92 protein-coding genes and 1 pseudogene (2 of these 93 cut by a window edge) are annotated in these 115,343 nt (G+C 44.1%); 64 read left to right on the top strand and 29 right to left on the bottom strand.

All coding sequences use genetic code 11. From position 1 onward, the window contains the following. A protein-coding gene (locus tag ECHVI_RS09955) for a RagB/SusD family nutrient uptake outer membrane protein (protein WP_015265847.1) crosses the window boundary here: on the bottom strand, positions 1-466 show its 5' portion. The gene continues 1,247 nt to the left of window position 1, outside the view; only the first 466 of its 1,713 coding nucleotides appear in the window; it begins with the start codon at positions 464-466; its stop codon lies beyond the left edge, outside the window. Between the two features lie 13 nt (positions 467-479). Beyond that, positions 480-3,731 (bottom strand): SusC/RagA family TonB-linked outer membrane protein, encoded by a 3,252-nt coding sequence (locus tag ECHVI_RS09950; protein ID WP_041738527.1) that lies wholly within the window; start codon positions 3,729-3,731, stop codon positions 480-482. A gap of 323 nt (positions 3,732-4,054) precedes the next feature. Here ECHVI_RS09950 and hflK point away from each other — a divergent pair, with 323 nt between their 5' ends. After that, on the top strand, positions 4,055-5,032 hold the full coding sequence (gene hflK / locus ECHVI_RS09945) for an FtsH protease activity modulator HflK (RefSeq protein WP_015265845.1): 978 nt from the start codon (positions 4,055-4,057) through the stop codon (positions 5,030-5,032). Then, complete coding sequence (hflC, locus tag ECHVI_RS09940; protein WP_015265844.1) at positions 5,029-5,967, top strand: protease modulator HflC; 939 nt, start codon at positions 5,029-5,031, stop codon at positions 5,965-5,967. The genes hflK and hflC overlap by 4 nt, the downstream gene beginning before the upstream one ends. 193 nt (positions 5,968-6,160) lie before the next feature. On the opposite strand, the gene ECHVI_RS09935 is transcribed toward hflC, so the two are convergent. Next, positions 6,161-6,709 carry an N-acetylmuramoyl-L-alanine amidase gene (locus tag ECHVI_RS09935; RefSeq protein WP_342662042.1) on the bottom strand — a complete coding sequence of 183 codons (549 nt, stop codon included), beginning with the start codon at positions 6,707-6,709 and terminating at the stop codon, positions 6,161-6,163. Positions 6,710-6,972: 263 nt separating this feature from the next. On the opposite strand from ECHVI_RS09935, the gene ECHVI_RS09930 reads away from it, so the two are divergent. The 7 genes from ECHVI_RS09930 to ECHVI_RS09900 all read left to right on the top strand — a co-directional run bounded on the left by ECHVI_RS09930 (position 6,973) and on the right by ECHVI_RS09900 (position 17,900). Further along, complete coding sequence (locus ECHVI_RS09930; RefSeq protein ID WP_015265843.1) at positions 6,973-7,608, top strand: response regulator; 636 nt, start codon at positions 6,973-6,975, stop codon at positions 7,606-7,608. A gap of 268 nt (positions 7,609-7,876) precedes the next feature. Next, on the top strand, positions 7,877-8,773 hold the full coding sequence (locus ECHVI_RS09925; protein ID WP_015265841.1) for an N-acetylmuramoyl-L-alanine amidase: 897 nt from the start codon (positions 7,877-7,879) through the stop codon (positions 8,771-8,773). 133 nt (positions 8,774-8,906) lie between these two features. Next, entirely contained in the window at positions 8,907-9,767 is an 861-nt protein-coding gene (locus ECHVI_RS09920) for a BadF/BadG/BcrA/BcrD ATPase family protein (RefSeq protein WP_015265840.1), read from the top strand. Positions 9,768-9,771: 4 nt separating this feature from the next. Further along, a complete protein-coding gene (gene murQ / locus ECHVI_RS09915; protein WP_015265839.1) occupies positions 9,772-10,596 on the top strand; it encodes an N-acetylmuramic acid 6-phosphate etherase in 825 nt (274 codons plus the stop codon). Between the two features lie 7 nt (positions 10,597-10,603). After that, entirely contained in the window at positions 10,604-12,151 is a 1,548-nt protein-coding gene (locus tag ECHVI_RS09910; RefSeq protein ID WP_015265838.1) for a glycoside hydrolase family 10-like protein, read from the top strand. 88 nt (positions 12,152-12,239) lie between these two features. Beyond that, the gene (locus ECHVI_RS09905; protein WP_015265837.1) at positions 12,240-13,676 is read left to right on the top strand and encodes a sodium:solute symporter; all 1,437 of its coding nucleotides are present in this window, start codon (positions 12,240-12,242) and stop codon (positions 13,674-13,676) included. A 108-nt stretch (positions 13,677-13,784) separates the two neighbouring features. Then, a complete protein-coding gene (locus tag ECHVI_RS09900) occupies positions 13,785-17,900 on the top strand; it encodes an AAA family ATPase (protein ID WP_015265836.1) in 4,116 nt (1,371 codons plus the stop codon). A 210-nt stretch (positions 17,901-18,110) separates the two neighbouring features. On the opposite strand, the gene ECHVI_RS09895 is transcribed toward ECHVI_RS09900, so the two are convergent. Together ECHVI_RS09895 and ECHVI_RS09890 are read right to left on the bottom strand one after the other, a co-directional pair. After that, on the bottom strand, positions 18,111-19,193 hold the full coding sequence (locus tag ECHVI_RS09895) for a 6-bladed beta-propeller (RefSeq protein ID WP_015265835.1): 1,083 nt from the start codon (positions 19,191-19,193) through the stop codon (positions 18,111-18,113). A 139-nt stretch (positions 19,194-19,332) separates the two neighbouring features. Further along, positions 19,333-21,501, bottom strand: coding sequence for a bifunctional alpha,alpha-trehalose-phosphate synthase (UDP-forming)/trehalose-phosphatase (locus ECHVI_RS09890; protein ID WP_015265834.1), 2,169 nt, complete (start codon positions 21,499-21,501; stop codon positions 19,333-19,335). Positions 21,502-22,084: 583 nt separating this feature from the next. Here ECHVI_RS09890 and dnaE point away from each other — a divergent pair. Together dnaE and trxA are read left to right on the top strand one after the other, a co-directional pair. Next, entirely contained in the window at positions 22,085-26,371 is a 4,287-nt protein-coding gene (dnaE, locus tag ECHVI_RS09885; RefSeq protein ID WP_015265833.1) for a DNA polymerase III subunit alpha, read from the top strand. Between the two features lie 117 nt (positions 26,372-26,488). Then, complete coding sequence (gene trxA, locus ECHVI_RS09880; RefSeq protein ID WP_015265832.1) at positions 26,489-26,809, top strand: thioredoxin; 321 nt, start codon at positions 26,489-26,491, stop codon at positions 26,807-26,809. Between the two features lie 283 nt (positions 26,810-27,092). Here the strand turns inward: trxA and ECHVI_RS09875 are convergent, their stop codons facing one another. From ECHVI_RS09875 to cmk, 9 genes are all read right to left on the bottom strand, one after another. Beyond that, the gene (locus tag ECHVI_RS09875) at positions 27,093-28,325 is read right to left on the bottom strand and encodes an IS110 family RNA-guided transposase (protein ID WP_015264485.1); all 1,233 of its coding nucleotides are present in this window, start codon (positions 28,323-28,325) and stop codon (positions 27,093-27,095) included. Positions 28,326-28,411: 86 nt separating this feature from the next. Continuing rightward, positions 28,412-28,978 carry a DUF502 domain-containing protein gene (locus ECHVI_RS09870; protein ID WP_015265831.1) on the bottom strand — a complete coding sequence of 189 codons (567 nt, stop codon included), beginning with the start codon at positions 28,976-28,978 and terminating at the stop codon, positions 28,412-28,414. Positions 28,979-29,097: 119 nt separating this feature from the next. Next, on the bottom strand, positions 29,098-29,709 hold the full coding sequence (gene nqrE / locus ECHVI_RS09865; RefSeq protein WP_015265830.1) for an NADH:ubiquinone reductase (Na(+)-transporting) subunit E: 612 nt from the start codon (positions 29,707-29,709) through the stop codon (positions 29,098-29,100). Between the two features lie 14 nt (positions 29,710-29,723). Then, on the bottom strand, positions 29,724-30,407 hold the full coding sequence (locus ECHVI_RS09860) for an NADH:ubiquinone reductase (Na(+)-transporting) subunit D (RefSeq protein WP_015265829.1): 684 nt from the start codon (positions 30,405-30,407) through the stop codon (positions 29,724-29,726). A 49-nt stretch (positions 30,408-30,456) separates the two neighbouring features. After that, on the bottom strand, positions 30,457-31,206 hold the full coding sequence (gene nqrC, locus ECHVI_RS09855; protein WP_015265828.1) for an NADH:ubiquinone reductase (Na(+)-transporting) subunit C: 750 nt from the start codon (positions 31,204-31,206) through the stop codon (positions 30,457-30,459). Beyond that, positions 31,193-32,395 (bottom strand): NADH:ubiquinone reductase (Na(+)-transporting) subunit B, encoded by a 1,203-nt coding sequence (locus ECHVI_RS09850; protein ID WP_015265827.1) that lies wholly within the window; start codon positions 32,393-32,395, stop codon positions 31,193-31,195. The genes nqrC and ECHVI_RS09850 overlap by 14 nt, the downstream gene beginning before the upstream one ends. Before the next feature lie 5 nt (positions 32,396-32,400). Further along, entirely contained in the window at positions 32,401-33,765 is a 1,365-nt protein-coding gene (locus ECHVI_RS09845; RefSeq protein ID WP_015265826.1) for a Na(+)-translocating NADH-quinone reductase subunit A, read from the bottom strand. 127 nt (positions 33,766-33,892) lie between these two features. Next, positions 33,893-34,789, bottom strand: coding sequence for a 4-hydroxy-3-methylbut-2-enyl diphosphate reductase (locus ECHVI_RS09840; RefSeq protein WP_015265825.1), 897 nt, complete (start codon positions 34,787-34,789; stop codon positions 33,893-33,895). 3 nt (positions 34,790-34,792) lie between these two features. Beyond that, the gene (cmk, locus tag ECHVI_RS09835; protein WP_015265824.1) at positions 34,793-35,479 is read right to left on the bottom strand and encodes a (d)CMP kinase; all 687 of its coding nucleotides are present in this window, start codon (positions 35,477-35,479) and stop codon (positions 34,793-34,795) included. A gap of 186 nt (positions 35,480-35,665) precedes the next feature. Here cmk and ade point away from each other — a divergent pair, with 186 nt between their 5' ends. Beyond that, complete coding sequence (gene ade, locus ECHVI_RS09830) at positions 35,666-37,303, top strand: adenine deaminase (RefSeq protein WP_015265823.1); 1,638 nt, start codon at positions 35,666-35,668, stop codon at positions 37,301-37,303. Positions 37,304-37,441: 138 nt separating this feature from the next. Continuing rightward, the gene (locus ECHVI_RS09825; protein ID WP_015265822.1) at positions 37,442-38,728 is read left to right on the top strand and encodes a sensor histidine kinase; all 1,287 of its coding nucleotides are present in this window, start codon (positions 37,442-37,444) and stop codon (positions 38,726-38,728) included. 10 nt (positions 38,729-38,738) lie between these two features. Here ECHVI_RS09825 and ECHVI_RS09820 read toward each other — a convergent pair whose 3' ends face one another. Both ECHVI_RS09820 and ECHVI_RS09815 read right to left on the bottom strand, forming a co-directional pair. Next, complete coding sequence (locus ECHVI_RS09820) at positions 38,739-39,719, bottom strand: YpdA family putative bacillithiol disulfide reductase (RefSeq protein WP_015265821.1); 981 nt, start codon at positions 39,717-39,719, stop codon at positions 38,739-38,741. Between the two features lie 90 nt (positions 39,720-39,809). After that, the gene (locus tag ECHVI_RS09815; RefSeq protein ID WP_015265820.1) at positions 39,810-40,571 is read right to left on the bottom strand and encodes an NRDE family protein; all 762 of its coding nucleotides are present in this window, start codon (positions 40,569-40,571) and stop codon (positions 39,810-39,812) included. Between the two features lie 306 nt (positions 40,572-40,877). Between ECHVI_RS09815 and ECHVI_RS09810 the strand changes: the two genes are divergently transcribed. Together ECHVI_RS09810 and ECHVI_RS09805 are read left to right on the top strand one after the other, a co-directional pair. Then, positions 40,878-41,252, top strand: coding sequence for a BlaI/MecI/CopY family transcriptional regulator (locus ECHVI_RS09810; RefSeq protein ID WP_015265818.1), 375 nt, complete (start codon positions 40,878-40,880; stop codon positions 41,250-41,252). After that, positions 41,252-43,105: a M56 family metallopeptidase gene (locus tag ECHVI_RS09805; RefSeq protein WP_015265817.1), complete on the top strand. Its 1,854-nt coding sequence runs from the start codon at positions 41,252-41,254 to the stop codon at positions 43,103-43,105. Before ECHVI_RS09810 ends, ECHVI_RS09805 begins: the two co-directional genes overlap by 1 nt. Before the next feature lie 111 nt (positions 43,106-43,216). Here ECHVI_RS09805 and thrC read toward each other — a convergent pair whose 3' ends face one another. The 3 genes from thrC to thrA are packed head-to-tail and all read right to left on the bottom strand — an operon-like array spanning position 43,217 to position 47,890. Further along, positions 43,217-44,509, bottom strand: a complete 1,293-nt coding sequence (thrC, locus tag ECHVI_RS09800) for a threonine synthase (protein WP_015265816.1) — start codon at positions 44,507-44,509, stop codon at positions 43,217-43,219. Between the two features lies 1 nt (position 44,510). Then, complete coding sequence (locus ECHVI_RS09795) at positions 44,511-45,446, bottom strand: homoserine kinase (protein ID WP_015265815.1); 936 nt, start codon at positions 45,444-45,446, stop codon at positions 44,511-44,513. Further along, positions 45,443-47,890 carry a bifunctional aspartate kinase/homoserine dehydrogenase I gene (thrA, locus tag ECHVI_RS09790; protein ID WP_015265814.1) on the bottom strand — a complete coding sequence of 816 codons (2,448 nt, stop codon included), beginning with the start codon at positions 47,888-47,890 and terminating at the stop codon, positions 45,443-45,445. Before thrA ends, ECHVI_RS09795 begins: the two co-directional genes overlap by 4 nt. A gap of 617 nt (positions 47,891-48,507) precedes the next feature. Between thrA and ECHVI_RS09785 the strand changes: the two genes are divergently transcribed. After that, the gene (locus tag ECHVI_RS09785; RefSeq protein WP_245553469.1) at positions 48,508-48,837 is read left to right on the top strand and encodes an META domain-containing protein; all 330 of its coding nucleotides are present in this window, start codon (positions 48,508-48,510) and stop codon (positions 48,835-48,837) included. A 2-nt stretch (positions 48,838-48,839) separates the two neighbouring features. Here the strand turns inward: ECHVI_RS09785 and ECHVI_RS09780 are convergent, their stop codons facing one another. Next, complete coding sequence (locus tag ECHVI_RS09780; RefSeq protein WP_015265811.1) at positions 48,840-49,292, bottom strand: hypothetical protein; 453 nt, start codon at positions 49,290-49,292, stop codon at positions 48,840-48,842. An 82-nt stretch (positions 49,293-49,374) separates the two neighbouring features. On the opposite strand from ECHVI_RS09780, the gene ECHVI_RS23635 reads away from it, so the two are divergent. Beyond that, positions 49,375-49,545 carry a hypothetical protein gene (locus tag ECHVI_RS23635; protein WP_157501327.1) on the top strand — a complete coding sequence of 57 codons (171 nt, stop codon included), beginning with the start codon at positions 49,375-49,377 and terminating at the stop codon, positions 49,543-49,545. A 14-nt stretch (positions 49,546-49,559) separates the two neighbouring features. On the opposite strand, the gene ECHVI_RS09775 is transcribed toward ECHVI_RS23635, so the two are convergent. The 3 genes from ECHVI_RS09775 to ECHVI_RS09765 are packed head-to-tail and all read right to left on the bottom strand — an operon-like array spanning position 49,560 to position 51,429. Next, a complete protein-coding gene (locus tag ECHVI_RS09775) occupies positions 49,560-50,012 on the bottom strand; it encodes a nuclear transport factor 2 family protein (RefSeq protein ID WP_157501324.1) in 453 nt (150 codons plus the stop codon). Between the two features lie 28 nt (positions 50,013-50,040). Next, positions 50,041-50,736: a head GIN domain-containing protein gene (locus tag ECHVI_RS09770; RefSeq protein WP_015265808.1), complete on the bottom strand. Its 696-nt coding sequence runs from the start codon at positions 50,734-50,736 to the stop codon at positions 50,041-50,043. A 12-nt stretch (positions 50,737-50,748) separates the two neighbouring features. After that, positions 50,749-51,429 carry an SDR family NAD(P)-dependent oxidoreductase gene (locus ECHVI_RS09765; RefSeq protein WP_015265807.1) on the bottom strand — a complete coding sequence of 227 codons (681 nt, stop codon included), beginning with the start codon at positions 51,427-51,429 and terminating at the stop codon, positions 50,749-50,751. Between the two features lie 89 nt (positions 51,430-51,518). On the opposite strand from ECHVI_RS09765, the gene ECHVI_RS09760 reads away from it, so the two are divergent. From ECHVI_RS09760 to ECHVI_RS09750, 3 genes are all read left to right on the top strand, one after another. Then, complete coding sequence (locus ECHVI_RS09760; protein ID WP_015265806.1) at positions 51,519-52,397, top strand: mechanosensitive ion channel family protein; 879 nt, start codon at positions 51,519-51,521, stop codon at positions 52,395-52,397. Continuing rightward, positions 52,387-52,725 carry an MGMT family protein gene (locus ECHVI_RS09755; RefSeq protein WP_015265805.1) on the top strand — a complete coding sequence of 113 codons (339 nt, stop codon included), beginning with the start codon at positions 52,387-52,389 and terminating at the stop codon, positions 52,723-52,725. Before ECHVI_RS09760 ends, ECHVI_RS09755 begins: the two co-directional genes overlap by 11 nt. Positions 52,726-53,387: 662 nt before the next feature. After that, a complete protein-coding gene (locus tag ECHVI_RS09750) occupies positions 53,388-53,756 on the top strand; it encodes a helix-turn-helix domain-containing protein (RefSeq protein WP_015265804.1) in 369 nt (122 codons plus the stop codon). A gap of 55 nt (positions 53,757-53,811) precedes the next feature. Here the strand turns inward: ECHVI_RS09750 and ECHVI_RS09745 are convergent, their stop codons facing one another. Further along, positions 53,812-55,281: a sodium:solute symporter gene (locus tag ECHVI_RS09745; protein WP_015265803.1), complete on the bottom strand. Its 1,470-nt coding sequence runs from the start codon at positions 55,279-55,281 to the stop codon at positions 53,812-53,814. 54 nt (positions 55,282-55,335) lie between these two features. On the opposite strand from ECHVI_RS09745, the gene ECHVI_RS09740 reads away from it, so the two are divergent. Next, entirely contained in the window at positions 55,336-55,629 is a 294-nt protein-coding gene (locus tag ECHVI_RS09740) for an ATP-dependent Clp protease adaptor ClpS (protein WP_015265802.1), read from the top strand. Positions 55,630-55,642: 13 nt separating this feature from the next. Then, positions 55,643-56,263: a recombination mediator RecR gene (gene recR, locus ECHVI_RS09735; RefSeq protein WP_015265801.1), complete on the top strand. Its 621-nt coding sequence runs from the start codon at positions 55,643-55,645 to the stop codon at positions 56,261-56,263. 281 nt (positions 56,264-56,544) lie between these two features. Here the strand turns inward: recR and ECHVI_RS09730 are convergent, their stop codons facing one another. Beyond that, on the bottom strand, positions 56,545-58,164 hold the full coding sequence (locus tag ECHVI_RS09730; protein ID WP_015265800.1) for a hypothetical protein: 1,620 nt from the start codon (positions 58,162-58,164) through the stop codon (positions 56,545-56,547). Between the two features lie 329 nt (positions 58,165-58,493). Between ECHVI_RS09730 and ECHVI_RS09725 the strand changes: the two genes are divergently transcribed. The 15 genes from ECHVI_RS09725 (at position 58,494) to ECHVI_RS09655 (ending at position 78,088) form a co-directional block, all read left to right on the top strand. Next, entirely contained in the window at positions 58,494-59,186 is a 693-nt protein-coding gene (locus tag ECHVI_RS09725; RefSeq protein WP_015265799.1) for a hypothetical protein, read from the top strand. A gap of 420 nt (positions 59,187-59,606) precedes the next feature. Further along, positions 59,607-60,965 carry a DNA cytosine methyltransferase gene (locus tag ECHVI_RS09720; protein WP_015265798.1) on the top strand — a complete coding sequence of 453 codons (1,359 nt, stop codon included), beginning with the start codon at positions 59,607-59,609 and terminating at the stop codon, positions 60,963-60,965. Then, positions 60,949-62,520: an ATP-binding protein gene (locus tag ECHVI_RS09715; RefSeq protein WP_015265797.1), complete on the top strand. Its 1,572-nt coding sequence runs from the start codon at positions 60,949-60,951 to the stop codon at positions 62,518-62,520. The genes ECHVI_RS09720 and ECHVI_RS09715 overlap by 17 nt, the downstream gene beginning before the upstream one ends. 6 nt (positions 62,521-62,526) lie before the next feature. Next, positions 62,527-64,770 (top strand): Z1 domain-containing protein, encoded by a 2,244-nt coding sequence (locus ECHVI_RS09710; protein ID WP_015265796.1) that lies wholly within the window; start codon positions 62,527-62,529, stop codon positions 64,768-64,770. Beyond that, positions 64,767-65,738 carry a PD-(D/E)XK motif protein gene (locus tag ECHVI_RS09705; protein ID WP_015265795.1) on the top strand — a complete coding sequence of 324 codons (972 nt, stop codon included), beginning with the start codon at positions 64,767-64,769 and terminating at the stop codon, positions 65,736-65,738. Before ECHVI_RS09710 ends, ECHVI_RS09705 begins: the two co-directional genes overlap by 4 nt. 408 nt (positions 65,739-66,146) lie before the next feature. Then, on the top strand, positions 66,147-66,362 hold the full coding sequence (locus tag ECHVI_RS09700) for a hypothetical protein (RefSeq protein WP_245553445.1): 216 nt from the start codon (positions 66,147-66,149) through the stop codon (positions 66,360-66,362). Positions 66,363-66,547: 185 nt separating this feature from the next. Further along, positions 66,548-66,934, top strand: a complete 387-nt coding sequence (locus tag ECHVI_RS22965) for a plasmid mobilization protein (RefSeq protein ID WP_015265794.1) — start codon at positions 66,548-66,550, stop codon at positions 66,932-66,934. Position 66,935: 1 nt separating this feature from the next. Further along, positions 66,936-68,132: a relaxase/mobilization nuclease domain-containing protein gene (locus ECHVI_RS09690; protein ID WP_015265793.1), complete on the top strand. Its 1,197-nt coding sequence runs from the start codon at positions 66,936-66,938 to the stop codon at positions 68,130-68,132. A gap of 3 nt (positions 68,133-68,135) precedes the next feature. Beyond that, the gene (gene mobC, locus ECHVI_RS09685) at positions 68,136-70,124 is read left to right on the top strand and encodes a conjugal transfer protein MobC (RefSeq protein WP_015265792.1); all 1,989 of its coding nucleotides are present in this window, start codon (positions 68,136-68,138) and stop codon (positions 70,122-70,124) included. A gap of 59 nt (positions 70,125-70,183) precedes the next feature. Further along, on the top strand, positions 70,184-70,516 hold the full coding sequence (locus ECHVI_RS09680) for a hypothetical protein (protein ID WP_015265791.1): 333 nt from the start codon (positions 70,184-70,186) through the stop codon (positions 70,514-70,516). After that, positions 70,513-70,911 carry a hypothetical protein gene (locus tag ECHVI_RS09675; RefSeq protein WP_015265790.1) on the top strand — a complete coding sequence of 133 codons (399 nt, stop codon included), beginning with the start codon at positions 70,513-70,515 and terminating at the stop codon, positions 70,909-70,911. Before ECHVI_RS09680 ends, ECHVI_RS09675 begins: the two co-directional genes overlap by 4 nt. 144 nt (positions 70,912-71,055) lie before the next feature. Further along, positions 71,056-71,655, top strand: a complete 600-nt coding sequence (locus tag ECHVI_RS09670; protein ID WP_015265789.1) for an RNA polymerase sigma-70 factor — start codon at positions 71,056-71,058, stop codon at positions 71,653-71,655. A 90-nt stretch (positions 71,656-71,745) separates the two neighbouring features. Then, positions 71,746-72,786 (top strand): FecR family protein, encoded by a 1,041-nt coding sequence (locus tag ECHVI_RS09665; protein ID WP_015265788.1) that lies wholly within the window; start codon positions 71,746-71,748, stop codon positions 72,784-72,786. Between the two features lie 324 nt (positions 72,787-73,110). After that, the gene (locus tag ECHVI_RS09660) at positions 73,111-76,716 is read left to right on the top strand and encodes a SusC/RagA family TonB-linked outer membrane protein (protein WP_015265787.1); all 3,606 of its coding nucleotides are present in this window, start codon (positions 73,111-73,113) and stop codon (positions 76,714-76,716) included. A 10-nt stretch (positions 76,717-76,726) separates the two neighbouring features. Beyond that, positions 76,727-78,088 (top strand): RagB/SusD family nutrient uptake outer membrane protein, encoded by a 1,362-nt coding sequence (locus tag ECHVI_RS09655; protein WP_015265786.1) that lies wholly within the window; start codon positions 76,727-76,729, stop codon positions 78,086-78,088. A gap of 48 nt (positions 78,089-78,136) precedes the next feature. Here the strand turns inward: ECHVI_RS09655 and ECHVI_RS09650 are convergent, their stop codons facing one another. The 3 genes from ECHVI_RS09650 to ECHVI_RS23855 all read right to left on the bottom strand — a co-directional run bounded on the left by ECHVI_RS09650 (position 78,137) and on the right by ECHVI_RS23855 (position 79,700). Beyond that, positions 78,137-78,388, bottom strand: a complete 252-nt coding sequence (locus tag ECHVI_RS09650; RefSeq protein ID WP_015265785.1) for a DUF6520 family protein — start codon at positions 78,386-78,388, stop codon at positions 78,137-78,139. A gap of 25 nt (positions 78,389-78,413) precedes the next feature. Then, a complete protein-coding gene (locus ECHVI_RS09645; protein WP_015265784.1) occupies positions 78,414-78,857 on the bottom strand; it encodes a MauE/DoxX family redox-associated membrane protein in 444 nt (147 codons plus the stop codon). Positions 78,858-79,004: 147 nt separating this feature from the next. After that, positions 79,005-79,700, bottom strand: a complete 696-nt coding sequence (locus ECHVI_RS23855) for a hypothetical protein (protein WP_169316418.1) — start codon at positions 79,698-79,700, stop codon at positions 79,005-79,007. A gap of 235 nt (positions 79,701-79,935) precedes the next feature. On the opposite strand from ECHVI_RS23855, the gene ECHVI_RS09635 reads away from it, so the two are divergent. From ECHVI_RS09635 to ECHVI_RS09580, 12 genes and pseudogenes are all read left to right on the top strand, one after another. Next, positions 79,936-81,282 carry an aminotransferase-like domain-containing protein gene (locus ECHVI_RS09635; protein WP_015265782.1) on the top strand — a complete coding sequence of 449 codons (1,347 nt, stop codon included), beginning with the start codon at positions 79,936-79,938 and terminating at the stop codon, positions 81,280-81,282. Between the two features lie 445 nt (positions 81,283-81,727). Continuing rightward, positions 81,728-83,533 (top strand): T9SS type A sorting domain-containing protein, encoded by a 1,806-nt coding sequence (locus tag ECHVI_RS09630; protein WP_015265781.1) that lies wholly within the window; start codon positions 81,728-81,730, stop codon positions 83,531-83,533. 13 nt (positions 83,534-83,546) lie between these two features. Continuing rightward, on the top strand, positions 83,547-93,839 hold the full coding sequence (locus tag ECHVI_RS09625) for a SpvB/TcaC N-terminal domain-containing protein (RefSeq protein ID WP_015265780.1): 10,293 nt from the start codon (positions 83,547-83,549) through the stop codon (positions 93,837-93,839). Between the two features lie 16 nt (positions 93,840-93,855). After that, positions 93,856-94,362 (top strand): hypothetical protein, encoded by a 507-nt coding sequence (locus ECHVI_RS09620; protein WP_015265779.1) that lies wholly within the window; start codon positions 93,856-93,858, stop codon positions 94,360-94,362. Positions 94,363-94,487: 125 nt separating this feature from the next. After that, positions 94,488-95,318: pseudogene (locus tag ECHVI_RS09615) on the top strand (RHS repeat-associated core domain-containing protein); the annotation flags it as partial. A gap of 4 nt (positions 95,319-95,322) precedes the next feature. Then, the gene (locus ECHVI_RS09610; RefSeq protein WP_015265777.1) at positions 95,323-95,748 is read left to right on the top strand and encodes a hypothetical protein; all 426 of its coding nucleotides are present in this window, start codon (positions 95,323-95,325) and stop codon (positions 95,746-95,748) included. 73 nt (positions 95,749-95,821) lie between these two features. After that, positions 95,822-97,777: a T9SS type A sorting domain-containing protein gene (locus ECHVI_RS09605; protein WP_015265776.1), complete on the top strand. Its 1,956-nt coding sequence runs from the start codon at positions 95,822-95,824 to the stop codon at positions 97,775-97,777. A gap of 169 nt (positions 97,778-97,946) precedes the next feature. Then, complete coding sequence (locus ECHVI_RS09600) at positions 97,947-98,456, top strand: hypothetical protein (protein ID WP_015265774.1); 510 nt, start codon at positions 97,947-97,949, stop codon at positions 98,454-98,456. A gap of 92 nt (positions 98,457-98,548) precedes the next feature. Then, positions 98,549-99,334 carry an RHS repeat-associated core domain-containing protein gene (locus ECHVI_RS09595; RefSeq protein ID WP_015265773.1) on the top strand — a complete coding sequence of 262 codons (786 nt, stop codon included), beginning with the start codon at positions 98,549-98,551 and terminating at the stop codon, positions 99,332-99,334. Beyond that, complete coding sequence (locus ECHVI_RS09590; protein WP_015265772.1) at positions 99,321-99,746, top strand: hypothetical protein; 426 nt, start codon at positions 99,321-99,323, stop codon at positions 99,744-99,746. The genes ECHVI_RS09595 and ECHVI_RS09590 overlap by 14 nt, the downstream gene beginning before the upstream one ends. Positions 99,747-99,948: 202 nt before the next feature. Next, positions 99,949-101,907: a T9SS type A sorting domain-containing protein gene (locus ECHVI_RS09585; RefSeq protein WP_015265771.1), complete on the top strand. Its 1,959-nt coding sequence runs from the start codon at positions 99,949-99,951 to the stop codon at positions 101,905-101,907. Positions 101,908-102,063: 156 nt separating this feature from the next. Then, positions 102,064-102,930 carry a hypothetical protein gene (locus ECHVI_RS09580; RefSeq protein ID WP_015265770.1) on the top strand — a complete coding sequence of 289 codons (867 nt, stop codon included), beginning with the start codon at positions 102,064-102,066 and terminating at the stop codon, positions 102,928-102,930. A gap of 55 nt (positions 102,931-102,985) precedes the next feature. Here the strand turns inward: ECHVI_RS09580 and ECHVI_RS09575 are convergent, their stop codons facing one another. Continuing rightward, the gene (locus ECHVI_RS09575) at positions 102,986-103,822 is read right to left on the bottom strand and encodes a LytR/AlgR family response regulator transcription factor (RefSeq protein WP_245553467.1); all 837 of its coding nucleotides are present in this window, start codon (positions 103,820-103,822) and stop codon (positions 102,986-102,988) included. Between the two features lie 122 nt (positions 103,823-103,944). Between ECHVI_RS09575 and ECHVI_RS09570 the strand changes: the two genes are divergently transcribed. The 15 genes from ECHVI_RS09570 to traN all read left to right on the top strand — a co-directional run. Further along, the gene (locus ECHVI_RS09570) at positions 103,945-104,310 is read left to right on the top strand and encodes a hypothetical protein (protein WP_015265768.1); all 366 of its coding nucleotides are present in this window, start codon (positions 103,945-103,947) and stop codon (positions 104,308-104,310) included. 248 nt (positions 104,311-104,558) lie between these two features. After that, positions 104,559-105,404 (top strand): RteC domain-containing protein, encoded by an 846-nt coding sequence (locus ECHVI_RS09560; RefSeq protein WP_015265767.1) that lies wholly within the window; start codon positions 104,559-104,561, stop codon positions 105,402-105,404. Positions 105,405-105,487: 83 nt separating this feature from the next. Beyond that, entirely contained in the window at positions 105,488-105,907 is a 420-nt protein-coding gene (locus tag ECHVI_RS09555; protein ID WP_015265766.1) for a hypothetical protein, read from the top strand. 14 nt (positions 105,908-105,921) lie between these two features. Next, on the top strand, positions 105,922-106,227 hold the full coding sequence (locus ECHVI_RS09550; protein WP_083891968.1) for a DUF4134 domain-containing protein: 306 nt from the start codon (positions 105,922-105,924) through the stop codon (positions 106,225-106,227). A 12-nt stretch (positions 106,228-106,239) separates the two neighbouring features. Beyond that, on the top strand, positions 106,240-106,692 hold the full coding sequence (locus ECHVI_RS09545; protein WP_015265764.1) for a hypothetical protein: 453 nt from the start codon (positions 106,240-106,242) through the stop codon (positions 106,690-106,692). Then, positions 106,689-107,015: a DUF4133 domain-containing protein gene (locus tag ECHVI_RS09540; protein WP_015265763.1), complete on the top strand. Its 327-nt coding sequence runs from the start codon at positions 106,689-106,691 to the stop codon at positions 107,013-107,015. Before ECHVI_RS09545 ends, ECHVI_RS09540 begins: the two co-directional genes overlap by 4 nt. Beyond that, on the top strand, positions 107,005-109,470 hold the full coding sequence (locus ECHVI_RS09535; RefSeq protein WP_015265762.1) for a TraG family conjugative transposon ATPase: 2,466 nt from the start codon (positions 107,005-107,007) through the stop codon (positions 109,468-109,470). Before ECHVI_RS09540 ends, ECHVI_RS09535 begins: the two co-directional genes overlap by 11 nt. A 3-nt stretch (positions 109,471-109,473) precedes the next feature. Beyond that, positions 109,474-110,160, top strand: coding sequence for a hypothetical protein (locus tag ECHVI_RS09530; protein ID WP_015265761.1), 687 nt, complete (start codon positions 109,474-109,476; stop codon positions 110,158-110,160). Next, entirely contained in the window at positions 110,150-110,788 is a 639-nt protein-coding gene (locus tag ECHVI_RS22960) for a hypothetical protein (RefSeq protein WP_015265760.1), read from the top strand. The genes ECHVI_RS09530 and ECHVI_RS22960 overlap by 11 nt, the downstream gene beginning before the upstream one ends. After that, positions 110,775-111,413: a hypothetical protein gene (locus ECHVI_RS09520; RefSeq protein WP_015265759.1), complete on the top strand. Its 639-nt coding sequence runs from the start codon at positions 110,775-110,777 to the stop codon at positions 111,411-111,413. The genes ECHVI_RS22960 and ECHVI_RS09520 overlap by 14 nt, the downstream gene beginning before the upstream one ends. Then, complete coding sequence (traJ, locus tag ECHVI_RS09515) at positions 111,410-112,387, top strand: conjugative transposon protein TraJ (protein WP_015265758.1); 978 nt, start codon at positions 111,410-111,412, stop codon at positions 112,385-112,387. The genes ECHVI_RS09520 and traJ overlap by 4 nt, the downstream gene beginning before the upstream one ends. A gap of 3 nt (positions 112,388-112,390) precedes the next feature. Continuing rightward, positions 112,391-113,008, top strand: a complete 618-nt coding sequence (traK, locus tag ECHVI_RS09510) for a conjugative transposon protein TraK (protein WP_015265757.1) — start codon at positions 112,391-112,393, stop codon at positions 113,006-113,008. Continuing rightward, entirely contained in the window at positions 113,005-113,259 is a 255-nt protein-coding gene (locus ECHVI_RS09505; RefSeq protein ID WP_015265756.1) for a hypothetical protein, read from the top strand. The genes traK and ECHVI_RS09505 overlap by 4 nt, the downstream gene beginning before the upstream one ends. Beyond that, positions 113,249-114,502: a conjugative transposon protein TraM gene (traM, locus tag ECHVI_RS09500; protein ID WP_015265755.1), complete on the top strand. Its 1,254-nt coding sequence runs from the start codon at positions 113,249-113,251 to the stop codon at positions 114,500-114,502. The genes ECHVI_RS09505 and traM overlap by 11 nt, the downstream gene beginning before the upstream one ends. 12 nt (positions 114,503-114,514) lie before the next feature. Then, on the top strand, positions 114,515-115,343 hold the 5' portion of the coding sequence (gene traN, locus ECHVI_RS09495) for a conjugative transposon protein TraN (protein ID WP_015265754.1). 14 nt of this gene lie beyond the right edge of the window; 829 of the gene's 843 nt are visible here — the first part of the coding sequence; its start codon is at positions 114,515-114,517; its stop codon lies beyond the right edge, outside the window.

Genomic DNA, 115,343 nt, shown 5'->3' with positions numbered 1-115,343 from the left:
CCTCCAATTCATGGTCATACCACGGCACATCTCCAAATTGCTTGACCAAATCATGGTACTCCATGGCCCTAAAAAAGCGTGCTACTCCAGACCAGTGATTGATCGCTTCTTCATCCATTGGCACAGTCTGTATCCTATTCAAAAAGATATTGGCCTTCCTTACCCATGCAAACGTCCAATATGAACCGGTAGCTGCTGTAGGGATGTTTTGCCTAAACTGGGCTGGACTTGTCGGACCAAAGTCATCATTGAGGCTTTGGCCAGAGAAAAACTTCCCCCAGGCATACCCGGAGCCGTATCCGCTAAAATAGGCGGTATAAAATCCCCAGGAAAAACTCCTGACATTGTTCTCACTGGACCAATACGTTTCGTCTGTCAGGTCATCCAACGGCGGCTTTTCCAAAAAGTCCTCACATCCTGCCAATGTCACGATTAGTGCTAATAATGTTATTATCCTGATTTTCATAATTTAATACAATTTAGAGTGTCACCTGCAAACCGAAAGAAATGTTTCTACTGTAAGGATAGACCCTACCAAAGGTGTTGGAGTCATTCAAGCCCGAACTAGTATAATCTACTTCCGGATCAATAGGAAGGTCAAGGTTATCAAACTCAAACAGGTTTTCTCCACTGAAATAAACCCTTACTTTATCAATATTGAGTTTACCGATTACAGACTGTGGCAAGGAATAGCCAATGGTAATGTTTTTCATCCTCATATAGGACATGTCCAACAAGTAACGGGTCTGTCTCAAGAAGTTACGCGAATTGCTGGATTGCCCGGCATCTGTTGGGCGTGGATAGAATGCGTCCGGATTTTCGGGTGTCCAATAATCCTGTTGGTGCGCAAACCAAGCTTCTCCCGGGCGATAGCCAGGAACGAAGATCGGACCATTTGCCCAGTAATCACGCTTCCCGACACCTTGTATAAAGAAGCTAAAATCAATCCCTTTATAGTCTCCTCCCAATCTAAATCCATATTGATACCGTGGCGTGGAATTCCCAATCACCTTCAGGTCTCCATGATCCTCCACGGTGTTGGATCCGTAGGTAATTTCACCATCCCCATTGAGGTCTTTGTATTTAACATCCCCTGGGCCATAAAAGAACCATCCGCTTTCGTAAAGGGACTGGGAAGGAATACCTTCTTTCAGTACATATTTACCATTTTCGGTGATTAGTTCTCCATTGGCATCTTGGACAAAGTCGTCATTGGTAAACAACCTGTCCGTTTCATAGCCCCATATTTCACCGAGTACGCGTCCTTTGCGATTGGCATAGATGCTGGTATTGTCCGCAAATTCAGTAATACGCTCTTTGAAATCGGAAAGCATGGCGGTGGCGTGAAGGTTAAAGCCATTCGAAAAAGAATGGGAATAATCAACGGCCAATTCCCAGCCGGTGGTCTCTAGCTCACCAAGGTTTTGCTTGGTCGCACTGGTACCATAAGAAGCTGGCAGCACTTCCCCGGCACTGTGCATATCACTGGTGGTCCTTCTGTACCAGTCAAAGGTCACACCCAACTTATCTTGGAAAAACCGGGAATCAAAACCAAAATCCAACGTGGTCACCGTCTCCCAAGTCAAGGATGAAGGCAATGCACCGGGAGTACCAAAGGTCAGCTGATTGTCGCTGCCGACCAGCCATCCAGAAGAATAGGAATTCATGATCCGGTAAATATCGCTCAAATAAGCATTCTGGTTACCTATCGCACCCCAAGAAGCACGTAACTTCATGAACGACATCACATTGGTAACAGGCTCCATAAAAGGCTCTTCGGTAATCACATACCCTGCTGACATGGATGGAAAGAACGCCCATCGGTCTGTCGGAGACAAGCGGGAAGATCCATCATATCGTCCATTGAGTTCAAGGAAGTATTTTTGCATGTAGTTATAATTGATCCTACCAAATACCCCCATAGTGGACCACTGGTTTCTAGATCCATCCACAAACTGATCCCCTGAAGCCAAGTCCAGTTCTCCGCGGTCCAAATCCATCAAATCTCTCCGCTGGCTGCTCTGGTACCAATATTCGTAAGCCTCGATATCTCCACCTGCCATAAACTTCATTTCATGGTCACCGGCACTCTTTTCATAAGTCGCAAAGAGCTTACCCACATTTCTATTGCTCCACGAAGAGCGGTATTCGACCCTATTGTAAGAGGCGCTTGAATAGGGGGCATACTCCAAATCCGCACCAGTAGCCCAGAAATTATAAGCTGAAATCACCCCACCTGTCCGGTGATCGTGGAAGTTATTGGAATCAAAGGTATAATTAGCATCAATGCTCAGCCCTTCTACCGGCCTGATAGTCGTGCCCAAATTGATCCGGCTCATAGAAGTGGTCTCCTCATTCATCTTAGCTTGGGTCACTTCAGTAACGGCACTTCTGAAAGGATATCCCTCATAGGTACCGTATGGATAGGTCTTAGGCCATCTGAACAGGTAATACCAAGGATCATAGGTCTCAGAACTGAAGTAAAATGGACGGGTAAACTTCGTTTTGCTGTACAGCACTTTTCCCCTTACGTCCATCCAGTCTGTTACGGCAGTATTGACACTCAGATCGACAGAATAGCGGTTAAATTCATCGGGATTTACTTTCAGCACCCCGTTTTGGCCCAAATAGCCAACGCCTAATCGATAAGTTGTCTTATCACTGCCACCCGCCACAGACACATCATGTTTTTGCTGTGGGGTCCAATCTCGCATAAACATATCTCCTGCATCCCAAGGGCGATAGAAGAAAAGACGGCCATCACGGATCTCAAAATCCCTTCCCAGCACCATTTCATTTCCAAGATCTTGCCCTCCGTATTGCTGCTCCCATTCACGCATCTTTTGAATGCCTTCTTGGTCAAAATACATCCCTACCACTCCAAAAACATTGGTGGACAGATTCGTACGCTGTAATGCACTGAAAGCCATCTCGGCTCCTTCAGCAGCAGACGCGATGACGGGCGTTTTGGTAGGGGTCGCCCAGGAAAAGTTGTTGGAATAACTCACCTTGGGAGCTTCTCCTTTTTTACCCGACTTGGTGGTGATCAGGATCACCCCCCAAGCACCACGCGATCCATAAATAGAGGCCGATGCGGCGTCCTTCAGAACAGAGATCGATTCAATGTCCTCGGGATTGATCAACTGCAGGTTTGGCACTTCCACGTTATCCACGAGGATGAGCGGCTGTGCTCCGCCAGAATTACTCAGCGTACCCGTCATGCCACGTAGTCTAATCGATGGATTTTGGCCAATCTGGCCACTAGGCGTCGTAATGGTCAATCCGGGGGTCGTTCCCTGCAACCCTCTGCCCACATCTGTAATGGGGCGCGATTCGAGCACCTCGGTATCCACCGTGGAAACCGCGCCGGTGAGGTCACTCCTTTTTTGCGTTCCGTAACCTACTACGACGACTTCTTCCAGCGATTTTGCCTCTGCTTCCAAAGCTACATTAATGGTGCTTTGATCGTCCACTTCACGTTCCTGCGCGACCATACCAATAAAGCTGAACACCAAGATTTCGCCTTTTTCTGCTTGGATCTGATAGTTCCCTTCCACATCCGTGGTAACACCCCTGGTGGTTCCTTTTACCAAGATACTGGCTCCCGGTAAGGTCACTCCATCTTCGGCGCTGGATACGGTACCCCTTACGGTTACCGTCTGCGCAGACACCTGAAAATGGAACAGGAGAAAACATAGCGCCCCTAAACAACAGCGTAAAAGTTTTTTCATGTTTGACATTTTAGATAATAGTTAAGTAAATTGATTAAGGTAAGAGCGGAAGAAAAATGGGTGGTTTGCTAATTTTGGGTCTACTGTCAATTGCCCATTATTATTCCTCTCTTATTTTCTTTGGTCAAATTTTCTTAAAAAATGCACCTATTCCATCCCTGAAAACAGGGATATTCCAAAATCACCACAATACGAAAACCACTTCCCTTCCTTTTTAGGCAGGTTTGGAAAAAAAACTGGACTTTTCGACTCTTTTGCCGAGGTGGTCTCATTATTTTTTTGAAGATTGATCCTTCATTCGTTTATAAAAACACTTACTTCTCATGAGCAACAGAAATTTTAACATCAACATTGATCCGGATATGATCAAAAGAAACCTGAGAAAGATCATCTTGGGCCTTGTGATCATTGTCGCGGCATTCAGTGCCATTCATACCGTAGGGCCGGAGGAAGAAGGTGTGGTCATCCAAATGGGAAAATATAACAGAACCGTACCTCCGGGACTGAACTTCACGCTGCCCTTTGGCATCGAAAAAATGCACAAAATCCCTGTTCAGCGTCAACTAAAACAGGAGTTTGGCTTTCGCACCACTTCCCCAAACCAACGGTCGGAGTATGTCAAGGAAGGTTACCTGGGCGAATCCACCATGCTCACCGGCGACTTGAACCTCACTGATGTAGAATGGGTCGTGCAGTATCGAATCAACGATTCCTATAAATACCTTTTTAAGGTGAGAAATGCGGACAAAACGCTGCGTGACATGTCAGAGGCAGCTATGCGCAAAATCGTTGGTGACCGTACAGTAAACGAAGTGCTGACCGTAGGAAGACAAGAAATCGCCAGCAGTGTAGAACAACTTCTCCAAGAACTTTGCGACGAATACGAAAACGGTATCCGTATCGACCAAGTGGTCCTTCAAGATGTCAATCCACCAGACCCGGTAAAACCATCCTTTAACGCTGTCAACGAAGCTCAGCAAGAACGGGAAACCCTGATCAACCAAGCCGAAGCTGACTATAACCGGGTGATCCCTAGGGCTCGCGGCGAAGCCTTGGAGACCATCGAACTCGCAGAGGCCTATGCCCTCAACAGGGTAAACCGGGCCAAAGGTGAAGCAGAACGCTTCAACTCCCTTTTTGAGGCTTACCGCAAAGCTCCTGAAGTGACCAAGCAACGGATATACTTGGAAACCATGGAAAAAGTCCTTCCCAAACTGGACAACAAGGTCATCGTGGATGAAGAAGGCAATAACGTATTACCACTACTCAACTTGAACAAACAAGGAGGTACTGAAAAATGAAAAAGCGCATTATCATATACATCGTCATTGGCGTCATCTTGCTCGTCACGGTAAACAGCAGCATCTTTATCCAAGATGAAACCCAACAATCCATCGTTACGCAATTCGGGAAACCCATCGGCGAACCCAGAACAACCCCTGGAGTCAATTTTAAGGTGCCGTTTTTGCAAAAAGTGCAGTTCTTCGACAAAAGATACCTGGAATGGGACGGTGACCGTAACCAAGTCCCCACCAAAGACAAAAAATTCATCTTTGTGGACACCTATGCACGGTGGGAAATAACAGACCCCCTGCAGTTTTTTATCCGGCTCAGAGATGAAAGGTCCGCCCAATCCCGCCTGGACGACATCTTGGATGGAGAGACCAGAAATGCCATTGCCAGCCATAATCTGCTGGACGTGGTTCGCTCCACCAACCGAGATCCCGAAGTAACGGAAGATTTCATGGAAGAACTGGAGGTACTGGAGGAGATCACCGTTGGGCGTGAGAAAATCGAGGAGATCGTCCTTTCCAAGGCCAATCAAAGGACCACAGACCTCGGTGTCCGCATCTTGGACTTTAAATTCAAACGCATGAACTACGTAAATGAAGTAAGAGACAGGGTGTACGACCGGATGATCAGTGAGCGAAACCGTATTGCCGATCAGTTCCGATCAGAAGGACAAGGTGAAGCCCGTAAAATCCAAGGGGACAAGGAAAGAGACCTTGCTCAGATCCAGTCTGAGGCATTTCGTGAGGCAGAAGAAATCAAAGGCCGTGCAGATGCGGAAGCCACTGACATCTATGCCGCAGCTTATAATCAAAACAGGCAAGCAATCGAACTTTATAAATTTCTCCGAACGATGGAAAGCTTCGAAAAATCACTGGAAGAAAATACCAGCATCATCCTGTCCACCGACTCTGAGTTTTTCAGGTTCTTGAACAGGTTAAACTAACCAACTGAATGATACCGGGGTGCCAGCAGTGCTATCCAAGACTACTGGCACCCTAAAATACCAGACAAATGACGCAAATGGATCATTGAGGAACTACTTTCAAATCCAAATCCCGTAACCGGTTTCGGATTTTTTCCATAAAACTTTCTCCCGGGTCTGTTTTCTGCGTCCTATATCCCTCATCCTTTTCCAGCTATAACGCGTGGTCTTCAAAAGCGGTATATTCAAAGTGCCCAATCACATAATCAATGGGATATTTTCTTTTTAAATGCCTCACTAAAGCCTCATTCGCTTTCAACTGAGCCTTGGTGAGCGGTGCGTCTGCACTGCCTACATTTTCCACACCAATGGCACAATGATTCAGACCAATAACATGCCGCGCCATTACCGTATCCGGTAGCTGTCTGAAAATCGTCCCATCCCGATCGATAAGGTAGTGGGCTGACACATTCAGGGCACTCGCCTCAGCAATCCCCTTTCTACTTCCGGGAAGTCTGACCGGATTCATGGCATCATAAGACCGTTCCAGATCGGAAATGGCAGTCCAGTGCAGCACCACCATCTTCGGGGTAATAACCGGCTCCTCTTGCTCCAAACCATAATGGGAAGCCAAGTATTCCAAGGTCAGCTGTTTCCTTTCCTCATCAAACTTTATCGGCTTTTCAAACACCCGATATGTGGAAGAGCTACAACTCAGAATCATAACCGCCAATGCCACTATTCCCAATCGGCTTATCTTCATACTTTTAATCATTCGCTTAATTCTCATCCTCCCTAAATTAAAGCCTTCTCTTGATGCCCACATCCCTGAAAACAGTGATTTTTCATTTTTCTTAACCTTTGGACAATATTCCGAAATCAGCCCAAAATACATTTAAACCCAAATCTCAGACAGAAACCACTAGTTTCCAGTGGACTTTGCATCTACCGCTAATGTAAATTCTATTTTAAAAAATTGTAAATTAATGCTACTTATTTCTCGAAAGGGACCAAACTGCAGGCATCATGATTAATGTACTGATAGCGGATGACCACCGCATGTTTATAGATGGACTGAAGGCTATGCTCCTTGATATTCCAGGCATCAAGGTAGTCGGTGAAGCACTTAATGGCCAAGAAGCGCTGGATTACTGTATCGATCAGCCCGTGGACATCGTGATCATGGACATCAATATGCCCGTGATGGACGGGGTGGCTGCCACCAAACAACTGCTGAAAGCCCATAAGGCCCTGAAAGTATTAGGGCTGAGCATGCATAACGACAGGCATTTTGTATCGGACATGCTGAAGACTGGTGCTCAAGGCTATATCCTTAAAAACACCGGAAAGGATGACTTGGTGGAAGCGATCAAAACCCTCTACAATGGCGGCACTTTTCTGGGAGAAGAAGTCAGCAAGACCCTGCTGAGCAGTTTTATGAAACAACCCCATAGAACCCCATTCAACGAAAAGCTTTCTGAACGTGAAATGGAAGTCTTGGGCTGTATCGCCAATGGCCTTACCACCCAAGAGATCGCGGAAAAGTTATTTATCAGCAAAAACACTGTAGAAACCCACCGCAAAAACCTGCTCTATAAACTACAAGCCAAAAACACCGCTGAACTGGTCAACAATGCTTACAAAAGAAGATTAATTGGTTAGCATGTTCTATTTTTGGTGACTGGATGAATTTTAGGACTCATCATTTAACTGGTATTAGCTGAATTGGCCTTTCCTTAACAGTATTTTACCAGTTCCTTTCAAGCTCCTTTCACCTCCAGTTCCCATGGTATCTTAGTGGCCTGACTTAAGAGGGATATTAAGTTCAAATCCAACCCCATCTCCTTGAAACAAATCCCTGTTTTCGGTGAGCTAAAACCTACTTTTTTCCCTGATATTTGTATATTCATTAATTACTCAGGAATCCCATATGATGAATTATACCAATTATCAAGCGTTTGTTCTATTTACCGCACTAGGAATATTGCTCTTTTCATGCAGTCCAAAACCCTATGCGGATATCAACAAGGCCCACCAAAAACAGGTGGATGCACAGGTGGAAAAAATCACAGCCACTCCCCTCGTAAAAAAAGACGCTGCTGACACCACCCATCTCAATGACCTCTGGGTAGGCACTACCAACTTCAGCATCAGAAAACCAAACTTTGTGGTTATTCACCACACTGCTCAGGATTCACTGGAACAAACCATTCATACCTTCACCATTCCCAGAACACAAGTCAGCTCGCATTATGTCATCAGCCGGGATGGTACCATCGTCCAGATGCTCAATGACTACCTTCGATCTTGGCATGCCGGCCGCGGGAAATGGGGACATGACACCGACCTCAACTCCGCTTCATTGGGGATCGAACTGGACAATAACGGCAAAGAACCTTTCACCGAAGAACAGATCAATAGCCTACTCAAATTACTCAAACGGCTCAAAGAAGATTACAATATCCCCACAGCCAATTTCATTGGCCATGCTGACCTGGCTCCGAGACGAAAAGTAGATCCCAGCATCCATTTTCCTTGGAAACGGCTAGCGGAAGAGGGCTTTGGCTTATGGTATGATGACTTTCTCCTGATGGATATTGACCTTCCCACAGGGGACATGGGCTATAAAACCGAAACCGTCATGCTGGAAGCCGTTCCCGATTCGTTTCACCCACTCGAAGCATTGCGGATCATTGGCTACGATATCAGCGACCCGGGGGCGGCCATTCAGTCATTCAAACTCCATTTTATCCAACAGGACATTGATTCACCCCTGACGGAGAATGACATCCGTATATTGCATAATTTGTATAAGAAATACCTTTAAGGACAATCCAGTGATTATGGCAAATCCCTATTTTCAGGGATGCCTAAAGGAGCAAATACCAACATCTTTGTATCAGAAGTGACGCTTTGATCCAAGGAAAAGTCACCCATTTTGTCAAATTAAATTGATCAATATGCTGTTAATCGCAGATAGTGGATCCACTAAAACCGATTGGAGATTAGTGGATGAAGAGGGAAACACCATTGATGCAGTGCAATGCAAGGGGCTGAACCCCTATTTTTTGACGGAAAATGAAATTGCACAAATCATCCAAAACGAAGTACTCCCCGTCACGAAGGGCGTCGAAAAGGTGATTTTCTACGGTGCCGGTTGTGGCCTCCCGGAAAAAGTCAGCCAAGTAAAAAATGCCATTGAATCCGTACTGCCTGTCAAATACCCCACCGAAGTATATGGCGACATCCTTGGAGCGGCCAGGAGCCTTTTGCAAGACCAACGTGGCATCACCTGTATCTTGGGCACAGGAGCTAATTCCTGCGTCTATGATGGAAAAGACATCATAGACAATGTCCCATCCCTTGGATATATCCTAGCAGATTGGGGCAGTGGAACAGTCCTTTGCAAAGACCTCATTTCGCTCATCCTCCAAGAAAAGATCGCGCCAGAAATCAGGGCTGACTTCCTCGCTACCTACCCGATGGACCTTCGGGAAATCCTGGACAAAATCTATAATAAGCCACAAGCAAACCGATATTTGGCATCTTTCACCCCATTCTTGCTGAAATATGCGCACCATCCAGCTTGTGAAAAAATCCTCAAGGACAATTTCAGAAAATTCTTTGACTACTATGTATTGGCCTATGAGGCGCATGGGCTGAACGACACCATTACGTTCAGCGGATCCATTGCTTATCATTTCAGCGATTTCCTACATGCTATTGCCGATGAATACGGATTAGCCATCCACAAAATCATACAGCACCCTATGAACGGGCTAATCAAATACCATTGTAAAACCGTACCCGCTATTAAATAACATCATGTCTGCGCAAAACGCTCTCACCACGGAAACGTCCTCCCTCTATGAGGACTTGGATAAAATGAATGCCCAAGAGCTCTTGACGAGCATCAATCAAGAGGATCAAAAAGTAGCCGTTGCCGTTCAAGCGGCCATTCCACAAATTGAAAAACTGATCACTGCGGCGGCCGAAAAAATGGTCAAAGGAGGAAGGCTCTTTTACATCGGCGCGGGCACTTCGGGAAGGTTGGGAATTTTGGATGCTTCCGAAATTCCGCCCACTTATGGCGCCTCACCGGAGTTGGTGTGTGGCCTTATTGCTGGAGGAGACAGCGCTATCCGTCACGCAGTAGAAGGTGCTGAGGACGATCTTGACCAAGCGTGGGTGGACCTTAAAGCACAGCACATCACCGAAAACGACATCCTGATCGGCATCGCGGCATCAGGAAGGACCCCTTATGTCCGGGGAGGCTTACAAACAGCCAAAGCCCATGGAGTAATGACTGGAAGCATTGCCTGTAACGCCAATGCCCAGATTTCGGGTGATGCTGACTTCCCTATCGAGGTGGAAGTGGGGCCGGAATTTGTCACTGGCAGCACCCGGATGAAGGCAGGAACTGCTCAAAAACTAGTCCTCAACATGATCAGTACCAGCTTGATGATTATGCTCGGCAAAGTAAAAGGCAACAAAATGGTCAATATGCAGCTCAGCAACCAAAAACTGGTAAAAAGAGGCACAAGGATGATCCTTGAGGAAATCCCCGAACTGGATGAGGGTACGGCACTGAAACTGTTGACTGCTCACGGCTCCGTAAAAAAGGCTATAGACGCTTATCAAAACAACTAAACGAATCATGACCTTAACCTGGACCCGCACCGTATTAATGATGATGTTGACGCTATTGCCGTTCACCATGGCCATGGCTCAAAAATCTCCCAAACGAGAACTCAGGGCTGCGTGGATTGCCACGGTAAACAACATCGACTGGCCTAGCAAACCGGGGCTTCCTGCGTCCCAGCAACGGGAAGAATATGTCCTGCTGCTCGACAGCCTGGCCGCTGCGGGCATGAATGCAGTCGTCATGCAGATCCGCCCCACAGCGGACACCTTTTATCCTTCCAGCTATGAACCTTGGTCCGCATATTTAACTGGAAAGCAAGGACAGGCTCCTTCCTCCTACTACAATCCTTTGGCCTTTATGATTGCCGAAGCAAAAAAGAGAAACCTCGAATTCCATGCTTGGTTTAACCCTTACCGGGCATCAAACAGTTCGGATTTTATCCCGTCTGCCGACCATCCCTTGGTGAAGCATCCGGATTGGTTTGTACAGTATGGAGGGAAATGGTATTACGATCCAGGAATCCCCGCAGCACAGGAATTTGTGCTGCGGTCCATCATTGAGGTGGTCAAACACTACGACCTCGACGCCGTTCATTTTGACGATTATTTTTACCCTTACAAGATCGCTGGGGAGGAATTTCCTGACAAGGGCTCATTTGAGCAATTCGGAAGCCACTTTGATGACATTGAGGAATGGAGAAGACATAATGTAGATTATTTTGTCGAAGAATTGTCCAAGAGGATAAAAACGGAAAAGCCCTTTGTCAAATTCGGCATCAGTCCCTTTGGGGTTTGGCGAAACCTAGACAGGGATCCCAAAGGCTCAGCCACTAAAGCAGGTCAGACCAATTATGATGACTTGTATGCTGATGTCCTGAAATGGCTACGTGAAGGTTGGATCGATTACGTCACTCCACAAATATACTGGCATATTGGGTTTGAATTGGCAGAATACAAAACATTGGTAAAATGGTGGGCCGAAAATAGCTATGGACGTGACGTCTACATCGGCCAAGGCATTTATCGCTTGGGCCAAAAAGGATGGGAAGACAAAAATGAAGTTGTCAACCAAATTCAGTACAACAGGACATTTCCCATGGTCAAAGGAAGCATGTTCTTCAGTGCCAAGACCATTCTCCAACGCAAGGAAAATATCCATGATCAGTTGGCAAAAGTATATCCAAGCCCTGCGCTCCCTCCGGTCATGTCGTGGATCGACCAAACGCCACCGGATGCTCCCGATCAGCTGTCGGCATCAGGCAGTCCTGACACGGGAATCACCTTGGAATGGGAGGAAAATGCAAGGGGAGGTGCCCAATATTTCGTAATTTACCGTTCTGAAGATCTTAACAACCTTGACATCAACAATCCGCAGCAAATAGTGGCCAAGGTTCCCTGCTCCGCATACGGGCAGCAAAGCTGGAAGGATGAAGACATCCAAAAACGGACCACTTACCACTATTGCCTAACGGCCGTGGACAGGCTACACAACGAAAGTAACGCCTCCACCACCATCAGCGTCACCACACGAGGTAAAAGAAAACGTGTGGCAGGTGAGTAAGGGAGGGACAAAATCGTGCATCAGGTAGCTGAGTCGGATCAAGCAGCAATGAAGAAAGAGCAAAGAACCTAAACATATCACGCATTCCATGAGCCAAACACTCGTATTTATCGTCATTTCATCCTATTTCCTACTGTTGCTGCTGATCAGTTACCTGACCTCGCGCAAAACAGATGACCTGACATTTTATACGGCCAATAGGCAATCGCCATGGTACCTGGTGGCTTTTGGGATGGTGGGGGCGTCCCTGTCAGGGGTTACCTTTATTTCAGTTCCAGGAGAAGTGGGCAATTCATCTTGGAATTATTTGCAATTTGTCATGGGCAACATGGTGGGCTATGCCGTGATCGCAATGGTACTGATCCCCCTATTTTACCGGCTAAACCTGATCAGTATTTATGAGTACCTCCGGGATCGTTTTGGCCAAAAAGCCTACCTATCAGGTGCGGTGATCTTTTTGGTTTCCCAAACGATTGGGGCATCTTTCCGATTGTTTTTGGCAGCCACCGTTCTGCAAATTGCTTTTTTTGATGCGTATAACATCCCGTTTTTTGTGACTGTACTCACCACCGCCACGCTCATCTGGATATACACCTACAAAGGCGGCATCAAAACCATTGTTTGGACGGACACGCTCCAAACAACCTTTCTACTGCTGGCAGTGATCATCAGCATCGTCATCATCAGCCAGCAGCTCGACCTCAGCTTGGGTGAACTCACCAGTGTCATACATCAAAGCCCGCTCTCAACGGTTTTTGAATGGGACCCCTTGTCCAATAAAAACTTCTTTAAAATGTTTTTTGCAGGCATATTTATCACCATTACCATGAATGGGCTGGACCAAAACGTCATGCAAAAAAACCTGACCTGCAAAGACCAAAAAGAAGCCAAAAAGAACATCCTGTGGTTTTCCATCAGCTTTTTTATTTCCAACCTGTTTTTCCTTTCATTGGGGGTGTTGCTCTACTATTTTGCAGCCCAAAACAACATCGCCATCCCAACAAGCTCCGATGAGCTCTACCCTATCCTTGCGCTGGATCACTTTGGTACGTTGGCAGGCATCACCTTTTTGCTTGGCATTATCGCTGCGGCATTTTCCAGTGCTGATTCGGCGTTGACAGCACTCACCACCTCTTTCTGTGTGGATATCATGAAATTGCCGACCAAACGGCACCTCAACCAAAGAGCCACGCGTCTAAAGGTTCATATAGGCTTTACGGCCCTGATTTTTGTGGTCATCGTGCTATTTGACTTGCTCAATAACAGCAGTGTGGTAAGTGCGGTGTTTAAAGCTGCAGGTTTCACCTACGGCCCACTGTTGGGATTGTTTGCGTTTGGCCTGACCAATAAAATTGCGGTTAAGGACAAGTTGGTACCGGCCATTTGTTTGGCGTCTCCTGTCATTTGCTATATACTGGACAGCCATTCGGCAGCGTGGTTTGGGGGATACCAATTTGGTTTTGAAATCCTTTTGGTCAATGGTGCCTTGACTTATTTGGGACTATTGCTGGCGATGAAAAAGTAAAAAACTTAAATTGACTGTTCGAAAGAAGATTGGTCAACATAAAAAGACCGCAAAACCAACGAGCAATCACTAAAGTCATCGAGGTCAACATCATATTCGCTGCATATCATGCCCTATCCCAGTGCTTCATCCCCATCCCTCATCACCCACCACCCGGAGCTGGCCAAAAAGCTGAATGAATTCATAAGGCTATCATCAAAAGCCAATTCCTCGTCCCTATGTGGCCTTATTGTTACAGGTCCTTCAGGAGTGGGCAAAACGCATTTGATAGAGCACTATTTAAACATTTACAAAAACGAATACCTCTTCATCTTCATCAGCCACCTACAGCAGCAGCGTAATATTCCGTATGCTGGAATGAAAATTGGGATCGGAGAATTTTTGAGGAAAGTCTATAAGGATTTGGCTCCTGACCAGTTGGAGCATTTCTCTGCGCAGCTAAAAAAACGGCTTGGCGAGCATTTCCCACTTCTTTTTGATTATATCCCAGAACTGACCTTGCTCCTTGGCAAGGACACCATTCCCCCTACGTCACCCACTCCAAAAGTAGAAAATCAGCTCTACTCCCTCTTTCATATTCTCTTTGGGTTTTTAAGTGACTTTCTAGGCAAATCGATATTAATCTTCATCGATAATATGCAGTGGATGGACGGGTCAAGTGTCAACCTATTGCACTATCTCTTGCTGCGCTTATCTCCCCAGCAATTGAGGCTGATCGGCGCCAGTAGGGAATCCAAGGAGAACATTATCCGGGTAAACCAGCTGATGGAATGGCTGAATTTTGAGACCAAAAACCTGGAGATCATCCCACTTTATGGCTTACGTACCGAACAGACCCTTTCCTTTCTTGAGGATATTCTGAAAGCTCCGGTGGCCCCGCACCTCCATCGCTTATTTCACGCCCTTTGCGAGGGGAACCCAAGTTACATGCAAGTGCTGGCCGAAAGCCTAAAAGCGGGAAAACTGATCAAGCTGCAAAACGGCATTTGGTCTGGGGACATCCCTAGCATTACCCAGCAGTTTAAAGGGAAAAATGCCCGTGAAATCCTTTGGGATCGTCTAAAAACCCTCAGCCCACCTACGCTTAACCTGCTTACCTGGCTGTCTTGTATTGGGAGCTATAACCACCAAGTGTTGGTTTCATTGTTCGAAAACGACAAACTGCTCCTTCAGCAAAGCCTTCAAGAGGCGGTGGAAATGGGATTGCTCAGCTCCTTGAAAGGTGATTACCGCTTTTCTGAAACCTACATTGGGGAAGTGATCTATGATGGGATCCCGCTGAATGAGAAAACCAACCTTCACTATCGCATAGGCAAGGACATCCTCCAAAATGACTTGCAAGCGCTCAGCAGTACTGAACGCGTCTTGGCTGCACAGCATCTCAACCAATCCTTGGAACTGGTCAAAGAAGCCGGAGACGCCTTTATCTGTGCCAACCTCAACTTGGAAGTAGGCAAGCTCCAAAAGCAGGACAATGCCTATGAGCAAGCCCGGCATTTTCTTAAAATAAGTTCAGACCTCTTCAAAACCCTCCCTTGGGAAATGGTCAAGGATCTTTATTGGGAAACCAATATGGAAAGGGCAAAAGTAGAATACCACCTTGGCGAATACGATCTGGCTGAGATTCACTTGGACCATTTGTTGGAGAGGCTCCTTGATCTGGAAAAAAGGGCCGAAAGCTATATCCTAAAGATCACCATTAACAACCATCTTGGACGCTACCGTAAAGTGGTCACCATCTTGGGGGAGGCGCTGTCAGAGCTTGGCCTCACCCTACCGACCGAAGACACTGATCTCGAAGCAGCACTTGACCAACTGAAAGAAGGAATCGCCCACCCCATCGAGGCCAATTCCATTACTGGTAAATCCATAAACCAACATTTCATTCTAAAATTGCTGTATGTGGGAGGAATGGCGCTGCACCATACCGCCGACACCTTAATGATCTGGGCGGCCCTTCAGATCATTAGCCGGTCCAGAAACACCGAAGATGAAGGCGTCAAAGCCATCGGCTATGTAAGCTACGGAAGGATGAACATTATCGCCGGAAATATTGACCACGGCTATCAACTGGGCACCAAAGGCCTCCAAATCAACCAAGAGCTACAGGATATGCAGTACCGATGTCGGGTATTCGGTGTTTTCGCCTTTTATATCCAACCCTGGAAAAAATCATTTGACCAGAGCATTCCCCTACTTATGGAAGGCATGGAAGCAGGGCGTAAGGCGGGTGACCTCATTGGCTTGTACATCCTGAAAACCCACCTGTTTAACCTTCATTTGCTGTCGGGACATCCGATTCGCCCATTATTGGATTATACCTTTGAGGAATCATACCCCGGTATGGAGCTGACCTATTACATCACCCACTACCAAAAAAGCCTCATCCGGTATCTTTCAGGAGAGCGTACCTTCTTTTCCATTCCTCGCCAGCAACCCAGCTGGCTTGCCGCAAAGCTGACCATTCAGGAAGAGCGCTTTTACCGTAACCATGTCTGGGCAAGGTACTATTTTCTTTTTGGCCATTACGAGCAAGCCCTCCGCAGTACCAGGGAAGCCAATGCCAACCGAAAACTACAAGAAGGCTCTCCTTTGGTTCCTGCCAATCTGGTGCTGCTATTTCTGTCCCTGACCCAAAACTGGCACAATCTTCCTTCCGACAAAACAGGTCGACACCTTGACGAACTGAAAGAAATCCTCGACGCCTGCGCCCACTGGCACCAACATGCCCCTGAAAATTATACCGCCACCTATTGCCTGCTGATGGCTGAATGGAAACGCGTAAACAATAGGCCGTCAGATGAGGCAATTGAATATTACAAGAAGGCCATCCATCATGCCAAAAACGACCATTACAATTTAGCCTTGGCGAATGAACTGCTGGCCAAACACCTTCTGGAGGAAGCCGAAAAGCCAGCAGCCATCCAGCACTTACGGGCAGCGATCAATGCTTACCAAGCTTGGGAGGGAATCGCCAAGGTAAAACAACTGCACCAACAATATCAAGTCCTGCTCGATGATGGCAGTATCGACCTAGAACCCAATATCGAAACGGTACTGAGGGAACTGAGTGGAGACTTGGAACTGGACCCTTTATCCAAAAAACTCATGGTCCTCTTGATGAGGATTTCCGGCACTGAAAGAACCGGGTTAGAGTGGATCGAAAACAATGGAGACATCATCGATCAAAAAACACTCACCCTCTCCCCTAGCCGTCGTGACTTTGCTCCCGTCCCATCTGGTCTCATGCTCTTGTGCCACCGGACACAAACACCTCTGATCGTAAACGACCTGGACAAGGAAAGTAGTTTTTCTGAAATCACAGCACTCAAAAACAGTGGAGTAAAGTCTTTCTTGATCCAGCCGATCAACATCAATGGCTACCTCTCCATGGTCATCTATCTGGAAAATCGCCATACCAAGGATCACTTCACGGAAGACCTGATCCGATGGATTCGCATCATCGCCAACCAAGGCGGAATGATTATCGAAAATGCCCGAACGCACGAAAAAACCCTATTACTCAATCAGGAGATCAGCAGAGAAATCGAAGAAAAAAAGCAACTGATTTCTTTCATCGAACAACAAAAAAACAACCACCTCAAAGACCTCATCCAGACGCAGGAAGACGAAAGACAGCGGATCGCAGGAGACCTGCATGACAGCTTAGGGTCTTTGCTTTCCACCATTAAAATCCAATTGCAAGGCTTGCAAAGCTTTACCGCTTCCCCATCCAAAAGCAACTTGGACACCTTGAAAAAAATGGATGAAGCCATTGAAGAAGTGAGAAGAATAGCCCATAACATGTCGCCCGTATCGTTACGGCGCTTTGGCCTTCCATCGGCTTTACAAACCCTCATAGAGCACATCAATGCAAGTGGTAAAATGCTTGGAGACCTTCAAATCCTGGGATTGGACAGGCGCTTGCCTGAGCAAACAGAGCTGACCATCTACCGCATCTGCCAGGAACTCGTCCAGAACACCCTCAAACATGCCCAGGCATCCCGGCTACATTTACAGCTGATCAACCACGGGGATTCCCTAAACATCACTGCAGAAGACAATGGAACGGGCATGGACCAAGGAAAAGTCTCCAGTGGCTTTGGCCTGCTGGGCATTGAAGCCAAAGTCCAAATGCTGCACGGGACTTTTGATATCGAAAGTCAGCCGGGTAAAGGATTCCTCGCGGTGATTGATATTCCTTTAACCCGGATTATACAATAGGATTCGTAGTGAGGGCTGAAACTGCAATAAAATCAGGCTGTTTGGAGCGGGGAGCGCAACATCACGCCAGTAAACCTTTCAGCAATCAACCAGTAAAAAACTATACCTAATCCATTGATTTTAAACCGGTTTCAGACCGCAACAGATAAACTAGCCTGACGTGGGTTTCAGCGTACGCTCCCAGATGGAAAGGGCAGAATCATAGGCAAATCAAAAAAGAACTATGGATGGATTAGGTTCTATTTCGCCAGGTTTGGGTGGATGCTGGACGATCAAATACAATTGCCCATTGGATTTTGAGTGTGGCATATATTTCACTTCATATCCCGGCACACTAAAGCCTTCTTTGACCACAAACCCTTCTTTCATATCCCTGTCATAAATAAACAAATAGGGTGTGTTCCGATATTCATATTTGACTAAGAAAAAATGGTCAAAAGCCATGATATTTCGGAGGTGATAAACTTTCTCCTTTCCATCCCACACCTCTCTTGAAAATTCAAACCTCACTTTTGGCAAAACACGATCATTCTCCACTTGATACAACGTGTCGCGAATGAATTTACCCCTGTATGCACGAGGAGGAAGAAGTATGGGGTTATAAAAATAATTTGTGGAGTCATATGCCGAATAAAATAGCACGGAGGGCTGTCTCCTCACAGCTCCCGATGAGCCCTTTAATTTTAGATGATCTACCTTTATCTTTTTTTGAATATCAAATTCTTTACTAGTGCTAACAATATCCGCTGAAATAAAATATTCACCATCATCTCCATTGACAAACTTCTCTGCCACTACCTGATAGCCATCAATAGCATTTTTGATAAGAAAGGGATTGCCAGGCAATTTTTTGACCGCAGCCATTAACTTCCCTGCGGTATCAAATTTATACAATGAAAACCGAAACATATCTGCCATCAGGATTGCCTGCTCTTCTTCATTAAACGCAATTGAGGTCGGGGTGGAATACGTCCCGGGACCTTTATCTCCTATTTCCCCAATATTTTTAATAAAGTTACCCTCCAGGTCAAACTGCAAAACTCCATTCTTGATATCGACAATGTAAAGATGCTCATCCGAAACAGTAATATCTTGGACGTATTTAATCATACTATGATCTGTCAATTCTAATGGGATTTCTACATAATCACTCGCGAAATCCTCCAGCTGAACCGCTTTCTTCTCATCATGATCAATGTGAATAACGGGTATATCCGAGGTCGTTTTAGGTGCCTTTTGGCATTGAAAAAGAAAAACACAGGCCGTCAAAAGAAAAATCACAATGAATTTCATAAAGCTAAGGCTAAAAGATTAGTGATCTAAAAAATTAACGTATGACATAAAAACAAGTTGACCTGAGAATATGATACGGTTCCCAGGTCAACATGCCGGTAATTGAATTTACATACAGATGACTTTATGTCCTATACCATCAAGTCAACTTATTCAACAAGTACCTCACCTCTTTCGGACTTTTGATATTGTAATTGGCTTTGGTATAGCTGTAGCCTACGCGGATGCTGAAAGCATTTTCTGGCATCGCCTGAAAAGTGTCCTCATCGGTCCAGTCGTCCCCAATGGCCAAAATAAAATCATATTCATTTCCTTTCATAAAGGCGGAAGCCGCCCGGCCTTTGTTGATGTCAGGTCGCTTGATTTCCAACACCTTGTTTCCTTCAAGGACTTGGAGGTTATGCCCCCTGGCCATGTACTTCAAGTGACTAAAGAGCTCTCTCATCCTGAGATCACCCAATCCACTCTCCACTTTTCGGTAGTGCCAAACCAAGGAATGGTGTTTTTCTTCGATATGGGCTCCTGGCGTACGCTGTACATAATACTCCATCACTGACTTGATATCCGGTTTCCAATGGTCATCAATGTCCGCATACAGTTCCCAGTCCTTACCACCATTGATCTTCAACCACACCCCATGTTCAGCAATAATGTCCACTTTTTGGCCTTTAAACCATTTGCCCAAGGTTTCCTTGTCCCTACCACTGATAATCACCACTTGGGATTTCTTGGTCAGCTTGCTCACCAAACTCTTCAGCTCCTCATCTGGACTTGCTTCTTCAGGTTTACCTTTAAAACCGACCAAAGTGCCGTCATAATCCAAAAACAAAATTGGCTTTTTCGCCTTTTTAAAGTTCTCGTGTAGTTCACTGATAACATCTGCATCCACTTCCTTGGACTGGAGATCCAACTGTTTCTGCTTGACATATTGTAGTCGATCCATAAAGACTTTTACCCATTGGAACACATCGTAGCGCTGAATCGTCTCCTGCATGGACACAATGCGGGCCTGTTGTTCTTTTTCAGGCATGGTGATGGCTTGTTTGATCGCATCTGCCACCCCTTTGTTATTGTTTGGATTGACCAAAATGGCATCCTGCAATTCCTTGCTGGCCCCCGCCATTTCTGAAAGGATCAGTACCCCTTTCTTATTCACTTTACTGGCCACAAACTCCTTGCAGACCAAATTCATCCCATCCCGCAAAGGCGTTACCAAGGCAATATCGGACATGGCATAAAAGGCACTCAGCTCTTCAAATGGAAAACTCCTATAGAAATAATGGATCGGCACCCAGTTCAGGGTAGAATAATCACTGTTTATGCGTCCCACCAGCGTATCGATATCTTCTTTCAGGCGCTGATAAGACCGCACCTTGTCGCGGGAAGGCACCACCACCATGATCATGGAGACCTTTCCGTGGTATTCGGGATTTTCCTCCAAAAAGCGGTCGAAGGCCTTGATACGCTTGGGAATCCCTTTGGAGTAATCCAAACGGTCAATAGAAAGCAACAGCTTCTGATCCCCCAGCAACTCCAAAAACTTCTTGGCAATGGTCTGTGTCTTTTTGGATTTTGCCGACTTGGCAAACTTATCATAATCAATGCCCATTGGGAAACTGTCCACATTGATCAGCCGGTTTTCAGCTTGGATATAGCCACTCTCATTGGACAAGCCCATGATGCGTCCCACGGCACTCAAAAAGTGCCTCATGTCATCATAAGTATGGAAGCCGATCAAATCCGCCCCACACATCCCCGCCAAAATCTCATGGCGCCATGGCAACATCCTCACCACCTCATACGAAGGAAAAGGAATGTGCTGGAAAAAGGCAATGGTAGCATTGGGCAATTTCTCCCGAAGCATCTGAGGCAGCAACAGCAACTGATAATCATGCACCCAAATGGTATCATCGGGATCCGCTTTCTTCAAGATGGCATCACAAAACATCTTGTTTACCCTGACGTAAGCCTCCCAATGGTGCTCGTCATAATTGATGTTTTGGGTGAAATAGTGAAATGCCGGCCAAAGGGTCTCATTGCTAAATCCCTCATAAAACTGCTCAATGTCCTCCCTGGTCAAAAAAACAGGGGCCATTTTCAATTCATGCAGCTCAATGATAATTTCTGCACGCTGCTCCGGATCTTCCACGTCATTGCCTGGCCAGCCGATCCATATATTCTCTCCTTCCTTATAGATGGAACCCAAGCCAGTGGCCAATCCACCTGCACTGGGTTTAAATTCAAATTTCCCGTTTTTATGCCGTAAACTAACAGGCAGCCTGTTAGAGACAATAATTGTTTTTCCCATAATTATCTTGTGGTTTTCTTAAAAAGAAGAGAAGACAAACTGTATTTCGGTGTGATTCTGACAAAATATCTGTCTAAAACTTTACACTTCAATATAACAAAAAACCTGTATATAAAAAAGAATAGCGAGTGGCAAACGCACCTAAAAAACCTGAATTCCGCACCTATATTAGGTTAATATCATTTGCTCCCACCCTGTTAGAACCATATTTTCAATAAGTTAGTACTCCAGTATGCTTTTTTAGCCCCCCCTCAGGTGTGACACATCCATCCTCTCCATGCTATTCACCAGCCGTTCTTTGGAAAGGGGCCACACATTTTAGAACACCAGCATTACGGTAGCAATGGTAAAGCCATTTCTATTGACCATTCCAAAATAGGATGATCCTTATATGCCTTGATCTTCATGGTAAGCGGCACCACCATATCCAGTTACAAGGCCAATATAAAAATCAAATTATTGCTTCAACGATTCCCCTCTACCCATCCCTTAAAATACTGCGACAATTACCGCCTTCCCTCTGGTAGTTTCAAAAGATTAAGCTTAATTTAGTTTCCCCAAATTCCAAAATCCAAGGATCTATATGTACATTATTTTTGATACCGAAACCACTGGTTTACCCAGAAATTACAATGCCCCTGTCACCGATCTGGACAACTGGCCGCGACTGGTCCAGCTGGCATGGCAGCTGCATGATGAGCGGGGCAAGCTGATTTCAAATCAAAATTACATTGTCAAACCGGAAGGCTTTACCATTCCATACAATGCCGAAAAGGTTCACGGAATCTCTACTGACCGGGCATTAAAGGAAGGGCATGACCTGAAAAAAGTCTTGGAGATTTTCCATAAGGATGTAGAGAAAGCCCAATACTTGGTCGGTCATAATATTGGTTTTGACATCAATGTTTGCGGAGCGGAATTTTTACGCGTGGACTTGCCCATGCAGCTCTTGGAAAAGAAAGAGCTGGATACCAAGGACATCTCCACGGATTTCTGTGCGATCCCAGGTGGAAAAGGCGGAAAGTACAAATGGCCCACCTTGACCGAACTGCATCAGAAGCTCTTTGGTGTAGGCTTCGAGGATGCCCACGATGCTGCCTATGACGTAGATGCCACGGCCAAATGTTTCTTTGGGCTGATCACGGCCAAGGTGCAGCCCCCAGAGGACGGAATTGCCGTAGAGGAAGTCATTTACGAGCCACCAAAGCTGGATGCTGCCAACTTTGCTGCAGCCAAAGACCAGCAAAAGCAGGCGGCTCAAGATATCATCAAGCAGGCCCGAAGAGCGGACATCAGTGATTTAGTGGACACTCCTTTTAGCCACTTACACGTTCACACGCAATATTCCATTCTACAGGCCACATCTGAGATTCCCGCCATGGTCGCAAGGGCAAAGGAATTTAACATGCCGGCCATTGCCATGACCGATCATGGCAACATGATGGCTGCTTTCCACTTCGTAAAAGCAGCCATGGACAATGACATCAAGCCAGTAGTGGGCTGCGAGTTTAACATTTGTCGGGACCATCAGAACAAGTCCCAGAAAGACGATGGTTTCCAAGCTGTATTGCTGGCCAAAAACAAAACAGGATATCACAATTTGGCCAAGCTGGCATCATTTGCCTATACCCAAGGCTTTTATTATGTACCTCGGATAGACAAGGAACTGTTGGTCCAATACAAAGGGGACATCATTGCCACCACAGGAGGACTTTGGGGTGAGGTACCGTTTCTGATCCTGAATGTGGGAGAGACGCAAGCGGAAGAAGCTTTTGTTTGGTGGAAGGAGCAGTTTGGAGAGGATTTTTATGTGGAGCTGAACCGCCACGGCATTCCTGAAGAAGAAAAAGTAAACGAAGTGCTCCTGCGCTTTGCCCAAAAATACGATGTCAAGTATTTTGCTGCCAATAACACCTATTATAACACCAAGAATGACGCCAAGGCGCACGATATCCTACTTTGTGTAAAGGACGGAGAGAAAGTTGACAAGCCCAAAAGGTATATTGGCAAAAAAGGCAGGGAATTTCGCTATGGTTTTCCAAATGAGGAATTCTATATCAAAACGCCAGAGGAGATGAAAAAGCTCTTTGCGGACCTGCCCGAAGCCATCGAATGCACCAATGAAATCATTGAAAAGGTAGAGCCCTATAAGCTGGCGAGAGAAGTTTTACTTCCTAAATTCAACATCCCGGAACAGTTTCAAGACCCTCAAGACGACGAAGATGGCGGGAAGCGTGGAGAGAATGCCTATTTGCGACACCTCACCTACGAAGGAGCCAAAAGGCGGTATCCTGAAATCACAGAGGAAATCAGGGAACGACTGGACTTTGAACTTTCCATTATTGCGAATACAGGATATCCAGGGTATTTCTTGATCGTTCAGGACTTTACGACCGCGGCACGCGAAATGGGTGTGTCAGTAGGGCCAGGCCGGGGATCTGCTGCGGGCTCGGCCGTCGCCTACTGCATCGGCATCACCAATGTGGACCCAGTCGCCTACGACCTCCTTTTTGAGAGATTCCTCAACCCGGACAGGGTTTCCCTTCCCGATATTGATATTGACTTCGATGATCATGGTCGCCAGAAAGTCATCGATTATGTCATCGAAAAATACGGTGCCAATCAGGTGGCTCAGATCATTACCTACGGTACCATGGCGGCAAAATCTGCCATTCGTGATACGGCAAGGGCTTTGGACCTACCGCTCTCAGATGCAGACCGTCTGGCCAAGCTGGTACCCGACATAAAGCTCAAAGCACTTTTTGGCTTGGCAAATGACCGGGGAAAGTTAGCTGAAAAGCTGAAAAACAATTCGGAGAACATTGATAAAGCTTACGAGCTGATCAATATCTCCAAAGGTAATGACGACCTTTCCAAGACCATCAATCAGGCCAAGATCCTGGAAGGCTCCGTCCGGAATACCGGCATCCATGCCTGTGGGGTGATCATCACCCCGGATGACATCACGAATTTTGTCCCGGTGGCCTTGGCGAAGGACTCAGACATGTACTGTACGCAGTTTGACAACTCCGTCGTAGAGAATGCCGGCCTACTGAAAATGGACTTTTTGGGCTTAAAGACCCTTACCCTGATCAAGGATGCCGTGCGCATCGTGAAGGAACGTCACGGCATCGAGCTGGATCCTGAGAACTTCCCTATCGACGACAAAGAAACATACGAGCTCTTCCAACGTGGAGAAACGGTAGGGATCTTCCAGTATGAATCCCCTGGCATGCAGAAATACATGCGTGAGCTAAAGCCCACGGTTTTCGCGGATTTGATCGCCATGAACGCCCTTTACCGTCCAGGACCGCTGGAGTATATTCCGAGTTTTATCAAGAGGAAACATGGCTTAGAGCCCATTGCCTATGACCTGGACGACATGGAAGAATACCTCCAAGAGACCTATGGGATTACGGTTTACCAGGAACAGGTGATGTTGCTTTCTCAAAAACTCGCGGGATTTACCAAAGGTGAAGCCGACGTCTTGCGGAAAGCCATGGGTAAGAAGCTCCGTGACGTGCTGGATAAGATGAAGCCGAAATTTGTCAACCAAGCCGCAGAAAAAGGCCATGACAAAGCCAAGCTCGAAAAAATCTGGAAGGATTGGGAAGCCTTTGCCTCTTATGCCTTTAACAAATCGCACTCCACCTGTTATGCCTGGGTGGCCTACCAAACGGCTTACCTAAAAGCCCATTACCCTGCAGAGTACATGGCATCTGTCCTGAGCAATAACATGAATGATATCACTCAGGTGACCTTCTTCATGGAAGAGTGCAAGCGGATGGGAATCGAAGTGCTTGGCCCGGATGTGAACGAATCGAAGGATGGCTTTACAGTAAACCAAGAAGGCCAAATCCGCTTTGGACTGGCTGCCATCAAGGGGGCTGGTGGTGCGGCGGTACATTCCGTGATCGAAGAAAGAGCAGAAAACGGCCCCTATAAAAGCATTTTTGATTTTACTCAACGGGTAAATCTGCGCTCGGTCAACAAAAAGACTTTAGAATCACTGGCCATGGCAGGTGGGTTTGACTGCTTCCCTGACCACCACAGACGCCAATACCTGGAAGCTCCGGAGAATGATGCGACGCTGATAGAAAAGGCGGTAAAATACGCCCAGAAGAAGGCTCAAGAAGCAGAAAGCTCTCAAGTATCCCTCTTTGGAGGAGGATCGGGAATGGAAGTCCCCATGCCCAGCATTACCCCTATAGAGCCTTTTAGCCAATTGCAACAGCTAAACATTGAGAAGGAAGTTGTGGGGCTTTACATCTCAGGTCATCCGCTGGATCAGTTCAAGGTGGAATTTGATTCCTTTACCAACACACCACTGTCAGAATTTGCCAACACCGAAGCCTTAAAAACCAAAGGGGAAATAAAAGCAGCTGGAGTGGTCACCTCTTTTGCGCACCGGACAACCAAAAACGGAAATCCTTTTGGTACCCTGACATTGGAGGATTACAATGGGGGACATACTTTCTTCCTTTTTGGTGAGGATTATATCAAGTACAAGGAATACTTCATGACGGGATGGTTCCTCTATGTCACCGGTAGTGTGCAGGGAAAACGGTGGAATCCTGATGAGCTGGAGTTTAAAGTAGGCAACATCATGCTCCTGAATGAAGTTCGAGGCAAAATGGTCAAGGGCCTTCGCTTAAACATTAGCTTGGATGACCTTACCCTGGACTTGATGGAAAGGCTTGAAGCCATTACCTCCAAGTATAAAGGAGAAGCGAAATTGTACATCAATGTCACGGATGTCAAGGAAAGAATTGCCGTGGATTTGAGGTCAACCAAGTTTTTGATAGATCCTTCTCAAGACATGATCAAAGCACTGGAAGACATTCCAGAAGTACAATACAAAATCCTTTAATACGACAAGTATAAGGGCATTCGATAAAATATTTTCCTCATTAAGGAACTAAATAAAACCTAAAATACTTTAGAATATTATATTTGAGGAAAATTGAAACTTAAAACAAATAATAAAATGGCAAAAGCAATTGAAATTACCGACGCAAATTTTGAGGAAATCATCAAATCAGACCAACCGATCCTAGTTGATTTCTGGGCTGAGTGGTGCGGACCCTGTAAAATGATCGGGCCAGTAGTCGAAGAAATTGCTGGTGAATACGATGGAAAAGCGGTGATAGGTAAAGTCGATGTAGATGCAAACCCTGCTGTAGCCTCTAAGTTTGGCATCAGAAGTATCCCTACCCTACTCTTCTTTAAAAATGGTGAGGTAGTAGACAAGCAAGTTGGTGCTGTACCAAAATCAGTACTGGCTCAAAAGCTAGAAGCTCAAATCTAATGATGAGTATAAAATCAAAATGAAAAAGCTCCATTCTGGAGCTTTTTTTCTGAAAGAGAAAATCTAAAAATAGGCTTGTTCAGTCATTTTTAAAACTGGTAGGGCATAGTTTTGCTATCCTTTGAAAGGTTTTTTAAAGGACTATAAATTAAGTTAGGCCAAGTTAGAGAGTAAAATTTTTTCTACATGCTCGAAGCAATAACCGTTTGTTCTTGGCCTATGAGTTCAGTTTTTATTCCGGGACTTGTAAATCACCAATAAAAGCTCGAACTTTCACTTAATCTTAATTGGGACGGATGTCCACTTGGACTCCGAGCCCGCGCAGGCGCTCTAAGGATTTCTTAATCTGCGCCTGCTTTCTTTTTTCCTGATAGGTTGTATCGTCAGGCTCTAGGTAGGGCTCCTTGTTTTTGAGGATGTAATACAGTCCGGTCAAGATTTTATGAGCTACGGCAATCAGGGCCTTTTTAGATCCGCGGCGAGCAGCTATTGCCCCATATTTGCGGCCCAAATAGGTGTCCTTTGTGTGTGATGCGGCCCAAGCAGCTTCGACCAATGCAGTTTTCAAGTATTTGTTCCCATGTGTGATGCGGGTTGACTTCTTCTTGCCTGCACTTTCGTTGTTGCCCGGGGAGACACCTGCCCATGATGCCAGGTGTTTGTGATCAGGAAAAACCTCCATGTCATTGCCTGACTCGGCCAGGATATTCATGGCGGTTTCTTTACCTATTCCGGGTATGGTCTGGAGTAAATCGACCTCTTGTTGAAGCTCGACTGCATAACGCTCAATTCTAGCCTCGATGTGCCCGATCTGGGCGTTGATCGAATCAATGGAATCACGGAGTGTGGCCAGCATGAACCGGTGATGTTCGGTGAGTCTTCCCTGCAGAGAAAGTTTGAGGTCCGCCATCTTTTTGCGCAAGGAACCTTTGGCAAGGTTGGCCAGGTATTCAGGATCATCCTGTTTCCGGATCAAGGCATCTATGATGAGCGTACCTGTGACCCCAAAGATATCCGAAGCCACTGAGGCCAGTTTGATATTGGCATCTTCCAGGATTTTATGCAACCTGTTGCGTTGGGCGACCCGCTGTGCGATCAGCTTACGTTTATACCTGCAAAGATCACGTAGCTCTCTTATCCACTCGGTAGGGACAAAGCTCCCCTTTAACAGACCGCTTAGAAGCAATTTGGCAATCCATTCACTGTCTTTCTTATCTGTCTTATGACCGGGAACATTCTTGATATGCCGGGCATTTACCAGGATAATCTTAAAATCCTCTTCCAGGATGTTGTAGACAGGTTTCCAATAAACTCCGGTACTTTCCATCGCAATGTGGGTAATGGAAAGGGAATTCAGCCATGTTTTAAGCTCCTCGATCTGAGCAGTAAAGGTCCCGAAGGTACGGGTATCAATCTCAACGTCAATGCCACTGACTGTGGCCACTACCGTCTTTTGGTGAACATCGAGGCCACAGCCCCGCTGGATCACCTGTTCGAATTCAATTTGTGATGACATAACCGATAAGTGAATGTGAATATTCTACTTATACGGATAAACTCCTCTTTCATTCCCGTTTGTGAAGTCCTAATTCATGAATGTTTTTATTTTTTTGGCTCGCTCAATTCAGAAACACCCCCTGAAACAATAAACTTCATCACCTCAGTGCTATTGGCTCCTTTTAGAATCCTTACGTTTGCCCGAGGAACCAAGAAGCAATTACCGCTAAAGTTATAAGAGTGCGGAAGGTAGATGGCCACTAATTCCTCCTCATCGATCATGGATAAATCCTCTTGGGTCATAAAGCCCAGACGGCTCACATGTTCGGAAAGCTTGACGATCACCGGGGTATTGAATTTCTTTTTATCGCCTACGAAGGCAGACATCAAATCTTTGATGCTGGTATAGAGGATATTCACCAAAGGAATCCGGAACAGCCACTTTTCAATCAATTCAAAAATGGGCCTGGTAATGAAAATATTGGCCAAGTAACCAATAAATGTAATCAATCCAAAAACGATCAAAATACCGAGCCCTGGCACCGGTACTGGCAACAAGTTATCCAAGAACTGGACAATATAATAAATGATATATGCCGTCAGGGCCAATGGAGCCACAAAGAGCAACCCTTTAAAGAAATAGTTTACGACACGCTTAGAGGTAAATGACATAGTTCTAATGTTTTGATCTGAACATTAACGTATAAAAATAATGCCTGAATTAATGAAAACAATAAAAAAGCCCTATCAAAAGATAGGGCTTTTTATTAAATTTTATGCGTTTACCTGAATTACAGGTCAATGCCCATAAATGACATGAAGGCAATTCCCATCAATCCGGTAATCAGCATCGTAATCCCTAGACCTTTCAGTCCATTAGGGACATTGGAATATTTCAATTTTTCACGGATGGCCGCAAGGGCTACAATGGCAAGGAAAAATCCAGTACCGGAACCAAAGCCATAAACACCGGCTTCAGCCAACGTGTAGTCTCTTTGTGCCATAAAGAGTGATCCACCTAGGATGGCACAGTTTACAGCGATCAGAGGAAGGAAGATCCCCAAGGCACCGTAAAGTGCAGGAGCAAACTTTTCTACGACCATTTCCACCAGCTGCACCATCGCGGCGATGATTGCGATAAACATGATAAACCTCAAGAACGTGAGATCAATCGTGGCAAAAGACTCTCCTAGAAAAGACAACGCCCCTTCCTTCAATACAAATTCATTTAAAAGCCAGTTCAAGGGCACCGTAATGGTCAATACGAAGATTACAGCAGCACCAAGTCCTAGCGCGGTACTTACTTTTTTGGAAACGGCCAAAAAGGAACACATTCCCAAGAAGTAAGCAAATACCATATTGTCAATAAAGATTGACCGAATTCCTAAGCTAAATAATTCCATCTCTTAGCAATATTTTAATGTTCTACATAACCTGTCTTGGTACGCTGTACCCAAATGATCAATCCCAAGATGATAAAGGCACCCACAGGGCTCACCATCAGACCGTTTGTTGCCAGAGAGAAATCTTCTCCAAACCAAGAAGAAACGGTATCGAAAACAGGAATACCGAATACGGAACCTGATCCCCATAATTCTCTAAAGAAAGCTACTGTCAGAATGATCCAAGAATACCCCAGTGCACTTCCAAATCCATCCAATACGGAATCATATGGTTTATTACCTAAAGCAAATGCCTCTAGCCTTCCCATTACGATACAGTTGGTAATGATCAAACCTACGAATACGGACAACTCTTTGTACATATCATAAGCAAAAGCCTTAAGAATCTCATTTACCAGCGTCACCAAGGTGGCCACTACGGCCAACTGAACGATAATCCGAACACGGGTAGGGATGGTATTCCTCATGATGGAGATGGTCAGGTTAGACATCACGATCACGAAAATTACCGACAATGCCATTACCAAGGTAGGCTTCATCTGTGTGGTCACCGCCAGTGCAGAACAAATCCCCAATACCTGAATGGTAATTGGGTTATCATCTACCAATGGATCAGATATTAATTTTTTTCTTCGCTTTGACAGAAGCGCCTCAGCCGGCTTTTTGATTTCTGTCTTTTCTGCTGTTTCTGTACTCATATCATATTATGTTGAGACGTTCTACAATATTTTTAAAGGCAAACAATCATCAGGATTTTCCTTTTACCTTGTCCATGTAAGACTGGTAATATCCGAGATAGTTTTTAAGCATTTTATTCACTCCTTCTCCGGTAATGGTAGCGCCAGACATGCCATCCACCTTGTGCGGTTGAGAGGAATAGTCTTTGCCTTCACCCTTTTGCATGCTTACAGCTTCCAGCTCTCCTCCGTCACCAAAGATCTCTTTGCCTTGGTACCGCTGCTGAACCTCAGTAGAGGTAATCCTCGCTCCAAGCCCCGGTGTCTCACCAGCGTGGGAAAAGGTAACCCCCTCGATGGTGTTCAGGTCAGTTTGGAGGGCCAAATATCCCCAAATGGAATCCCATAGCCCCGCACCGTAAAGCGGAAGGATATAGGCCACTACTTTGTCTTCGCTTCCCTCTTCATGATAAATGTAAACCGGATAAAGACGCTCCTCTGCAGGTTTCTTATAGTTCTTAGCCACGTCTACCGTTTCCGCAATAACTTGCGTACCTTCCTGCTCTGTCACCTCTTCTCCATTGATATTCACTACCTTAGAAGAAATCGTATTCTCATAATATTCATTGATCTCCTTGGGCTTCATGGCTGCAATTTTTTCTGCGTCCATTACTGCACCCAAGATTTGCTTTTTATTATCCAAGGCTACAGCTTCTTTCTGAATAGGTCCCAGCAGCTGAGACGTGCCTGAAAGTAAAAACCCAAGAACAACGGTAAGAATTACCGAGAATGTAATGATGTATGTATTAGACTGTTGCACGTTGTAACCTCCTTTTCTTGTTTGCTTTTACAACATAATAATCAATAAGTGGAGCAAAGACGTTCATCAATAGAACCGCCAACATAATGCCCTCTGGATATGCGGGGTTGGTTACCCGAATGATGACGGTCAAGAAGCCGATCAGCAAGCCATAAAGCCATTTTCCTTTTTCTGTCTGTGATGCAGAAACAGGATCTGTAGCCATAAACACGATACCGAAAGCCACGCCTCCCATGACAAGGTGGTAGTGTGCAGGCATCGCCATGAACTCATTTGCTGCAAAGGCATTCATGATCAATCCCATGATATAAGTTCCAGCAAATCCACTTACAATGATCTTCCAGCTTCCTACGCCTGTAGCGATAAGGATCAACGCACCGATCAGGCACATCAAAGCAGAGGTCTCACCGATGGACCCTGGGATAAAGCCAAAGAACATATTGGCAAAGCTGTACAGCTGATCGCCAATGGCTGCATTATGCGTAGCTAAGGCACTTGTCACAGCTTCTCCGCTTTGACCGGCGCCGTAGGCTACAGACAGGGCAGTTGCTCCTGAAAAACCATCTACGGCAGTTTTTTCGCCCAAGTACGTCCATACCTGGTCACCTGATATCTGCGCAGGATAAGCAAAGTACAAGAACGCCCTCGCGGTCATTGCCACGTTTAAGATGTTCATTCCAGTACCGCCAAACACTTCCTTGGCAATCACTACTGCGAAGATAGTGGCCAAGGCTACTTGCCAAAGCGGCATGGTAGCAGGTACCACCAACGGCACCAACATCCCGGTTACCAAGAAACCTTCGTTGATAGGGTGCTTACGGATTACGGCAAAGATCGCCTCCACAATCCCCCCTGCTGCATAAGCTACTATAACAATTGGTAACACCAATTTCAAGCCCAACAGGAATTTTTCACCAAAGCCAACGGACTCTCCTACTGCTAGGAAGTGCTGCTCGCCGACATTGTAAATCCCAAATAGCAGACAAGGCAAAAGGGCTACCACCACAGTGATCATCATACGTTTCAGATCGATGGCATCTTTTACCTGAGCTCCTTTTATACCCGTTGTATGGTTTGGAGAAAACATGAACGTCTCCCCCGCTTCGTACAAGTAATATAAATTCTCAAATTTACCTCCCTTTTGAAAGAGTGGCTTCTGTTTATCTAACAGATCACGTAGAAACTTCATATTGATTAACTATATTGAATTAGTTCTATTCCTTTTCTGACAATGTCTTGAACGGGATGCTTGGACACGTCGATAAATTCGCAAAGTGCCAAGTCTTCCTCTATGATTTCATAAATCCCCAACTCTTCCATCTCATCAAAATCCTCTGCCATGATGGCTTTCAGGAGATAGATAGGAAAGATATCCATAGGAGTGACCTGCTCGAAAACCCCGGTCTGCACAAATGCCCTTTCCTCGCCTCTGGTGTTGGTATCCAATACATATTCCTTGTTTGGAGAAAGGAAAGACAATAAGCCCAGCGCACGGTGGAAGCTCAATTTACTACTGGTCGGCTTCGCCCAGCCCATAAACTCATAGTAGTCGCCTTCAGGAAGCAAGGTGATTTGGTGATCATAATACCCCAAATAACCATCATGGTTGATTCTTTCTCCCGTAAGAACATTTCCAGAAACCACACGGAAGTGATCAGACTTGGTATTTCCTGCCACTAGCTTGTCGACACACGCTCCTTGGTAAGTCTTCGCATACACTGCTTTTTTGGCTTCCGAACCAGTGATCGCAACCACTTTGGAAGCATCATAGATTCCTTCCAAAAGAAGTTTTCCTATTTGGACTACGCCGTAAGGATTGATGGTCCAAGCGACCTCTCCTTTGTTAATGGGGTCCAAATGGTGAATTTGAACACCTACATTGCCTGCAGGGTGGGGCCCTGAAAACTTGTTCACTTCCACTCCTTGAGCACCAGCATACACAGGAGAAACCTCAGAATCCTGGTCTAAATTAAGGTGAACTTTTCCGGAAGTAAGTTTTTTGAGGGTGTTCAATCCAGCTTGGAAGTACTTTTCCTGTCCTTTCAGGAGCACTCCGTAATCTGGAGCAAGGGGATGGGAATCAAATCCAGAGATGAAGATTGCCTTAGGCTCGTCTTCTGGATTGGCCACGATACCGAAAGGGCGCTGGATGATTTGTGGCCATACACCACCTTTGAGGAGAGCGTCAGTAGCTTGCTCTTTTGTGAGGCTCTTGAGGTCTGACTCAGAAAACTTGCTAAATTCCTCATAGCTAATTTCCTTATCAGCCATGATTTTAATCTCCAACAATTTTCTTTTTTCACCTCTCTTGATCTCAACAATCTCTCCTGAAACGGGAGCTGCATAAAGAACGGATTCAAGCTTTTTGTCAAAGAGAATGGGGGTCCCCGCTTTCACGGTATCGCCCTCCTTGACAGTAACTTTTGGACGCTGCATACCTACAAAGTCTGTAGGCTTGATCGCGAAGGTCTGAGCCGGCGGGAAAGCTTCGGTTTTCTTTTCTGCCTTCCCTTCCAGCTTAATATCAAATCCCTTCTTAAGCTTAACTAGTTTTGACATATTTTATTTGAAACTATATGGTCCTTTGAAAAACGCCTCAAATCTAATAAAATACATTAGTTATTAGAAGCTAATTGGCCGAATATTTACAGGCGGTATGGGGTCTTTTTTGAATTTATCTCCACATTTAGACATGTGTGATGGACTCGTCCAGTGAGTTAATATAGCCCATCACTTGTTCCATAAGCCACATAGGGGTGGATGTAGCACCGCAAATCCCCACTTTGTCCCCATTTGCAAACCAATCTGGATCTATCTCTCCTTCATTTTCCACAAAATAACTGCGGGGGTTTTGGGCCTTACAAACTTGGTATAGCGCCCTACCATTGGAACTTTTTTTGCCCGCAACGAAAATAATCACGTCATTTTCATTGGCAAACCGCGTCAGTTGCGGTTCTCTATTGGACACCTGTCGGCAGATCGAGTCATTGGCAGTAAAATCAATTTCTTCCAAAGACTGGTTTGCCGCCGCCATCTTTTCTTCAATCTTGGCCTTCAATGCATAAAAACCTTTGGTGCTTTTGGTCGTTTGGCTGAACAAAGTCACCGGCTTGCTGAAATCGATCTTCTCCAAGTCTTCATCCTCCATCACCACAATGGCTTTTTCCATGGTTTGGCCGGTAAGGCCAATCACCTCGGCATGCCCCTTTTTGCCATAAATGACGATTTGCCCGTCCTTCTTCTCGATTTTATCAAAAGCGGTTTTCACCCGGTGCTGCAGTTTCAGCACCACGGGACAAGAGGCATCGATCAATTCAATATTGTTTTCGATGGCCAGTTTATAGGTTTCCGGTGGCTCACCATGTGCCCTGATCAGCACTTTGCAGTCGCTCAGCTCTTTGAGCTCATCACGGTCGATCACCACCAACCCCTTATCGCTCAGCCGCTTCACCTCCATGTCATTATGGACGATATCTCCCAAACAGTACAGCCGCCCACCATCTTCCATCTCATCCTCTGCCATTTTGATGGCAAATTCCACCCCAAAGCAATAGCCCGAGTTTTTATCTATCGTTACCTGCATCTCTTATGGTTTTTCTTCAATTATCTTTTTGGCCAAAGCCGTGATCTGATCGATTTGCGCTTCAAACTCCAGTAAGCTGGTGTCGATTTCTATGGCGTCATCGGCCTTTTTAAGCGGACTCTCCGAACGACTGGAATCTATCCTGTCTCGCTCTTCCAAGTTATGGATGATCTTATCCAACTCGACCAGCTCCCCCTTTTCCAACAGCTCTTTCTGCCTTCTCTCGGCCCTGATTTTGGTATCTGCTGTCATAAATACTTTTAACTCCGCTTCCGGAAAGACCACCGTGCCGATATCCCTACCGTCCATCACGACTCCCTTATGCTTACCCAAACGTTGTTGCTGGGCCACCAGTTCATGACGAACTTCTTTGATCTTACTGATCTCGCTGACTTTTTCAGAAACCTCCATGCTTCGAATTTTCTTTTCGACATTCAAGCCATTCAAATAGGTGTCCTGATGGTCATTGGATTCGTTTTGATGAAACGTAATTTCCATACTATCCAGCGCCCGACGGATATCTTTGGGATTTGTCAATTCGGTGAACTTACGTATGAAATGCAGCGTAGCTGCCCGGTACATGGCCCCAGAATCAATATATGTATAGCCTAGTTTCTTGGCCACCTGCTTTGCTGTGCTACTTTTACCACAGCCCGAAAAGCCGTCAATGGCTATGACTATTTTCTTCATTTCAAAAATTCACCGTCCTAAACTCTTTTATGGTGCAAATATAAAATTTTTGGGTGGATAATTACGGATTATCAAGGACTAATGCACCTATCCTCCTAAGAAGAAGCCTCTTGACCTACTTAGTCCGGAAAAAACCACCTAAATTCCCTATATTTAGAATTATTCCATCTAAAACCAGTGCACCAAATGAGCGCTTTCCACATTGCAGGCCAACTAGTTAATATCCCAGACCAAAAAATCTCCCCCGTTAAGATGACCATTGAAAATGGTAAAATCACGTCCGTTGAACCTACCGAAAGTGCCCCAGAACTTTATCTGATGCCTGGATTTATCGATGCGCATGTACACGTGGAATCTTCCATGTTGATCCCTTCGGAATTTGCCCGGCTTGCAGTGGTCCATGGCACGGTGGCTACCGTCTCCGACCCACATGAAATCGCAAATGTCTGCGGCAAGAAGGGCGTGGAATACATGATCGAAAATGGCAAACGCGTGAATTTTAACTTCTACTTTGGAGCGCCATCTTGTGTGCCTGCCACGCCATTCGAAACTGCTGGGGGAGAAATTACCGCTCAGGATATTGATGAACTCCTGGACAGAAAAGAGGTGAGGTATCTTGCAGAAATGATGAACTGGCCCGGCGTGATCAACCGTGATCCTGCCGTGATGGACAAAATAGCCCTCGCCGCAAAACATGGCAAGCCTGTGGACGGCCATGCTCCCGGACTCAAGGGCCTTGATGCCCAAAATTATATCTCAGCCGGCATCTCCACTGACCATGAATGCTTCACCGAAGAGGAAGCCTTGGCAAAACTCCAACATGGCATGAAAATCATCGTTCGGGAAGGCAGTGCTGCCAAAAACTTCGAAGCTTTAATTGACTTGATCGATGATCATGCCGAGCACATGATGTTCTGTTCTGATGACAAACACCCCGACAACTTGGTCATTGGCCACATCAACCAACTGGCGGCAAGGGCGGTAGCCAAAGGCAAGGGGCTGTTCAAAGTCCTGCAGGCGGCATGCCTCAACCCCATCGCACACTATGGGATGGATGTCGGCCAACTCCGACCAGGAGACCCCGCTGATTTTATCATCTGCAAAGACCTTAAGGATTTTCAGGTGACAGCCACCTATATAAAAGGACAGAAAGTAGCCGAAAACGGCCGCTCCCTCCTCCCATCTGTCGCCAGCAGTCCCATCAATAACTTCAGCACCTCTGCCAAACATCCCGACGACTTCAAATTGCCCGCCCCTACCTCACGAGCAAAGGTAATAGAAGCCTTCGATGGGCAGCTCATCACCCGTGAATGCATTGAAGACATTCAAGTATTAGAGGGGTATGCGGAAGCAAACGTCGCCAAGGATGTGTTAAAGTTTGCAGTGGTCAACCGTTACCAGGATACGGTTCCTTCCATCGCTTTTATCAAAAACGTTGGACTCAAGGAAGGAGCCATTGCTTCCTCCGTTGGGCATGATTCGCACAACATCCTTGCTGTGGGGGTCGACAATGCCTCCATCACTAAAGCCGTCAACATGATCATCAAGGAAAAGGGCGGCATTTCGGCGGTTTCTGCCTCCAAGGAACTGATTTTACCCTTGCCCATTGCGGGTATCATGTCTGCCATGGACGGATATGAAGTAGCCAAGTTATATACCCAAATAGACCTCTTGGCAAAAAAAATGGGCTCCAAACTGGACGCTCCGTATATGACCTTGAGTTTTATGGCTCTGCTCGTCATCCCTGCCTTAAAATTAAGCGATAAGGGGCTCTTTGACGGCACTTCATTTCAGTTCACATCTCCTTTTCACCGTGAAAATTAACTGCTGATCATTTAGCTATTTCAATAAATCCGTGTATATTACTGAATACATATCCCTGTATTCAATTTACACTTTCACCAACATATTACTGCTAAATTGATCCCTAAACTTAGAAATGTCTGGCAAAAGCTCACCACCATGGAGACTGATCAGGAAATGGAGACCAAAATCTTCAATTCCGCAGCCCTCATTATCGTGATCTACCTCAAGGCAATGATCATATTTAATTTGATCTTAGGACAATACTTTTTGGCCCTTATTCTTTTGGTAACTTCTGCGGTAATATTGGCTTTTTATTTGATAGGCAGATCAAAACAGAGTTTCAATAGGGGAATTACATTTCTGTCACTGCTAGGATACCCCATCATAGCCATCGTCTTTTTCTATAATGACGGCATAGCAGGGCCCGCATTTTACATCTTTTTAATGATTCATACGACTATTTTGGCCGTTACTCAAATCAAAACGTATTGGTTTTGGGGGCTTTACAATTTGGTGTTTTTTCTAGGATTATTTTACATGGGTATCTATCATGCTGATCTCATTTCAATTACGTATACCTCAAGTGAAGTACAGTACCTCGACCATTCCATCACGTATACTGCCTGCCTGGCTGGGATAGTGGCCATCATCATTGCCTTGAAATGGAACTATCAAAAACAAAAACAGCAAAGCGAGCGAAATGGTGAAGCCCTCCGGGACGCCATACAAGAGCTTTCCCAAACCAATGAGCAAAAAAATAAAATCATCGCCCTGATCTCCCACGACCTTAAGAACCCGCTCCTTTCGATCACTAAAATACTGGAAATGATCAACGATGGTGAGTTGGAAAAAGAAGAAACTGAGGCAATATTAAAGGAACTCTACATCATCGCCAACAATGCCCAGAAAATGTCCGAGGAAATATTGGAATGGGCCACGCTAGAACTAAAAAACACTTCACCAAAATTCCGTCATGTAGATTTAAAGGAATATTGTGATTCCATGCTCACGATATACAAAGGGATGGCCCGTCAAAAAAACATTACCTTGGAAACCAGCTTTGAAGGTGACACCTTCCTTACCACCGACATTGATCGGCTCCTGCTGATTGTCAGAAACCTACTGCAAAATGCTATCAAATTTACCGCTGAGAAAGGTGAAATTATATTTTCCTGTAGAAATACTGAAAAAAACTTCCATATAAGCATCACAGATACCGGAAACGGCATTCCGAAAGAGCGGCTACAACGATTATTCAATATGAAATTTGAATCTACCAGCGGCACCTCCTTGGAGAAAGGCACTGGTGTGGGCCTGTACATCAGTAATGAAAATGCCAAAAAGATAGGCGGATCATTGAAGGTCGACAGTAAAGTAGGGAAAGGCAGTGTCTTCACCTTAACCCTACCCAAAAAACCTTCCATCGCTACGCCTTCGCAATAGGATTAAGGCACTACTTGACCAATTGCTTCCTCTTATTCATGATGTCCGTAAAAATCGCTTGGGCATGGACAATGGTATTCTCAATAAAGAACTCCCTTGTATTCAGTCCTCCACAAACTACCCCTGCCAAATAAAGCCCGGGGACATTGGATTCTTGGTTTCCGTCAAAACAAGGCCTTCGCTTCTCGTCCAAAGTAAGCCCCACCCCAAGCTGGTCCAACAATTCAAAGTTTGGTCGATAGCCCGTCATGGCCAGTACAAAATCATTTTCCAAGGTTTTCTCCCCCTGTGGCGTGTCGATCACCACTTCCTGCTCACGGATTTCCTTGATGGAACTGCTAAAGTACGCACCGATCGATCCCTCCTTGATGCGGTTTTCTATATCCGGCAAGACCCAATACTTCACATTTTGATCCACCGTAGGTTCTTTTAGCACCATGGTCACTTCGGCGCCCTTACGCCAAGTCTCCAATGCCACGTCCACGCCGGAATTCCCTCCACCGACCACGATCACCTTCTGACCGATATAGGGCCATGGTTCTTTATAGTAATGGGTGACTTTGGCCAAATCCTCCCCCGGAACATTCAGTTTATTTGGAATGTCATAAAAGCCTGTGGACAGAACAACCTTTTCCGCGAAATACGTTTCCTTTTCTGAATACACCAGAAATGCTCCATCGGCTTGGCGTTCCACACTTTTCACGCCTTCATATAAGTTTATGTTTAAATCAAAATGTTTTGCAATACGCCGATAATACTCCAACGCCTCCGGTCGAGTGGGCTGCTTATTTACTGACATAAATGGAATCCCGCCCATTTCCAACTTCTCTGAAGTGGAAAAAAAAGTCATATTAACGGGATAATTATAAATAGAATTGACCAAAGTTCCTTTTTCGAGGATTATGTAGTCTAACTCATTTTTCTCCGCTTCTATACCACAAGCAAGGCCAATAGGCCCAGCCCCGACTATCAAAACATCTATCTTTTTCATAATACTATACAACAGATTTTACCGCTGATGGTTCGCCACAGCACCAAAATTTCCCTAAACATCCAGACAAAAATAATTGAAAACAATTATTTATTCCATTCTAAAGGAAATCCGCTCCTCTCCCGCGAAAACACCATTCCTTTTTACTTGTTGCTCCAACAGGTCCACTTTACCATCATGGCCCCAGCACAAGACTGTAATGTTTACCGTCCCATAGCCTTGGATATCCCGGATAAAAGCCGCAGACAGTGACTGCTCCACTTCGGGTTCAACTCCCGTATTCGGTAAATTTTCCAGTTCATCTTCCGCTGTAGAAAGGTGCATCGCCAGCAACTTCTCAAGGGAAGGTTCTTCCTTTTGCAAAAGTGCATTCATCTGCGCTTTTGACGCGACCACTTTCTTCCAAGGCTCATCCAGCAAGCCGTTGCTCAATCCATGAATGCCGGGTGACACCTCTTGAACCTGCTCTGCATAATTGGAGCAATAATACAACTGATCACCTTCTCCGACAAGTAGATTAAAGCCTTCAAACTGATCCTGGCACTTCTGGACATTGGTCAAATATTCTCTTGGCGACAGCCTCCCCTCTAAAAAATCCTTTACCAGCTGACCTCGACTGACGGGGTTTTCCTTTACCGTGCTGAAATCCCGAAAATTGGTCAGCGCAGCAAATCTACCGCTCGGGTGCACCCCCATCCAAGTACCGCCGCTCTTCAGGTCTTTTCCAGCATAAATACCGCTTTCCCATTGATGAAGCTTTGCTGTGGGACGTTCAAAAAATTCATCTCGGCTAGCTACCAAAATCAACCGATAACGCCCATGGTTTTGCCAATTAAATGTAATCAAACACATAGGGGATCAAGATAAAAAAAAGGCCGGAAATATCCGGCCTTTGGGTGAATAAACAACTTTCTACTTTGTGTAACCGGTTGGATCTTTATGTTAACCAAAATAGATATTGCACATTACTATCAACGATCACCTCCTGTCGAAGGCAATCAAACCATTAACTTTTTTACCATTTCAAAAGTTCTCAACACCCTCATAATCAATGATATTTAACATTTTTTAACACGCTATTACGAAAAAAATCGTAGATAAATTTGACTTACGAAAAGAATCGTATACCTTTACTACGAATACAATCGTACTCTAGCAATGAAATATAAGCCAACAGATTCCGAACTTGAGATTCTCTCCATTCTTTGGGAGCGTAAGGCTGCAAGTGTAAGAGAAGTCCATGAAGAACTTTCTAAAAGAAAGGAAACAGGCTACACGACTACACTGAAAATTATGCAGATCATGTTTGCTAAAAAACTCTTGGACAGAAAAGAACAGGGCAGAAGCCATATTTACATGCCTTCCATCACAGAAAGTGAGACCCAGAATTCCCTGCTCAACAGTTTTATGGCAACAACTTTTGGTGGCTCTGCCAAGAAGCTCGTCATGAAGGCACTTGGTCAAAGCAATCCCTCACAGGAAGAAATAGATGAAATACGCAAATTGCTTAATGAACTAGAAAACCAACAATAATGGACTTCGTAAACGACTTTATCCATGAAACCTACCTTCAGGCCTTTGGCTGGACCTTGATTCATTCCATCTGGCAGGTTGTTTTGGTCAGTGTGCTGCTGTGGATTGTCCTAAGGGCTATTCCACCTAAGGCCTCCAACATCCGCTATTGGGCTGGCTTGAGTGCCTTATTGATCATTTTAGTGGCGAGTGGGATTACCTTTTCTTACATGCTGGAATCCTCCGCTCCTTCCACTACGACACCAACGGTCACTGCGGCAGCTTCCGAAACCGGCCACCATCTTACCATCCATGCAAACGATGAGGCCAATACTTTTGTCACCGCCCCCAAAAAAGGCGTGTTTGACCAACCATGGCTGGCCGGATTGGAAAAGTTTCTTCCCACACTGGTAAATTTATGGCTACTGGGAGCCCTTTTCTTTTTACTCAAGCTTTCTGGAGGGTTATTGGATCTGAGAAACCTACACAAGAGACATCGTCAATCAGTAGCAGATCCATTGCTCAAAAAAGTCAATGGAATGATCGCTGCCCTAGGATTCTATAGAGGTGTTCAGGTCCTGAAAAGTGAGCTTATTCATGTTCCGGTGACCTATGGTTTTTTGAAACCTGTCATCCTTATCCCCGCCAGTCTGTTACTGCATACACCGCCACGTCAACTGGAGGCCATTATTGCGCACGAACTTGCTCATATCAAACGGTACGACTATCTCATCAATATTGTCCAGCGGATCATGGAAGTATTCTTCTTTTTCCATCCATGCTTTTGGTGGATCAATGAATTGATCGATACAGAGCGGGAGCATGCCTGCGACGACATGGTTCTTTCCCTAGGGTACTCACCGGGAGAGCTTGCCCGCGGGCTGGCAGGAGTGGCCGAACAAGCACAAAGCGCTATGCCGGAAATGGCCCTTGCCGCTACTGGGAACCCGCACCATTTCCTCAATCGTATCAAACGAATTTTAGGAAAAGAACAAAACAAAGAGAAAATTTCACCTTTAATTACATTGACCATGCTTTTATCTCTGATGGTGAGTGCCTCCTTGGTAATGGGAGCCATTCCCACCAAAAACACCCTACTTGACGACCACTACTTATTGACCAAAGTCAATTCACAGTATGCCTATAAAATCACTATCCCACCATCTAACGTCGACCCTTGCGACAAGGTGGTGATCAAAGACACCGAAAACCATCAGGCCAGTAAAAACGTGAGTACCACCAAAACCTATGTCTACCGCCATACTTATCGCACAGATACCACTCCTGCGCCAAAAGTGACGGTGAAGGCACCCACTTACACGGCCGCCCCTCCTGATGATCCCATGCCCGTGCTGCAGTTGAGCCCAATGCCTCCGATGGATGTAGCCATCCCTCCATTCCCTACGGTACCGCCATTTGAAGACATGAACTTTGCTCCTCCGACGCCGGACTTCCAGCTGGACATCAACGAAGAAGCACTTGAGATAAGCAAGCTGTCCATGAAAATGAGTCAGCTGGAGGATGACAATTCTGAAGAAGCCGAACAGCAACGGAAAGCCCTCCAAGCCAAACTAGAAGCCGTACAGGAAAAAATGGAAGCCAAAGCTGAGGTATACGAACAAAAAATGGAGGCTTGGGAAGAAAAGTATGCCGCCAAAATGGAGGCTTGGGAAAAGAAAATGGAAGCTTGGGGAGAAGAAATGGAGGCCAAACAAAGTAAATGGGAAGCTGCTTACGAACCCAAGATGAAAGCATTCGAGCAAAAGATAGATGCTTGGGAAAAAGAAAACGAACCGAAAATCAAGGAATTTGAGGCCAAAATGGAAGCTTGGCAAGAACGCCAACGTGAACGCCAAGAAAAATCCAACCCATAATCCGACTTTAATATCATTAGCCTAATAAGTCAAAAAGCCGTTGCTGCCATTTTCCTGGCAATTGCAACGGCTTTTTTTTAAGCGCTCATCCTGAAATAGAACTAGGCGCTATTACTTTTTTGAACGTAAATAAGTTTTAAATTCCTGATAGTCATTGGCCATCAATTTCGTCTTTTTCTGCCCGTCCAGGAAGGCAGCCAACCGCTCTGGGAGGGTCACCTTTTCTTGGTGGACAGCTTCGACCACATCTCCAAACTTACCGGGATGAGCCGTTTCCAAGAATACGCCGGTATACCCCGGATGCTCTTCCATGTATGCTTTTAAGCCCAAATAGGCCACTGCTCCATGTGGATCCATCAAATATCCCGCTGCTGCTTTCACCGTAGCCATGGCCTCCCGGGTCGTGGCATCATCAAAGAAAAAGCCTTTTACCATTTCCTTCAGCTTCGATTCATCACCGTACAAGTCCAGCAGCCGGTAAAAGTTGCTCGGGTTCCCCACATCCATGCTATTACTGATGGTTTGCAGCGACGGTCTTGGACGGAACGGAACACCTTTCAGAAAATCCGGCACGATTTTATTGACATTGGTAGCGGCCACAAACGTCTCGATCGGCAAGCCCATTCTTTCGGCCAACATCCCCGCAGCGATGTTCCCAAAATTCCCGCTTGGGACCGAAAACACCACTTTTTCATGTCCTTTTGGCAGACGACTATAAGCATAGAAATAATATAAACACTGCGGAATCCACCTTGCGATATTGATGGAATTAGCAGATGTAAGGAGCATGCTTTCGTTCAGGTCCTTGTCCAGAAAAGCTTGCTTCACCATTCGCTGACAATCGTCAAAAACCCCATCCACTTCCAATGCCGTAATGTTTTCGCCAAGGGTCGTAAATTGTTTTTCCTGAAGGGTACTGACTTTGCCCGAAGGGTAGAGAATGATCACTTCCACGCCGGGGACTTTATAAAATCCGTTGGCCACGGCACTTCCCGTATCACCGGATGTCGCTACCAGCACCCTGACTTTCTCATCTTTTACGAGAAGGCTCATTAATTTTGAGCAAAACCGCGCGCCAAAATCTTTAAACGCCAATGTAGGCCCATGAAATAATTCCAGCGTATACACCTCTTCTTCCACCTTCACCAAAGGAGCATCAAAGGCCAAGGTATGATCGACCAATTCCTTGATCTGCTCCTTACTCAAGTCTTCTCCAAAAATGGCTCCTATCACCTCATAGCCGATCTCCTGAAAAGACCGCTCGGGCAGTTGATCGATAAAATCAGCAGGCAATGTCGGAATCCGCTCGGGCATATAAAGCCCTTGGTCCGGCGCCAAGCCCTTGATAACGGCTTCCTTGAGGGAAACTTTGTGTTCTTTATTGTTTGTACTGTAGAATTTCATGTTATGCTTTGTTGATGACGTAGGTTCCTTTGGTATTTACAGCCGAAACATACAGGTCTACTTCCAGCCCTATTTTATCGAATACTTCTTGGCATATCTCACTCGCCCTTTCGGCCACTTCCCTGCTCGGAGCGAGGATAAATGTCGTCGGGCCAGACCCTGAAATCCCCACGCCAAGCGCGCCGACCTCCTTTATGGCTGACTTGATCTCATCAAAACCAGGAATCAACACCGATCGTGAAGGCTCAGCAATCACATCCTGCAGCGACCTGCTGATCAGCCCCATGTCCTCTTGGTATAGGCCCGCCACCAGGCCGGCAATGTTGCCAGACTGTGTAATGGCATCTTTCAGCGGCACCTGTTGGCGCAATACGCTTCTGGAATCAGCTGTATTCAGCTCCAAATGGGGATGCACTAAAGCGCAATACAAGCCTTTTGGCACATGGAGCTTGGTCACATCCAAAGGATGATAGCTCCTGATCAGCACAAATCCTCCCAGAAGTGATGGAGCCACATTATCGGCATGTTCGGCTCCGCAGGCTACCCCTTCGGCTTTCATGGCGAAAGGAAGCAACGCTTTCTTATCAAGGGGATTTCCCAAGAGCTGATTGGCCGCTTCCAGGGCAGCTACCGAACTGGCCGCACTGGATCCCATGCCACTGCCCAGTGGAAGCCCCTTATAGAGTTCTACTTCCAAGCCTCCTTTATAATCTATCGCCGCCAAAAAAGCCTTTAAGGCCACGCCACAGGTGTTTTTATCTACTTCATACGGCAACCTTCCGCCATCACCTTCTATCCTGACCACACGTACGCCAGGCTCATCGGCCAAGGAAACCGTTACCTTGTCTCCCATTTCCTCCACCGCAAAGCCCAAAATATCAAACCCGCATGAAACATTGGCCACTGTGGCCGGAGCAAAAGCTGTTACTTTTTTCATCTTGAATAATTTCCTAGCCTGATAATATCGGCAAATACCCCAGCGGCCGTCACATCGGCCCCTGCTCCAGGACCTCTTACGATCATCGGGAAGTCGTTGTAGCGCTCTGTCGTAAACAAGATCATGTTATCACTTCCCTTAAGCGTAAAGAAAGGGTGCTCACTGTCCAGGGAGTTCAGCCCCACTTTGGCCTTTCCATTCTCCAGAGTGGCCATAAAGCGAAGCTTTTCACCTTTGGCATTGGCCTCATCCAACAGCTGCTGGAAATGACCGTCATGCTTCTGAAGCTTTTTGAAAAATTCTGGGACAGATGCAGCATCTTCGCAATCTTCCGGCACCATGCTTTGGATTTCTACGTCCTCAAAGTGCAAGTCTTGCCCGGCTTCACGGCCAAGGATAAGAATCTTTCGTGCCACATCCATGCCGCTCAGATCATCCCTTGGATCTGGTTCTGTATAGCCTTTTTCCTTGGCCTGTGCCACTACCTCACTGAAGGGCATTCCTTTTTCCAATTCGCTGAAAATATAGTTCATCGACCCACTGAGTACAGCTTCGATTCGATGGACATGGTCACCGCTCAACATCAGGTCTTGCAAGGTATTGATCACCGGCAAGCCTGCGGCTACATTGGTTTCATAGAAGAACCTTACGCCACGTTGCCCGGCCAGTTTTTTAAGTTTCTTGTAAGTCTCCAAAGGACCGGAATTCGCCTTTTTATTGGGTGTTACAATGCCTACTTTGGAATCCAGGATTTGTTCGTAAATATCGGCCACATCCTGACTCGCCGTACAATCCACAAAAACGGAATTGGAAAAGTTCATCTCCGTCATGGTGCCTATAAACTTATCCATGTCCATAGGCTCATCATTTTCATCTGGCGGTCCTACTGTCGCCAGGTCAAACCCATCTTCATGGAACTTCATATACCGTGAGTTGGCCATTCCGTGGATTTGGATGTCCAGCATGTTTTCCTCTTGGAGATTTTTGAGTTGCTGGTGGATCATTTTGGTCAGGGCTTTTCCGATCAGGCCGACCCCTACCAAAAAGAGGTGAAGCACTTTGTAATCGGACAAGAAAAACGCCTCGTGCAATGCATTCAGAGCCTTTTGCAAATCTGCTTGGGTAATCACTGCAGAGATGTTCAGCTCAGAACTTCCCTGGGCAATGGCCGCTACGTTAACGTTATTTCTGCCCAAAGCCTGGAACATTCGCCCACTGGCACCGGGGTTATGCTGCATGTTTTCGCCCACCACCGCAATGACGGCCATGTCCGGAACGATTTGGATTTCATCCATCTCGCCGCTTTGGATTTCATACCTGAATTCTTCCTCGATCACCGACTTTGCCCGGCTGGCATCCTTGGATGCAATGGCCACACAAATGCTATGCTCTGAAGAAGCCTGGCTGATCAAAATGATGTTGATGCCATTATTGGCCAAGGTGCCGAAAAAGCGCTGGCTCACTCCCACAACCTCCACCAGCCCGGGCCCTTGTACGTTCAAGATCGAGATATTGTCCATAGAGGAAATCCCCTTGATGATCTTGCCCTCTCCAGAATCTTTGCTGATCCGTGTTCCCGCTTCATCAGGCTTAAAGGTATTTTTAATATATATCGGAATATCCTCCTTCATGGCCGGCTGCATGGTCGCCGGGAACACCACTTTTGCACCAAAGTGCGAAAGCTCCATCGCTTCATTATAGCTCAGCTGTGGAATGGTAAACGCCGTGTACACTAACCTGGGATCGGCGGTCATCACACCAGAAACGTCTGTCCAGATTTCCACCTGTTCTGCCCCGAGGGCGGCGGCAAAAATCGATGCGGTATAATCCGAACCACTTCTACCGACAGTAGTGGTTTCCCCTTTTTCCGTCGAACCGATAAATCCCGTGATGACCTTGATGTCATCATGTGATTTAAAATGATCTTGGATCAGCTTGTTGGTGGTCTTAAAGTTGACCTTGGCGTGGCCAAAACGGTCATCGGTTTTTACCAGGTCACGGGCATCCACATAGCTGGTGCCTATGCCCTTTGCTTGAAGGCCTGCGGCCAATATGAAATTGGACAATCGCTCGCCAAAGCTGAGCACATAATCCATTGTCCTGTTAGAGCATTCTTTGATCAGGTAGATCCCATGGAACAAATCGCCCAGTTCATTGAAACGAACTTTCACGAATGTCAGGGCGGTGGACTGCTGCTGCACGGGCACTAGTTTCTTGACTATTTCCAAGTGCCTCTTCTCTAGTTCCTGAAGGATGGTATGGTAGCTCTCCTCACTTTGCTGCGCGATGTTGGCACATTGGAGCAATTGTTCAGTGACTCCACCGAAAGCTGAAAACACCAAGGCAAAAGCTTCCTTTTCCGACTTCTGCTCAATTATCGAAAACACCTTTTGGATGTTCTCATAATTGGCGATGGATGATCCTCCGAATTTTATGATTTTCATGAAAATGAGTAATTTTTAATGGCTTGTTAATGGATTAATTTGTCCGCAGGAAGCGGACCGGAATTAGCGGCAATATAATAGATAGACACGGGATTACCCCGTAATGGTGGTGGTAAAAACGGTAGTGTTAATGATGGTAAAAAAAGTGGCGCAGTCCACTGGCTCAGGTGTGAAAGAGCGTTCGATGGCGATATGGTTTTTGACTGTGCTAAACATCATTTATGTATTGATGGGACAATCTTAATCACAAATTTCTATTATGCCAAATTTTTCGTTGACAAATCGTCAATATAAAGTTTCTTCCATTAAAACTTTAGCAAAACAACTCGCCAGTCACTGAAGAATTTCACCCAATCTTTGCCCTTATTCCCAACCTTTTGCGGTTACTCATCAACTGACCCGAGCAAGAATTATTTAAATTTTACAATTTATAGGTAAATTAATACCAAATAAACGAAAGAAAGTGCTGTTATTTTTTTATCTTTTCACCTGAACAATAAATTGTCAACCCTTTTAATCATTTTTCTATGAAACAATTAAAATTATCCACCCTGTTGCTTTTCCTATTCTTAGGCTTTAGCTCATGCAGCTCTGTATCAAGCCTCAATCCACTCCAAATGTTAACTGGAAACAATTGGGTGCTTTCTTCCTTAATGGGAGGTGGTTTGGACATGTTCAGCGGCGGACTTCCCTCGCTAGGATTTACCGACGATGGCAAACTCACCGGCTCTACGGGCTGCAACTCGTTTAGCGGAGGATATGAACTTAACGGCACCAATATCAACTTGAATCCTGGCGCCATGACCAAAAAGGCCTGTCCAGGCAATGGTGAAAACCAATTCTTGGACGCTTTGAAAAATGTCTCCAACTTTAAAGTAGGCAAAGACAAGCTTACGCTGCTGGATGGAGCTTCAGAATTGATGACCTTGATCCCTCAAGGCAAATAAGTTCAGCTCACATGAACCAGCTGCTGGGGTGTTCCATTAAAAGTCAACGACGCACCCGCAGCTTTATTCATCATCAATCGGGCAAGTGGTGCTTGGGGAGAAATCACAAATACCACTTGTCCATTCACCTCTATTTTTCCAAATCCCACCGCAATAAACATTGCCGCCCGATCGGTCACCACAAAACTGCCAACCCGAACCTTTTCATGCCTTTCTTCCGGGTCGATTCCATTTAGCTGATCCATTTGGACTTGGTATTCTTGCTGCATCATCACCGCCTTATCGATCTCCTGTCGGACCATCTCACGGCCGGTTTCATACTTGTCCCCGGCACTGCTTTTGGTGTCCTCCGCCGCAGACTGCTTCAGCTGGTCAATATTGGCCTCTATTGCCTTCTGCTTCTCCTGTAGCAATGCATGTAAGGCACTATAAACTTCTTTTTTGGTAATCGTCATTTTCTAGAAATCATTACAGACCGTTATGGGGTATTTTGTCCGGGCATTTCCCTACATGGGCTTTTTTTTGTTCCTTTGAAGCATGAATATAAAAAACGGTTTTATTGCCGCCATTGCGGTTTTCCTACTTTTCATCCTGTTCAAAGGCAGCATCAACAGCGATCAAGGCCAAATCGTTTTTGCCGTGGCTTTTGTCTTGCTGGAAATCGGCATCATTGCAGCCGTAGCCCTCAGAAAAAAGCACAAAAACTAGCCTCCCTTCCATCGCTAGCAGCCTTCCTTTCTCCGGGTATCAATTAAATAAACAATTTGCCACTCTCCTCCCGACTTCACCAACTGTAGGGAATTGACACCACAATGGGCCAGTTTCCCGTTAATATAAAACTGATACGGGGTCCATACAGCTGCTAAAGCCCCGTCTATCTTCACTTCAAATCCCAGCAATTTTTCTTCTATTTCCATTTCCACCGGAATCACCCCTATGCTATTGATAAAATCCTTCACTACTTCACGTTTCACGGTAGTGTCTCCTTGGTGGGTTTGGACGGTCTCCAGCAGTGCATGATCTGCAAAAACAGCATTCAGCGCTTCCGGATCCCGCTCCTTCAGCCCTTGAAAAAGCTTTTGAACAACAGCCTTCACCTGCTCTTCCTCTGCAAGACTTCCCTGGGCCTTGCTGGACGAAAAAGAAAACCCTGCCAGCAGAAGCAGGGTTAACATTATAATTCTTGATTGATGCATATGGACACTATTCCTTTCTTGAAATATCTCCTCCTGTATTGGTTTTTACGTCCACTACCCTTGGATCCCCGATGTACACGACTTTCCCGGCAGTGCCTGCAGAACCTTTTATGGACTCACTGACGCTAATGATGGATTTTGCGGCGGTATTGGTCTTTACATCGGCCTTTTCTACTTGGAGGTTTTCCCCGCTGATATCAGCTTTGGTATAGGCCTCCAATTTCAAGTGCTCGGCAGTTCCTTCTACGAAGATCTTGGCATTGGTCGTTCCTTCGAGGCTTAACTTGGCCACATTTACCTTGGTTTCAATATAACTGCTGGTCTCAGCCCTTAACGCCAAGGATTTGTGGTCCAATACATCTTTCACAAAAACCCTGGCACTGGTGCTGGCCTGGACCTTATCAAGGTCGCCGGCATAGGTAACGATCACCTTGACACTCGCGGAGCCAAAATTACCTTTGCCCATTTTTACTTGCAGTTGTCGGTCATCCACTTCTGTCACCACATTGGAAACATCCGTTCCCGAGGCAAATATTTCCACCTGGTAGCGATCTCCCCTCACCAATTCGGCTTCAATGGAATTGGAGATTTCCACGCCGTTGAAAATGGAAAGACTTCTTACTTCATCGTTGGTCTGTGCGGTGACCACGCCAGCAGCCAGCACCAAACAGGCTGCGAGCATAAATTTAAAGGTACGCTTCATTACTTTTTAAGGTTATACACTTCCATATAGTTTAAAGGTCATCTGCCGCAAAGCTGGGTTTGTCGCCGCATAGTGCATTGCCTCAGCGATTTCATCTGGGCGGACCCATTTGGAAAAGTCCTGCTTTGGCATGGCTTCTCGATTGGGTGGAGTATCGATAATACTGGGCACAAACACATGCGACCTGATTTCGGTGCCTTCGGTTTCGGCAGCCACCAACTCGGACAAATTGACCACCAAACTCTTACTCAAAGTGTATGCCACAGTGGATTTTCCTTCTCCAAGGTTCAAGGCTGGCTTTGCCCCCACAAATAGAAATGTGCCTTTTCCGGTCTTTTTGAGCACCGGCAAAAAGGCTTTGGTCATGTTATAGGCACTGAAAAAATTCAACTGCAGCATCTTTTCCACATCTGTCTTGGAGGTTTTGGACAGGTCTCCCATGGCAAAACCTCCCACCAGCATCGCCACGGCTTCGAGTTCAGAACCATACTGCACGGTAAACTCCTTTGCAAATTCAGCCACTTTCTCCTCATCGGTCACATCCAGCTCATAGATATCATTGGCCTCCTCCATTTCTTCACCTTTTCCCGGTGCCACAGTAGCAATAACCCTAAATCCTTCTCGCTTAAACTTATCCACTACTGCACTCCCTAAGTTCCCCGCTGCTCCTGTAATAATGATATTCCTATTCATAATAAGTTGTATGGTTATGTTAGTAATTTTGACTAGTATTGATAAAAAAACAGTATCGTTAAAATTAAGACTTTATTTCCGAAAACCACATGACTATAGACAAATCCGAGATAAGGGAGCGGGAAAAGCGCAAAAGGGTGCTTTTTCTCTTCAAGGTGATCACCTTTATCCTGTTGCTTTGGTTTTCCGTCGACCTTTCGAAGAAGTTACTCCCATACATTTCATTTATTGACAACGTCCTGAAAGCAGCGACCTTTTTGCTCAGCAGCCATATCATCATCTCCTTGGGCAGGCTGATTACGGTTCGTTTTTACCTTCGAAAAAAAGGACAGGATCCTTTCAGGAGCAACTTCGTCCTGGGCATCAACCATATCGCGGGCATCCTAAACGTCTTGGTATTGGTCATTTCCCTGATGTTTCTCTTCGGAATCGACCCCGGAGAATTCTTTACCAGCATTACCATTGTGGCGGCAGCCATTGCTTTGCTTTCCAAAGATTACATCACCAATATGATCAATGGACTCATCATCATGTTCTCTGATCAACTCTCCCTTGGTGACACCGTGAAAATAGGGGACCAGCAAGGAAAAATCCAAGACGTCACCCTTCTGAACATGGTTTTGGTAAACGAAGAAGCCGACATCGTCATGATTCCAAATGCTACGATCTTGACCTCTCAGGTCATCAACTATTCCAGACAGCACCATAAAAAGTTGACCTTTGAATTTGAAATGAGCTTAAAGCCAACCTTGGAAATCACCTCCCTCGAGGAACGGCTAAAGCAGGTAGCATTTTCTTTTGATAAGGCCATCGTCAAAAATACCTTTACGCTCAAGACCACCGAAATCAAGCACCAAACGGTACAGCTGAAGTGCCAGTTTTTAATGGCTGTGTCCAATAAGGCGATTGAAAAGGAAATCAGAAGAACCATCAACCAAACCATCATCGAAATAGCCCGTGAAAACTGACAAAGAAAATTTCTTTGACCTGGTATATCAAGTCGTCCGGCTCATCCCTAAAGGCCGCGTCTCCTCGTATGGAGCCATCGCCAATTACCTTGGCGCCAAAAGCGGTGCCCGGACAGTGGGATACGCCATGAATGCAGCCCATACCCTAGACGATGTCCCTGCCCACCGTGTGGTCAACAGCAAAGGGCTTCTTACAGGAAAAGCGCACTTTTCACCACCGGAAAAAATGCAACGAACGTTAGAGGCTGAAGGGGTTATCATCAAAAATGACCAAGTGGTCAATTTCCAAACTGTTTTTTGGGATCCCTCCAAGGAATTGGAATGGTGATCCATTGGGCGCTACCTTAAGCCCTCAAAACAATTCCTGCAAATGGGTAAAGAAGCCATTCTCAGGATAATTTCAAAAACCCTCATCGATAATTCATTGATGCTTCTCGGGATGAAGGATAAGAGGTAATCAGGAACTCCCAATATTCAACCAGTCCCCAGCTCCTCGCAGGCCTTGCCCGCTCACCAAAAGTCATCATAAAAAGCATCCTCATCCAGGCCTGTACTTCAACACATCCACTCGACAATACCTTGATTCCCTACAGGATCATGGTGAAAAAAAAGCGATTTTTAGTAAATAAATCACCCTAAAAAAGGCACAAAAAACCATTTTTACCATATTTTTCAACTGTTGCGTATATGTGCGTAGGCCTTTTTTTGCCCCCAACGTACTGGTTTATTTACATTTATAACATATTAAAATTCACAAAACCATGAATTTTATAATAGTTCATAAAATGACTAGATAAAGTTGCTTACCCCAAAAGCTATTAAAAAATACTTGTACGGCCCCAGTTAAACCGGCTGAACAGTCTTACTTAGATCATACGGATCATGAGTTTATTAGTAAAAAAACACTTGTGCACTTGTAAATGAATGTAAAACGTAAATTAACACACACTACTCGTAGTTAGAAATTTGAAATTCAAACATATTACAAATATGGAAAAGGAACTAAAACAACACATTGCAGAAAACCTCAGAAAATACAGAGTACTAAGAGGGTTTACCCAAGAATACATCGCTGATTACTTGGGAAAAAAAGATTATACTGCATACTCGCGATACGAGCAGGGACGCTCAAATCTCAAAATGGATGATGCAATCAAACTCTCAGAGCTTTATGATGTACAAATCCAAGAACTGGTAAACGGCAGTCCCAGTATAAAACACAAACATGTCAACGGGACATCCGTACAGGGGAACCATTTCTCTGTCATGGTATCCTTGGATGGCTCCATGGACACCTTGGAAAACCAGCTGAAACGGCTGAAGCGACTAAATACCTTAATCGAACACGGAGAGGTATAGTGAGCAAGAGGCTGGCTGGTAGCAAACCCCAAATCAAAGTGCTCTCGATAAGGAGTTAATCACCCAATGCTCGGCCAGTCTCTTGCTTGTTACTGAAAATCATCAGTCCCAGAAACATTAGCCCTCCGTTCAGAATAAGTACTTCAAACCCAAATTCATAACCCCAAAGCCATTTTTTGGAATTCAGGCTAATGACGTAGGCTATCAATGGTGCCATGGCAGCGATCCATGGCACCATTTTATCTTTCACAGCGCGCTTGGTAAACAACCCAAAACTGTATAGGCCCAACAACGGCCCATACGTGTATCCCGCAATGACAAAAACGGTATTGATCACACTTTGGTCATTGATCCACCTGAACAGCAGGATGACAAAAAACATGATCCCCGTAAAGGCCAGGTGGACTTTCTTGCGAATGGATTGTTGACGTTCCTTTGGGTATTTGCGCTCAATCTCTAAAAAATCAAAGCAAAAAGAGGTCGTCAATGCCGTCAAGGTGGAATCCGCGCTGGAATACGCCGCGGCGATAATCCCCAGCACAAACACGGTACCGGCAAATACGCTAAAGTGCTCCGTGGCCAGCATGGGATAAAGGTCATCTGTTCTAGCCGGCAGCGAAATTTGATTGACTTCGCAATACTGGTAAAGCAAGACGCCCAAGACCAAAAAACAAAGGTTTACAAATACCAGAATGATGGTAAACCAAAACATATTTTTCTGCGCATCACCAATATTCCTGCACGTAAGGTTTTTCTGCATCATATCCTGATCCAGCCCTGTCATCACTATGGTAATAAAGGCACCACTGGCAAATTGCTTAAAGAAGTTGGTACCAGCCTGCCAGTCCCAATTGAAAATTTCCGAGCGGGAATCTGCCATTACACGGCCCACCAAGTCCCCTGCACCGGCAATCCCCAGGTCCTTACCGACCAAATAAATACTGGTCCCCACTGCCAGCAGCATAAAAAGCGTCTGCAGCGTATCGGTCCAGACCACGGTCTTGATTCCGCCACGGTGCGTATACAACCAGATCAAGGAAACGGTAATGAGAACCGACACCCAAAACGGGATCCCCCAATCATCAAAAAGGATCAATTGGAGCACCCCCGCCACCAGGAACACCCTGATGGAAGAGCCCAATGTCCGGGAAAGGATGAAAAAGAACGCTCCCGTTTTATATGACCAAAATCCAAACCGATCCTCCAAATAAGCGTAGATGGACACCAGGTTCATACGATAATACAGCGGCAGCAGCACCTTCGCGATCGTTAAATACCCCACCGTATATCCCAAAACAACTTGAAAATAATAGAAATTGCTACCTCCTACTTCGCCGGGCACCGAAATAAACGTCACTCCCGACAGCGAAGCCCCGATCATGCCAAATGCCACCAAAAACCAAGGAGACTGACGATCCCCCGTAAAAAATGTCTCTTGGGAAACCTTCCTGGAAGTAAAGTAAGAAATAATGAACAACAACAGAAAGTAGGATGTTATAACAAGGAGTATTAAATTTGAATCCATAGTATACTATATCATAAAGGCTGCTAATTTGTTTATAATTATTAACTTTGCAAAATGAGCATGCAACCATTAGAACATACTGTAGAAGAAGAAGTAGAAATCTTACTGGAGGATTTGGTGGATACGGAAGAGCATGACCTGGTGGTATTTAACGATGACATCAACACCTTTGAGCATGTCACCAAAGTATTGATCAAAGTTTGCAACCATTCTCAGGAACAGGCCGAACAATGCACCCTGATCATCCACTACAAAGGTAAATGTGCCGTCAAAAAGGGCAGCATGAAGCAGTTGAAGCCTATGTGCCAGTCCATCTTGGACGCAGGTATACAAGCCGCCATCGTTTAATCCCCTAGCGCCGGTGAACTTCCCCTCCAAACTCATCGAAGACGCGGTCAACGAGATCAGCAGACTGCCCGGTATCGGCAAAAAAACGGCACTACGTCTCGCCCTGCATCTCCTGAAGCAACCTGAAGCCATTGCAGAAAACCTTACCGACGCCATCACCAAGCTTCGAAAGGAAACTGCCTACTGCCGCGTATGCCATAATATTTCCGACCAAGAGATTTGCAGCGTATGCCAAAGTCCGCGCCGTGACCGGAGCCTTATCTGCGTCGTGGAGGATATTCCTGACGTGCTGGCGATAGAAAACACTTCCCAATACAATGGTCTTTACCATGTGCTCGGCGGTGTCATTTCCCCCATTCAAGGGATTGGCCCCGAAGAGTTGAAAATAGCATCCTTGCTAACCAGAATTGATCAACCACACTCTGGAGAGGCTGTTTCCGAAGTTATCCTTGCCCTGCCCTCCACCATGGAAGGCGACACCACGGCTTTTTATATCACACGAAAGCTCAAAGAAAAAGGCATCAAAGTCAGCACCATCGCCAGGGGCATCCCCATCGGCGGTGAACTGGAATACACTGATGAGGTCACCTTGGGCAGAAGCATCCTTACCCGTGTCAATTACTCTGTAGACTGATTTTTTTAGTACGAAGCGATAATTTGAACGCTCTAGAAACCACCCACCACTACAGCTCCCTGTTTTGGGGAATATAAAAACACAAAATACATCCCCGAAAAACAAAAAAAGCTTGCATCGCTGCAAGCTTTTTGGTGGAGCTGACCGGACTGAATTCGAACCATTTGGCGGAGGATTTGAGGTTATTGAGTTGGGCTTTATAAACCGTTTTGGAATTGAAATATCGGTATATTAGAGCCTGTATATTTCTCTAAAAAAGCTAGGAAGCCATCTCCCCTTTTTTATTTAAAGTAAGGGTGTTTTATCAATGACTCAACACCTTCTTTATCTGTATGCTTAATAGTAATTTCTTCATAATCCTCTGAAAAAAAGTTGTCTAATTGATTCAATGTAATAGCCTTATAAGTACCATTAAGCATATAAAATGTCGGTGTATTAATAAAAAACAAACCAATAACTTCATAATTGGATATATCCAAGTCATGAATGTGATAAATAATTTTAAAATGTTCTTGAACCACTACTTTATTGCCTGAAATCCAATCAATCTTTTTCTGCAATTTTGGTTCATATTTTGTAATGAAGTTTGTATTATCAGTTCTGAAACCTACTGCTTCATATTTTGCTTTGTTGTATTTTGAATCTGCAACTATTATTTTACTTCTCGAGTCGTCAATTATTATAAAATCAATTTCTCCAGCAACTTCATTATCAATATTAATATTGTTTATCCCTGGTCTTTTAAATGACTTGACATTCCTTACATAGCGCAAATCTCTGGCTTTTAATATTTCTTCCACTTTGTCTTCTAAAATAGAATCGTGTTCATTTCCCTTTCGGCTCATATATTTGAACATGCATTTATTCTGTCTCCATTCTATAGGTATGGTATTCCAACTTATTGCATTTGTTGCTAAAACATAAATACTTTCAGCGAATTTTTCCTTTCCAACTAAAGCACGGTTTACTCCATCAATTTTATAAATTAGTATTGGTCGATACATATAACGCTCCGTCGAATAGGGTTTATAAACCACATTTTCAATAGGCTGTTTATTCTCTCTTGAAATAGATAGCCCATTATAAAACTGTTTAGCAGATTTTTTATCAATTTTGAAATGATTAGATAAATTTTCCGGTAAAACATAAGGCTCAATAGTTTGAAAAGGTGAAGAACTAAAGTGTTTTTTTATTTCAAAGATTAAATCTCCGGCGAAATCAAAGTCTATTTCAAAACACTTATTGATTGCTTCTTTTAATTCGCCTACTGCGTTTTCGTCAAAAGTGCCTTTTGCATAGTCATTGCTGAGCTTTGGAAATAGTCCGTCATATGAACTCTCGTAATGTTTTTGCCAATAAACTCCTATATATCCTTCACGGTCAAAATTTATTTTTTTAGCATTAGGAATCATTTTATGAAAGGCTACATAATCAGCAAATATGTAGAACCAAGTTCCGAGATAAAATAATCTCTGGATTTTATCCTCCATCCTAAATACTTCTTGACTTGTTGGAAATTTACCCCAATTTAGGTCAATGTCACAACCCTGTTCTAAAGCTAATTTTAGAATTCTTCTGTAAATTGAAAAATCATTTTCGTCAATTTCTCCAAATGACAAGCCATCTCTAGTTTTCACTAAAAATTGCAAAGACTGTTCGTGGAGATAAAAAGCGTAATTAAAAAATGAGGTTGTTGATTCTTCAAATATTATACTTTTAAATTCGTTCACAAAAAAATGGAAGCAATCAAGGAGTATCGTTTCAACTAAAGAGTGTTCGGTAAATTCCTTATTACCATATTTTTTGATAATATAATTTGAGAGATTAGTCCAATAAATTTCTCGATAGGGTTCATATTCATAGGTTAATATTAGATTTCCGTCAATTTTTACTCTAGCCATTTAAATCACCATTAACTTATTTGTCATAAAATGTATAAGATAAAACTAATGAATTGTTCTAAAAATTGAAAGGGTGAAATTCAATGACACGTATTGTCATATTTTATTACGTGCACTCTTACGGATACACATAGCCATTTTTGTTTTTATATAATAAACTAGTTTTTGGTAACTTATTTACAATGTCTTATATAGCTGCTAGTTTTTCAGATGTTCAATGGCAATGCAATTGCATTGCCAAAAAAAATCAATATGACTACTTTTAATTTAGTTTCCCAGTAAAGATCTACACTTTCATTCAATTGGTTAATTGAAAATATTAAAAAATTATGAAGCAAATCAAAACATTTAGCGATTTACGCTTGAACACTCAGTGTGCATATTGTGGAGAATATCCAGAAACAAGAGACCATGTCCCATCTAAAATAATTTTGGAAAATCCCTTTCCAGAAAATTTACCCGTAGTTCCAAGTTGTTTAAAGTGTAATAACGGATTCTCCCTTGACGAAGAGTATTTTGCATGCTTAATAGAATGCATACTATGTGGAACAGTTGAACCAAAAAGGATACAGCGAGAAAGTATCAAAAAGATTCTTGTCCGTAAACCAAAATTAAAATCAAAGTTAGAGGCAACTTTAGTAAAAGAAAACGGAATCACAGCGTTTCAAATAGATAAGAAACGAGTTGAAAATGTTCTACTTAAATTGGCATTCGGACACGCTAAGTTTGAAAACAGCGAAACTGTTTTTGAGCACCCTAAAGTGATATGGTTTGCACCTATCGAAATATTATCTGATCAAGAAATGACAACCTTTCTATTAGGTGATAATTTAGAAGTTTTACCAGAAGTTGGTAGTAGAGCAATGCAAAATGTATTGTTCATGAATGAACTTCCATTCTCCAAGTGGACAACTATACAAAAAGGTATTTATGAATACACTGTTATAACAACTTTAACCGAATTAAAAGTGAAAATTCTAATTTGGGAATATTTAGCCTGTGAAATAATCTGGGACAGATAAGGGATAATGTATTGATCTTTGACAATTAATATCAGATGCAAGATCGCTTAAAATTTCAACTGTCATTAAATCTCCTCAATACTATTTTTTGTTATTTTTCATTAGATTTGGAAGATCTTCACCAAATTATCTAATGCCTTCTTTTTACAAGGAAATCTATATTGTGTGGATATTTTAATACCTGATAAGCCATAGGATATCAGGTGGTTGGGGGAGTGATTAAACAATTAATAGAAGAAACTTTTAAACGAATTAAAAAATGATACACGAACAAAACTTATAAAAACAGCATTTTCCAATGGCAAAATGTTTGGCTTATTGACGTAAATATAATAGTATCTGTTGAAAACGTGGTTAAACAAGTCGATCTGACATTCGCTAATATTAGCCTTCTCTCGAATTTGTTACAACCAAATAACTATGTTTGTGGAAGAGAGTAATAAATTGAAATATATTGACCTTTTTGCGGGGATTGGGGGATTTCACATAGCTCTGGAGAATCTTGGCTTTGAGTGTGTTTTCGCTAGTGAATTAAAAGAGTCCCTAGCAGATTTATATGAGATTAATTTTGGGATAAGGCCAAATCGGGATATTACCAAAATAGCCGTGGAAGATATACCGGTACACGATATTTTGTGTGCCGGGTTTCCTTGTCAACCATTTTCAAAGGCAGGAAGTCAAAAGGGATTAGAAGATGAGAGGAATGGTTCTCTATTTGATAAAATTGTGGAAATTTTAGATTACCATAAACCTAAATACTTTATTCTTGAGAATGTTCGAAATTTAGAAAACCATAAGAAAGGTGAAACATGGGCCTACATTCAAAATCGGCTTGAAAATGAATTGAACTATTCAATTGATAAACATGTATTCTCTCCCCATCATTTTGGTATTCCTCAGCATAGGGAAAGGTTTTTTATTGTAGGCTCAATAGGTGGTCTTGATCATTTTCATTGGCCACAAACCACCGATAAGCAAACAAGCATTTTTGATTATCTTGATGAAAATCCACTAAATTTTAACAGGCTTGAGCCGGAAAAAGTCTATGTTTTGGATTTATGGCAAGAGTTTTTAGATAGATTACCAAAAGATGCTAAGCTGCCAAGTTGGCCTATTTGGAGTATGGAGTTTGGAGCTACTTATCCGTTTGAAAAGGAAACCCCTTTTGCATCATCATCCCGAAAAATAGGAGCAACAAAAGGAAAATTTGGCATACCATTAAAAGGAATGTCGAGAGAAGAAAAATTCACTAACCTACCAAGCTATGCCAGAACAGAAGAGAATGAATTTCCGACATGGAAAAAACACTACATAAGAAGCAATAGAGCCTTTTATGAGCAGTATAAACAACATATTGCTCCCGTTGTTCATAAAATCAAGGAGTTGAATGTCCCAAGTTGGCAGAAATTTGAGTGGAATGTTCAAGGAGGAGAAAGAAAAGTTAGAAACTATATCATACAATTTAGAGGTTCAGGCGTAAGACTAAAAAGAACCGATTTTTTCCCTTCTCTCGTTACTGTGAGCACTCAAATACCTATCCTAGGCTGGGAGGAAAGATACATAACACCAAAAGAAGGTGCTCGAATCCAATCAATGAATGGGATACAATTGCCAGAAAATATTGGTACTTGTTTTTCCGCCTTAGGAAATGCAGTGAATGTTGATATTGTTAGAAAAATTGCTTTAAGACTAATCAGAGCTCAAGAACCAATAAATAGAAAAAACGGGCTTATCCAGAATGATAGTAAAATTCAGATGAACCATGAAACAATTAAGTAGTGTCAACATAAGACCAGGTGTAACTATCTTATCAGTCCTAAAACATCTCAATTATAAGCCATATTATGCTTTAGCAGAGTTTATTGACAACTCAATAGACAGCTTTCTAAAGAACGAGAAGGTTCTTAAATCACTTGAGGGCATCGATTTCAAATTAATTGTTAATATTGAGTTTGACACTACTAATAACAGAATCATAATTACTGACAATGCTGCTGGGATTCATAGGAATGATTACCAAAGGGCTTTTAGAACTGCTGAGGTACCACCGGACAATACAAAACTCTCAGAATTTGGAATGGGGATGAAATCTGCAGCCTGTTGGTTCTCTAATCAATGGGAGGTAAGAACAACTTCTTTAGGAGAAGATGTTGAAAGGACTGTTTCTTTTGACATTTCAAAAATTGTTGAAGATAGAATCGATGAATTAGATATCTCAACAAAAGATGCGTCAAAGAATTCGCATTATACGGTTATAACCCTGATGGGAATCGAGGAAAAAATGCCTGTCAAAAGAGGTTTATGGAAGGTAAAACATCACCTTGCGAGCATTTATAGAGAATATATAAGAAATGGAACGCTCAAATTATTGATAAATGGAACCGAAGAGATGAAATATCATACTCCTAAGATTCTAAAAGTTCCATATTACGACACACCTGATGATGAAGATATAGAATGGAAGCAAGAAGTTGAATTCGATTTTGGTAGTGATGGAAATGGCGGAGAATTAAAAGCAAAAGGTTTTGTAGCCATTATGGAAACAATGTCGGTTCGAGATAGCGGTTTTGCATTATTTAGAAGGGGACGAGTAATTGAAGGTAGTGCAGATAATGATGAAGGATTCAGACCTCCAAGAATATCGGGGTCATTGGGAAGCCATAGATACAAACGGTTATTTGGTGAACTACATTTAGAAGGCTTTAAAGTTAGTCATACTAAAGACGGATTTCAGTGGGATGATAACATGGACGCTTTTTTGGACATTCTAAAAGAACAGTTAGAAGGCAAAGATTCAATTCCTATTTTAAAACAAGCAGATAAATACAGAGTTAGAGAAAGTGCTAAAAATTACAGTAAGGTTTCAAAAACAGTTGTTGACAATACAACTGAGACAATTAAGGAAGAACTTTCGAATGAGGTAAATGAAGTTAGAAATAGAAAAATTGTTGAAGTGGAGGACACAGAACCTCTGAATGAGGTTCAAGAATCTTACTTTAAAAAATTTCCATTAAACCTAAATGATTGTGAATGGATGGTTCATTTAGAAGTTTCTTATGATGAATCTATTTCTGAACTTTTTCAAGTTGGTAACCACCTGATACCTCCCGAAGAAAAGGCACAAGGATATAGAAATATTGGTGTCAGGTTGTCTTTAGTACACCCGTTTATGATTGAGTTTGCTGGTGATGATGCCAAAGTGATTGAACCTATTCTGAGAATAGCAGTTGCCTTTGGACTTTCTGAGGTTATCGCCAAAGAAACCAAATCCGCAGTAACAGAGGTAAGGAATAACATGAATGAACTTTTGAAAGGTTCTTTATCAAAACCATAAATGTATATGAGTGAATTTGAAAAAATAAATGCCTTAGGAGATGATTCATCTTCGGAATATTGGAACCCAACTTTTGGAGAAGAAACTGAAAGTTTACTAAGTAGGATTTTTGGTTCGGATGAGGATGCAAAAGAAAAAGTCAAAGAAGAAACGCATCACATCATGCAGTTGTGTGGCAACCCCGAATTGGAGGCCAACAACGATACTGGTCTAGTATTTGGTTATGTGCAAAGTGGTAAAACACTTTCATTTACAACTCTAACAGCTTTAGCTAGAGATAATGGCTATCAATTAGTGATTGTCATTGCAGGTATTTCAACTAACTTAGTTAATCAATCTTTTCAAAGGCTTCAAAACGACCTAAACGTTAATCAAGGTTTTTTGAGAAAGTGGGTCATGCTTAATAACCCACAAGATCCATATAAAAATCCCCAAGACAAAAACACGATTAAACGTGAATTAGATAGTTGGAGAAATAATGATACGCCCGAACATTTAAAAAAAACATTACTGATAACAGTAATGAAAAATACTAATCACCTTAGAAATCTAATAGCCGTATTACAACAATTGGATTTAAGTAATGTACCCACACTTATAATTGATGATGAGGGCGACCAAGCAAGTATGAACACCAGGGCGAGTGCTAATGCTAAAAGAGAGGCTAATGGAGAAATTCTTACAGAATTGGAGATGAGTACCATTTATAGGAGAATAAGGGAAATAAAAACAATTTTACCCCACCATACCTTCATTCAATATACAGCAACTCCACAGGCTCCATTATTCATAAATATTATGGATAACCTATCTCCCAATTTTATTCAATTATTAACACCCGGAGAAAAATATACGGGCGGAATGGCTTTTTTTAAGGAACATCATTATATCGTTAGAAACATTCCATATAGTGAAATATACACAGAAGATAACCCCATTACCGACATACCTGATTCGTTAGCAGAAGCAATGCGAATCTTTTTTCTGGGAGTTGCTGCCGGAATTCGTATCGGAGGTGTTTCCGGAAATCCACGAAACCGAACAATGATGGTTCATCCTTCAAGGTTAGTTGATGACCATGGAACTTATCACAATTGGGTTAATAACGCCAAAGGGCAATGGGCTAAAATCCTAATTGAAAGAGATGATAATGATGCCTCAAAAATTCAGTTAATTGATGAATTCTGGACAGCATATTCTGACTTAAATGCCAACATTAAAAACCTACCATCATTCGAAGAGTTACTTCAAGACTTGGGACATTATATAAGAGGAACAGCCGTAGAAGAATTGAACTCAAAGGCGGGTAGTTCTGTAGATTGGAATAGTAATTATTCCTTTATTTTGGTTGGTGGTCAGGCAATGGATAGAGGTTTTACTGTTGAGGGGCTAACAGTAACATACATGCCTAGAAGTAAGGGTGTAGGAAATGCCGACACAATACAACAAAGAGCTCGTTTCTTTGGATACAAAAAAGATTACTTAGGTTTTTGTCGAGTCTATTTAGATGCAGAAAATGCTCATCTATTTAGTGAGTATGTTGACCATGAGGAAGATATTAGAAACAAACTTCAATCTCATAAGCTTTCCGGTAATCATCTAAATGACTTAAAAAGACAATTTGTTCTTGATGAAATGTTTAAGCTTACTCGCAAGAATGTTTTATCAGACGAATTAGAGCGAAATAAATTTGGAAATGCATGGTTACGAATCAAAGCCCCACATGATACTGATTTCATTATTGAGCAGAACAAAACTGTTTATAATCAGTTCTTAGAAAAATACACTGATGTATTTCAAGACGATTCAGGACACGAAAAAAGGACAGAAGAGCAAAAACACCTTATCGCAAAAATTTCACTCAAGGACGTCTATGAAGATTTAATTTCTAAATTAAAATACACCCGACAAAGTGATTCAAGTTCTTTCACAAGTTTAAAGGCTGTTATAGCTCTTTATACAGATGAATTTCCTCCCGAAGAAAGCTTTGTCTACCTTATCAAGAAGGGAGCATCAAGAAAAAGGAGTTTAAATAAAAAAGACGAAATCTTAAACCTGTTTCAAGGTAAAAACCCCAGAACAGGAGAAGTTATTTATCCGGGTGACGACAAAATCAAAGAAGAAAATCATGTATCCGTGCAAATCCACAATTTGGAACTAAAGGATACAGATTATAAGGATATTGTGAGTATTGCAATTTGGATTCCCGAACGTCTATCTAAGTCGTTAATAAAAATTAAGGATAAATGATTGGTTTCCAAGACGAGTTTGAAAATCTGCCCATACCTAATACAACTAAAGAACATTCATATTCGGCAGTTGCAGTAAAGGGGTTTGAAAATCATCGAATAGCAAAAGATTTCAATGAGAATCCTTGTATTCTAATATCTGTAACTCAAAAGAAGCAGAACTTTAAAGTTGCCCGTCAAAAACTCTACAACTTATCCATAACCCACAATTTGAGTTGCGAAATCCATGTTGAAAATAAAAAAGAAGAACACAATTTTTCTGTTATTCGCTATTCCGGTAATGACCGAGACTTAAAAAGGTATTTTTTGAAAGCCTGTGAAATCTTGGTTCCCTCGTTGGGGAACTCGCCAGATAATAAACAGATTACACATACTGTAAATAAATTTATCGAATTATTTAAGGTTCTGAAAGAACCACCTAAAAAGACTCTTCAAGGCTTGTGGTCTGAACTGTTTCTAATTCACCAATCCAACAACCCGAGAGAATTAGTAAGGGCATGGCATACTATTCCCGAAGAAAAATATGACTTTAGCATTGCTAATCTTAGAATTGAAGTAAAAAGTTCTAGTACTCGTAGTAGAACCCATCATTTCAGTATTGAACAACTATTGCCACCTTTAAAAAGCAAATTGTATGTTGCCTCTCTTTTTGTAGAAATATTAGCAGGAGGAAAAAGTGTTGAACATTTACTAAATGAAATAGTCGAACGACTAGACAATGAATTTGATTTAATTGAAAAACTGAATTTTCTTACTTATTCTACCCTTGGTGGTGCATTTGATAAGATTGAGAATGTCTACTATGATTATCAATTAGCTAAAGATTCGTTACGACTATACAACTCAATGGATATTCCTAAAATTGAGTTTGCCCCTGATGATGTTTTTGATGTCAGGTTTAAGAGTTCTATTGATAATGTAAAACCCTCTAAAGAGACGGTGGACAGTTTACTAAAGAATGCAAAATAAAATGTAAACCTAACTTTGCATTCTCCTTCTTTTTCCTTCGGTGCCAAAGAGCAAAAGACTGACGTACAGTGAGTGCTGGCGGGAAAATGAAGGAAGAAATAAAGATATGGCAGAGATATTTGAATTGATTATAAAATCCCGTTAAAGAGATCAATACCAATAGACTCATCTCCCGCCTCCCCTTTCCTCCATCCGGTTCACTTCCCTCATTCCGCTCACCCGATTCCAGGGATGCGCAGCAAGAATGTTCCACTGTTTCTCTTTGCTCCATAGCGGAACACCCTTGCTTTTTTACCCACCGCTTTTAAGTCAAATTTCCCGAAAACCTCACCCCCCCCTTCGGATCACAGTGTGACCATTCCAACGAACGGTTACACAATTTTGAGCATCATCAAAATGAAATCCGACATGACACAAGATGCTCACAATTTATCCTTTTCAAGGCAAGTACCGCCAAAACTGGAAGAAGTAAAATCCTATTTTAATTACCTGCATATTCCGGAGGCCGAAGCCGAGGTATTCTATTTTTATTATCAGGGGATGGACTGGAAAAACGAAACCGGTACACCGATAAGAGATTGGGTGATGGCCGCAGATGAATGGGTTTGGAACCTGGAAAATTAGCCTTCGCCTTCCAATATTATTCTCTCCTTTTAGAAAGGCGAAGCGCCCGCTTTTCCAAAGGATGGCATTGCGTTTTGGCAATGAGCAAGATGTAGGATTGTGGCACAATCCCATCTTGCCCTTTCGCTGCCGGAGTGGCGAAAGGGATAAAATTCTCCGAAGTCGAATTTTAAATCCCCGGATGTATGGAAAAAGACCAGGTATCTCAAAATCCCTATTGGCTGACAGTAAGATTATCGCCAAAAGAAGTCCAGCAACTGAAAAAACTCCTAACCCAATCGGCTCATTGCCGAAACCTCAGTGAACTGATCAGGACTATGCTTTTCAAAAAGAAGCTGACCATAAAAAAACGAAATGCTTCCTTGGATGAGCTTAAATCCGAGATTGTAAAGGTAAAGGGCGAACTCCGCTCCATAGGGGTTAACATCAATCAGGTTACGCATTATTTCAATGGTCATCCCGACCCGGCAGAGAAAAGGTATTTTGCCCGGAAGATATTGCCTTTGTATAAAAAGGTCGGCCAGAAAACGGAGCAACTGATGGTGATGATCTCTCAACTATCGAGGCTATAATATGGTTGCCAGGATCACTTCTGGGAAGACGATTAGGGGCGTGCTTCATTACAATGAAAACAAGGTGGAAAAGAGGCAGGCCAAATTCCTTGGAGCCTGTGGATACCTTAGACAGGATGAAGAGCTTGACTTCCAAAAAAAGCTGGCCAGGTTTCAGAAAATCATAGAGACAAATACCAGAGCCAAAACGAATGCCCTTCATATCTCCCTGAACTTCTCTCCCAGGGACAAAGTGGATGAACCCCTACTTTGGAAGATCACAGAGGACTACATGAGAGGTATAGGGTTTGGAGAGCAGCCCTACCTGGTATACCGGCATTTCGACGCAGCCCATCCCCATATTCATGTGGTGACTACCAATATCAGGGAGGACGGGCAAAGAATTGAAACGCACAATCTGGGACGTGTCCAATCCGAGAAGACCAGAAAAGATATTGAACAAAGGTATGGGCTGGTCAAAGCTGAAGAACAACAGCGCAAGCATGTCAACCTGCTACAGTCCCTGGATAAAGCTGAATACGGCAAAACAGAGACAAAGGCGGCGATATCGAATATTGTGGGAGAAGTGGTTCGCCACTATAAGTTCACATCCCTTGCAGAGTTGAATGCCATATTGCGACAATTCAATGTTACTGCCTACCGGGGAGAAGAAGACAGCAAAATGTACCAAAAGAAAGGATTGATCTATTCCATTTCAGATGCTAACGGGAACCGAAGAGGAGTTCCCATCAAAGCCAGCTCCATTTATTCCAAACCTACCTATAAGAAATTGGAAATGAAGTTCGAACTAAACCGGACAGCCAGAAAAAACTACCGCAACCAACTGCGATCGACAGTTAACGATGCTTTGACCAGATCTTCTTCCCTGGAAGATTTGCAGGTAAAACTTCGAAAAAAAGGAGTCCACCTTACTGTTCGCAAAAATGAAGAAGGGAAGGTATATGGAATCACCTTTACCGACCATATTCATCGTTGTGTCTTTAATGGAAGCAGCCTGGGTAAAGAATTTTCGGCCAATGGTATTCAAAAGGCCATGATGGTTAAACATACGGATGAACCTCAGACTCACAAGCAGCAGACCGGGGAGAACCAAAGTTTTTCTTTTCCAACAAACCCACAAACTTCGGGATATGAGCCTACACCGTACGAATTGAGCCAAAAGAAAAGAAAGAAAAAACGCAGAAAGAAAAATTTGTAAAACATGCAGACCGGTGAAAATACCGAAGGCCTGAGAAAGATCATTGATCTTACCCGTAAACTCAGTATTGGGTTGCTATGCCTTCATTTCTACTATTATTGTTATACCACATTTGGGGACTGGGGACTTACCCATGAAATAATTTTACGGTTGATCACCAATATTGGGAAGACCGGCCTCTTTGATCATATTAATATATCCAAAGGTTTTGCCCTGGGGTTGCTTTTGATTTCGTTGATCGGCTCAAAAGGAAAGAAAAATGAAAGTCTCAAGTTATCCCAGGCCTTATGGCCATTGGCCATCGGACTGATGATTTATTGGGCAAGTAGTGGTGTATTGTATCTCAATCTTGAAGAAACACAAATTGCTGTGCTCTATATGGGAATCACCTCCACTGGATTTCTAATGGTGCTATCCGGGGGCGCATTACTGAGCAGGTTGCTAAAAGAAAAGATGGCCAGGGATGTGTTTAACCACCTCAATGAGACCTTTCCCCAGGAAGAGCGGTATTTGGAAAATGAGTATTCCGTAAACCTTCCCGCACGGTATAACCTTAAAGGAAAAGTCAGGAAGTCCTGGATTAATATCATCAATCCTTTCCGGGCGCTGCTAGTGGCTGGAACCCCGGGTTCCGGGAAAAGCTACTTTGTCATCCGTCATGTGATCACCCAACATATTGCCAAAGGGTTTTCCATGTTTGTCTATGATTTCAAATACGATGACCTTTCTATCATTGCCTACAATTCCCTGCAAAAAAACCTTCATGCCTATAAAGTCAAACCATCGTTTTATACCATCAATTTTGATAAGCTTTCACACACCCATCGCTGCAACCCTTTAGAACCGGAGACCATGACAGATATTACCGATGCCAGTGAGGCGGCCCGTACTATAATGATGGGACTGAACCGTGACTGGATAAAAAAGCAAGGGGACTTCTTCGTAGAATCCCCGATCAACTTTTTAACCGCGGTAATCTGGTTTTTAAAAAAACACAGGCACGGGAAATACTGTACTCTTCCGCATGTCATTGAATTGATGCAAGTGGAATACGACCAACTTTTTCCAGTACTCAGGACAGAACCTGAGATCGAGGTGCTAATCAACCCTTTTGTTTCGGCATATCAAAAAGGAGCCACCGACCAATTGGAAGGCCAGATTGCCAGTGCCAAAATTACCATGGCCCGTTTATCCTCGCCCCAACTTTACTATGTATTGTCAGCAAGCGATTTTACCCTAGACATCAACAATCCCGAAGAACCCAAGATCGTTTGTATGGGAAACAACCCGCAAAAACAACAAGTTTACGGCGCGGTCCTTTCCCTGTATATATCAAGGATCACCAAACTGGTCAATCAAAAAAATAAATTAAAATCGAGTCTGGTATTCGATGAGTTTCCCACTATCTATTTCAATGGGATGGACAATCTCATAGCAACTGCTAGAAGCAATAAGGTAGCCACCTGTCTGGGAGTCCAGGATTATAGCCAGCTAAGAAAGGACTATGGACGGGAACAAGCAGAGGTAATCATGAATACTGTGGGGAATTTTATCAGTGGGCAGGTTTTGGGAGATACAGCCAAACAACTTTCGGAGAGATTTGGCAAAATCATGCAAGATCGAAAAAGTGTTACCATTAACCGTAACGATACTTCCATCAATAAATCAAAACAATTGGATCAGGCAGTGCCTCCCTCCACGATCTCATCCCTTTCCTCCGGGGAATTCGTCGGAATGGTTGCCGATACCCCTGATATAAGGATAGAACTGAAGGCTTTTCACAATGAGATCATCAATGATCACAGTGCCCTGGAAAAAGAATCCAAAGAATATAGACCAATTCCAGCTGTGCGGGAAATTTCTATTCAGCTAGTGGAGGATAACTATAAAAATATTAAATTAGACATTGCAGAAATTCTGGAAACAGAATTGGATCGCATTTACAATACTCCTAAACTGAATCATTTATTGTTTGATCAAGACGAGGGTTAATATCCTTCTTATTTTTTCAATAAGTGGACGGGCCGGGGCAGCAAAATAAATACTATCCTATGGCGATTGATTATGAGAAATTAGCAATGACCAGTTTGATCCTCCATTTTTTATTGAGGATCACCTGTTTTGTCCTCGGTTTTTTGACCATTCGATTGGGCTATAAGCTCATACTGCAAGGGGCAAAAGGAGAGTTTAAGTTTTCCGGTTCCCTGGCGGGGTTAAAGTCCAAATTGGAAAGTATTTCACCTGGTTTATTGTTTGTGCTATTGGGGATTATATTGATTGGCTATGGTATGGGTGTAAAAAGGGAAGTGGTATTGGAAGAAAATACCCAATCCGGTCAAACGGAAATCCCGAATATCAACAATCTACTAAATGATAGTATATGAAATATTTAATGATTTTGCTTTTAACAAGTGTACTTTCCTTTCAGGGACATTCAACGGATTACAAAAAGGAATTTAATAAGGCCTTACGGGAAATCAAGAATGAAAACTATCAGTCTGCCCTACAGCTATTAAAATCAGCCGATAGCCTTAAACAACATTCCAAAATAGTGTTTTGGATGTCCTACGTTTATGCCCAGTTGGATCAGAAAGAACTCAGCCTGGCCTATGCCCGACTTTCCCTGGAATATGAGCCTGAACTCAATGAAGAATATGAGTTTAAGGCCAACCAATTGATAAACTGGGGCAATAGTTCACGGGATTCCCGTGTGAGCGGGCGATTTCCTGCCAGTGACGACCCGCCCTATTTTGAAGTAACAAATGAAGATAAATTGTGAGATATTCACGGGAAGTGAAAAAAGGATCTGATTTACTGCTTCTTGATATTATAAATATAATATCATAAGTTGTAATATGTTTACTTTCAATCACCTAACTCTTTACACTTGCTTTTCATAAAGAAGAAAAGTTGCTTATCATTTATGCCCCTGGATAGAACTAACCATAATGCCCCAAAATATTCCCTGACGCATCGAAAATCGTTTGACAGGATTTTTCAAGAATTCTACCCCGGTTTATGCTTTTATGCTCAAAAGATATTACAAAGCAAGAGCGATGCAGAGGATGTAGTGGAAAGCCTTTTTGTAAAGCTATGGCAAAAGAAGATGGAGTTTTCTTCCAAAGATCATCTTCGATCATTTCTATACAAATCCACAAAAAATGCCTGCCTGGACTTTATTAAAACTGCAACACATAAAGCGGAGCGAAATGGTCATTTTTTAGATAGTAGAGAGGATTTTACCCAGAGCCATGTAACCAACATGATCCGCGCCGAAGTAGTCCGTGAGATCCATCAGGCTATTGAATCCCTCCCTACCCAATGCAGTACAGTCATTCGTAAATCATATATAGAAGGACTTTCTGTATCGGAAATTGCGGAGGAAATGTCCCTATCTGTTCAAACCGTCAAAAATCATAAGCTTAGGGGACTGGCCATGCTGCGCCGTAAGATCACCCCTGATCAGTTAATGATCCTGATGATTTACCCTTATGCCCACTTATTGGTGCACACCTTCGAATAATTTCTAATTTTTTTTATCCCCAATAGGTACTATTCCTTTTCCGCGTCGTGATAGTAGTAAAAGCAAGGAAAAATCGCGCAACGGAAGAATATGGAAAACGATCCTGCCCATATCGCAAGGGTAATCTACCTGCTTAAAAAACAAGCGGGGAACCAAAGACTTGAGTTATCCGAGCAAGTAGAACTCAGTAATTGGATAAATCAATCCCCGAAGAATAAGCAATTATTTGAGCAGTTACAAGATTCAACGCAACGGGACCAATGGCTGGATCAAATAAACGGGTACAATACTTCCCAGGCCCTGGAGCGTGTGCATAACCGGATTAACCGCCCATCATTTACAAGGGAACAAACTCCTGAATCTCAAACCAGGGTTTTGAGAAAAATGATACTATCCATCGCTGCTTCCCTAGTAATATTGCTGGGCATCGGGTATTTCTTCCGCTTTGAACTTCTAAGTATCCTGGCACCGGTTAAAATGGAAACGATGCTGACACATAAAATGGAGCGAAAGACTATAACATTACCAGATGGTACCCAGGTCTGGCTCAGCCCAAGAAGTATTTTGGAATATCCTGAGGAGTTCAGAGGCCCGGTAAGGGAGGTAAATTTAAAAGGAGAAGCCTTTTTCGAGGTGCAATCCGATAAACAGCATCCCTTTATTATCCATTCGGAACTGCTTGAAACCAAAGTCCTCGGTACATCCTTTAACCTGACTGCTTATGAAGGAGATAAAGAGGTAAGGGTCACCCTTCTGGAAGGGGTTGTATCGTTAAAAGTTGCTGGAGAAAAGAATAAATCGCCTACCATCCTTCATCCGAATGAACAAGCCGTTTTCGAAAAAGAAAACCGGTCTATTCGAAAAGAAGTGGTTACGAATGCCCGTAAGTACCTCTCCCGGCGCAACGGTATCTTCCGATATGAGGCGACCAGTCTGGATGAAGTGGTTCGGGATATGGCGCTTCAGTATGGTGTAAAAATTCAGTTGGACTCAAGCCTGACCAACCGGGAGTTTTATGGTACCATGAGTACTGAAGATGAACTTGTTGTCATGCTGGAAAAAATAGGTCTGGTCATGAATGCCGGGTGGTTTAAAATGAGTGAAAATACATATCGAATAAAACCCAAATAGACTAAGGAGGTTAACGGTAACTTTCTTCATATCGGTTTAACAAACCGCAGATCTATATAATCAAGAAAAGGCCATGGCTTTGCTGTGGTTGGATTCTCTCAAAGTAATTGGCTCCTGCCTGCCACTAAATCTATGTTTCACCTAAATCCAAATCAAACAATCTATTTCAGGCAGTTGGCGGGCGGGGCCATTTTATAGAAAAAACTCCCGCTTTTGAAAACCTTGGCCGGTAAGCAAAAGTGAGAGTATTTAATCAAATGCGGGCCTAAAAGCGAGCGTCTGGAAAACATTGCTTTAAGCCCTAACACTTAACAGGATAAAATTATGAAAAAAACTCTACTTCTCCATGCAGAAAAGGGTGGGTGCGGGTCATTATATTCCCTAAGCACGCTTTCCTATCTGCATCGAATACAATTCCTGGCCAGCTCTTTTGGCCGGAAGGTCATGCTTATTATGAAATGGTCTGTCTTTATTATCGGGATGATTTGTTATACCTCTTCCGCTCTAATAGCCGAAGAAGTCAAAGGGCAGTCCTTGCTGGAATCGAAGGTCACGATCCAGTTAAAGGAACAAACCTTAAAGTCGGCTTTGGACCAAATTTCTAAAGCCTCTGGTATCAGCTTTGTTTATAGCGGAAAGTTAGCCCGCTCCAAAGCAACCGTATCCCTGACAGCTGAAGGAATCCCATTGCGAAAGGTATTGGATGATATCCTAAAAGGCCTACCTTTTTCTTACCAGTCCCTGGGAAGTGAAATACTGTTTCAATATGACCCGGATCAAATAAAAGAATCCAATACCCTATTGGAAAAGGAGATAAAAGGCAAAATACTTACATCAAACGGACTGCCTATTGTTGGGGCTTCTATCCAAATCAAAGGCACTCACAAAGGTACTTTTACGGATAAAGAAGGAGCTTTTACCTTAACAGGAGTCCAAGAAGATGATGTTCTGGTCATTTCTATGATTGGGTTTGAGCGAAAGGAAATAGAATCATCAGATGTCGGTGGGGAAAGCCTGTCCATATCCCTCAAGGAAAGTATAGGGGAAATGGAAGCCTTTACTGTTTCTACAGGTTATGAAAGCATTCCTGAAGAGAGGGCTACCGGCTCATTTGAGCATGTGGACAACCAACTCTTAAACAGGCAGGTTTCTACTGATGTCATCGGACGTCTTAAGGCCATCGCTCCGAGTATTTTATTTGATGAAAGAGATGGGGAAACCCGGCTCACTATACGTGGACGGTCCACGATTTTTGGTGATGATAGTCCTTTGATTATTTTGGACAATTTCCCTTATGAAGGAGACCTGGACAATATAAACCCTAATGACATTGAAAGCATTTCCGTTTTAAAAGATGCTGCCGCTGCATCTATTTGGGGAGTCAGGGCGGGAAACGGAGTAATAGTCATTACCACCAAACAAGGAAAAAACAATCTTCCTCCCAGCCTGGAATTCAATTCCAACCTGACTATTGGGGAAAAACCTGATTTGTTTTACAGGCCGCAAATGTCTTCGTCCGACTTTATAGACGTGGAAACTTTTCTCTTTGAAAAGGGCTATTATGATGCAGACTTGACCAACTCGGAAACCTATCCGATGATCACGCCTGTCGTTGAAATATTGGAAAAGGGAAGACAAGGGGAAATAAGTCCGGAAGAAGCTGTACGCAGTATAGATAATCTTCGGGATGTGGATATAAGAAATGATTACCTTAAACATTTTTATAGGCCTTCGACCAAGCAACAATACGCTTTAAACCTAAAAGGAGGGAATGAAAATTACAGGTATTTCTTCTCCGCAGGATATGATAAAAACTTATTAGAGGAAAAGGGCAATGATTATGAGAGGATATCCCTGCGAAGTAGCCAGACCTTCACACCATTTAAGGACTTCGATATAACCGGGTCCATTACGTATACCCGAAGCATGCGTAATGATAACAATACCTTAAATGATGCACGACAAAACATCGAATATCCTTATGCAAAGCTAGCAGATTCAGAGGGGCTTCCCTTAAGTGTGCTTCGGGATTACAGGTCTTCCTTCATCAAAAACAGCCTTCAGGAAGGTTTTTTAAATTGGAGTTACTATCCCCTGGATGAGATAAACTTAACTTCGAAAAAATCAAGCCTGGAGAATATTCGCGCCAGTACTTCCGTGGCATGGAAGATCACAAAACATTTTAAGATAAAAGGGCAATACCTTTTTGAAAACCAAGGGGTAGTGAATGAAACTTTGAGAGGCCAAGACTCATACTATGTAAGAAATCTTGTTAATAATTTCTCCGAGCCCACCGGGGACGGGGTTAACCGCAATCTCCCCTTAGGAGACATTTTATATTTTTCCCAAAACTCCATACTGTCCCACAATGGAAGGTTTCAAGGGGAATACAATTATTTTGAAGGGGACCATTTTATAACAGCTCTTGCTGGGGTTGAGGCCAGACAAGTAGATGGAGCAGGTTATGGCAATGTATATTATGGCTACGACCGACAGTTAGGGACATCAGCCAATATAGACCACGTTGGATATTATCGATTATATCCTTCCGGAAATTATACGAATATAAGTGATGAGACTACTATACAAGGCACGAGCGATCGTTTCCGGTCCTACTTTTCCAATATCGCCTATACTTATAAAGACAGGTATACTTTTTCTGCCAGCGGGAGGATAGACCAATCCAACCTATTTGGGGTTAATTCCAATCAAAGGTCTGTCCCCTTATGGTCGGTAGGAAGTAAGTGGGATGTCAACAAGGAAGGCTTTTACAATCTGGACTGGCTTTCCCAATTAACCTTACGTGCAACTTACGGGTATAGCGGCAATATTGATAATTCGGTGACCGCCTATACCACCGCAAACTTCACCACGGCAACATACACTTTTCGGCAAAGCGCTTTTATTGTCAACCCTCCCAACCCCAATTTGCGATGGGAAAAATCAGGCATGCTCAATTTGGGCTTGGACTTTAAAGCCCTTGAAGGCCGGATATGGGGCTCTTTTGAGTATTTTAAAAGAAATGCTACAGATATCATCGGTCAGGCACCTTTAAATCCTACCGTGGGTTTATTGTCCTATCGCGGAAATGTCGCAGATATGTCCGGGAAAGGGTGGGACCTGGTATTAAACTCCACAAATATCAACTCCAGGATTAATTGGCAAACACAATTCCAGTTGAGCCATGCCACGGACAAAGTGACCAATTACGAGGTAAAGGCCACAACTATCTCCAATTTATTTACAGACGCAAGCATTAGCCGTGCCCCTGTATATGTCCAGCCCATAGAAGGGCGCCCACTGTTTGGAATTTATAGTTATCCATGGGCAGGGCTAAACCCTGAGACCGGAGCCCCCCAAGGCTACCTTAATGGAAAGGTAAGCACAGATTACAGCTCCATTTTCTTATTAGAAAATACCCCCATAGAAGATCTTGTGTACCATGGTCCGGCCATGCCCACATTATTCGGTGCCTTGCGCAATACTTTTGAATACAGGGGATGGGCTTTTTCTTTTAACATTGCCTGCCGGTTCGGTTATTATTTCCGAAGGAGCTCAATAAATTATTCCAGTTTGTTCCAGAACCGGACAGGGCATAAAGACTACGCCACAAGATGGAAAGAACCCGGGGATGAAATGCATACGAATGTTCCCTCCCTTATTTACCCAGCTAGTACAAACAGGGATTTGTTTTATGGTCGATCTGAGGTTTTGGTAGAAAAGGGTGATCATATAAGGCTTCAGGACATAAACCTTTCCTACCATTTTAAAGAACTCCCGTCGCGGTGGAAAATACAAGGGGCCAAGATATATATCTATGCCAATAATCTGGGGCTATTGTGGACTGCAAATGAGCACGGGATTGACCCCGACTTCCCCCAAATACCCCTGCCAAGGACTATTTCTTTCGGTATTAATGCTTCCTTTTAAAACAACAGCTATGAAAAAATTGATATCTACTTTATTCATCATATTTATCTTTTTTTCCTGCCAAGATGATTGGTTGGAAGAAAAAAGAAGTTTGTCCCTGGTAGTACCTTCCACCCTCAAGGACATGAGGCTTTTACTGAACAACTCGTTTCTGTTTACCAATGACGGGCTAAGTTTCTGTGATATAAGTGCTGACGATTATTATATAACAGATGAAGTATTTGCAGCTGCCCCCACAGCTATACAAAGAAACCTTTATCTATGGGAAAAAGATATTTATCAGGGCCGGACAGACATTGAGGATTGGAATACTGCTTATGAACAGATATTTACGGCAAATGTCATCCTGGATGGGCTTGCAAGAATTAATCCTTCGGAAAGTCAACAAAATGAATATAACAGTATTAAAGGAGGGGCCCTATTTTTCCGTGGGAAAGCCATGTTTTGCCTGGCACAGGAATTTGCAGGTGCCTATATACCTGAAAAAGCAAATTCACAACCAGGTATTCCAATTCGACTATCTCCTGACATTGATGCTCCCGTTAGCCGAAGCACCTTGCAACAAACCTATGATCAAATAGTCTCAGACTTGTCTATTGCAACAGACCTACTAGGGGATATCCCGGAGAGCAAAACAGATGCTTCCAAACCCGCCGCTTTAGGGTGGTTGGCTCGGTCTTTCTTAAGTATGGGGAATTATGATAAAGCCCTGGAATGTACGGAGAGATACCTCGATATAACTAACCTGTTAATGGATTATAATGACCTGGATCAAGAACGAAGGTATCCCTTTTCTTTATTTAATGACGAAGTGATAAGCCATAGCGTGGTTACAAGTATCTATCAGATTGGGTTCAGGCCCAGGGCACTTGTTAAAGAGCAAATTTTTGAATCCTACAAGGAAGGGGATCTCCGGAAAGATTTGTTTTTTATTATAAATGAGGACGGAACTGTAGGTTTTCGAGGACATTACACGGGCCAAAACAGGTATTTTACTGGAATAGCCACCGATGAAATGTACTTGATCAAATCCGAATGTCAAATTCGAACAGGAAATGTTCAGGATGGACTTAAGTCCTTAAACACTTTATTAAAAACACGATATGTTACTGGTCAATACGAAAACAAAGAAAATTTGAGCCAGAAGGAAGCATTGGATTTTGTTTTGCGTGAAAGGCGAAAAGAACTCTTGTTTAGAGGGCTACGGTGGATGGATTTAAGACGGTTAAACCTTGACCCGGAATATGCAGTTACCCTGACGCGTGAAATAGAAGGGATGATCTATAAGTTAGAGCCGGGTGACAAACGATATGTATTCCCTATCCCCGAAAATGTGATTGCATCTTCCGGGATGGAACAAAACCCTCGTTAGATATCACATAAGTGCCGCTGCAAAGGATGCAGCGGCACTTTTTAGGTATTATAACCTTTCTCCATTTACAATAGAGGTTGGCTCACCTACGGGTTGCCCATCGTCCAAATTGAACAATCCGGCACATTCCTCGGCACCATCTCCGCAATTGGGACCGCCAGGAGCGGGATCTCCTGGTTCTCCATTTTCGAGGTAGTACCAAGCCTGGGACTGAGAAGATTCTGCTACTGCAAATGCAACAGAACCCGTAATGCCCAAAACAAACGCAAGGGCCGTTAAACTGAATTTGATCTTTTTCATAACATTTAAGTTTAAAAAATAGAGCTTACTCTGTCTCTGAGGTTTTCAGCTTCCCCTCATCTTGCAAGAATTTCTTATTATGCAGTCTTGCACCTATAATTCCTATACCAACAAAAAATAAGTTCAAATAGAGATGCTCTGTCCATCCCATATTAACAGACAACCCGCCACATGTACACGGAATCGTTTCACTAAAAAGCAGTACACTAATGATGTATATACTAATAGAAAGCATCAATATTATAGAACCCATCAATCCCATAAATCGGGTTCGTTTAAATACCAATAGGGTTGCCAACATTATTTCTGTTATGGGAAGGGCAAGGGCAATAAAAAATCCCATTTTTGAGATAAATGGGAATCGACCGAGTTGGGTACTAAAAACATCATAACTTCCCAACTTTGTTATGGCCGCATATGACCATAACAGAATAAACATGGCGGATATGATGTCAATGATTTTTTGCATGTTTCATAAACTTTGGAGCTAATTTCCAAAGAAAAAACAACGTAAGAGTAGCCCAGTTAGCAGATAATCAGGTAGTCCAGCAGAAATCCCCTTTAAAACCGGAATGTTTCAAAAAGGGGATCTAGGATAAATCTTCCCAAATTACATTCACCTTCTTATTTCATTGAAATAACACTGTCTGGAATAAGGGGAAAATTCGGCCATTATTTCATCGATCCGGGAAGTCAGCTTAGTATAGGATGGATGTTGGACAACAGAAGGAAGATGGTTTTGAAAGGCCCATCTTCGAAAACCCAGGGTATATTTTCGGGCAGCTTTTCGTTTTTGATCCACGCCGTTTTCGAACAAACTAAAGCACTTTCCAAATTGATAAGCCAGGTCGGCGGTATACAATTCTCTATTGGGGTCAAAGTAAACATCAATTTCATTCATGATCACGTGCAGGTACGGACAGTAATGACTGTGTAAATAAAGGTTCAAACGAGGTTTACTTCTGTTGAAAAAGCGGGATAGATCCATTTGTCTATCAAAATTATCCTCCCATCCGTGCAATAGATACAGTTCAAAAGAAGGGTATAAGTTAATTGCGGTGCGGGGATCACCGATCATAAACAAACCAATAGTTAAAGCGGTCACTGCTGTGGACTCCCCGAAGGAGCATCCCCAACTGAAGATATTGGGGAAATTCGGTCTTAACTGATGTCCAAAATCAGGGATCAACTCTATTCCATCAACCCAAAGGCGCCTTTCAGGAACCTCACTTCTACCTTTAGGCCATTTCGTTTGGCCACTTATACGAAAAGATGTTTTTTCAGGATATCCATACTTTCTTTTTCGAATCATAACATAAAAAATTGGTAAATGCATAATTTATCGATTATAGAGGATGAAATCAACAAAAAGGTAGTCCAGTTCGATATTTTTCCTGTAGTCCAAACCTCGACCACAGGATTGAAAGAGTAGAAATTCTACTACATTTGCGATAATGAAAAATTTGAAAACTCAAGCTCCGGCAACAAAGAACTCATCTCCCCACTCTTAAACTATTTGGCTGGATGCTTGATAAAATCATCCGGATATGGTACCCGAATTTTTTCAACACTTAGAATTACATCGCAATAGAGCTTTTGCCTTACAAATCGAAGAATTTATCATTGACCTTATTCAGAAAGAGGTCCTAAAGGAAAACTTCCCTTTACCTTCCAGTAGAAAACTGGCCTTTTATCTATCCGTACACCGCAAAACAGTGATCAAAGCCTATGATAGGCTGACAGCAAAAGGCTATGTTTATACTATCGAAAGAGTGGGCTTTTATGTAAACCGAAGTCGTCCCGCTCCTAGAGGTTTTAAGCCGTATGAAAGCAAAATAAACTTAAGTGAAGATTACCCGGATATATCATTAAGTCCAATTTCAGAGCTCGGAAGGGCCTATCGCAGATATTTTTGGAAAGCCCGAAACTATGATCATCATTTGGTACAGTCTACAGGATATCCTCCTTTTCGCGATACCATGCATACCTATTTAGTTCACAACCGGGGAATTAACTGTACGTATGAAGAGTTCTGTGTCTTTTACGGTTATTACACCTTATTGTTGATGACGGTGTTTTCCTTTCTCCGAAAAGAAGGGGCCATTGTGATGGAAGAGCCGGCTGATCCCAATATCCGGAATGTCCTTCGCAGTATGGGATTGAAATTTATTACAGTCAGGGTGGGGCATCAGGGAATTAATACAACGGAACTGGAAGCGATATGCCAAAAACACCAGATAGGAGCGCTAATACTGAGCCCAAGAAATCAATACCCCACCACCGCGGTACTCTCATTTGGGAGACGGGAGAAGGTTGTTTGGCTTTCCCGGAAATACGGCTTTACGATTATTGAAAAGGACTTTGAACACGAGTTCATATATAACAAAGAAGTACCGGGAACTCTAAAAGGAGAATTTCCTAATGATAACATTATATACATCTCTCCATTGAGTAAAATGATCCCCTCACTTCACCTTACGGTACTCCTTATAGCCCCCCGGCATTTTATTTATAGCATTAGAAAACTCTTGTATTCCCAACGAAATGTTATACTGGAACAGTCCTTAAATGAGTTGATTAGGGAAGGGGTGATCAATCTCTTTTCCAAAAAGCTCAATAAGATATACAAAAAGAGAAGAGACCATATTCATCAGTTCTTAAAAAGGCAGAGTGGTATTTTTCATCACCCTCCTCAAACAGGGCTGGCATTTTGGATCGAATTTTCCAGGCCACTGGCCATCGAACAAGTCCGAAACCGCTTAAAAAAAGAGGGGTATTACCTCCAAAACCCAGCCCATTATTTTGCAGGAGAACATCCTAATAATGCCATACGAATAGGGTTTGGGAAAAGCCTTCCCGAGCATTTTGAAAAGATATGGGGTATATTCCGCTAAAGGTATTCAATAAGTTTAATCACTAAACTTATTGATTTACATTATAGTGCGCCTAAAACATAGATTTAGTAAGGGGTTTCATAAAATTTAAGTAAAAATATCAAAATAAAATTTGGTAGTTACGGCATTTTATTTAAGTTAGCCGAAGTTTTTATAGAAAGAAGGGATTCTTTAGAATAGAACAACTTGCTAGGTTTTACCTGACAATTTTTATTATCGATAAAGTTTAGTTTTTAGGTAAATGCCTCTTTTCGCCCGAAGAGCAGAGGGATGACGTTTCGCATAGACGGGCTAAATACATACTCACACATCACAGGAGAGATAATATATGGGAAGCACACTGTAACAGTAGTTTCCCAAAGGAGGTTTTTTGTTTTTTTTAATCGGCCTTATGGACCGAAAAATATATGTGAAATAGAGTATACATTTTTTAAACAACCATCGTATGACCCGATCTTATGCAACCTATCGTAAAGGCCTGATTTACTTATTTTGTTTAGTGTGTTTTTATTCATTTTCAGGGAACTCCCAGATATTAGAAAAACAAAGAGAGTATGTTCGCCTGCAAGCCGTTAAAGATACCGTTTCGCCCCTATTGCATTATGTGGGAAACTACGCCGTACTGGATACCGATACACCGGAAGTAGCCAATGGGCTGACCCGGATTGCATCGGAGCAGAGCGGGACTTTATTTTTAGTAGTACGCCCAAACACCGATGACAGCCTGTCTGCGGAGTGCCTTTTAAGAGTTGGCCCGGTACGTCTTTTCCGGGACCGTGTGGAGGTGGATGGCCTGGAAGTATCCATCCCGCCGATCGGTAGAAAACCGGCGATGGTAAAAGTGAAATACCAGGGGAGAGTAGGCCCATGGTACCGACGACCCAAAGTAAAGATCAGCGATGAGATCGAATTGGCAGAGGTGATCTATTATAAGGATATACTCCGGCGCAAGGAAGTCCGGGTAGTAGAGTCCTTCCTGGCGATGAAGTACTCCATTAATATTACGGAAAATAAAGAAAAGGAGTGGCGCTATTACGCCGATATCAAGGATGAGAAAGTATGGTCACCCGCTTCGGATGGAATGTACGATAAAGAAGTACTCGCGCTGGGGCGTTTGGACCGGGCCGGTTTTTATCAAAGCCAGACCTTTAGTTCGGATTCGCGGAGCATTCGCCTGAGTCTGGATACCATTTCTGTCCTGGGAGCTATGCCGGAAAGAGATATCCGGGACGGTTCGCTCTTGATCTTGTCCCAAAGAAAAAACGACAACCAACAAAGCAATAGCGGGGAATGCGGTAGCTCGCGTTTTGTCCATCCCTGGAAACTCAAATTTGTCAATTGGGATTCCCCGGCCGAATATCTTCACCTGAAAATAGACACCAGCCTTGAAAAAACCCAGGGTGCCCAGATCACAAACGGAAAGGATCGTTTCCCGATTGTGATGCACGTAAGGAATGAGACTACCTATATTCAAATTCCCATCCCCCCGGACTCTATACGAAATCATGACTTTTACCTCGAATGGGATCAAAGGGAAGAGGAGCAAGACTGCCCGGCCCTTGTGGAAGTAGAAAAACAAGAATGTATCGATGGACGCAACCGACTTGCGATCGAAGTAAACCCGGAAGTGCTGCCTTGCCGAATGACCCTCACCCACCGGGAGAGCCAGCGCTCATGGAGCAGTATGCTGAAAACAAGCTCCGGGCAACTGGACAATATCGGTAGAGGCCAGTACCAGTTAGTGATTGAGCAAGTCGATAAGGGTATTTTAAAAGATGAGGTCTTCTTTTTTGAGAGTTGCATCGAGGATACCGATAGCTTAGGCCAGGATTCAACGTTGATGGCCGGTATAAGTGGAAGTAATAATCCCAATGCCGGAGAAGGATGGTTGTTTACCGACCTGAATGCCCCCAACGGAAATGATAGCAATGAAAACGAAGAAGCCAACGGAGATAATGGTTTTCCCGCCGATGGCCCCTTCGGTTCCCACACCACGGGAGTGACGGCCTATCCCAACCCCGGGGCGAGGGATAAGAAAGTCCGCTTTCAGTTTTTTAACCTCGACGAGCAAAACTTTAGGGTATTGATCTTCGACGGTCATGGAAAACTATTGGAAGATGGCCGTTTTACCCCTCATACAGGAAAGCGCCAATACAAACATACCTTCCGGGTAGACGGCTCGTACATTGTCAAGTTCCTGTCTGAAGACTACACCTTCACCCAGAACATCCGCATTAAATCAAACCTCTAAAACGACCCCTATCATGAACAATAAAGATATTATAACAAAAATCGCGTCCTTTTTATTGATATTCTTCTTTTTGGGGAATGATTTGGTCGCCAGCGTAAGGGCTGTAATACATTTTCCGACTGAGAAAACAAGTCCTGTAAGAATAACCAAAGTTCCTGAAAGAAATCGAGTAACAAAAAATCCCAAAGCTTCGCCTAATCGTTACAATAAGGAAAATGCAGTAAAAAGAAGCTCCGGTGCTTCCCGTTTAATTTTTAATGCACAAGAAGCCGAAGCTTACCTCGGTAAACACGAAAAAGATCCGATGGGACTTCCCGTGAATGATTTCTTTGCCATAGAAGTTGACAAAGATATAAGGGAATATTCGTACGCATATCTCGAATACCAAATCCGGGGGTTGGAAGATGGGCTGAGTATACCCAAGTCGGTCAACAATGAACCCGTGTATACTGGATCACCGGTAAAGCCGGGTACGGAATGGCAAACTATTCGTCAAAAACTGGATCGCACGGAGATTAAACAGGGGGTCAATCAAGTGCGATTTAGCCTGTCCCGTTTTTATAAGTTCCCGGTAACGATTAAAAATGTGCGCCTCCAACTTTCAAATGAGACAATGAAAGCGGGAGATATGCTGAAAGAAGAAAGGATTCAGGCGAAGGAGGAAGACTTTAAGGTAATGGAAGGAAAGGAAGGGCATGTCTTTAAATTAAGGGATGTGGACATGCCATCGATTCCCGACGGTATACGCAATGTGAGCCGCAATGCCTGGGGATATTTTTATCAATCCCAAAGCGAAAAGACTGTAAAGGTTTCCATTGGGGTAAATAAAGAAATACTGGCTTCTGGGAAGAGCCTTGCTGAGGTTCAGATTTTTTATTTTAATAAAAAAGATCGTGTCTGGAAACCTGCACACGTAGAGCACGTGGATATGGCCAAAACGAACCTGGAGGGGAGTGTTCCTTCCAATACCAATTATTTTGCCGGTTTGATTACAGCTCCGGAAATGCCGGAAGCCAAGGCACATGTCCCCACTGCCATGTCCGATATTAAGGCTGCTAATCCAGCTGCCGGTATGAACATCATACAGCCTCCTTCCATCAGCAATACCGGCGAGGCAGGTATTCAGTATCCATTGGAAATCCCGGAGGGACGTAATGGGATGGCCCCAAACCTAAATCTAACCTATAGCAGCGATGCCGGCACAGGATGGATGGGAATGGGATGGAATATTAGTATTCCGAGTGTAAGTATAGACTCGCGATGGGGAGTGCCTACTTTTCCCACTAAGCAAGCTGAAGTTTATATGTTAAACGGTAATTCGCTGGTGGAAGAGGGAGGATACAAAGGAAACCGGAACCCTACAACCCGTACCGGTGGCGATGTCCGTTTTTTTGAGCATGTACAGAGTTCATATAAGGAAATTGTGCGTAAGGGGGGCAGTACTTCCGATTACCGGTGGATAGAGACAACCGCCAATCATACTACTTTTTACTATGGTACAACAGACGGATCAACTGTAGCCGAAGATGCCGTGCTGCGAAATAGCTCAAATGCTTCCGGAGATATTGTCCGCTGGTACTTAAAGAAAGTAAAAGACAAATGGGGGAATTTTATGACCTATTCCTATTCTGATATCAGCGGGTCCGGCGGTATAAAAAATGGTGCCAGGGGCAAGGTTTTATCTAGCATACAATATACTTCCCATGAGTCTACCAGTGGAAGGTATAGTATAGAATTTGACCTGGCTTCGGGCACGCGTAGAGATGGAAAAGTAACCATGAACCTTGGATTTCCGGAACTGGATGACCGTTTATTGGAGCAAATCCGCGTGATGTATGACAGTGAAGAGGTCAAGCGGTTTGAGTTCAATTACAAGAATGATGATACTACAATGTTTAAAACCCTTTTGACATCGGTAGAAGAGTATCGAAAAGGGAGTTTGTTTTATGACCACAATTTTAAATATTATGAAGGTACCCTCGAATACAGCGGTGCAGAAACAATTAACCTATCGTATTTTAATAATAGTCTGCTGGGGGATATTCCTTCTGAAGTGTCCTCATTGACCGCCCCCTTAAGCACGCAGGCCTATCCTTCGCCCATCAGTACCACTACTACACTGGGATGGGGTACCAATGGATCTATAGGAGTTGGTGTAGCGCCGTTAACAGATGTGCCGAATAAAGCGTTTACATTTTCCGGGCGATTGGGATATTCCCAAACCTTTAATAAAGACCAGTATACCCTTAGTGATGTTAATGGGGATGGGTTACCGGACCTTATATACAATCATCAGGGGAAAACCCGCTTTCTTCCTTTGCAGCGAAATGGTTCCGGGGGATTGCAGTTTGGAAATTATAAAACCGTAAACTATGGAGGGCGTTTGAAACGTTCGGGCGGAAGTAGCTTTACTTATGGTTTCGATTTCGCTTTGCCGCTTAATATTTTTTATTTCGGAATGAACTGGAACCGGACAAAATCGTCTACCTCCACCTATCTTACAGACTATAATGCCGATGGTATTTCAGATGTGGTAAGCGGTCGAAGCGGGGAGAATGGAGTTGTGCACTTTGGTAGAGTAGATGCCAATGGAGATATCAAATATTCTGTCAGTAGCATTTCTACTCCCAATGTGGTTAAGCAAGGTGTGGCCGTGGCCCAAAGCGAAGATACAGACGAGGTTCTCAAAGACCTTGAAATTGTTAGGGTATGGGAGGCTCCCTTTGATGGGGAAATTGAAATCAATGGTTGGGCAGAACTTTTACGGGAGTCCGAAGATGAGGTATCAGTAGGGGTTCAACAAAACAATTCCTTTCTAATACCGATGAGGTCATTATATCCAACGGTACCCGAGGAAATAACAGAAGTAACACAGGTAGACCGTGGCGATCTTCTGATGTTCCGGGTAAGGGCCAATGAAAATGGCTATGATGACCTGGTAGAATGGAACCCGGAAGTAGAATACATTGACCTGGCCGAAGGGGACCTCTCAAAAACCGATCCCAATGGCATCGACTATCTCAATTCCACTTACGAAGATGGATTTTTATTATCGGCTGGCGAAGGGGTATCTTTCAGAGGGGATGAATTAGCTAGCGTTAATTGGCCACCTTTTTCTGCGGGTCCTTTTACTGATGATGTAATCCTGCGGGTCTATGCGAGGATTAGTGATCCTACCAACAATAGCCTGGTTGATGAGTATGTATACAAAATGAAAATAGCGGCGGGCAATACCCGAAATCCTATCCCGTCACAATTTGTAGATTATTTTGGTAGTGAAGAGATTTTGGATCTATCCAATATTCCGGGTTTTGAACCACATTACGTCTGTGATCTCTCTTTTGAAATTTTTAGCCATTCCAACGTAAAATGGAAGGAAATTTCCTGGAGGCCGCAAATCACAATCACTTCGGGTGACTGCAATATGGAGAAACATTTCTACCCGGTAGTATACTATAAAAACTGGAATAAGGTAGAGAAAATGGATGCCCCCTTGCTGGTTGAAGGACCAAATACATATATGACCTCTCCTTCAATAGATGAGAGTATTATAGAAAGCTTATTTGATGATGAGAATGCACCGGATTCCTATAAGCTTTACTTCGTAACCAAGCAAAAAGGGGTAGCTTCAGTTTCTCCACAAGATGGGCTGGGCACCAAGATCATGATCCTGTTGACCCCTGGCGACGGCATCCAATATTTTCACGTTCCGGAATGGGGTGACGAGCCGGGGGAAGAAATACCCCCCGGAGAAATAACAGAAAACAACGATTTTACCGTTGGATCAGAAGATAATGAGGTCTATGCGGAATTTTATACCGATAGCAAGGAAGTAGCACAGCTACTGCGGGAAACAGCAAGTGTAAATTTGTATAGTAGTGGAGGGCCTATTGTCGAAGAGGCAGAAGAGTTCAATATCTATTACCGTGACCATAATGTCCTTCAAGACTACTTTCTACATTGGGGACAATTTTGTTGGAGCGACTCTGTAGCTGATCCCATTCTCACTTCCGAGTTATATATCCCGGCACAGGATGTTGCTGAAAATAACGACTACAGTGATGAATCGACTCCCGATACCTCGACGATGAGTAGCCTTAAAGATGACATGAACCCTATGGACTGGCAGTTTTTTCCCTTATCGGCAAAGCGCGGGGAAAATCAAGGTCAGTTAAGAGATTATATTAAAAGTTATTCCCTATCACCTAACCCGGAATACCTGGATCGTTGGATTGCCTTGGGCACTCACGTGGGAACGTATTCCCATATGGGAATAACCGCACCGGGAAAACTTGGCGAAGAAGAACCTCTTGGAGATCCGGAATCCCCTTCGGTACCGGACCCCACTTATGGGGCTTCTACAGCCTTGCCCCTAAGCAGGGGATTATCTTTAGGAATGAGTTGGGGAAGCGGCCCGGTAGTGGACTCCAAGACATTTACCTCTTCCAATTATGGGAATTGGAGCTTGAGTTCTGCCATGGACATCAACGGGGATGGATACCCGGACATATTGAGGTCAGAATCTGCTCTACGAGCACAGGTAACAGATGCCCTGGGCGGCTACGGATCAGAATATAGCTATGACCCGGACAAAAGCCTTGGTTATTCTCTCTCCGATAACCTGGGGCGGAGCATATCGGGGAAATTTTTAAATGAAGACCCCCGTTTTCAGGATGTGGGAAATAGTGCGTCCGGAAATTTTGGGCAGGATTATACCAAGGTGGAATGGCAGGACATGAACGGAGATGGATTGGCGGACCGGATCAGTAGTGGAAACAGCGGAACAGATGTAGAACTCAATACCGGAAAAGGGTTGAAGTCTCCTGTCGATATCGGAACATCCAATCATAACCAATCCTCTAACCTGGCATTTAGCCTGGGGGCCTCTTATAGCAACATGGATAACGGGTTTGAAAGTACCGGCATGAGTTTTAGCGGGGGGATAGGTTTGAGTAGATCCGGGGGAAAGTCGAAGAGACTTTTAATTGACCTCAATGGGGATGGACTGCCTGACCAGGTATCTGTTTCAGGGGGGAATGTTTCCGTGTCCTTAAATACGGGTACAGGGTTTGAAACCTATACCGAAGCTTCTATTGATGAACTGGATAATTTAAACAGATCGGATGCCTTGGGTATTTCCGCAAATGTTGCAGGCACATACTCCTTCTATGTAATGTTTTTTTTACTGGCCGTACTGAAAGTATCAATTTCAGGTGGGGTGCAGGGAAATTTTGCGATCAATAAACTTAGTTCTTCCCTGCGTGATATGAACGGGGATGGTGTCCTGGATTTTATCGAAACCGACAATAAGGGAAATCTCAAAATTTACAAGAGTAAGCTGGGCAAGCAAAATCTGCTCAAGGAAGTGACCAATCCGCTCGGTGGTGGCTTTGTTATCGACTATGGGCAGGAAGGCAATAAATACGGAGATTACCCAACACGGATACAGACCCATGATACTCCAGAACGGGACCGAATGATCTGGGATATGCCCAATAGTAAATGGGTCATGCGCCAAGTGGATGTATTTGATGGCCTGGATATTCAAAATGGAAGTGGTGAAGATGTCGATGGAACCGATACGCTTCACTACTATTTTGCCTATGACGGAGGAGTGAAAAGCCGAAGGGAAAGGTCGTTCTTGGGATTTACGCGTACGGAAACCCGATATGAGGCCAATCGAGAGGAACCGATCCAGGATCACCCCAAGATTTACATAACGGAAGTAACGGATTATCCTAAACCTTTAAAAAATGATCCAGGCTATCGCAAACGTTTTGAGTATATGCAAGGCATAACCGAAGATCACTACACCTTATATCACAAAGAAGTTTTGGAACAAGTAGACATACAGGGCGGTGGTTATCAATGGGTGTATAACCACTATATAAAGCTCATGGAGCACCGGGAGAACCGTTATGTCTATAAGGAAGTAGATCAAAATACAGGACTGGCCACTTCCAATGTCGTGGACTGGAACGCCATTGGGGAAACCCAAACCGTATTCCCGGCCTTAAGTGTGATCAAGAAAATATCCGTGCCCCAGGTTGAAGACTCCACGACCTTCTTTACCACAAAAGATACCATAAACTATGACTCCTATTTTAACGTGAAGCGGTATATGCAGGAAGCCAGTGACCCCACCACCGGTATGGGTGATAGCATAGAGCTCGAGCCGATGATCGTTACTTCTTATGAATATGATACCCTGGAGTTCTTTTTCTCAGATATCACTAATGGCAACAGTCCTTTTGATGCAGGCTCGATAGATCCGGAAACGGGCATGGTTTGTCACACGATTTCCAATTCGGGCTTTGATCCCATAGATTATTGTGTCCCGGGTCATTTCGATTCTAATTTTATCTATAATATTAAAAACAATCCGTGCTATGATAGCAGTGGTTTATATACGGAGGCCACGCAATTTGAAATTGTTTTTCGAAAGGAAGTTTCCGATACCATACACCGGAAAAGGGCCAGGTACAATACCACCTATCACGGCGCCCTGATTGCCGTTATGGAATACTATAACCCGACTATGGCGCGCAATCAAACCAATATGCTGAAATGGCACAAGGTGTATTTTGGCAGTACCGATGATGATAGCCTTCGCAGGTATGTAAAAGTAGAAGCCCTTCAGGATCAAAAGGCACCGTCCCTTATATGGAATTATTTAAACGACGAGGATTATGCCGAAACGGATGTTACTTATGATGATAAAGGAAATGTTATCGAGGTAATTGGGCCGGTTAATGACGATGGTCAAAGACTTCGAGTTCAATATGACTATGACACGGAAGTGGAGCAATATGTAACACATATCAACAACCTTTCATATGGAGAAGAGCGCTGTATGATATATGATTATGAGACCGGTAACCTGATGGAAGAAAAGGATGTTAATGGGCATAGCATAGCCTACCGGTATGATGATAAATCCCGTCTGGTGTCTGTATTCGGCCCGAGGGAGTTTGAAGATCCTTCGTCGGCCCCCACAATGTCCTTTGCTTATTTTCCGGAAGGCACGGTCAGTGGAAATGGAGTCCCGGTGGCCTTTACCTACCACAATATGGATGTAGCGGAAGAACCTTCTGGAGAAGGGCAAGGTGACCTTGAGGGGGGATGTTCTGAACCGGCAGATCTGGACGGGCGTCCAGAGATTACCACGGCAATGCAAACCTCGACATTTATGGATGGTATGCAACGGGTCATACAAGTGAAAAAAGATGCCTCCCAGTCTGGTAATATAAAAAGAGAAGTTTCGGGTATGATCGCCTATGATTACCTGGGAAGGGAAGCTAAAAAAACAATATCCCATTTGGAGAACCATAGTGTGTCACCCGGGGTGATGGATTTCTCGCCCTCTTCCTTCCTGCTTTACAAGAAACGTTATGACTATGCCGGCAGGATAAAAGAACTGGTGGAATATAATGAAGACTACGATAGTGTAATGACGGGTTTTGCCTATGATTGGAGCACGGGGATTATTCAAGCAAATGAAAAGGACTTTTATACGGAGTCAAGTAAAGAAGGGTTTATTTCGAGAAAATATAAAGATGTTCGCGGAAATATTATAGGGACCTCCCTAAGTAGTGACGGATATGCTTTGGCAAAGATGTATTACGATCCCCTAAAGCAATTAAAAACAGTAAAAGACCCTATAGGAGAAATAACCACCTATGAATATGATAATTTTGGCCGCACCACCCAGGAAAGCCACCCTGACCGTGGAATTTCAGAATTTCAATATGATTTGGCGGGGAACCTTATCGAGGCCATTACTGCTGAAAACCCGGACGGCATAGTGATGAATTATGATTATCTTCGTTTAAAAGAGAAAATTATGCCTCCAGGCACAGGTTATACCGGCGATGTGAATAATGTTGAGTACACCTACGGTTCCCCCGGCGATGGGAAAAACGGTGCAGGCAGGATCGTAGAAATAATACAGGGTAATAACTTCAAAACGGAAGAATATAAATACGATGAACTGGGTAACCTAATTTGGGAATACACCAATATCGGGATACCCAATGCAGGGTTTAGGGAATATGAAATGAGTTACCGATACGATAGCTGGGGACGTATGCGTTGGATCAAGTACCCGGACAATGAACAGGTAGAATATGTCTATACCGATGCGGGTGAATTGGAGAGTTTTAGTCGTATAGCCGGTCCGGGAGGAACAGTAGATATTGTAAGCGAGGTTCAATATGACGGTTTTGGGAATATAGCAGAGATTCAATACGGAAACAATACCCATACCCAATTTACCTATAATGGGTTTACCCGCAGGTTACAATATTCCGAGCTGCATGACGCAGATGGAATGCCAATGTTGGACAAAGAATATGCCTATAGTGACCGGGGCAATGTGGAAAGTATTGACAATAGCTCCGGGGTATATCAAAGCCCATTAACCTCCAATGAATTGGGGGGAGGCTACAATTTTTCTTATACCTATGATGCTTTAAGTAGACTCTCAAATGCATCCGGGTCAGCTACTTTTACTGGCGATGCCAGTCATGAATATAATGTGGGTATGGAATATTACGCCGATGGAAGGATCCGTAAAAAACTACAGACCCATACGATTGATGAGGCCCCTACTAAGTATGATTATGATATGACCTACATATATAACGACGAGAACAAGCGGCACCAGATAGATTATATCAGTCAGGTTGTAGACGATCCATTCTTTGGGGAAACGACTTTTGAAAATGTTTATTCCTACAACGAAGAGGGTAGCGTAACCGGGGTCGAAATAAATTCTGAATTTGCCCTTTTTGAACCTCCCTATTATAAATGGGATGAAATGCAGCAACTCAATGCTTCGTTTAATCCATTATATGGTACGCAACACTATTTATATGACCAAAATAGAGAAAGGATACTAAAGGGAAATATGCGAGAGGTTGATGGAGAAACAAATGGAGAAGGTGGAGATCCTGAGTATGTGATGGACAGCTATACTTTTTATCTCAATCCATATTATGTAGTGACACATTATGATGAAACCACAGAGGGAAGCAAGCACTATTATATGGGCAGCCAAAGAGTCGCCAGCTCCATGATAAGCTATATTGTAACAGAAGCTATTTACGAAGGTACCCTTGAACCATCATTGGAAACGACTTCGGGTTCAATCAAGAACCTGGATGATATTTTATATGATGTGCAGGAGCAAGGACTGATGGAAGGGTTTACCGTTGAATCCATAGACTATAATGAATTCCTGGCGATTCCCATTCTACAGGAGGCCATACCCTTTGCCGGTGGACTTGAAGAAGAGATGGACGGATGTGAAGGGGATGAACAATGCTTGTGTGAACAAAGTATCTTTCATGCCCGCGAACAATATGGCATCGCTTGTGAACAAATACAGGTAATGTACTGGTACCACCCCGATTATTTGGGAAATACCGAGTGGGTAAGCAACCGTCCTGGTTACGGACATCAGTATTTTTGGTACAGTCCATGGGGAGAAGCTTTGCACGAAGATCATGACCGGGGGCAATTCGAAAGTCGTTACCTTTTCAATGCGAAGGAACAGGACATAGAGACGGATAATTACTATTATGGGATGCGCTATTACGACCCCCAAATCAGTATGTGGCTATCGGTCGACAGGCTGGCAGCCAAATACCCCGCCTGGACCCCATATAATTTCACAATGAATAACCCTGTTAATTTGATTGATCCGAATGGGGATAGTGTAAAGACTTCGCAAGAGGGGTATGATATAATAAATCAAGGATTAACATCCACTCTTGGGGAATCTCATCCCTTCGGTTACGATCAAGATAAGGGAGCTGTTACATTTGATCAAAATTTTGATAGGAGTAAATATAATAAGGATCAGTTGGATGTAATTGATAGATATTCCTCTTTAGTTATTTCTGAAAGTGACATGGTAAATGTCTCAGTTGTTAATTTTGAAGAGAATATTTCTGAAATCAACCAGAGTTTAGCCGATAGAGGAGCAGGTGGTGTTACTGTTCCATATTCAATAAAAAATTCGAAAACAGGAGAAAGAATAGGTACAGAGCAAAATGTTTACATAGCCAGAAACCCTCAGCGAAAAATTGGAACTGATCCTTTTGGTAATGCACGATATCAAGCAGAAAGGCCGTATTATCCAGGGTTAACAAGTATTCATGAAATAGGTGGACATGCTTACTTGCATGTTAAGCAACCCGGTGTTTCTAATCATAATCAATTGGTGGAGAGTTTTGAAAATAGAGTCAGAAATTTTTATATGTATAAAGGTGCGCCAATTAAGGGGTTTGCGAGAAAGCATTAATTTAAAGCAGATAGTAATGTTGAATTTAGTTAAAGTATTAATCATATTTTCTTTTGGTATTGTTTCTTGTAAAGATGGGTCGGATAATATGAAGAGTGATTTTCAAGGAAAATCTTTAGAAAATTTACAAAAGACCAAATTATTCAAAAACTTTATTTCTTTAAGAGAACTTAACTTAGGTGATGGCTATTATAGTTTTCTATATGAAGACACGGTGACAAATTCTCAGTTCATCCTTCTCTGTCAGGAGGAGACATATAAGACAGAAAAAGATCAAAAATTAATAGTGAAGGATTTACTTAAATTAAGTCAATTAAATGAGAATGAGTACGTAGATTTTGGGTCGATTGAGCAGGAAAGTAAAGAGTTATTTGTAATTGCTATTGAAGTAAATAAACAGGCCCTAGCATCGAAATCTCAAGGAATACGTAGAGCATGGATTTTTTCGCCTGAAGAAAACAAATTCAAAGAACTCGACGTAACGGGATTATATCGCTTGAATGAAGGGTATTATAAAAAATGAGCCTCCCAAATAAAAGGAAATCGGATAAATCTCAACTGCATGCGTACATAGTATTTCATGAACTAAAGCTTCAATTGTATTTAAAGGCTTCGTGAGTATTTTCAAATAAGCGTAAGGCAGCAGGGTATAAGTTTAATGCGAAGGAATTGGATGAGGAGACGGGATTGTACTACTACGGGGCGAGATATTACGACCCTCAAGGAAGTTTTTGGATGTCTGTAGATCCACTGGCTCATGAATATCCTACACTTTCTCCGTATGTTTTTGTAGCCAATAATCCCATTAATCTTATTGATCCGGACGGTCGTAAAATCTGGATAGTAGGTGAAGATGGTAGTAGGACTGAATATACACAAGGAATGAAGTATGAGGGAGAAGATAAATTTACCAGTAAAATGGTAGAGCAATTCAATAAAATGAATAAGACTGACAACGGAGACGTAGTGCTTAGTGAGTTGATTTCATCCGATGCAGATTATGACTATACCAACCAAAAATCTCAGGAAGGGACGGTAGGTTTTGCTGGAAATGAAAATGGTTCTAAAGGAGGAACAGCTTATTTGGGTAATTCAAATAATTTAGAGAATGTAGCACATGAATCTTTCCATGGCTATCAACAGGAAATGGGTCAGGGAGGTGCATCTATATACAATGAAGTTGAAGCTTACTTATTTGGTAAGTCAACTGCTATGCAATACTCATTTAATACTGGCGAAATGACAGGAGGGTCATCATCAGGATTAGGGCAGAATAACCAAGCAGGGAATAACTATGAAGGCGCATTTAAGAATTTGTTATGGTCTGGCGATTTTAATCAATCACAGTTTAATTCGACCGTTAAGAATTTCAAAAGTGGCGCACAGGCGAATGAATTAGGTATTTATAACTCTTATCCTATGAGAAGGAGTAATCAGAAGCAATCGATGATTAGATCATTCTATCCATTAATAAAATAGAGATATGAAACAGGTTAATCGCAAGATGTTAAGGTTAATGTATTTAATCTTGATATTGTGTTTTGGAAATAATATGGGTTGTGCTCAAAATCCTAATTCCAAAGATTTTTCTTTTAGTTTGAATGTGACCAAGGAAGATACGTTGGATTTAAGAGGTTTCTTTCTTCTAGAAGTAGATACATTAAATTCTAAAATCAAGATAAAAGATGTCAAAGTTGAAGGTTATAAAGTTTTCCGTGGGGATAGCTTATACTGCGAGGAATTGAATAGATCTACTACGAAAAGATGTGACGACGAAATCATATCTTACATGAGTCGTGTTATTGAAGGTATAAAGATGCGTTCAGAACTTATTGATAAAGATATTTTGAAGAGGGAGGGGGTGCGATACACACAATTCTATAGAGTAAGATTGACTCCTGATATATAACTTTGATGAATTGGAGAATTCTGTTGCGATTCATTGCGGTATTATATTAGAGTTCACATATAAACTTTTTAAAATGTATAGATTTCTAAACATATTATTTTTCTTAGTCTCGCTATTTTTAAGTAGTTATGCTTCTGTAGCACAGGTTCCGGAAGTAGATTGGGTGAAGACTTTTGGAGGTTCGGATTATGAAATGATTTGGGAGAGTAAGGTTGATTATCGAGGCAATACTGTTAATGTGGGTTTATTTAGTGATACAGTTGATTTTGATCCCGGTCCAGGGTCTAACATTCGGATTGTTCCTCCTGGTGTATCTCATATGTTTGTACAAAAATTGGACGCCAATGGTAATCTGTTATGGGTTAAAACGCTATCAAGTCCGGAGTTTGTAACAAGTAATAATGTCTCTATACAAAAAGATAACTCGATAGTCGTAAATGGTGTATTTGCTTACGATTCCATAGACTTTGATCCAAGCCCAAGTAATAGTTATTATTTGAAAGGTAGCTCGACTATGAATTCGTCATATATTTTAAAACTGGATGATCAGGGAAATTTCATCTGGGCTATAGTTCATAGTGGTTCCGTAATAATGAATAGCTTAATCTCAGATACACTAGATAATATTTATTCTATTGGCAATTTTAGTGATTCATTTGATGGCAACCCCGACCCATCTGTTTATACACCAATAACTCCTCACACACCTGGCAAATCTGATTTTTTTGTTCAAAAACTGAATAGTGCAGGGCGCCAGTTGTGGGGAAAAACCATCAAAGGCAGCAAAGATATAATCTCAAATGGGATTGCTTTAAATCAAAAACAAGAACTGATAATTGTCGGATCTTTTAAAGGGTCGGCCGATTTTAATCCCGGATCAGGAGTTTCTAATATAACCGCCGGTGGAAATAATTTCTCGGGCTTTATCTTACAACTTGACACGGCAGGAGCATATAAAGATGCTTTTGTTATAAATGCGGCTGCCAGCAGTTCTTGTAAGATTGTCGATATTGAAACAGATGATATCAATAATATATATTTAGCAGGGTCTTATAGAGGAAATGATGTGGATTTTGATCCTGGTCAAGACACTGCATCCTCTCCTGTTTATCAGGGTTGGTTTATAGAAAAACTTGATTCCAACGGGTCTTTGGAATGGGCACATCCTTATGGGAGTAACCTCTTACTTGAGCAGACCCGCTCATTGAGATTACTGTTAGATGACTATAAGAATGTTTATGTAGGGGGCTATTTTGATGATGGTGACCTTGAACTGGAGCCGGGAATTCCCGGTGGAAAAACCTTAAATCACAATGGTTCCAGGGATATATTCATTGCCAAACATGATTCGCATGGCAAGATAGAATGGGCACAGGGGTTTGGCAGCAACAGGAATGATCGGGCTTTAAGCATAAACAAGGATTCTGATGGTAGTATTTATTTAAGCGGCTATTATTCCGAGGCCATAAATTTTAACTTATATGATCCCAACGATATTACCTTAAACAGGGGAGGATATGATTGCTTCGTATTGAAATTCAAATCCTGTCCGACCCTACCCACAGAAGTTATATTAGACCCCAATACAGCTATTCTTACCTGGGACTATAAGGATGCATACTCGGCTTCTTATCATCTTAGTTGGTATAGTTGCGATGGTGATAGCCTAATTTCAGATGAAACAGATACCACATTTTCACCAACTCAAAACGGTAATTATGCCTTAATCATTGAGAAAGAGGGCTGCATAGATACTTCAGAATGTCTTTCTATTCAGAATGTAAGCCTGAAAGACGGAGCGCCTTTACAAGGCATAAAGTTGTTTCCAAATCCTACAGGTAATATTCTCCATGTAGCGGGTCTAAATGAGCCTGCTGCTAGTTTTATTGTAATGGATATATTGGGTCACAAGGTCTTGGAAACGTATAATCAGGACTTAATTGACCTAGGCGAACTGAAGTCCGGAACTTATTTTGTTCTGATCGAAGTCGATGGGTTGACTACAGTGAAAAAGGTCTTTAAAAACTAAATCATATTCTCCGTATCTTGAACTGAAGAATGCGAAATAAATTTCAACCATGTTAATTTTCTCCGAAAACACTACCAAAGAGAATTCTTGGAAGCTCCTTCTGTAGTCATTAGAAAAAATGAATTGATATTCTACAATTAAGGTGGAATTAAAATAAAACACAGTCGCAATGCATTTAAGAGGTAAAATTCTCCTTTTTTCAGGATTCATATTTATTTTAGGTTGTAAAAGTATGTCTTCGAACGAAGACCCGATGATTAGAGAGGCGAAATGGATAACTTATGCCCTAAACCATAACAAGAAAGCTATTGATGGAACAGATAAAGAGCCACCGCCCATTGACTTTATTGAGGCCTCTGCAGTAGAAACCTCTAAAAAAAATCTTTCGGAGGATACCGTAGAAGTACTTTTTTCATTTGCTTATAAGAGAACCTTTAACAAGGCAAATGGCAATTATTATCTAGCAAGGCCATATCATTGTCCAGGTGTTCTTATCATTAATAAAGAAGCTCTCTATCCAATTTGTGATATAGACTTTATGTGGAAGCAAGGCGAGGATTCAGTTCGAAACTTCATTAAACATGAAGAGCAGGAGTTTAAAAAGTACTTGAAGGCCTATGAAGGGGAAATGAATGACTGGCTTAAAGGAGAAGCCAAAAGGCGAGGGGTGATAGAATAACAAGAAACCCTGCCATAATACCGGTTCTCGGTAGTGTACCATCAGGAAGAAATAAGTACTGAGGAGCTAAAGAACAGTAAATCAGTTTTTTAATGTTATTAAAAAATATACGTAAAACAACAGGATATAAGTTTAATGCTAAGGAGTTGGATGAGGAGGCAGGAAGTTACTATTACGGGATGCGCTATTACGACCCCCAAATAAGTATGTGGCTATCGGTCGACAGGCTGGCAGCCAAATATCCCACATGGACACCGTATAATTTTACGATGAACAATCCGGTGAATCTAATTGATCCGAATGGAGATTCGACAGTGTATTTTATTAATTATGATCTTAGTCCAGAAGATGCTAATACAGTAATGAATCATACTCGTGATATCAATGAGAAGAATGGTATTACAGGCTTAGATTACAAAGTGATATCCTCGGATGAGGCGAAAGATTTGAAGCTAATTAAGACTGATGCTGTGATATCTCTAAGAGATAATATGTCAGAATATGGTGATATGGGTAGTACAGATCCATATGTTTTTATGGAAAGTCAGGATTATCAATCCATCAAAGATACTTACGTAAATCAGAATTCAGTAGACCGTAATACCGGTCGGGCTAATAATGAAGAATCTCGTTTGTACGGGTATGGCTATATAGCAGCCCATGAGATACAACATCAATATATTGCTAAAGCCTCAAAGCATTTTTGGGGTAATTACAATGAATTACCAAGGCATGATAATCGCACTATCAATTTGAACCATGAAGGAGGTATGCATGTGCCTAAATACTCAGCCCCTTATCTTAGGGCGGCAGAGCAAATGACGCCTATGCATCAGAATATGATCAAACACTTTCTTAAACAAAATGGAGTTCGATAAAGCTATGAGATATATAATTCTAATTTTTGTATTGGCTTGTGCGGCTTGCAAAGATGCAAAGCAAGGTAAAAGTGTAGAGTTAATCCATATGGATGACAGAGATACTACTTTTTATATGAATAGGGTTTTATTAAAAAACAATTCAAACTCCGATTGGAGATTTACCGTTGGTTTAGATACTATCCTATCGTACGAGAGGCTTATTTTCTTCAAAAATGGTCAGGAGAAAAGTCCAATAACAGATTTTCCTTATAAGGATACTATATCATTACTACCAAAGAATGAGGGAGTTTTTATTTTATATACTACTTATGACTTTTCCAAGTTTGACAGTATAAAGATTAGACTTACTGAAGGGGGAAAAGATTATCTTTTAGCTAAAAAGAGTGATTATTTGCAGAAGAGTAAATAGGTATTTTGTAAAGAAGGTTTATTAGTTAACAACTGTATTATATTCATTAATTTTTCTTGTATAGCCCCTGAGAAGGCGGAGTGTTTTATGAATATCACGAAAGGGACAAGTTCAGCAGCCATTACACTTTCAACTACTTTATTGTGATGCTCCGCAAAAACTTTATAACAACTTATCTAAGTTAAGTTTAAACTTTTTGATTATGTGTAAACGTCTATATGTATCATTTTTTATTATTGTTTTATTTTTAGGAAGTTGGGAGTCAGTAGCTCAAATCCCAGAAGTAGATTGGGTGAAGACTTTCGGAGGATCGGAATATGAAATACTTTGGGAAACCAGAGTTGATCATCAAGGTAATATAATCAATGTTGGACTATTTCATGATACCGTTGATTTTGATCCGGGTCCAGGTTTGGACATTAAGATAGCTCCTGTTGATGTCTCCAATATGTTTGTACAAAAATTAGATCAGGAGGGGAATCTGATTTGGGTTAAAACCTTATCAAGTCCGAAATTGGTAACGAGTTTACTTTTAACGATATTATCTGATAATTCGATGGTAATATCAGGAGTGTTTTCTCATGATTCTCTGGACTTCGATCCAAGTCCCAACAGTAGTTATTATGTAGAAGGCATTCCTTCCTTAAATTCGCCCTATATTTTGAAGTTGGACAGCCATGGAAATTTTGTATGGGCAGGCGTTCATACAGGTCAATCTATTGCAATATCCAGCATGGTTTCAGATTCATTTGATAATATTTACACCGTTGGCTTTTTCAGGCAGCCCTTTGATGCCAATCCTGATCCATCTGTCTATGATACGATAACTCCTCATACCCCCGGAAAATCAGATTTTTATATTCAAAAATTGAATAGTGATGGGCAACAATTGTGGATAAGGAGCATTAAGGGAAGTGAGGACCTGCTCTCGAATGGTATTACCCTAAACCATAATCAAGAACCAGTGGTGGTCGGCTCTTTAAAAGGAACGGCAGACTTTGATCCTGGAACAGGTGTCGCAAATGTTTCTGCAGGCGGGAGTAATTTCTCGGGTTTCGTTTTGCAACTTACTCCAGAAGGAGTTTATAAAAGAGTTACCTTAATCGAGGCAACAAGCAATAGTTTCTGTAAAATAGCGGATGTCAAAACTGATGGTGCCAATAATATTTACTTAGCTGGATCATATAAAGGGAGTAATGTGGATTTTGATCCGGGACCAGCTGTTCAAAGACCTTCTGCAGATCAGGGCTGGTTTATTGAAAAGCTCGATTCCAATGGGGCGTTAGATTGGTCACACGCATATCGATGTGATCTTTCCGGGGAACAATATCGCGCTGTAGATTTAGTTGTGGATGATCAAAGAAATGTCTATGTGGAAGGATATTTTGATGATGGCGACCTCGAACTGGAACCAGGAAAACCTGATGGGATAATTTTGGGTCACAAATCAGCCAGGGACATGTTTTTAGCTAAACACAATTCTACAGGGGAATTGACGTGGGCGCATGGTTTCGGTAGCAACGGCAATGATCGTATTTTGAGCATGGACAGGACAGCTGAAGGATTAATTTACATAAGCGGCTATTATTCCGGAAATATAAATTTTAATCCTTATGACCCTGCTAAGGTAACCCTGAACAGAAGAAGGTACGATTGCTTCATATTAAAGTTCAAATCCTGCCCTATATTACCTGCTCAAATTACTTTGGACACTGCTTCCGCAGTCTTTGCTTGGGATTACAGTGAGGCACTTCCCGGTTCGTATAACTTTAGTTGGTACAATTGCGATGGAGATAGCCTTATCCCTGGTGAAGCAGACACTACATTTTCCCCTACTCAAAACGGGAACTATGCGTTGATTATCGAGGGAGAAGGTTGTATAGATACGTCAGATTGTTTCTCAGTACAAAATGTCAGCGTTCAAGAGAATAACTTTTTACATGGAATAGAGGTATTCCCCAATCCTACTGAAAATATATTATATATTAAGGGCATAAGAGGCAGAACAGTTCATCTCTCTGTCGTGGATATAATGGGACGTAAAATGATGGAAGCTTATGACCAAGACTATCTGGATCTTGGCAAAGTAAAATCCGGTACTTACCTTGTTTTGATAAATATAGATGGGTTGATTACAGTAAAAAAAGTCGTTAGAAATTAAAATATAATTTGACATAACTCATACATAGACTGTTTAATTTAAAAGGGAATATTGACCTCAGAACTGTCATTACGAACCATTGAGGTAAAATCATTATTTTTAGTTTGTTAAAAGAGCACGGAATACATTTTACCTAACCCAAACTACACCACTACAATGAAAAAAATTATAGTCCTCGGAATTTTTCTTTTTCAGGTTCCTTTTTGCTTTGCCCAGGCCTTAAAATTCAAGGAAGCCGTTCAAGTCAAAATAGCTGACAAAGCCAACAGCAAATTTCCGGTATTGTACACCAAGGGAAAGGCCATCAAGAAAACAAATGTTACTTATAATGCGAATGGGGATACCCTATCCTATCAGGTAGAAAAGGTACCTGTGTTTAAGAAGACGGATATCTTGGACAGTACTGTTGCCCAAGACAACGGCATTAAAAATTATTCCCTGGCTGCAGAAATACAGCCGAAGGCGGGTTACCTGATGGTCCATTTCTATCCTATTGAGGAAGGAGAAGATGATGCAGATAAGGTCAACCGTTTCTTTGAAAATAATCAATTTGCCATCCAACTTCCCCCTCGTGAAAATTTGAAATTTTCCTTTTCACGCTTTCATGCCGGGGTACTGACACTCCCTCTAAAAGTGTATTTAGGCTCAAGGGCTCCGGAAAACACCGGTAATGTCAGCACCGACGCGAACGTAGGCCTTTATTTTGGGTGCTTATTCGGCGGCAAGCGATATGTAAAACTCCCTTCGGAAGAAGAATACCGGGTGTATGAATATGGATGGTCCATTAACGGCTTTGCCGGGATAAACAAACTCGATATTACCGAAACAAATACCTTGGACACAACCACTTTCCAGGGGAGCCTGGTTAGTTCATCCTTAGGGGTAAATGTCGGTTGGCATTACAAGACCTTCTCCATTTTCACGGCCATCGGTTTTGATGTTCCCTTGTCCGATAAAGCGGAGGATTGGGTCTTTAAGGGCAAGCCATGGATCGGCTTTGGGGCCGGCTTTGAAATTTTCTAAAACAAAAGAAACAACAATTCCATTTCCCTCACGGATTTGTCCCAAAAAACCACCTTCATCGGTCCATCCATTCCCGGAACCGTTTTGCCCTTTTCTGGCTTACGACAAGGGGATTGTCCATAGGGGTTTGGGTAAACAAGTGGAGCTTCCCGTGCTCGGCCAACTCAAAATGTCGACAGGCCTCATAGCGGACCAGTGTCTGGCGGTTTACCCGGAAAAAAGAGCCGGGATGGAGGATATCTTCCAGTTCCTCTAGGGTTTGCGGGATCAAAAAGCTTTCCCCGTCCAGGGTAATTAAGAAATTGTGGCGGTTGGAACGTTCAATATGATTGATTTGATCTACGGGCAAGGGAATGTTCTTTGTCCCCTTTTGCACCAATATCGTTTGCTTGCCATGGTGGGGAGATTGAAAGGAACGCAACTGCAAAAAGAAATAATGGCACACATAATAGAGGTTGAAAATAAAGATCATCGCCATGATCAGCGGCAGGGCATAGGCCACGTAATAGGTGTCCTCGATAATATCGAGCCCATAGACCCTGAAATATAGGGTGGCCAGCGCAAAGTCAATAATTCCTGGCATCAGCACCCCAAAAAGAAGCTGTAAACCCAGGCGGATCAATGGACGCTCCTGCCAGTCGTAATATTTGTCCAATTGGAGGGTCACCCGGTAAATGCATTCAATAAGCAAAATGGCGATCAATAGGGAAGAGAGAAACTCAATATAAAACTCCGGCATGAAAAAATGGTCCAGGAAATCCTCCATGGTACCGTAAAGGCTGATAAACAGGGCGGCCAACACGGCCACGATCCACCGAAAGTACCTGTCGTTATACACCGGCCTAAACCCCTGAGGTTCCACCGCCCCTAAAAAAGATTGTTTTCCTTCCATATCCATAACTCCCTTTCCAAAAACCCATCATTGGTAAGAATACACCTACAAATATAAAATAAAAGGGTTTCATTCGTTAAACAATTGACTTTAAATCATTTAATAACCAAAATCATTGTTTTATGACCGAGTTGAATCCCGAGGGCATGGCCCAGGTAAAAGACGAATTGTATATGTTAAACGATGCCGAACTTATCGAAGAGGCCCAACAGGTATGTGAAGACCTGAAAGGATGGCTGGCCCAGAAATTTTCCGTTAGTGCCGACCAACAGGAATACCTGGACGGTGTTCCCGACCGGGTGCTGTTTATCTGGGGGGCACAATTGGCCGGCCTGTTGGCGGCCAGGGCACAGTTTGAGTTTATCGGCTCCCCCCGGAGCTTTCGTACCAAGCAGACCGACATTAAATGCGAAGGACGGGTAAGACACATACCCGATGATTCTCCCTTCATGGACATGGCCGCCACCGTGGAATTTATCCAACCTTGAGCACAAAACCCGCTGAATACAATGTCCAGCGGGTATTTTTCTTCTTTTTGGGACCATTCCTATGGTATATCGGGCCGGCTTTTTGGTATTTCGGCATTTCACGGGGCAGATTTCTCTTTCCCTCAACCTGGAAAATATAGTTTTGCCGTACTACCAGAATGTTTCACCGGCTTTGCCCGATAAGGTGAATCCACCGAAAGGCCGCGCGCCTTGTTCTTTTTCGGGAAAGCCCCAACTTACCATATGCCATGAAGAACATTTGCTTTGAACTCTACCAGGAACTCCAATCCCAAATCCAGAACATCCAAGGGCAACAATATGCCGAACTTCAGCAGGCCGAGGCCTGTTTTGTGGCCGTCGGCACCGCCCTGAACCGCCTAAAGGAAAAGTTATGGGATTATGAATTTACGCCCCCAGAGGAGATCTATTTCTTTAAAAAGGCCAAGCCCCGCATTGTGGCCGAGCAGCTTTATTACGGGGAGCTCTATTATATCCATTCCACCCTGCCGGTTGAAAAAAGGGAAGTGCTCGACCATTATCGCAACCAACTGTCCTTTATCCGCAGCTATTTCCAAAGGCACCACTTCCTGTACACTTATTATCGCCTGGACCGCAGCGACCTGGACGAATACCTTTTTAAAAGGAATGCCCCCAAGGCCCCTTTTTTGGCCGAGACCATCGCCATTCAAAAAGACTCCCGGTTCAGCACCCATGGCAGTTACCGCTTTGCGCGTTTCAAGGCCTTTACCCGTCTAAAAGAATACCTATTGGGCAAGATCCACCACCTTCAAAACCCGGCCCCGGCCCCAGAGAAAAAACGCCTGAAATGGACCGCGCCGAAAGTGGCGCTGATCGAGCTGACCTACGCCCTAAAAGCGGCGGGGGTCTTTAACAACGGGCAGGCCACCATCCGGGATATCGCCACGGTCGTGGAACAGATCTTCCAGCAGGACATGTCCCAGTATTACCGCACCTTCCAGGAAATCCGCATCCGCAAATCCGGGCGGACATATTTTCTAAACCGCCTGACCCAGGCCCTGGAAAGGTGGATGGACAACACCGATTTGGACGGGAAGGGGGATAAATGGGATTAAAAACCATCCCCCTTCGGGTGGCAGTGTGAACAATTCCCGGCCATCTCTCCCACTTTTGCCTTCGAACATTTACCCAAAACACTATGATCGAACAGATATCGTGGGAGCAGTTCCTCTTAGGCCTGGGCGCCCTGGTGCTCCTGTATTACGCTTACGTTATGGCACGGTACTACTCCAGGGAAATTTCCCGGGGATTTCAAAAGCGCCCCCATAAACAGGAAAAAAAGCCGAAACGCTCCACGCTCATCCAGTTAAACGAGGAAGAGTTTGACCGCGCCTTTACCGAGCTGCACAAGCTTACTACGGACATTTCAGCCATCGCCTCCCAATGCCAGTCCCCCGAAGAATTGTTGGAGGAATTGCGCCAGCGACTGGCGCATTTTAAGGGGCGGCATGTTCCGGCCTTTCAAAAGACATTGATAAGCCATACGCTCCGCTATGCCCAATTACAAGGCCTTTCCCTTTCCCGGGAAGCCCTCTCCCACACCATTCAACACGCCTAAACCCCATTTCCATGATGACCCATAAGTACCTCAAGTTCCTTTCTGTCCTGGTTTTGTCCCTTTTGGCATTTTCCGTCCTCGCACAAGACGGCAACGCCGGGATCAACGAGGCCACCAACAAGGTGCGCAGCTATTTCCAATCCGGCACCAACCTGATGTATGCCATCGGGGCCATTGTCGGCTTGATCGGGGCGGTCAAGGTTTTTAACAAGTGGAACAACGGCGAACCCGATACCGGGAAAGTGGCCGCGGCCTGGTTTGGCAGCTGCGTGTTCCTGGTGGTGGTCGCTACGGTCCTGCAAAGTTTCTTCGGTGTATAAAACCCTTACGATATGAATGCATTGCAACAAAGAAAAGCCGGCATTTTGCCCGAAATAGACATCGCCGGGGACACCTATACCATAGATGTCCGGCTCGGGGAACTGCGAAACAAGGACCAGCCCTGGAAGCGCCTGGGCTTTGATAAGATGGTCACCAGTGAAAAGGGCGGGCATTACCTGTTCTTTTACCGCACCCGCAAGCAGGAACTCTTTTATGCCAGCCGGGAGATGACCACAGTGCCCCGGGATGTGGTCCTGGTGGAAATCCCCCATGAACTGCACCTAGACCCGGTGGGCATGGCCCGCAAATATGAACTCGCCGACGACTATTTTCAAAAGCGCTACCCTATACAGGCGAAACTTCAGGCGAGCGTGGTGCCCCTAAAGAAAACCGGCCTTTTGGAACACGCTTCCCGAAACCGAAAATCGGTTCCTGCCCACATTAGCAAAGGACAAAAACCATGAAGGCCTACCGGATCAACAAAGGGATCAACAAGCCCCTGGAATTTAAGGGCCTGAAGGCGCAGTACATTGCTTATCTGGCCATCGGCTTGGTGGCGCTTTTGATCCTCTTTGCCGTCGCCTACATGCTGGGGCTATCCAAGTACCTCTGCCTGGCCGGGGCCCTTATATTGGGCGGGGCGCTCTTTTACGGGGTCTTTCATTACTCCCATACCTACGGGCAGCACGGGCTGATGAAAAAGATGGCCTACCGGCAGCTGCCCCAAAGCCTTCGTTGCCGAAGCCGCAAACCGTTCCTTCAACTTCAAAAGCATGATGATCTTTAATACCCCCCATATCGATTTGAAAGACAACTTCCCGTTGTACAAAGTGGAAAAAGACCGCATCCTTTCCCGGGAAGGGGATATCACGGCTGCCTTTGGCTTGCAGCTTCCCGAGATATTTACCCTCTCAGCGGAAGATTATCTTGCCCTGCACCATACCTGGACCAAGGCCATCGGTGTGTTGCCGGTAAATTGTGTCTTCCATAAACAGGACTGGTTTACCCGCGCCAGCCACCAGGCGAACTTTGCCCCCGGGCAGTCCTTTTTATCGCGCAGCAGTGAAGGTTTCTTTCACGAGAGGCCTTACCTGGACCACCGCTGCCACCTCTATATCACGCGCCGTCCCCTGGACAAGCCCCTGGGCAATTCGGCCGTATCGAATTTGCTTCGCACCTCCCTGGTGCCCACAGAAAGCATTTCTGAAAAAGCATGGGAGCACTTTGAGGATGCCCTGGGGCAGTTTTGCCAGATACTGGAAGACGGGGGCACGGAGCTTGTCCCGATATCCGGTGAAGAGATTTGCGGTAGCGCCCACCGGTCGGGCGTATTGGAAAACTACCTTTTCTTAAAAGACGCGGCCCGGCCCGAATTAATGGACATTCGCTTTAAACCGGAATGGAAGATCGGGGACAAATATGTCCTGATGTATTCCATGGCCGATGTGGAAGACCTTCCCGGGAGCGTGTCGCCCGATGCCCGCCTGGAAAGGTATGCCACCGACAAGAGTGATTTTCGCAGCGGGTTTGCCGCCCCCATCGGGGCGATGCTCCCCTGCAACCATATCTACAACCAATACCTCTTTATCGAAGACCATCAAAAAACCCTGAAAAGACTGGAATCCAAACGGCTCCGCCTGGAAAGCCTGGCGGCCTATTCCCGGGAGAACGCCCTGTCCAAAGAGGCGACCTCCGCCTTTTTGAACGAGGCGATTTCCGAAGGGCGTAAAGCCGTCAAGGCCCATTTTAACCTGATGTTGTGGACCGAGCAAAAGGAAGGGCTCACCGAGCTGCGCAACAAGGCCTCGGCCGCTTTGGCCAAAATGGATGTTACCCCAAGACAGGAAACCGTTGGCGCCCCGCAGCTGTTCTGGGCGGGACTGCCGGGAAACCAGGGGGCTTTTCCCTCCAACGAGGCCTTTGATACCTTCATCGGCCCGGCCTCCTGCTTTCTGAACCTGGAAACCAATTACCGCTCGTCCATTAGTCCGGTTGGCATACGGTTGGGCGACCGCATTACCGGGCACCCGGTGCACGTGGACATCTCGGACGAACCCTTAAGAAAAGGGTACATCACCAACCGCAACAAATTTATCCTGGGCCCCTCCGGGAGCGGCAAATCCTTTTTCACCAATCACATGGTGCGCCATTATTACGAGCAGGGCACCCATGTGGTGCTGGTGGATGTCGGCCATTCCTACCGGGGACTGTGTGACTTGGTGGAGGGCTATTACTTTACTTATGAGGAAAACAACCCCATCCGCTTCAACCCCTTTGTAACGGCAGACGGCAACCCTCCCGACACTGAAAAAAAGGAAAGCCTGAAAACCTTGCTGTTGGCCCTGTGGAAGAAGGACGATGAGCCTTTTAAACGCTCCGAATACGTCGCTCTTTCCAACGCCCTGACCGGCTATTATGAATATTTACAGCAGTCCCCAGGCGAAGTACCCGGCTTTAATTCCTTTTACGAATACCTGGAAGTAGAATTCCGGGAGGTGTTACAACGCGATGGCGTGAAGGACAAGGATTTCGATATCGAGAATTTCATGTATGTGCTTAGGCCCTATTACCAGGGCGGGGAATTCGATTACCTGCTCAATGCCACCGAGAACCTGGACCTGCTGCACCAACGGTTCATCGTTTTCGAACTGGACAATATCAAAGACCATCCCATCCTCTTTCCGGTGGTGACCATCATCATTATGGAGATATTTATCGCCAAGATGCGCAAGCTCAAAGGAGTGCGCAAGATGATCTTGATTGAAGAGGCCTGGAAGGCCATTGCCAAGGAAGGCATGGCCGAGTACATTAAATTTTTGTTCAAGACCGTGCGCAAGTTCTTCGGCGAGGCCATTGTCGTGACCCAGGAAGTAGAGGACATTATTTCCTCCCCGGTGGTCAAGGAAGCCATCATCAACAATTCGGACTGTAAGATCCTTTTGGACCAATCCAAGTACCAGAACAAGTTCGAACGCATCCAGGAGCTTTTGGGACTGACCGAAAAAGAAAAGGCCCAGGCCCTGAGCATCAACAAGGCCAATGAACCGGGAAGGCTCTACAAGGAGGTATTTATCTCCCTGGGTGGGCAATATTCCAGGGTTTACCGCACCGAGGTCAGCAAAGCGGAATACCTGGCCTATACCACCGAGGAAAGTGAACGGATGCAGATCGATACCCTCACCCGAAAGTACGGCGGCGACCGCAAAAAAGCCATTGCCGTCTTGTCCCGCGAAAAACCATGACCCATGAAAACAAAGAAGTATATCACGACGTTGACCCTGGCTTTGACCTTGGGCCTGGCCACACTGCCCCAACAAAAGGCGGAAGCTGTTCCCTTGTCGGTGATCATCAAAGTGATCAAGGAAGCGATAAAAAAGGTGATCAAGGCCATAGACCTGAAAGTCCAGCGCCTGCAAAACCAGACCCTCTGGCTGCAACACGCCCAGAAGGTATTGGAGAACACCCTGTCCAAGCTCAAGCTGGAAGAGATCTCAAACTGGAACGACAAACAGCGCGAGCAGTACCAAAACCTATTTGATGAACTCTGGCAGGTCAAAAATGCCCTTAGCCAGTATAAGCGCGTCAAGGAAATCGCCGAAAAGCAAGCCCGGCTGGTGGAAGAATACCACCGCGTATGGCCGGTGCTTTCTTCCCATACGGCATTCACCCCGAAGGAGAAGCAGGCCATGGCCGCCACCTATGGGGAAATATTGGAAGAAAGCCTGGAGAATCTCGATTACCTTTTGGATGTCATGACGGCCTTTTCAATGCAGATGAACGATGCGGAAAGGCTGCGCATCATCCACGATACCGACCGGCGGGTGACCCGCAACCTAAACGACCTTCGGCGTTTCAACCGCCACAACCTCTCCATTGCCGAAAACCGCAAGCGGTGGGACCGCCAACCTCTAAAACAATGGTATGAAAAATAAAATACTGACCCTGTCCCTGTTCTTTGGGCTCCTTTCGTCTTCCTTGCAAGCGCAGACCTGGAATGAGTGGTTCCGGCAGAAGCAAACCCAAAAAGAATACCTCATTCTCCAAATCCTTATCCTTCAGGACTACATCCGTCTGGGCAAGGAAGGCTATCGCATTGCCCGGGAAGGATGGAACACGGTGGAGCGCATCACCAACGGGGAGTTTAACCTGCACCGGGATTTCCTGTCCCGCCTGGACGGCATTTCTCCCCCGGTGTCCCATTACCACGGCCTGGCCTCGGTCCTGGAATACCAGCAGCATATCCTTGGGGAGGTAAAGCGCGGGAGGGACCTGCTGAGCAAAATGTCCCTAAAAGCTGCCCAGAGAAGGGCCATGGCAAGTTATTACCGGGAGGTACTGCGCCAGTCCCTGCACATTCTCGGGCAGGCGGAACATCTTTCAAAGGCCTTTTACTACAAGATGGAGGATGCCCGGCGGATACAGGCCATCGATCAAATGGAAAAGGACATGCGGGACTTGTACAAACAGGTCAAAGACCAAACCTCCCGCCTAAAATACGCCCTTCAATCCCGCCGGAAACAATCATTGGAACCGATAAAATCATACTATGATATCCATTAAACGTCTATTGCTCCTTATCGCACTTGGAGTTGCCCTGACCCTTCCACGTACCGGGAGAGGGCAGGCCCACGAGGCCACCCAGCTTATGCTGAACTTCGAGAAGCTCCTGCAATTCAAGAACATCCTTAAGGACATGTACAAGGGGTACCGTATCCTCTCTACCGGTTACAACACCGTCAAGGGGATCGCCGAAGGAAACTTTAAGCTTCACGAAGCCTTCCTGGACGGGCTATGGCTTGCCAGTCCAGAGGTACGGAAATATTACCGCGTGGCCGATATTGTCCGCTATCAGCAGTTTATCCTTCGGGAATACCGCAATACCTATTCATACCTGGCCGCCACAGGCCGGTTTTCCCCGGAAGAACTCGTGTACCTTTTAGGGGTATATGAAAGGCTTTTTAAGCAAAGCCTCCAAAACCTGGACGAGCTTACCCTGGTCCTCACCTCGGGAAAGTTGAGGATGTCGGATTATGAGCGCATCGAAGCCATTGACCGGGTATACGAAAACATGAAGGACGTACTGGGTATCCTCCGCGATATCAACCATCAGGTGGGAAGCCTGGCCAAACAGCGTCAGCAATGGGAGAACCAGGCCCGACAACTCAAAGAAATCTATACGCCATGAAAAAAACAATCCTTTTACTCCCTGTACTGCTCATGCTCCCGGCCATTACCCAGGCGCAGGACATAGAGAACATGCGCCAGGTGCTCGATGGAATGTATGATGAGATGGTGCCCCTGGCCTCGCGCCTGATCACCGTAGCCCGCGCCCTGGCCGGTTTTGCCGCCATGTGGTACATCGCCGCCCGGATATGGGGGCACATCGCCCGGGCCGAGCCCATCGATGTCTATCCCTTATTGCGCCCTTTTGCCATAGGCCTGGCCATTATGCTCTTCCCGATGGTCCTGAGCCTGATCAATGGGCTGATGGACCCGCTGGTGCAGGCCACCGGGGAGATGACCGGCAATACCTACCGGGCCATGGAGAAACATATCGACCGCACCAATGCCCATGACTTGAACATCCGCCCGCCGGGCGAAAACAGCGGGGAGGAATACACCTATCCGGAATCAGGGGAAGAGGTCTCCGCCATGGAGCGGCTGGCGACCTCGGTATTTACCCTGAACCTGGGGAATATCGTCCATCAGGTCGTTGCCTGGCTTTTGCAGATCCTTTTCTTTGCCGCCGCCCTCTGCATCAATACCCTGCGCACTTTCCAGTTGATCGTCCTGTCGATCCTCGGGCCCATCGTATTTGGCCTTTCCGTATTTGACGGCTTTCAACATACCCTGAAGGCATGGTTTGCCCGCTACATCAACGTCTCGCTATGGTTGCCCGTGGCCAACATCTTTGGGGCGATCATCGCCCGAATACAGCTGAATATGATGCAGATGGACCAGGATTTTATGTCGTCCATCGGTTACCTGGTCTTTATGGTCATTGCCATAATGGGCTATTTTACCGTGCCCAATGTCGCTTCCTTTATCGTCCAACCGGGGGGAAGGGATGCCCTTTTGGGAAAATCCAATACCATAGGAAAACAAGGTGCACAGACCACGGCGAAAGTCGCGGCCACCGTTGCCAAAACCACCCTTTGATATATGTTTAAAAACCTACAGAATATAGACTCCGCCTTTAAGCACATCCGCTTGTTGGCCCTGGGCATTATGGCCGGCTCTTTACTGGTAACGGGCTTTGTCAGCTACCAGGCCTTTGAGCTGGTACGGTCCGCCCGGGAAAGGATTTACATCCTGGCCGAAGGCAAGGCCCTGAAAGCATTTTCCGCCCAGCGCAAGGACAACATCCCCGTGGAAGCCAAAGACCATATTAAAATGTTCCACCACTACTTTTTTACCCTCTCCCCGGATGACCGCCATATCAAGGAGCAGGTAGGAAAAAGCCTCTACATGGCCGATGCTTCTGCCAAAGCGGCGTACGATAATTTGCGGGAAAGTGGCTACTACACCCGTATGGTGTCCGCCAATATCAACCAGACCCTGCACATGGACAGCGTGGCCATAGATACCGGTTTCCACCCGTATGGCTTTACCTATTACGGGACCCAGCGGATCATTCGCCCCACCTCGATAGTGACCCGCCGTTTGGTCACTCGCGGGCAATTGCGGCATGTGGACCGCAGCGACCGCAATCCCCACGGTTTTCTGATCGAAAAATGGGAGACGCTGCGCAACGAGAACATTAAAGTGGAAAAACGATGAACAGGATAAAGATAACAGCAAGGTATATCGCCATGCGAACAGCACGGTACCTGAACCGGTATCCCCGGTCCCGGTTAAAGCTCTTATGGGTAGTGTTTTGCCTATTGGGCACGGCCATCCCGGTCGCTTTATTGCACCGGGCATGGAAAACGCCCCGCCCTGCCAAGGACTTTCCCGTGAAAGCCTACCCGGTGCTTATCGACAGTTTAGCCAAGTATAACCCCAAAATCCATATCGATCATGAACAATGAAAAATTCAAAAGACAGCGCCGTTTTATGCTGGTGCTGCCCTTGTTGACCCTGCCTTTTGTCACCCTGGCCTTTTGGGCATTGGGCGGCGGCCAGCCCGACCGGCCGACCCCATCGGACAACACCCCGGGGCTGAACATGACCCTTCCCGAAGCGAAGATCAATGAAGATACGGCCCTGGGCGACAAAATGAGCATATACCAAAAGGCCGATCAAAAAGCAGCCTTGCGCAAAGAGCAAATGCGCATGGACCCTTTTGCCGGAGAATTAAAGCAGCCCCAAAAGGAAAAGCCACAAGAACTGCTTCCCAAAGAAGGTCCTCCCATACAAAGCCAGTCTTCGCTAAAGGCCATGGAAACCCAAGTGGAGCAAAAATTGGCATCCCTGCAAAAAACCGTGGACCGGCCGGCCCCGCCAGTACAAAGGTCATCGGCCATCCCGGTGACCCCACCAGAGCGGCCTTCCCCGAGCGGGACGGACCTAAAGCATTTGGAAGAAATGATGCAGGCCATGTCCAGTCCGTCAAGCCCGGACCCGGAGTTGCAGCAAATTGATGGCATGCTGGAGAAGATCCTTGATGTACAACACCCCGAACGGGTCCGCCAAAAGCTGGAAGCCTATCGCGACTGGAAGCAAGGGAAAACCTTTGCCGTTAACCGAACGGAAAATAGTACCCGGGAAACCAAAATCATCCATTCGGAAAGAAAAAGTACTTCTTTGGAAAACAACCGCTTCTATGGGCTCGATGAAACGGCGACCGCGACGGTCGAAACCGTGAAGCCTGCCATCCCCGCCATGGTCCATGAAGACCAGGAACTGGTCTCGGGAGCAAGCCTGAAAATGGAACTCACCGAACGGGTCTTTATAAACGGCATGGCCATCCCCAAAGGGGCATTGGTATTTGGTACCTGCCAGTTGAATGGGGAGCGCCTAAAAGTAAAGATAGAGGCCATTCGAAAAGGGCAAACCATTCTTCCGGTGAAACTGGAAGTATATGACCTGGATGCCCTGCCGGGGATACGCGTACCGGGGGCCATTGCCCGCAAGTCCGCCAAGGAGGGGGCCGGGGATGCCCTGCAAGGGATGCAGACCATGGGCTACGATCCTTCCTGGCAATCGCAGGCGGCCACCGCAGGAATGGAAACCGTCAAGGGGCTGTTCTCCAAAAAGGCCAAACTGATCAAAGTCAAGGTCAAAGCCGGGCACCCCCTCCTTTTGGTCGATCAAAATACTTCTCAACCCTAAAAATCCATTGTTATGAAAAAACTGTATGTATCCCTGGTATTCTCATGTCTTGTCGGCCTGGCCTTTGGGCAGGTTCGTCCCGAGGCGGTGCTCACCCCTTACCCCGTTGAAGTAGGATGGGACCAGACCACGGTACTGATCTTCCCGGCAAAGATAAAAAGTGCCGACCGTGGCAACGGGAATGTCCTTGCCCAAAAAGATGCCTATGCCGCCAATGTGTTGAAACTTAAGGCCGGGAAAAGGGGATTCTCCGAAAGCAACCTGCATGTCGTCACCGAGGATGGGAAGATCTATCCTTTTACCGTGCACTACAACCCCAAACCGGACAAGCTCACCATTGACATCGGAAAACAACAGCAGATGGAAGCAGCGGTGGCCGTGCTTGAAAACACGGACATCGGCCGGGAACAGCTCGACAGGTTGAGCGGGAAGGTATTTCAGGAAAAAGGCTTTCTGTACCGCTCGGATAAAAACGGCAAAGTAAAGCTCCGTCTCAAGGGGATTTACTCCCATAGGGAGGTCTTGTTTTTCCTGTTTGAATTGAAAAACCGCAGCCGCATAGCCTGTCCCATACAGCAATGGCGTTTTGTGATCCAGGACCGAAAGCAGGTCAAGCGGACAGCGGAGCGCCAGGTGAACCTTACGCCATTGCATATGCAATATGAAAAACCCAAAGGAATAGAGGGAAAAGGCGAAAATCGCCTGGTGGTCGCTTTTTCCCAATTTACCATTGCCGATGCCAAGAAAATGGTGATCCGCCTCTTTGAAGAAAACGGGGACCGCAACCCCGTCCTTTCGGTAAAAGGTAAGCACCTGTTAAAGGCCCGGCCCATTATTAACC

Source organism: Echinicola vietnamensis DSM 17526 (genome assembly GCF_000325705.1).
In the GTDB taxonomy this organism is placed as follows: Bacteria; Bacteroidota; Bacteroidia; order Cytophagales; family Cyclobacteriaceae; genus Echinicola; species Echinicola vietnamensis.
The sequence above is the reverse complement of the archived record's forward strand: the minus strand, read 5'-3'. Positions and strand labels throughout refer to the sequence as shown.

Excerpts from the sequence above, each read along its gene's own strand:
- ECHVI_RS09780 (WP_015265811.1), bottom strand. The coding sequence starts at position 49,292 with ATGACGATTACCAAAAAAGAAGTTTATAGTGCCTTACATGCATTGCTA.
- ECHVI_RS09840 (WP_015265825.1), bottom strand. The coding sequence starts at position 34,789 with ATGCAGGTAACGATAGATAAAAACTCGGGCTATTGCTTTGGGGTGGAA.
- trxA (WP_015265832.1), top strand. The coding sequence starts at position 26,489 with ATGGCAAAAGCAATTGAAATTACCGACGCAAATTTTGAGGAAATCATC.
- ECHVI_RS09705 (WP_015265795.1), top strand. The coding sequence starts at position 64,767 with ATGATTGGTTTCCAAGACGAGTTTGAAAATCTGCCCATACCTAATACA.
- ECHVI_RS09805 (WP_015265817.1), top strand. The coding sequence starts at position 41,252 with ATGGACTTCGTAAACGACTTTATCCATGAAACCTACCTTCAGGCCTTT.
- ECHVI_RS23855 (WP_169316418.1), bottom strand. The coding sequence starts at position 79,700 with ATGATTCGAAAAAGAAAGTATGGATATCCTGAAAAAACATCTTTTCGT.
- thrA (WP_015265814.1), bottom strand. The coding sequence starts at position 47,890 with ATGAAAATCATAAAATTCGGAGGATCATCCATCGCCAATTATGAGAAC.
- ECHVI_RS09660 (WP_015265787.1), top strand. The coding sequence starts at position 73,111 with ATGAAAAAAACTCTACTTCTCCATGCAGAAAAGGGTGGGTGCGGGTCA.
- ECHVI_RS09765 (WP_015265807.1), bottom strand. The coding sequence starts at position 51,429 with ATGAATAGGAATATCATTATTACAGGAGCAGCGGGGAACTTAGGGAGT.
- ECHVI_RS09810 (WP_015265818.1), top strand. The coding sequence starts at position 40,878 with ATGAAATATAAGCCAACAGATTCCGAACTTGAGATTCTCTCCATTCTT.
- ECHVI_RS09650 (WP_015265785.1), bottom strand. The coding sequence starts at position 78,388 with ATGAAAAAGATCAAATTCAGTTTAACGGCCCTTGCGTTTGTTTTGGGC.
- ECHVI_RS09605 (WP_015265776.1), top strand. The coding sequence starts at position 95,822 with ATGTATAGATTTCTAAACATATTATTTTTCTTAGTCTCGCTATTTTTA.
- ECHVI_RS09505 (WP_015265756.1), top strand. The coding sequence starts at position 113,005 with ATGAACAGGATAAAGATAACAGCAAGGTATATCGCCATGCGAACAGCA.
- dnaE (WP_015265833.1), top strand. The coding sequence starts at position 22,085 with ATGTACATTATTTTTGATACCGAAACCACTGGTTTACCCAGAAATTAC.
- ECHVI_RS09530 (WP_015265761.1), top strand. The coding sequence starts at position 109,474 with ATGAAAACAAAGAAGTATATCACGACGTTGACCCTGGCTTTGACCTTG.
- ECHVI_RS09930 (WP_015265843.1), top strand. The coding sequence starts at position 6,973 with ATGATTAATGTACTGATAGCGGATGACCACCGCATGTTTATAGATGGA.
- ECHVI_RS09545 (WP_015265764.1), top strand. The coding sequence starts at position 106,240 with ATGAATGCATTGCAACAAAGAAAAGCCGGCATTTTGCCCGAAATAGAC.
- ECHVI_RS09845 (WP_015265826.1), bottom strand. The coding sequence starts at position 33,765 with ATGTCAAAACTAGTTAAGCTTAAGAAGGGATTTGATATTAAGCTGGAA.
- ECHVI_RS09760 (WP_015265806.1), top strand. The coding sequence starts at position 51,519 with ATGACTATAGACAAATCCGAGATAAGGGAGCGGGAAAAGCGCAAAAGG.
- ECHVI_RS09555 (WP_015265766.1), top strand. The coding sequence starts at position 105,488 with ATGATCGAACAGATATCGTGGGAGCAGTTCCTCTTAGGCCTGGGCGCC.
- ECHVI_RS09815 (WP_015265820.1), bottom strand. The coding sequence starts at position 40,571 with ATGTGTTTGATTACATTTAATTGGCAAAACCATGGGCGTTATCGGTTG.
- ECHVI_RS09540 (WP_015265763.1), top strand. The coding sequence starts at position 106,689 with ATGAAGGCCTACCGGATCAACAAAGGGATCAACAAGCCCCTGGAATTT.
- ECHVI_RS09575 (WP_245553467.1), bottom strand. The coding sequence starts at position 103,822 with ATGGAAGGAAAACAATCTTTTTTAGGGGCGGTGGAACCTCAGGGGTTT.
- ECHVI_RS09920 (WP_015265840.1), top strand. The coding sequence starts at position 8,907 with ATGCTGTTAATCGCAGATAGTGGATCCACTAAAACCGATTGGAGATTA.
- ECHVI_RS09655 (WP_015265786.1), top strand. The coding sequence starts at position 76,727 with ATGAAAAAATTGATATCTACTTTATTCATCATATTTATCTTTTTTTCC.
- traK (WP_015265757.1), top strand. The coding sequence starts at position 112,391 with ATGTTTAAAAACCTACAGAATATAGACTCCGCCTTTAAGCACATCCGC.
- ECHVI_RS09740 (WP_015265802.1), top strand. The coding sequence starts at position 55,336 with ATGAGCATGCAACCATTAGAACATACTGTAGAAGAAGAAGTAGAAATC.
- ECHVI_RS22965 (WP_015265794.1), top strand. The coding sequence starts at position 66,548 with ATGGAAAAAGACCAGGTATCTCAAAATCCCTATTGGCTGACAGTAAGA.
- ECHVI_RS09825 (WP_015265822.1), top strand. The coding sequence starts at position 37,442 with ATGGAGACTGATCAGGAAATGGAGACCAAAATCTTCAATTCCGCAGCC.
- ECHVI_RS09560 (WP_015265767.1), top strand. The coding sequence starts at position 104,559 with ATGAAGAACATTTGCTTTGAACTCTACCAGGAACTCCAATCCCAAATC.
- ECHVI_RS09645 (WP_015265784.1), bottom strand. The coding sequence starts at position 78,857 with ATGCAAAAAATCATTGACATCATATCCGCCATGTTTATTCTGTTATGG.
- nqrE (WP_015265830.1), bottom strand. The coding sequence starts at position 29,709 with ATGGAATTATTTAGCTTAGGAATTCGGTCAATCTTTATTGACAATATG.
- ECHVI_RS09860 (WP_015265829.1), bottom strand. The coding sequence starts at position 30,407 with ATGAGTACAGAAACAGCAGAAAAGACAGAAATCAAAAAGCCGGCTGAG.
- ECHVI_RS09625 (WP_015265780.1), top strand. The coding sequence starts at position 83,547 with ATGAACAATAAAGATATTATAACAAAAATCGCGTCCTTTTTATTGATA.
- ECHVI_RS09600 (WP_015265774.1), top strand. The coding sequence starts at position 97,947 with ATGCATTTAAGAGGTAAAATTCTCCTTTTTTCAGGATTCATATTTATT.
- ECHVI_RS09610 (WP_015265777.1), top strand. The coding sequence starts at position 95,323 with ATGAAACAGGTTAATCGCAAGATGTTAAGGTTAATGTATTTAATCTTG.
- ECHVI_RS09775 (WP_157501324.1), bottom strand. The coding sequence starts at position 50,012 with ATGTTAACCCTGCTTCTGCTGGCAGGGTTTTCTTTTTCGTCCAGCAAG.
- ECHVI_RS09875 (WP_015264485.1), bottom strand. The coding sequence starts at position 28,325 with ATGTCATCACAAATTGAATTCGAACAGGTGATCCAGCGGGGCTGTGGC.
- murQ (WP_015265839.1), top strand. The coding sequence starts at position 9,772 with ATGTCTGCGCAAAACGCTCTCACCACGGAAACGTCCTCCCTCTATGAG.
- ECHVI_RS09900 (WP_015265836.1), top strand. The coding sequence starts at position 13,785 with ATGCCCTATCCCAGTGCTTCATCCCCATCCCTCATCACCCACCACCCG.
- ECHVI_RS09905 (WP_015265837.1), top strand. The coding sequence starts at position 12,240 with ATGAGCCAAACACTCGTATTTATCGTCATTTCATCCTATTTCCTACTG.
- ECHVI_RS09715 (WP_015265797.1), top strand. The coding sequence starts at position 60,949 with ATGAAACAATTAAGTAGTGTCAACATAAGACCAGGTGTAACTATCTTA.
- ECHVI_RS09630 (WP_015265781.1), top strand. The coding sequence starts at position 81,728 with ATGACCCGATCTTATGCAACCTATCGTAAAGGCCTGATTTACTTATTT.
- ECHVI_RS09820 (WP_015265821.1), bottom strand. The coding sequence starts at position 39,719 with ATGAAAAAGATAGATGTTTTGATAGTCGGGGCTGGGCCTATTGGCCTT.
- ECHVI_RS09795 (WP_015265815.1), bottom strand. The coding sequence starts at position 45,446 with ATGAAAAAAGTAACAGCTTTTGCTCCGGCCACAGTGGCCAATGTTTCA.
- ECHVI_RS09535 (WP_015265762.1), top strand. The coding sequence starts at position 107,005 with ATGATCTTTAATACCCCCCATATCGATTTGAAAGACAACTTCCCGTTG.
- ECHVI_RS09580 (WP_015265770.1), top strand. The coding sequence starts at position 102,064 with ATGAAAAAAATTATAGTCCTCGGAATTTTTCTTTTTCAGGTTCCTTTT.
- ECHVI_RS09950 (WP_041738527.1), bottom strand. The coding sequence starts at position 3,731 with ATGAAAAAACTTTTACGCTGTTGTTTAGGGGCGCTATGTTTTCTCCTG.
- traJ (WP_015265758.1), top strand. The coding sequence starts at position 111,410 with ATGAAAAAAACAATCCTTTTACTCCCTGTACTGCTCATGCTCCCGGCC.
- ECHVI_RS09925 (WP_015265841.1), top strand. The coding sequence starts at position 7,877 with ATGATGAATTATACCAATTATCAAGCGTTTGTTCTATTTACCGCACTA.
- ECHVI_RS23635 (WP_157501327.1), top strand. The coding sequence starts at position 49,375 with ATGAATATAAAAAACGGTTTTATTGCCGCCATTGCGGTTTTCCTACTT.
- ECHVI_RS09770 (WP_015265808.1), bottom strand. The coding sequence starts at position 50,736 with ATGAAGCGTACCTTTAAATTTATGCTCGCAGCCTGTTTGGTGCTGGCT.
- ECHVI_RS09680 (WP_015265791.1), top strand. The coding sequence starts at position 70,184 with ATGGCGATTGATTATGAGAAATTAGCAATGACCAGTTTGATCCTCCAT.
- ECHVI_RS09720 (WP_015265798.1), top strand. The coding sequence starts at position 59,607 with ATGTTTGTGGAAGAGAGTAATAAATTGAAATATATTGACCTTTTTGCG.
- ECHVI_RS09570 (WP_015265768.1), top strand. The coding sequence starts at position 103,945 with ATGACCGAGTTGAATCCCGAGGGCATGGCCCAGGTAAAAGACGAATTG.
- ECHVI_RS09895 (WP_015265835.1), bottom strand. The coding sequence starts at position 19,193 with ATGAAATTCATTGTGATTTTTCTTTTGACGGCCTGTGTTTTTCTTTTT.
- ECHVI_RS09850 (WP_015265827.1), bottom strand. The coding sequence starts at position 32,395 with ATGAAGTTTCTACGTGATCTGTTAGATAAACAGAAGCCACTCTTTCAA.
- ECHVI_RS09870 (WP_015265831.1), bottom strand. The coding sequence starts at position 28,978 with ATGTCATTTACCTCTAAGCGTGTCGTAAACTATTTCTTTAAAGGGTTG.
- ECHVI_RS09910 (WP_015265838.1), top strand. The coding sequence starts at position 10,604 with ATGACCTTAACCTGGACCCGCACCGTATTAATGATGATGTTGACGCTA.
- traM (WP_015265755.1), top strand. The coding sequence starts at position 113,249 with ATGAACAATGAAAAATTCAAAAGACAGCGCCGTTTTATGCTGGTGCTG.
- ECHVI_RS09730 (WP_015265800.1), bottom strand. The coding sequence starts at position 58,164 with ATGGCTAGAGTAAAAATTGACGGAAATCTAATATTAACCTATGAATAT.
- ECHVI_RS09590 (WP_015265772.1), top strand. The coding sequence starts at position 99,321 with ATGGAGTTCGATAAAGCTATGAGATATATAATTCTAATTTTTGTATTG.
- ECHVI_RS09635 (WP_015265782.1), top strand. The coding sequence starts at position 79,936 with ATGGTACCCGAATTTTTTCAACACTTAGAATTACATCGCAATAGAGCT.
- cmk (WP_015265824.1), bottom strand. The coding sequence starts at position 35,479 with ATGAAGAAAATAGTCATAGCCATTGACGGCTTTTCGGGCTGTGGTAAA.
- ECHVI_RS09690 (WP_015265793.1), top strand. The coding sequence starts at position 66,936 with ATGGTTGCCAGGATCACTTCTGGGAAGACGATTAGGGGCGTGCTTCAT.
- ECHVI_RS09890 (WP_015265834.1), bottom strand. The coding sequence starts at position 21,501 with ATGGGAAAAACAATTATTGTCTCTAACAGGCTGCCTGTTAGTTTACGG.
- hflC (WP_015265844.1), top strand. The coding sequence starts at position 5,029 with ATGAAAAAGCGCATTATCATATACATCGTCATTGGCGTCATCTTGCTC.
- ade (WP_015265823.1), top strand. The coding sequence starts at position 35,666 with ATGAGCGCTTTCCACATTGCAGGCCAACTAGTTAATATCCCAGACCAA.
- ECHVI_RS09665 (WP_015265788.1), top strand. The coding sequence starts at position 71,746 with ATGGAAAACGATCCTGCCCATATCGCAAGGGTAATCTACCTGCTTAAA.
- hflK (WP_015265845.1), top strand. The coding sequence starts at position 4,055 with ATGAGCAACAGAAATTTTAACATCAACATTGATCCGGATATGATCAAA.
- mobC (WP_015265792.1), top strand. The coding sequence starts at position 68,136 with ATGCAGACCGGTGAAAATACCGAAGGCCTGAGAAAGATCATTGATCTT.
- ECHVI_RS09710 (WP_015265796.1), top strand. The coding sequence starts at position 62,527 with ATGAGTGAATTTGAAAAAATAAATGCCTTAGGAGATGATTCATCTTCG.
- ECHVI_RS22960 (WP_015265760.1), top strand. The coding sequence starts at position 110,150 with ATGAAAAATAAAATACTGACCCTGTCCCTGTTCTTTGGGCTCCTTTCG.
- ECHVI_RS09725 (WP_015265799.1), top strand. The coding sequence starts at position 58,494 with ATGAAGCAAATCAAAACATTTAGCGATTTACGCTTGAACACTCAGTGT.
- ECHVI_RS09935 (WP_342662042.1), bottom strand. The coding sequence starts at position 6,709 with ATGAAGATAAGCCGATTGGGAATAGTGGCATTGGCGGTTATGATTCTG.
- ECHVI_RS09670 (WP_015265789.1), top strand. The coding sequence starts at position 71,056 with ATGCCCCTGGATAGAACTAACCATAATGCCCCAAAATATTCCCTGACG.
- ECHVI_RS09520 (WP_015265759.1), top strand. The coding sequence starts at position 110,775 with ATGATATCCATTAAACGTCTATTGCTCCTTATCGCACTTGGAGTTGCC.
- ECHVI_RS09745 (WP_015265803.1), bottom strand. The coding sequence starts at position 55,281 with ATGGATTCAAATTTAATACTCCTTGTTATAACATCCTACTTTCTGTTG.
- ECHVI_RS09750 (WP_015265804.1), top strand. The coding sequence starts at position 53,388 with ATGGAAAAGGAACTAAAACAACACATTGCAGAAAACCTCAGAAAATAC.
- ECHVI_RS09675 (WP_015265790.1), top strand. The coding sequence starts at position 70,513 with ATGAAATATTTAATGATTTTGCTTTTAACAAGTGTACTTTCCTTTCAG.
- ECHVI_RS09700 (WP_245553445.1), top strand. The coding sequence starts at position 66,147 with ATGACACAAGATGCTCACAATTTATCCTTTTCAAGGCAAGTACCGCCA.
- ECHVI_RS09785 (WP_245553469.1), top strand. The coding sequence starts at position 48,508 with ATGTTAACTGGAAACAATTGGGTGCTTTCTTCCTTAATGGGAGGTGGT.
- ECHVI_RS09595 (WP_015265773.1), top strand. The coding sequence starts at position 98,549 with ATGTTATTAAAAAATATACGTAAAACAACAGGATATAAGTTTAATGCT.
- ECHVI_RS09550 (WP_083891968.1), top strand. The coding sequence starts at position 105,922 with ATGACCCATAAGTACCTCAAGTTCCTTTCTGTCCTGGTTTTGTCCCTT.
- thrC (WP_015265816.1), bottom strand. The coding sequence starts at position 44,509 with ATGAAATTCTACAGTACAAACAATAAAGAACACAAAGTTTCCCTCAAG.
- ECHVI_RS09585 (WP_015265771.1), top strand. The coding sequence starts at position 99,949 with ATGTGTAAACGTCTATATGTATCATTTTTTATTATTGTTTTATTTTTA.
- ECHVI_RS09620 (WP_015265779.1), top strand. The coding sequence starts at position 93,856 with ATGTTGAATTTAGTTAAAGTATTAATCATATTTTCTTTTGGTATTGTT.